Below are 111,525 nucleotides of genomic sequence, written 5' to 3'. Positions count from 1 at the left end.
ACGCTGGTGACCCTGGGGACGCCGCACGCGGGTACGCGCGTCGCACCGCTGGCCGACGCCCATCCGATCGTGCGCCAGATGCGGCCCGGCTCGGTGGTGATCGAGGAGCTGGCACGGCCCGCGCCCGGCTGCCGCACGCGCTTCGTCAGCTTCTGGAGCGACCTGGACCCCATCATGGACCCGCTGGAGGCTGCCTGCCTCGACCACCCTGACCTCGACGCACGCAACGTCCGGGTGACCGGGATCGGGCATCTCACGCTGCCCGTGCACCCCACCGTCGCGACCCTCGTGCGCGAGGCCCTGGACGCCGCGCACCACGCGGCCGAGCGGCTCACCGGCGGGCTGACGGTGGCCTGACGGCGGTCCGGCGGCGCCTCCCGAAAAGCTCCACGGAAGCGGCGCACTGGTGAAGAAAGGGTGACCGACCGTCACCCCTCACCGAACATCAATCGAACACAAAGCCAAGCTCCGGTCCGTGCTCCCCCGAAACACGGCCGAATGCCCGTTTCCGTCCAACGCGGAACCAGCCGAAGATTGTCGCGCCCAGGTACCGGCGGGTACAGTCACCGCACTGCTCTGGCAGCCCCTGTTGTCGAGGCGAGAGAGAAGTTGGTGAACGACCGTCACCCGTCGGGGACCATCTACGGCGACCTCACCACGTACGGTGGCTACGACGCCACTGGTTTTGCCACCGGTTCCAGAACCACCACAGCCTTCGACACGGATCCGCTCTTCGGCAGCCTCCCGGGCGACGGGCACTCCACCGGCGCCTACGACGCCTCGCAGTGGCAGACCGACACCGGCCGGACCCTGATCCACGACCCGTACGCGGCCCACCACCACGCGGCCTACGACTCCGGCGTCCACGACAGCACCGCATGGACGATCCCGGCGCAGGCCACGGGGAACGACATCAGCGGGCAGTGGGACGCGAGCGCCTGGCTGCAGCCCGACGCCACCCAGCAGTGGCAGTGGGACACCCAGACCTTCGACACCGGCGCGTACGACGCGACCCAGTGGAACGCCGGCGGCCAGGCCGAGGCGGTTCACCACGAGCAGCCCGCCGAACCGTTCGACCAGCAGGCCACCACCACGTTCGAGCAGGTCACCACCGCGTTCGAGCAGGCGCCGCACGAAGACGCGGCGTACGAGGACACGGCGTACGAGGACACGGCGTACGAGGACGACCCTGCCGAAGACGGCGAGTCGGCCTCGACCGGTGAGATGCCCGCCGTGACCGGTCTGCTGGACGAGCAGGAGGAGGTCAGCCCGGCTCCGGCGAGCCGCGCGGGCTCCCGGGGCGCGGCGCGGTCCCGCCGCCGTACGCCCGCCAAGCGATCCGCGCTTCTGACCGTCGCCGTCCCCTCGGTCTGTGTCATGGGGGTCGCCGGGATCGCCGCCGCGTCCGTCGGCGGCCTGACCGACGACGGCAAGGACACCACCGCCTCCGCCTCGGACGCGCACGCGGTGCGGCCGTCGGTCGCCAACAGCAAGCTGGACACCCAGCTCAAGAGCCTCTCCGCCGGGGCCGACGACTTCGCGGACCGGGCGAGCCGTACGCAGGAGCGCATCGACCTCAAGACCCAGCAGGAGCTGGAGAGGAAGAAGGCAGCCGCGGAGGCCGCGCTCAAGGAGCGACTGCGCCCCAAGTTCGCGCTGCCGGTCCTGCAGCACGGGCTCAGCGCCTACTTCGGCCAGGCCGGCGTGAACTGGATGTCGGTACACACGGGCATCGACTTCCCCGTGTCGTACGGCACCACGGTGATGTCCGCGACCGACGGCGTCGTCTCCACGAAATGGAACAGCGCCTACGGCAACATGATGATCGTGACGGCGAAGGACGGCACGCAGACCTGGTACTGCCACCTGTCCAGCTACCGCGTCGCCCCCGGTACGAGCGTCAAGGCCGGCGACCCGATCGCCTTCTCGGGCAATTCAGGCAACTCCACCGGCCCGCACCTGCACTTCGAGGTACGCCCGGCGGGCGGGGCGGCCATAGACCCACTGCCGTGGCTGCGCAGCCACGGGCTGGACCCGACCTGAACCCGCTGAGACGTGAGCCCCGCCGGAACGGCGGGGCTCACGTCGTCTACAGCTTCTCCACCGGCGCGTACCGCAGCACCAGCCGCTTCGGCTTGCCGTCCCCGAAGTCGATCGTCGCCTGGGCGTTGTCACCCGCGCCGGTCACCGCGACAACCGTGCCGAGTCCGAACTGGTCGTGTGTGACCCGGTCGCCGACAGCCAGGGACACCACCGGCTTGTCGGTGGCCCGCCGCGTGGCGAACCCGGACGCGCCCGCGGCCGACGAGCGGGAGCGGGACGAGGAGAGCGAGGCCGCGATCCCGGAAACAGGCCCGGAGGACACCGGCGCGGCGGCTCCCGTCCGCTTCCACTCCATATGGGCGGCCGGGATCTCCTCCAGGAAGCGGGAGGGCGGGTTGTACGAGGGCTGACCCCAGGCGCTGCGCAGGGCCGAGCGGGTCAGATACAGCCGCTCCCGCGCGCGCGTGATGCCGACGTACGCCAGGCGCCGCTCCTCCTCCAGCTCCTTGGTCTGGCCGAGGGCGCGCATGTGCGGGAAGACGCCGTCCTCCATGCCGGTCAGGAACACGACCGGGAACTCGAGGCCCTTGGCGGTGTGCAGGGTCATCAGGGTGATGACGCCGTCGCCGTCCTCCTCGTCGGGGATCTGGTCGGAGTCGGCGACCAGGGCGACCTGCTCCAGGAAGTCTGCCAGTGTGGCCTGCTCGCCCTCCGCGCGCTCCTGCTCGAACTCCAGGGCCACGGCCGCGAGTTCCTGGAGGTTTTCGATGCGCGTCTCGTCCTGCGGGTCGGTGGAGGCCTGCAACTCGGCCAGGTAGCCGGTGCGTTCGAGCACCGCCTCCAGGACGGTCGCCGGGCCCGCGCCGGACTCCACGATCGTGCGCAGGTCCTCCATCAGCGTGTTGAACCGCCTGACCGCGTTGGTGGAGCGCGCCGCCATGCCGTACGCCTCGTCCACCCGCTTCAGCGCCTGCGGGAAGCTGATCCTCTCGCGCTGGGCGAGGGCGTCGACCATCGCCTCGGCGCGCTCGCCGATGCCCCGCTTGGGGACGTTGAGGATGCGGCGCAGCGGCACCGAGTCCTCGGGGTTGGCGAGGACGCGCAGGTAGGCCAGGACGTCCCGGACCTCCTTGCGCTCGTAGAAGCGGACGCCACCGACGACCTTGTAGGGCAGGCCGACGCGGATGAAGACCTCTTCGAAGACACGGGACTGGGCGTTGGTGCGGTAGAAGACGGCGACGTCGCCCACGCGCGCCTCGCCCGCGTCCGTGAGGCGGTCTATCTCGTCGGCGACGAACTGGGCCTCGTCGTGCTCGGTGTCGGCGACGTAGCCGGTGATCTGCGCGCCCTGGCCGGCGTTGGTCCACAGGTTCTTCGGGCGCCGGGACTCGTTGCGCTCGATGACGGCGTTGGCGGCGGACAGGATGGTCTGCGTGGAGCGGTAGTTCTGCTCCAGCAGGATGGTCGTCGCGTTCGGGTAGTCCTCCTCGAACTGGAGGATGTTGCGGATGGTCGCGCCACGGAAGGCGTAGATCGACTGGTCCGCGTCACCGACCACGCACAGTTCGGCGGGCGGGAGGTCGTACGCGCCGGGCGGTGCGTCGACGGGATGCTCGTCGACGGGGTGCTCGGACGTCCCGACGAGTTCGCGTACGAGGGCGTACTGGGCGTGGTTGGTGTCCTGGTACTCGTCCACCAGGACGTGCCGGAAGCGGCGGCGGTAGTGCTCGGCGACGTCCGGGAAGGCGCGCAGCAGGTTGACCGTCGTCATGATCAGGTCGTCGAAGTCGAGCGCGTTCGCCTCACGCAGCCGCGACTGGTACAGCGCATAGGCCTGGGCGAGGGTCTTCTCGAAGCCGTCGGCGGCCTGCGCGGCGAAGTCCTCCTCGTCGATCAGCTCGTTCTTCAGGTTGCTGATCTTGGCGCTGAAGGACTTGGGCGGGAAGCGCTTGGGGTCCAGGTCCAGGTCGCGGCAGACCAGGGCCATCAGGCGCTTGCTGTCGGCGGCGTCGTAGATCGAGAAAGAGGACGTGAAACCGAGCTTCTTGCTCTCCCGGCGCAGGATGCGCACACACGCGCTGTGGAAGGTCATGACCCACATCGCGTTCGCGCGTGGGCCGACGAGCTGCTCGACGCGCTCCTTCATCTCGCCCGCGGCCTTGTTGGTGAAGGTGATCGCGAGGATCTGACCCGGGTGCACGTTCCGCTCGGCGAGCAGGTGGGCGATGCGGTGGGTGAGCACGCGCGTCTTGCCGGAGCCGGCGCCGGCGACGATGAGCAGCGGGGAGCCGGCGTGCACGACCGCGGCACGCTGGTTCTCGTTCAGCCCCTGGAGCAGGGTCGCCGTGTCGATCGCGGGGCGTGGGGCGCCGTCGCGGTAGTAGGCGTCCCGGTCCGGCGGCACGTCGAACTTCCCGCCGAACAGATCGTCCGGAAGCGACTCCGGAAGGTGATCGTCCTCGGGCGGCGGCGGGGGCTCCTCCTCGTGCCCGCGAGGGGGCTGGAGGTCCGCCAGGAAGCTGTCGTCAAAGAGGCTGCTCATCGCTCTCCGAGTCTAGGGCGCCGGACCGACAACCGTCCGCCGCCCCGTAAACCCGGCCTGCCCTCACCCGACCCGGACCGCCATCACTCGCCCTGGACCGCCCGCCATCCGCCCGGACCGCCCGCCACCCCATCCGGACCGCGCCTCAGCCGACCCGGACCGCCCCCTCACGCGGGCCTGGCCGCCGCTCACACGAACCCGTCCACCGCTCACACGGACCCGTCCGCCGCTCACGCAACGGAGGCACCCGATGACCCAGCCGAACATCCGCCCCCAGGTCACGAAAATGTATCGGACATACCTGACACCAACCTTCACAGGGGTCCCAGGAGTTGGCTAGCGTGCGTGCGGGCCGAACGACCCCTTCCGGCGAACCTCGCCGGACCGCGCGGCCTCCGCCGAGTCCGGCGCGCCCTGGTGGCGTCCGGAGCCGGGGACCCACCGACCTTGGGGTGAATCGGCCGACTCCCACCGGGACCACCTCCCGCCGGGACGAGACCGTAGGGCAACCCTTCCGACGCACCGCCCGAACCCGACAGCTAACCCGGTAGGCGGCATATGGAAGGAGTCGCCTCCCTTGGCGTCGCACCGTAAGCCGCGTCCCGTCGGGCCCCGTACCGCAGGCCTCCGCGCCCCCGTCCTCGCCACCGCCGCGCTCACCTCCATGGCCGTCTTCTCCCAGACGGCCGACGCCGCGCCCGCGGCCGACAAGGGGAAGCCGACCCTGGAGGAGGTGGAGAAGAAGGTCGACGATCTCTACCGGCAGGCGGAGTCGGCGACCGAGAAGTACAACGCCGCCAAGGAACGTGCCGGCAAGGAGCGCGGGCGCGTCGAATCCCTCCGGGACGACGTCGCGCGCCGCACGGAACGGCTCAACAAGGCGCGTGAGGAACTGGGCTCCATCGCCGCCGCCCAGTACCGGACGGGCACCACCGTGCCGGACACGGCCACCTTTCTGCTCGCGGACAGTCCGCAGGACTACTTCGACCAGAGCCAGCTGATGCACCGGCTGACCTCGCGCCAGAAGAGCGCGGTCGACGACTACGTCACCGAGCAGTCGGCGACCATGAAGAAGCGGCGGGAGGCCGCGGCGAGCCTCCAGGCGCTCACCAGGACGCAGAACGACCTGAAGACCGCCAAGACCACCGTTCAGAAGAAGCTCGCCGGCGCACGCAAGCTGCTGTCCGATCTGACCGCCGAGGAGAAGGCACGGCTGGCGGCGATCGAGAAGCAGAAGCAGGAGGAGGCGGCACGCAAGGCGGCCGAGCTGGCCAAGCAGCAGGCGGCCCGGCAGGACACCTCCCCGTCTTCGTCCCCGTCCCCCTCCCCGTCTTCCTCGTCGTCGTCCGGCTCCTCGGGCACGTCCGGTTCTTCCGGGGGCTCCGGCACCTCCGACTCGTACGACACCAAGGCCGCCGAGGCGATCGCCTTCGCCCGCGCGCAGATCGGCAAGCCGTACGTGTGGGGCGCCACGGGGCCCGACTCCTACGACTGCTCCGGCCTCACGCAGGCCTCCTGGAAAGCCGCCGGCGTCAGCCTCCCGCGCACGACCTGGGACCAGGTCAAGGTGGGCACCACGGTCTCCCTCGCGGACGCCCGCCCCGGCGACCTGATCTTCTTCTACGACGACATCAGCCACGTCGGCCTCTACATAGGCAACGGCATGATGATCCACGCGCCCAAACCCGGCGCGTACGTCCGTGAGGAGTCGGTCTACTACGGGGGCGCGTCGATCATCCACAGCGTGGTGCGGCCGGCGTAGGGCCGTCGGGCTTTTCCAGCAGCGACGACATGTCCTGAATGCCCCATGGCTCCTACAGGTCCTACAAGTTCAGTTTTGCCTCGCTGCGCGCCCGGTCAGCGCGGCGTTCGCCCGCTGCCGGTGCCGCGGTGATGGCGACCGGGATCGTCTCGGTGGGCTGCGCCTGAGGGCGACGAGGGGCTGTCCAGGTCTTCCTGGCGCTGGCCTGCGTCGCCTGGCTGGCGCTGGGCGCGGAGTTCGCTCGCCGTACGGCCGGCGGGGCAGCGCGAGCGACGGGTGGCCGAGGCGGGCACCCCGGACGCACTGACCGCCGTGGCCGCGACGGCGGTACTGGGCGCCCGCCTCTCCGCGCTCGGCCGACAGCCCCTCGCCGAGGCGCTGCCGGCGCTGGCGGGCGCTGCTCTGGCCCGTGCTCCTCCTTCTCGCCGTACGACGCTGGAAGCGGCGCATGCCGGGATCGGTGTTCCTGTGTTGCGTGGCCACACAGGGTCTTGCCGTGCTGGGGGCCACGCCGGCCGCGGCCGAGTCGACGGCGTGGCTCGCGCACACCGCACTGGTGCTGTTCTTCGCGGGCCTGGCGCTCTACGGCTTCGCCCTGGGACGTTTCGAGCCGCGGCAGTGCTGAACGGGGCCGGGGACCACTGGGTGGCGGGCGGGGCGCTCGCCACCTCGGCGCCGGCCGGGGCGAAACTGCGCTTCGCCGGGAGTGCCCGGTTGGCCTGTGGAACGACGACGACCGGGGGACGCTGCGCAGGGTGACGGTCGCCCTGCTCGTGCTGGATCTGGCCTGGTGCCTCGTGCTGCTGGCGGCCGAGGTGGTCCGGCCGCGCGGGGGCTACGGCGTGCGGCGGTGGTCGACCGTGTTCCCGGTGGGAATGACAGCGGCGGCGACGTTGTCCGTCGCCGCCGTGGTGGACGTTCCGTGGCTGAAGGGGCCGGGGCGGGGGTTGGTAGGGGTGGCGGTCGCGGCCTGGCTCGCGGTCGCCGCCGGCGCGGCGCTCACGGCTCGCGCCGCTGTCAGGTCAGGGCGCTGAGGTCAGGTCCACAGGACCGCGATGAAGATGTTGGCCATGGTCAGCAGGCCGACCAGCCCGAAGATGCCCTTGTCCACCTTCTCCTCGTTGCGCTTCACGTAGATCAGCCCGAGGATCACGACCAGCAGAGCGAGCTTCAAGCCGATCTTGGCGTTGTTGACGGGATCGTCGTCGGCGCGGTGGAGGCTGACCAGGACAATGCCGGTGCCCAGCATCGTCAGCGCGCCGTGCAGCATTCCGGGCACGAACCGCAGCGTGCCCTGGCCTATGGACTTGATCTGGATGATGAATCCGCCCAGCAGCGCGGCGATGGCGATGACGTGGATGCCGACGAAGAGATGGATGAGTACGTCCATGGATCCGGAGCCTAATCAGGGCACACACCTCCTGTCACCGCCGCCCCAAGACCATCGCTTGAGTCACCAAGTGAGCGGAGATCGGCGGGTATCGGCAAGATGTCAACGAGACATCCCCTGAGCGTCTTTCGGGCATCCGCCGGGCACCTGTGATCCCGCAACGGTCAGGCGCGGTCACATCCCGGCTCATCGAAGCCAGTTCCGCATACTGCGTTACCAACCCGTCACCATCCGGCCTAGCGTCCTGCCCACCGCCGAGAAAGGTCCGGGCGGCCCGCTTCCCCTGTGCGGGCCGTCACCGGAAGCGCCGATCGCTCCTCGGCCGCACAAGTCGCACGAAAGGACGTGACGGTTCCAGGTGGCAGCGCACCGCAAGCCCCGTCAGCGCTCGCTCAGTGGCAGTACGGCCCGCACGGCCGCGACTCTCGCCATGGCGGGCGCGGCCACCGCGACGGGCTTCGACGGAACGGGACACGCCGCACCGCAACTGACCCCCGGGCAGGTGAAGGCCCGGGTGGACACGTTGTACGAGGAGGCGGAGGCCGCCACCGAGAAATACGACGGCGCCAAGGAGAAGGCGGACACGGCCCAGCGGCGGCTGAACGCGCTGCGCGACGAGACCGCCCGCAAACAGCAGAGGCTCAACACGGCCCGCGGCAGACTCGGTTCGCTCGCGGCGGCCCAGTACCGGGAGGGCGGCATCGACCCCGCCTGGCAGCTGGCGCTGTCCAGCGACCCGGACCGGTATCTGGACGGGGCCGTGTTCGCGGAGCGGGCCGGCCACCGGCAGGCCGCCGCCGTCTCCCGGGTACGTGCGCAGCTCCGGGAGATCGAGCAGCTGCGCGGCGCAGCGAGGATCGAGCTGAAGTCGCTCCGCTCCCGGCAGACGGAACTGAAACGCCACAAGAAGACCATCACCGGCAAGCTGGACGAGGCCCGGCGGCTGCTGGCGCTGCTCACCCCGCGTGAGCGTGCGCAGATCACCGGCGGCGACGCCACCACCGGGCACGCCTCACGGCCGGCCCCGGGCGCCCGGCAGGCGCCGGTACGGGCGGGGTCCGTCGCGGCCCCCGGCTCGCGTGCGGCGGCGGCCGTCGCGTACGCCTACGCCAAGCTCGGCAGCCCCTACGTGTGGGGCGCGACCGGACCGAACGCCTTCGACTGCTCGGGCCTGGTCCAGGCCGCGTACCGCTCCGCCGGCGTCTCGCTGCCGCGCACCACGTACGCACAGATCAACGCCGGCCGACGCGTCTCCCGCTCTCAACTCCAACCCGGCGACCTGGTGTTCTTCTACTCCGGCGTCAGCCACGTCGGCATCTATGTGGGCGGCGGCCAGATGATCCACGCCCCGAACCCGTCGGCCCCGGTCCGGCTGGCCCCGATCGACCTGATGCCGTTCGCGGGGGCGACGCGGGTGGCGTGAAGCCTTGGCCCTTCAAGGGTCGGGCCGTTCGGTCGGGCCGTTCAGCCGGGCCGTTCGGACCGGTCGTTCGGACCGGTCGTTCGGACCGGTCGTTCGGACCGGTCGTTCGGACCGGTCGTTCGGACCGGTCGTTCGGACCGGTCGTTCGGACCGGTCGTTCGGACCGGTCGTTTCAATCGGGTTGGTTCAGTCGGGTCGTTGTCGGGTCGTCTCAGTCGGACCGTTCGGTCGGCCGGGCAGGTCGGGCCGGGTCAGACCAGCCGGCGCGCTGTCGCCCAGCGGGTCAGTTCGTGGCGGTTGGACAGCTGCAGCTTGCGGAGGACCGCCGAGACATGGGACTCGACGGTCTTCACCGAGATGAACAGCTGCTTGGCGATCTCCTTGTAGGCATAGCCCCGGGCGATCAGGCGCAGCACCTCGCGTTCGCGCTGGGTGAGCCGGTCCAGGTCCTCGTCGACCGGCGGGGCGTCGGTGGAGGCGAAGGCGTCCAGGACGAAGCCGGCGAGCCGCGGGGAGAAGACGGCATCGCCCTCCTGGACGCGGAAGATGGAGTCGATCAGGTCGGCGCCGGTGATGGTCTTGGTGACGTAGCCGCGGGCACCGCCGCGGATCACGCCGATCACGTCCTCCGCGGCGTCCGACACGGACAGCGCGAGGAAGCGCACGGGCCGCTCGGTGTCCGCCATCAGCGCCACGCACCGGCGCAGCACCTCGACCCCGCCGCCGCCCGGCAGATGGACGTCGAGGAGGACCACCTCGGGCCGCGTGGCGGTGATGACCGTGACCGCCTGGTCCACGTCACCGGCCTCGCCGACCACCTCGACGCCGGTCTCGGCGGTCCGGCCGATCTCGGCCTGGACCCCGGCGCGGAACATGCGGTGGTCGTCCACGAGCACCACCTGCACGTGCCGGCCGGCCGTCTCCCCCGCCGCGCCGTTCGTGCCGTTCGCCTCGGTCGCCTCACTCATGATGTCTTCTCCGCCCTCTCCATCTCCAGCTCGACCTCCGTGCCGCCGCCCGGCACCGACCGCAGCCGTGCCGTGCCGCCGTTGCGCTCCATACGGCCGATGATCGATTCTCTGACACCCATACGGTCGGCGGGTATCGAGTCGAGGTCGAAGCCCGGCCCGCGGTCGCGCACGGACACGAAGACCGTCTTGCCCTCGACCTCGGCGTAGACCTGTACGGCACCGCCCTCGCCACCGTACTTGGCGGCGTTCACCATCGCCTCGCGCGCGGCCTGCATCTGCGCGCCGGTCCTCTCGTCCAACGGGCAGTCGCCGACCACGACGACCTCGATCGGCACACCGTGCTTGTCCTCGACCTCGGCGGCGTTGCGCCTGACCGCCTCGGCGACCGTGTCCGGCTCGTCGGCCTCGTCCTTGCCGGTGCCCTCGGGCTTGTACAGCCAGGTGCGCAGGTCGCGCTCCTGGGCTCGGGCCAGGCGGCGGACCTCGTTCGCGTTGTCGGCGTTGCGCTGGATCAGGGTGAGGGTGTGCAGCACCGAGTCGTGAACGTGCGCGGCGACCTCGGCGCGCTCCTGGGCGCGGATGCGCATCAGGCGTTCCTCGGACAGGTCCTGCGTCATGCGGACGAGATAGGGGCCGGCGAGGAGCGTGATGCCGACGAGGACGGCGAGCGCGGCCTGGAGGACCGCGCCGAAGTGGGCGGCCGACCCCTGCAGCCAGACGATGGCGCAGACGCCCGCCGTGACGAGCAGCACGCCTACGCCCGCGCGCAGCAGCGTGAGCGTGCGGCGTCTGCGGCCGACCTCGACCCAGCGGGCCCGGCGGGCGTTGTCCGCCTGACGCCAGACCAGGGCGACACCGGCCGCGACAAGGACGGCGGGCAGCAGGTACACCTTGGCGGCGCCACCCAGGTTGACGCTGCTCACGAAGACCACGGACACGATGACCATGAGGAGCAGCGCGACGAGCTGTCCCTTGTCCGGCTTGCGGGCCACGAGCTTCCGGCGGCCGTCCGGCGCGGTCTCGGTGCCGACCAGCGAGTGCTTCTCGGCGCCGACACCGCCCACGCCCAGGGGTACGAAGAACCAGAACGCCGCGTACAGCAGCGCGCCGAAGCCGTGGGCCATGAACATGCCGACGAAGGCGAGCCGTACCCAGATCACGGGCAGCCCGAGATGCCCGGCGAGGCCCCGCGCCACTCCCCCCAACCAGCGTCCGTCGCTGCTGCGGTAGAGCTTGCGCGGTGGCCGCGGGTCGTCGAGTGGCAGTGCTGCGGCTTCCGGCATGCCATCGATGGTCACATGGCCGACGACGCCGGGCATCAGGGTCTGCCCTAAGACTCCCCTGATCTTCTTTCGGGGACCGTGCCGCCCAGCGGGTCGTCGCTCGTCGAACGCTTCCCCGTTCCGTCTCAGGGCCGATTTCAGGGTTGGCCCAGGGTCGTTCCGACTGCCGCCGCGACGGGCGGGCCGTCACCATGGACGCATGACGGATCACGAGCACGCCGCGACGGGTCCGGGACCCGGCACCGGCCCGCGCCCGGCACCGGGCACCGGACCGACGGATGCCGGGCCCGCCGCGACGGGGAAGACAGGAGCGGCAGGCACGAGCACCCACACCGACACCGGAACCGACACGGACACCGGCACCGGCACCGGCACCGGCACCGGCACCGGCACCGGCGACAGCAGGCAGGCACGGGAGCGCGCCCGGGAACAGGGGGACGCCGCTGAGATCCTGCGCCCGTTCCGGCGCGACCGCCGGCACAAGATCATCGCTGGGGTGTGCGCGGGACTCGGGCGGCAGACCGACATGGACCCGGTGATCTTCCGGATCACCCTGGCCGTGCTGTCCGCGACCGGCGGCCTCGGCCTCATCTTCTACGGGTTCGCCTGGCTCCTCGTGCCGTACGAGGACGAGGAGGAGAACGAGGTCCGCAAACTGCTGACGGCCCGGGTCGACGGCCAGGCGCTGGCCGCCGTGCTGTTCGCCCTGGTCGGCTGCGGGGTGCTGCTGACGATGCTGAACAACGGCGGCGTGCTGACCTTCGCCGTCGTGCTCTCCCTGCTGCTGGCCGGTGCCGGGTACTGGTCCCGGCGGCGCGGCGCCGCCGACACCGATCCTTCTGCGAGCGTGCGCTCGAGCAAGGGAAGCCCCATCGCCGCGCAGGCCGCCGCCGATGCTCCGCCGGAGGCGCAGGCACCGCCGGTGTTCACCTACCCCTCGTGGTGGCGGGAGCCCATCGTCAAGGACGGCACGCATGTCGGCGGCACCGGCTATCTGTGGGGGCCCGACGACACCCACGACCGGGACATCGCCTCGGCCCTCGATATCGGCATCCCGATCCCCTGGACCCACCACGGGTCGGTACGGCCGCCGGGCACGGCGCCCCCGAGACCACGCGGCCCGCGCTGGATCGGCGGCTGGGTGTTCCTCCTGGCCCTGGTGGCGGGCGGCCTGGGCACCGGGCTGACCTGGGACACGCACCCGCTCGGCACCAGCCTGCAGATGGGCCTGGCCTGCGCCCTCGCGGTCTTCGGTCTGGGCATCACCGTCAGCTCGTTCCTGGGGCGTACGGGCGCGGGGTCGATGTTCCTCGCGATCGTCACGGCGGTGCTGCTCGCCGGGTCGGCAGCCCTGCCCAAGGACATCACCACGCACTGGAGACACACGTCCTGGAAGCCCGCGACGGCGGCGGACGTGCGGCCCGCGTACAGGCTGGGCACCGGCGACGGCACCCTGGACCTGGCCGGTCTGCACCTGACCAAGGGGCAACGGCTCACCACGGACGCCCGGGTGGGCGCGGGGCGGCTGAGGCTGATCGTGCCGGCGGACGCGACCGTCCGGATGAGCATCGACGTGGGGCTGGGCGACGTCCGGTTGCCGGGCCAGAGCAGAAAGGACGTGGACGTGCAGCCGGGTCGGCACAGGACGGTGACACTGTCGCCGGTCAAGGGCGGCAAGCGTGCGGGCATCCTGGACGTCGACCTCGAGGTCGGTCTGGGGCGAGTGGAGGTGAGCCGTGCTGCGTCATGAGTTCCAGCCCGGGAAGCTGGTCGCCGGGCTCGCTCTCACCGCCACCGCGGCCGTCTTCGCAGGAGACGCGGGTGGACTGTGGGAGGCCCCGTGGGCCGTGGCCGTCCCGTTGGTCGTGGGCGGCCTCTGGGTGGCCGGCATCACGGCGGCCGTGGCCCGGGGCATACGCAGACGGCGCGGCGCCTAGGCGGACGGGGCCGGGGGCGGCTGGCGGTGGCCGCCCGCCCGTTGCCGGCGCCGGGCGCGCCAGACCGCGTCCACGGAGAGAGAGGGCGCGCCGGCGAGGACGAGGGGCAGCCAGGCCATCAGGTAGGCGAGGTCGTTGCCGTAGTAGTAGGGGCTGGTGGACCAGCTCACGGTCAGCCACAGGCTCAGCGAGATCAGCGCGCCGCCGAGCGCGGCGAGGCGGCCGAGGACGCCGAGCAGGGTGCCGATGCCGACGGCCAACTCACCGAGGGCGATGGCGTGTCCGAAGCCGACCGGGCTCTTCAGGGCCAGGTCGACCAGGGCCGGTATGGCGGCGGAGTCACGGGCCGAGCGCATCGTCTCGCCGATGGAGCCGGCGCCGCCGGACTTCATGAAGGCGCTGTTGGTGAGTTTGTCCAGGCCGGCATAGACGAAGGTGATGCCGAGGAAGACGCGGAGGGGAAGGAGGGCGTGGCGGGCGGCGGCATCCCGCCAGTCGCGGGCACCGCGCAGAGGGGGCGGGTTCGTGTCCGTCCGCATGCCGTGAGTCATCGCTGTCGGCCGCCTCTCGCCTGTCGTACGGGACCTCACCCGCCGACACGTAGTACGTACGGCGGGCGCGTCACCCGCCGGTACGTAGGTACGTACGGCGAGCGCGGTCCGTTCAATCCTCACCCATCCTCTCCCTGGCTCCCGTCGGCGACTCCGCGGAAAGCCCCCGCGCGGAGGCCGATTGCCTTCCGTGGAGGTCGGGCGGTCCGTTCACTCCATCACCTGGACGACGCACCGGTTGCTGGCCACCCCGGCGGCGGTCACCACCTGGACCTCCACCGAGCCGGGCTCGACGTCGGCCGGTACGGGCACGGTCAGGACGCTGTCGGTGGGGTTGCTGAAGCCGCCGGTGACGGGGACGAGCGGGACGTGGACGTCTACCTGGCCGATACGGACGACCATGCGGGAGAGACGGTCGGCGCTCTGGGCACCGGGCGGGAGGAATCCGGTGCCGCGGATCTCGATGTCGTCGCCGGTGCGGATCGGCCCGTCGAGGTCGCCTGGTTCGCGGGCACGGACGACGGAGAGGATCAGTGGACGGCCGCCCTCGGTGTACTTGCCGGCCAGGTAGGTCGCGGCGGAGATCAGTACGACGACCGCGAGGCCCCAGGGGAGGTCGGGCAGCCGGTCCGGGCGCCGGGCCAGCCGTACGGCGGCGAACAGGAGGGCCACGGCACTGACGGCGACGTACTGGATGTCGGTGAAGGCGCCCCGGCCGGCGTCGTCGGTCAGCAGGTCGGCGGCGCGCGGCCGGTGTGCCGGAAGCTTCTGCAGCCGCTGCCCGAGGATGCGCAGGCCCACCACCCGGCGGACCAGCACGGCGAGGACGCACACCACGGCGAGGACGGTCACGACGCCCGCCCCGTGCGCGAGGCCGAGCCCGGAGATCAGCGTGTCGCGTTCGGCGTGGCCGGAGGCGGCGGCCAGGCGGCCGGCGAGCAGCAGGATCGCGTAGCCGACGAACAGCACCCAACAGGCGGCGACAGTAAGGGAGGTGGACAGGCGGTTGTCCTCGCCGACGACCGGTGCCAGCGCACCACCGCGTGCCCGGTGGAACCAGGAGGCCGCGGTCAGTGCGCCGGCGGCGACGAGCGCGGCGAGCAGTGCGGCGGTGCGGGCGCTGGTCCAGCCCGCGCCGATCGCGGTGAGCGCCTCGGTGAGCAGCAGGACGACGACCGCGCCCCACACCACCCACACCGTGCGCAGCCACAGCCGTGCGAGCCATGCCTCGCCCTCCGCCCGGGCTCGTGCCGCAAGGGCCTCCGCCCGCTGCGTCAGTTCCTCGGAAACCCACTGCCGGGAGGCCGAGGCCGAGTGCGCGACGGCCGCGGGAAGGCCCTGCCCGGCCGCGAACTCGTCACGCCGGCGCAGAAAGGCGGCCACAGCCCGCCGGTGCCTCTCGCGGGCCTGGTGCGGGCCGTGCTCGCAGGTGCAGTCACCCTCATGGATCCCACCGGCACCCGTGCCCTCTCGCGCCTCCTGCACCGCCACGCCCGCCGCCCGCCTTCCCCTCGACAACTCCCCTTTGACGTCAGCGAATTGTGCCCTATGTCAGCCCCCTGGGGTTCACCCGTCCGAGTCGGTTCGGGTGAAGTGGGGGGCGCCGTGTTGACCCGGCTCGGCCCGGTCGCCCAGGCGTCGACCGAGCGGGGCCGGTTCGCCGCGGCTGATGTCCTGCCGCGGCGGCTGGTGGTGGATCCGGGCCACCAGGTCACGGCTGAGCTGGATCAGCGGCCGGGCGTACGGGACCGGGGGCGGCGCGGCCAGGACCGCGTACGCCGAAGAGGTGGAACCGCCGCAGCCGTTCCACCTCTTCCGCACCGAGCTGACGGAGGTCGTGCGGACCTACGCCGAGGACGCCACGTACCCGGTCGTCCAGGTCTGGAAGCCCGGAGAGCCGGTGCGCACTCTCAAACGGGCATGACCTTCACAGCGGAGCGGGACCACTCCCCCAGCGGGGACTACTCCCACTCGATGGTGCCCGGCGGCTTCGAGGTCACGTCGAGGACGACCCGGTTGACGTCCCGGACCTCGTTGGTGATGCGGGTCGAGATGCGAGCCAGGACCTCGTACGGCAGCCGCGACCAGTCGGCGGTCATGGCGTCCTCGGAGGACACCGGGCGCAGCACGATCGGGTGGCCGTAGGTGCGGCCGTCGCCCTGGACGCCGACGGAGCGGACGTCCGCGAGCAGGACCACCGGGCACTGCCAGATCTCGCGGTCCAGGCCGGCCGCGGTCAGCTCCTCGCGGGCGATGGCGTCGGCCTCGCGGAGCAGATCCAGGCGCTCCTTCGTCACCTCGCCGACGATGCGGATGCCGAGGCCAGGGCCCGGGAAGGGCTGGCGCTGGACGATCTCCTCCGGCAGGCCCAGCTCCTGGCCGACCATCCGGACCTCGTCCTTGAACAGCTTCCGCAGCGGCTCGACCAGCTTGAACTCGAGGTCCTCGGGCAGGCCGCCGACGTTGTGGTGCGACTTGATGTTCGCCGTGCCGGTACCGCCGCCGGACTCGACCACGTCCGGGTACAGGGTGCCCTGGACCAGGAACTCCACGGCCGGACCCTCGTCGGCGATGATGTCCGCCTGCGCCTGCTCGAAGACGCGGATGAACTCGCGGCCGATGATCTTCCGCTTCTCCTCGGGGTCGGTGACGTCCTTGAGCGCGCTCAGGAAGCGCTCCTCGGCGTCCACGACGACCAGCTTGACGCCGGTCGCGGCCACGAAGTCCTTCTCGACCTGCTCGGTCTCGCCCTTGCGCATCAGGCCGTGGTCGACGTACACGCAGGTCAGCTGGTCGCCGATGGCCCGCGCGACGAGGGCGGCGGCGACGGCGGAGTCCACGCCGCCGGACAGACCGCAGATCGCGCGCTTGTCGCCGACCTGCGCGCGGATGGCCTCGACCTGCTCCTCGATCACGTTGCCGGTCGTCCAGGTCGGCTTCAGGCCCGCGCCGCGGTACAGGAAGTGCTCGAGCACCTGCTGGCCGTGCGTGGAGTGCATGACCTCGGGGTGGTACTGGACGCCGTAGAGCTGCTTCTCGTCGTTCTCGAAGGCGGCGACCGGTACGAGGTCCGTGGACGCCGTCACCGTGAAGCCCTCGGGGGCGGCGGAGCAGGCGTCGCCGTGCGACATCCACACGTGCTGCTCGCCCGGGGTGCCCTCGAAGAGGGTGGAGGAGGTCCTGGAGACGTGAAGGTCGGTACGGCCGTACTCACGGGCGCCGGTGTTGTCCACGGTGCCGCCGAGAACCTGCGCCATCAGCTGGAAGCCGTAGCACATACCGAACACGGGGACGCCGGCCTCGAAGATCGCGCGGTCGAGGCGGGGGGCGCCCTCCTCGTACACGGACGAGGGGCCGCCGGAGAGGATGATCGCCGCGGGGTTCTTGGCGAGCATCTCCGCGACCGGCATGGTGCTCGGCACGATCTCGCTGTAGACCCGCGCCTCGCGGACGCGACGGGCGATGAGCTGGGCGTACTGCGCGCCGAAGTCGACGACCAGGACGGTGTCGGGGGTGGCGGCAGTGGGAGTCGCTGATGACACGGGGTGCCTTCTGGTGGTCGGGCGGGGGTCGGTGCTTTCGATTCTAACGGGGTGGGCGCGGGTGACCCGGCCGACGGGGAAACGGTGCCGTGGCATACTGGCCGCATGCGCAAGCACTCGACCTTCGTCTTTACCTATGGCATCCGGCCCGCCGGCTGCCATGGTCGTGCTGCTTGAGCCAACCGCCAAGCGACTTCCCAGGCGCCCCGGGCCGACAAGGCCCGGGGCGCCTGTCGTTTCTCCGGGTCGTGCCGTTCCAGGGCATCCACCTTCACGAGGAGCCCCGACATGAGCACCGCGACCACCGCCTCCGCGGAACAGCCGACCGCCACCCCCACGGACCGCACGATCGCCGACGCCCGGGCACGCATCGACGCGCTGGACGACCGGATCATCGGCCTCATCCAGGAGCGGATGGCCGTCTCCACCGTCGTCCAGCAGACCCGCATCGCCGCGGGCGGGCGGCGCGTGCACCTCTCCCGTGAGATGGAGATCCTCGGCCGCTACCGGGAAGCCCTGGGCAAGCCGGGTACGGCGCTCGCGATGACGCTGCTGGAGCTGTGCCGGGGCCGCATCTGAGTGTCGTATCTCGCACCCGCATGCCGTATCCGTGTTCGGACGCCTTCTCACCCGTACGGCGCGTGACCGGTCCGTGGACCGCTTCGTTGAGCGGGATGTCCGTGCCAGCCAGGGGCGGGCCCGACAGAACCACGCGTGGCTCACTGGGGCGATGAGGCGTACGGATGGTGCGTGCGCCGTGGGACCTCGCTCCAGGGAAGTGACCGGACGGCAGGGGACAGCAGCCCGGTCACCCAAGAGAACGGTCGGCTCCGGGGACGCCCGGGGCCGACCGCCGGAAAACCGCACACATACACAGTGCCAGGCACTCCCCCAGGGCACATCCGGAGCACACAGAGCAAGCGGCGCAGACCCCGGCGCCGCACCCGGGCACCGGCGCTGCTCTGACGCCGCTGCTGACGGAAGAAGGGCCCCGCGGCCTCACTTGCGCGGGGCCCTTCGCCGCGCCCCCACACCCCTCCACACTCATGTGACTCACGCCACACGACATTCCCGTGCGGACGCACAACCCTTTGGCTCCTCCGTTGATCAAACCTGCTACCGGATCGAGCAGACGCTACGACGGCAAGAACCGGAACAAGCGAGGGACCTGCGTTCGGAGGGGGATGCAGGTCCCTCCGTCATGTGCGCTCACTGCTTGGGCGGTACCGCCGGCATCCCCAGGAACGGCAGCCGCAGCGCGCCGAACGCCTCCGGCGGGACCGCCGGGTTGCGCGGCTCCACCGGCTTGAGCCGCTCGTACGCCGCTCCGGGCGCCGGACGCGGGTCCGCCTCGCCCTTGTTCGGCCAGTACGCCATGGCCCGCTCGGCCTGGGCGGTGATCGTCAGCGACGGGTTCACGCCCAGGTTCGCCGAGACCGCCGCGCCGTCCACCACCGAGATGCCCGGGTGACCGTAGAGGCGGTGGTAAGGGTCGATCACCCCGTGCTCCGCGGAGTCGCCGATGGGACAGCCGCCCAGGAAGTGCGCGGTGAGCGGCGTGCCCATCAGTTCGCCGACGTTGCTGCCCGCGAAGCCGTTGATCTCGGCGGCGATCGCGGAGGCGGCCTCGGTGGCCGCCTTGATCTGCGTGGGGTTCGGGGCGCCGTGGCCCTGCCGGGCGGTCAGCAGGCCCTTGCCGACTCCGCCGGGTTTCAGGTACGTCGTCAGCGAGTTGTCCAGCGACTGCATGAGCAGGCCGATGATGGTCCGCTCCGACCAGCGCCGGTTGGACAGGGAGCGCAGGACCAGCAACGGGTGCCGGACCGCGTTCGCCAGGAACCCCAGGGCCCGGGAGGAGCCCTCGGCGTACGGCACCTGCAGGACGGTCAGACCGCCCATCGAGTTGGATCCCTTGCCGTAACGGACCGGCTCGATGTGGGTGTTCTCGTCCGGGTGCACGGAGGAGGTGATGGCCACGCCCTGCGTGAAGTCGACCTTCGGTGTGCCGTGCGCCTTGCGGTAGCGCCGGTTGTCGGTCTGCGCGCCCACCAGCGCCTCGGAGTTGGTGCGGGTCAGGTCGCCGAGCCGGACGGAGAGGTACGGCAGCTGACCGCCGGCCTTCATGCGGTGCAGCAGCGTCTGCGTGCCGTAGGTGCCGGCCGCCAGGACGACCCTGCGCGCGGTGAAGATCCGCCCCTTGCCCTTCTTCTTCTGGTGCGTCGGCAGGGTCGCCACCGCGTACCCGCCCCGCGAGTCGTCCGTGACGGAGACGACCGTGGTCATCGGGTGGACCACCGCGCCCGCCTTCTCGGCGAGGTACAGGTAGTTCTCGTTGAGGGTGTTCTTCGCGCCGTGCCGGCAGCCGGTCATGCACTCGCCGCACTCGGTGCACGCCCTGCGCGCGGGCCCCGCCCCGCCGAAGTACGGGTCGGGGACCTCCCCGCCCGGCCTGGCCTTCGTCTTCCCGTCGGCGTCCTCGCCGTCCCCGAAGAACACGCCGACCGGCGCCATGTGGAAGGTGTCGCCGAAGCCCATCCGCTGTGCCGCCGCCTTCAGGTGCACGTCGGAGGGGGTCATGGTGGGGTTGAGCCGGACGCCGAGCATGCGCTGAGCCTGGTCGTAGTACGGCTTCAGCTCCTCCTGCCAGTCGGTGATGTCCCGCCACTGCGGGTCCTCGAAGAACGGCTTCGGCGGTACGTAGAGGGTGTTGGCGTAGTTGAGCGAGCCGCCGCCCACTCCCGCGCCTGCCAGCACCATGACGTTGCCCAGCAGATGGATGCGCTGGATGCCGTACATGCCGAGTCTCGGCGCCCAGAGGTAGTTCTTCAGGTCCCACGAGTTCTTCGGGAGGGACTCGCGGGTGAAGCGGCGCCCGGCTTCGAGGACACCGACCCGGTATCCCTTCTCGGTGAGCCGGAGGGCGGACACCGAGCCGCCGAACCCCGATCCGACCACGATGACGTCGTAGTCGTACCCGTCCTCGTCCCCGGCCTGGACAGACTTCTCCTGCGACACGTGCGCTCCTTGTCGAGACTCGTCGGGACTTGCCCAGACGTGCGAACGGGGTTGGCTAGCGGAACCGGAACGCCTTCATGAGCCGAAGACTGCGGCTCATGAACTGGGCGTACTTCTCGTCGTCCATGCCCAGCGAAGGGGCCATCGGCAGCAACCGCTGCCGGGCCACCGTCTGCGCCTCGGTGTACTTGAGGATGCCCTCGGAGCCGTGGCGGCGGCCCAGACCGGAGTCCTTCATGCCGCCCATCGGGGACTGGACGCTGCCGTAGGCGGGGGCGTAGCCCTCGTTGACGTTGACCGTGCCGGTGCGCAGCCGGGAGGCGATGTCCATGGCGCGGCGGGCGCTGGTCGTCCACACGGACGCGTTCAGTCCGTACGGCGTGGCGTTGGCGCGCTCGACCGCCTCGTCGTCGCTCTTGAAGCGGTAGACGGAGACGACCGGACCGAAGGTCTCCTCCTCGCACACGGCCATGGAGTCCTCGACACCGTCGAGGATGGTCGGCTCGAAGAAGTACGGGCCGACGTCCGGGCGGGCCACGCCGCCGGCGATCACCTTCGCGCCCTTGGCGACGGCCTCCTCCACGTGCCGTTCGACGTTCTTCAGCTGGCGTTCGCCGACCAGCGAGCCCATGTCGGCGCCGTAGGCGAGGGAGTTGCCCAGTCGCATGGCCCGGGTGCGGGCGGCGAAGCGCTCCAGGAAGGCGTCGGCGACGGACTCGTGGACGTACAGCCGCTCGATGGAGATGCAGAGTTGGCCGGCGGAGGAGAAGCAGGCGCGGACCGCGCCGGCGGCGGCCTTCTCGATGTCGGCGTCGTCGAGCACCAGCATGGCGTTCTTGCCGCCGAGTTCGAGGGACACACCGACCAGGCGGGAGGCGGCGCCGGTGGCGACCTCGCGGCCGGTGCGGGTGGATCCGGTGAAGGAGACGTAGTCGGCGTGCTTGACGACCTCCGGGCCGACGACCGGTCCCTCGCCGAGGACGACCTGGAAGACGCCTTCGGGCAGGCCGGCCTCGATGAGCAGGTCGCGCGCCCACAGAGCGGTCAGACAGGTCTCCGTGTCCGGCTTCATCACGACCGCGTTGCCGGAGACGAAGGCGGGCAGCGCGTCGCCGACCGACAGCTCCAGCGGGTAGTTCCACGGGGCGATCTGACCCACCACACCACGCGGGTGGCGCAGTTCGGTGACCTTCGTCAGCGCCGGGATGGCACCGGTGTGCCGCTTCGGCCGGAGGTAGGCGGCGGCCCGGCGGCCGTAGTGGCGGGCGGCGACGGCGACGGCCTGCACCTCCTCGTGCGCGTGCAGCCGGGCCTTGCCGGTCTCCAGCTGGACGAGGTCGAGGACCTCCGCCTGCCGCTCCAGCAGCAGGTCGTGGAAGCGCAGCAGCACCGCGGCCCGCTGTCGTACCGGCGTCTTCTCCCACACGGCCTGCGCGGTGCGGGCCGCCTCGAACGCCCGAAGGACGTCCTCGGGGGTGGACTCGGGCAGCTCGGCCAGCTTCTCGCCGGTGAACGGCGTGTGATTGGCGGTGCGTCCGGAACCGACGACCCCCTTCGTGAGCTGCGCCACCAGTTCCGGGGTGACCACGTCGGCGGCGGTGCGGGCGCCCTGGGGGGTGGGCGCGAGCGGGTTGGTGCCGGTGCTGTCCTTGGCCTGCGAGTCCGTCATGACGCGCAGGGTATGCCCGAGCGGAGGGTTTGTGTACCCGTCGGTAATGACGATTCACGGACCGCTCACATGTCGCCAGTGATCACTGGCAAGAAACGCCCTGATCAGGGGCGTTGCCGGGTGACGATCACTCGGTTCCGGGTTTCTTCGCGAGGAGGAGCGTGAGGGCGGCCAGGGGGGTGCGGCGGCGGGGCTGCGGTGGGGTGACGGGTAGCGGAGCGGGGACGGGCGCGGGGGCCGACTCCCTGGTTTCCGTGGCTTCGGTGAGGGTCTCCACGGTGGTGAAGCCGAGGTACTGCGCGAGTGACTCCGCGACCTCCTCCGCGTTCGGCCGCGCCTCGGGGAGCGGCTCGTGCAGCCGGGTGAGCAGCGGCGCCAGCTGTCCGGTGTCCGCGTCACCCGTCGCGGCACTCAGCAGCGCGCCCAGCGACCACAGGTCGGAGGCCGGACCGGCGGTGCCGCGTCCCGCGGCCCGCTCCGGCGCGACGAATCCGGCGGGGGCGTCCTCGGCGTGCCCGTCCCCGATCCCGAAGTCGGTGACGACGACCCGTCCGGTGCCGGACTCGACCAGTACGTTGGAGGGCTTGATGTCCCGGTGCACGATGCCGACGGCGTGGGCGGCGCGCAGCGCGCCGAGAACGGCGAGCCCGATCCGCGCGGCCTCGACGGGCGGAAGGGGTCCGCGCCGCAGGATCTCCCGGAGGGACTCGCCCGCCACCAACTCCATGACGATCCAGGGGAGTCCGTTCTCCTCCATGACGACGTCGTGCACGGCGACGGCCGAGGCGTGCCGCACCCGGGCCGCGGCCCGCGCCTCCGTGGAGAGCCGATGTGCGAACCGCTGGCTCTCCTCGTCGGCGCAATCGCCGGGCAGGACCGGCTGCTTGACGGCGACGTCGCGTTGCCCCTGTTCGTCCCGGGCCCGCCAGACGGTTCCGGTCGGCCCGGCCCCGATCCGTTCGGCGAGCCGGTAGCGCCCGCCGATCAGACGTCCGTCGGCCGGGTGTTCGCCGTCTGCAGTCATGTCACATGAGTACCGTGCGCACCGCGTCGTTGTCGAAGTCGGCTGGCCCTGGGTCCGGGCAGGCGGGATTGCGGGCATGGACCGGGCAGGGCAGCGCGCCCGGAGGGTCCGGCACCCGCAGCGGACCGGAGCGGGCGGGGCCCGGATCCGGAACAGCCCGCTCCTCCACAGGACCGGCCCACCGGCACCGCCCGGTCCACACCCCTGGCCGCGCGAACGGCCCCCGGCGTACCGGACGGCGGCCGCGAGGGAACCGTCCGCCGGACGCCGGGACGGACGCTCGCGTCATCCGCGCCGACCGGCAAGGGACTTCGACCGGTGGGCCGACCGGTGGACCGGCCGGACCTTCCCGTTTCCGCTCCTTCAGAGGCTGCGGGCGGTGATGTCGCCGTGGGAGGTGGTGGCGCGGATGTCCACATCGGCGGTGCCGTCGTTCTTGAGGGCGTTGCTGATGCGGCCGTAGCCGGTGCCGGCGTCCAGGGCGGCCGAGACGCCGACGGCGGCGGCGACCGTGATGTCGCCGGACTGGGTGCGGAGCACGACCGTGCCGCGCACGGCTTCGTTGATCCGGATGTCGCCCCTCGCGGTGCTGATCTCCGCGGCGCCTCCCAGTCGGCCGACCTCGACGTCACCGTCGATCGCAGTGAGGCGGACGCTCGCGGCCTCATCGATCTTGATCCGGCGATACGCGCCGTCGAAGACGACGTCGCCGAGGCGGCCGACACCGCGGAGTTCGGAGCCGGCGGCCCTGCCCTCGATGCGGGAGCCGGCGGGCAGTTGGACGGTGACCTCCAGGGATCCGGAAGGGCCGAAGAGCTTGTTCCCGGGCTCGGGGGTGCTGATCCGCAGGAGGCCGTCGGCGTAGGCGACGGTGGCCTGTTCGGCGGTCTGGACGTCGCGGCTCTTGGAGGGGTTGGCGGGCAGGACCTCGACGGTGGTGTCGGCACGGTCGGCGGCGATGAACTGGACGCGCCCGGCGGGGATGGCCAGGACGACGGAGATCGGGGCGGGGGTGGCGAACTTCTGCATCGTGGTCTCCCGTTGGTCGTTTGTTGTTTCCAACACCAGAAACGCTACGTTGCTTTCCAGATCTCATCAACAAGCTCGTTGCGTGAAATCAACAAACATGCAGGTAGATTGAGAGGAACTGTTGCAATGGACTCAGCCGCAACGCAACGATGACAGGTCGGATCGTTGCAATGAGGGGGAAGTGAACGCTATGGTCGGGGAACAGGGAACACCGTGAAGGAACACCAAGGAGACGCGATGCCGGGAGGCAGGCTCACCCAGCAGGAACGCCGGCAGATCGCGCTGGGGCTGGCCGACAGCCTCCCCTACGCCGAGATCGCCCGGCGCCTCGACCGTCCGACCTCGACGGTCACACGTGAGGTGATGCGCAACGGCGGCCCCACCGCCTACCGAGCCGACCTGGCCCACCGTGCCGCCGAACGCCGCGCTCACCGGCGCAGGCCCGCCTCCGCCCGAGAGTCACAGTCAGTTCCCCAGCCGCACGGACGCGACGCCGAGGCCGTGGCCGAGTACGAGGAGACACTCACCACCGTCCTCATGGCCTCGGGCCTGCCCAAGATGACGGCCCGGGTGCTGACCTGCCTGTTCACCACCGACGCGGGCAGCCTCACCGCGGCCCAGCTCGCCCAGCGCCTCCAGGTCAGCCCGGCGTCCATCTCCAAGGCGATCGCCTTCCTGGAGAGCCAGAGCCTCGTCCGCCGAGAACGCGACGAACGCCGCCGCGACCGCTACGTCGTCGACGACGAACTCTTCTACCAGGCGACGATCGCCAGCGCCCGGTCCAACGATCAGCTCGTCGAAACCGCACGTCAAGGCGTCGCCGTCCTCGGCCGCGACACCCCTGCGGCCACCCGCCTGGAGAACATCGCCCGCTTCCTCGACTTCATCAGCGAAAGCATCACCCGCGCCGCCGAACAGGCCCGCGAAGTCCTCCACACCAAGCCCGACGCGTCACAGCCATGAGACGCACCTGCGCCGCGCGGCGGAGTTGCCGGGCTGCGGGTCACGGCTCGTCGATGCGCAGGTTGGCGATCGCCGCCTTCGCCACCTCCCGGCCGCGGGCCGTGAAGTCGCCCTTGCCCGGATAGCAGACGGTGAGCCGGTACATGTCGCCCGCCTTGGTGCGGTAGTAGAAGATCTGGAGCTCGCGGGGCCGGGGGTTCTGCGAGTCGTCGGTCGTGTAGGCGACGGTGTTCTCGGCGGCCTGCCTGCCCTGGTAGGTGGCGTTCCTCTCCGGGGCCGTCCGCGGACCCTTGGGCATGTCGAGCGCGTACTCGCCCTCGTTCTTGAACCTCTCGTTGTCGGCGTACATCTGAGCGGGCGCGCTGCTCTGGATCTTGTGCAGGGAGTCCTCGGACCTCCGGGCGAGGCTCAGGGTGACCGAGACGTCGCCGCTCCAGTCGGCGTACGTCACCCAGTTCCTGTCGGTGTCGTCCTTGCCGGGCCGGGTGACCTGGTAACCCGCGGGGACGGCGAGGGTGGCGCCGAGACCGCTGTCCTGCCGCTGCGCCCAGCCGTCGGGCAGCCCGCCGGAGGACGGGCCGACGAGCAGCAGGTACGCCGACACCGCCGCGACCAGCGCCGCGCCGGCACCGGCGCCCAGCCACACCGTGCGGCCCGGTCGGCGGGAGCGGGCCGCGGTGGGGGCGGGCGCCTGGACGAAGACCTGCTGGACGGGCGCCGGCGGGCTCGACGCCGCCTCCAGCAGGGCGCGGACCCGGGCCGCCGCAAGGCGCTGCGCGGGGTCCTTGTGGAGCAGGCCGTTGATGGCGTCGGCCAGCGGGCCCCGCGCGGCGGAGGGGGCGGCCGGGGTGGCGTTGAGGACGGACTGGAGGGTGGCCGGGGTGTTGCTGCGCCGGAACGGGGAGACGCCCTCGGTGGCCGAGTAGAGCACCACGCCGAGGGACCACAGGTCGGCGGCCGGACCAGGACGCAGGCCCAACACCCGCTCCGGCGCGATGTATTCGGGCGAGCCGACGAAGCCGCCGGTGTCCGTCAGCCGCGTCTCGCCCTCGATCTGCGCGATGCCGAAGTCCGTGAGGACCACCCGGCCGTACCGGCCCAGCAGCACGTTGTCGGGCTTGACGTCCCGGTGCAGGACGCCCGCCGCGTGCGCCGCCTCCAGCGCGCCGAGCACCTCGAGGCCGATGCGGGCCGCCTCGCGCGCGTCGAGCGTGCCTTCCCGGAGTGCGTCGCCCAGCGAACGGCCGTGGACCAGCTCCATGACGATCCACGGGCGGCCGTCGACGACCGCGACGTCGTGCACGTCCACCACCGCCGGGTGGTCGAGCCGGGCCGCCGCGCGGGCCTCCCGGCGCATCCGCTCGTAGGCGTTGGACCGTTCGCGCTCGGAAAGGTGATCCGGTACGCGGGGCTCCTTGACGGCGACCTCCCGGTCCACCGTCTCGTCCTTGGCCCGCCATACGGTGCCCATGCCGCCGTGCCCCAGCTTGGCGAGCAGCCGGTAGCGCCCGGCGATCAGCCGTCCCACACCCGGTTCCTGGGCGGGGTGCCGGACAGCGGCCTCCTGGGCGGCCGCTTGCTGGGCGGCCGTCTGCTGGGCGGGGACGAAGTACGGCTGCGGCTGCGGCGGTTGCAGAACAAAACTCGTCGTGTCGTCGACCCCGCGGCCGGCCTGTCCGGCTCCCCCGTCATTGCGCATGGTCCATCCCTATCGCGCCAGGAGTGCGGACATCCAGCGCGCTCGCGAACCGGTCACCGACCCGTGACCGAGAAGGTGTCGATGGCCACGTCGAAGTACTCCCGTGCCTCGCGCACCTTCCCCACCGGCGCCGACACCCACACGTCGTACAGCCGTCCGCCCTCTTCCCAGCACAGGTCGTAGGTGTGCCGCGGGCCCTGCGCCGCGCTGAAGCCGTTCCAGCTGAACTCCCAGAACGCGGCGGGGTGTCCGCGGTGCGTGGTCCGGGTGACCCGGCCGTCGTGGTAACCGGGGTTCGTGCTCGGCCCGTCGGCCGCCGCCCGGTTCATCGCCTCCGTCGGGCCGCCCGCCTCGGGCGCGGCCACCCGGATGCCGAGCCGGAAGGTCCCGCCGGGGGACAGGTAGAAGACGCGCTCGCCCTGCGGGCTGCGCTCGAAGTCCTCCGGTACGGCGAGGGTGAAACCGGCGGGCTCCTTGACGGTGCGGTAACCCGAGGGTGCCGTATGCGAGTCGGTCGCGCGCGAGGGAGTGCCGGTCGTCGGGGAGGGCGACGCGCTCGCGCTGGTGTGCGCCGCCGGGCTGGTCGCCGTACCGCCCGGCGTGCCGGCGCCCCCGTGTCCACCGCGGTCCATCAGCAGCACCGCCCCCGCCGCTCCGGCCCCGGCCAACGCGACGACGAGCAGCGCTCCGACCAGCACGGTGCGGGTGGACGGCCGGGCCGGCGCTCCGGGCGCGTCGGCCCACAGCGTCCCGGCACCGGGCTCGGCACCGGCGCGCGGCACGTCCCGCTCGGTCGGGGTGTACGGCGCCGGCGTGGCGGGCATGGCGTGCACGGCGGACTCGGTCGCACGGCCGCCGCCCCCGGGCGGCGCGGGATCCGGCACCAGGCCTTCTCCGTCGCCGGGCGCCACGGGGTTCGCCGTATGCTCCCCGCCCGCACCGGTCGCCGGCGCACGACCACCGGCGGCCCCCGACCGCCCCGCACGGCCCCCGCCGATCCTGTGGATCCGCCCGGTACCGGGTGTACCGGGAGCACCCGGGGCGCCGCCCGGCGCGGACGGTGTCCGCCCGGTCTCCAGGTAGGCGCGCAGCATCCGCTCGGCGTCCACCGCGCCCAGCCGCCGGTCCGGGTCGCGTTCGAGCAGGCCCCGTACGACGGGCAGGAGCGGCGCCGCCTGCGTCGGCGGACAGATCTCGGCGGCGACGACGGCATGCAGGATGCCGCCGAGCGAGTCGCGCCGGAACGGCGACTCGCCGCTGAGCGCGGTGCACAGCAGGGCACCCAGCGACCAGAGGTCGGACTCGGGCCCGGTGCGGGTGCCGGACATCCGCTCCGGGGCGGTGTACTCGGGCGAGCCGACGAAGGAGCCGGTCTCGGTGAGCGTCGTCGCACCCGCGACCTGTGCGATCCCGAAGTCCGTGAGCACCACCCGGTCGCTGCCGGACTCGATCAGGACGTTGGCGGGCTTGATGTCCCGGTGCAGTACGCCGGCCTCGTGCGCCGTGTGCAGCGCGCCCAGCAGGGCGATGCCGATCCGCGCGGCCTCGGCGGCGTCGACCGGGCCGCGCGTGGCGATCCGGTCGGCGAGCGAGCCGCCCTCGATGAACTCCATGACGAGGTACGGCCGCTCGTCCTGCTCCACGACGTCGTGGACGACGACGATGTTCGGGTGCCGCAGCTGGGCGACCGCCCGCGCCTCGCGGAAGGTGCGGTCACGGCGGCGGCGGGTGTCGTCGCCGGGGAGCGAGTCGTCCGCGAGGAGTTCCTTGACCGCGACCAGGCGGCCCAGCACCTCGTCTCTCGCCCGCCACACGACGCCCATTCCGCCGCGCCCGATGCGCGCCTCGAGGCGGTAGCGGCCCGCGATCACACGGAAGTCGGCGCCCTCGGTCCCCATGCGCCCCATCATGCCGCACGGGACCCATCCGCTCCGGGACGGTGACCGGCCAAGACGCCGGGACGGTGACCGGCCGGAACGGGCCGCCCCGGGTCAGCCCTCCTTCGGCTGCTGCCAGCTCTGCAGCACCCACTTGAACTGCTGGCTGGTCTTCGCCCAGTCCTCGGCGGGAGTCGACATGTAGATGGCGTACTCGGTGCCCTGGCGCGAGAAGTACGTCTCGTCGATCGCGTGCCGCGGACCGGAGACGAACGGCGGGTCCTTCGCCAGCGCGTTCCAGGTGAACTCCCACAACGAGCTCTTGCGGTCCCGGTAGATGCCCTCCTCCATCCGCTCTCGCTTGTAGCCGACCAGATGCTGCTGGAGTTCGAGGTCCTTCTGGTGCAGGTAGGCGTCGGCGAAGTCCGGTGAGCGGTCAATCGAGATGCGCACGAAGTGCAGGCCGTTGTCGGGCGAGTAGTCGATCTGTTTGAGGTCGCCCTGGATGCCGTACACCTTCCGCTTCCAGCCCTTGGGCAGAAAGAGGCTGAAGCCGAGCGGGTCGTCGTACCGTTTCCAGTCGTCCGGGACGGTGCCCGCCTGGCCGGGTCCGGCGCTGGCACTGGCACTGGCGCTGGCGCCGGCCGACACCGCCGGATCCGAGGTCTCCCGCGTAGCCGACAACTCGGCGGGCCGTTCCGCCCCGGTCCACTTCTGGAAGGCCACCGCCGCGCCGCCGCCGAGCACGGCAGCGACGGCGACGACCAGCGCGAGCGTGCGCATCCGCCGCCGGGAGCGGGGCCGGACCGCTGCCGGGCCCGCAGCATGGCCCACCACCGTGGGGGTCACCCCCGTCGGCCCGGTGACGGAACCGCCGGGGCCACCCGGCCCGTAGCCGCCCTCCCCCGCACCGGAGCCGTAACCGCCCGCCCCGGAGCCGTAGGGAGCAGCGGCCGTCCCACTGCCGTACCCCGGGCCCGAGGCGCCCGCTCCGGCGCCGTACGGTCCTCCCCGGACCACGCCCGCGCCCTGCGTCGGCACGAACGCCTGTGCCACGCCCGGCCGGCGGCCCTCCGCCGCCTCGGCGAGCATCTGCTCCGTCTCCTCCGCGCTCGGCCGCTGGGCCGGTTCCTTGCGCAGCAGCGCGGCGACGACGGGGCCGAGCGGTCCGGCATGACGCGGCTCGTCGGCATCCTCCTCGACGACCGCCTGCATGGTGCTCAGCGGCGAGGTGCGGCGGAACGGCGACCGGCCCTCGACGGCCGTGTACAGCGTGGCGCCGAGCGCCCACAGGTCGGAAGAGGGGCCTGGGTCGTGGCCGCGGACGCGCTCAGGAGCGAGGTAGTCGACCGAGCCGACGACCTCGCCGGTGCGGGTGATGGTCGTGTCGCCCTCGATCTGGGCGATGCCGAAGTCGGTGAGCAGCACCCGGCCGTCCCGGCCGAGCAGCACGTTGCCGGGCTTGACGTCCCGGTGCAGCACGCCGGCCGTGTGCGCGGCGCGCAGCGCCCGCAACACCCACAGCCCGATCCGCGCGGCTTCCTGGGGCTCGACCCGGCCGCGCTCCTTGACCGCGTCGGCCAGCGAGTTGCCCTCGACCAGCTCCATCACGATCCAGGGGCGGCCGTCGTGTTCCAGGACGTCGTGCACGGTGACGACGGCGGAGTGGTTGATGCGTGCGGCGGCCCGCGCCTCGGCCCGGGTACGGGCGAGCAGGACGGCCTGGTCGCTCTCGGAGACGTAGAGCGCTGCGGTCAACTCCTTGACGGCCACCGTCCGGTTCAGCACCTCGTCATGGGCGCGCCACACCCGCCCCATGCCGCCGCTGCCGATGGAGTCGGCAAGCCGGTAGCGGCCCGCGATGAGCAGGCCCTGCATCTGATTCACGTTGCCCCGCAATGGTCTTGACAGGGTCAGACTAAGGACCGCTCTGCCCTCTGGGAACCTGCAGAGCGCCAAGGAAACCGCACTGTGACGGTTGTCGCTTCTGCCCGTGAACGGGAACCGAACGGTGCGCTGCCCGGCCCGTGCACACGGTGCTCAACGCGTGTAGCGGTACGTCGCGGTAGCCTCCTCGTACAACCGCGTCACCTCGTCCCGCTCCGCCTCCGGGCCACGGACCTGGACGATGTGGTAGCGGCCGTTCAGCAGGATCGCCATGTTGCGCACGAACAGATCGCGGCCCTGTGCGTCGGTCCAGGTGAACTGCCCCTCCGCCATGGCGCGTCCGCCCACCTCGATGGTGCGCAGCCCGCTGGCGGTGGCCCAACTGGAGTTCCGGTACGGCTGGAGTTCAGGCTCCTTGTCCCGCTGATACACCATCGGGTCGCTGCCGTACGTCGACGCGCCGTCCCTTCCCGGTACGACGAGCAGCTCGAAGTTCCCGTGGGCGTACACCACCTGGCCGCTGCCGTTCTTGGGCGTGCGGCTCCAGCCCCTGGCGACGGCGATGCGGAAACCGTCCGGGTCCGTTCGCAGAGTGAACCCGTCGGCCACCGAAGGGTCGCCGCCCGTCTGGGGCTCGGTGGCGGGCGCGGACTCCGAGGGGCTGCCGTCCGCCGACTGCCCGGAGGACGGCCGGGGTGTGGACGGGTGCACGGCACCTGCCTCGCCGGCGGCGCCGGTACGATCGCCGCCCGTCGCGCCGCTCTCCCCCTGTTTCGGCATGAACAGCATCGCGTACGCGACCGCGCCGGCCAGCAGGAGCAGGATCAGCAGCAGCAGGGTCCTGCCGAGGCTGCGCGGCGAACCGGCCTCCTCCCGGGCCCGCTTGTGCCGACCGTGCGGATGTGTCACGGGCAGCCCGGCGCGGCGCCGCCGCACCAGCTCGCCCCGGCGCCGGATGATCGGCAGCCGGGTCGGGTCGGCGGGCGGAACGGGCACGACATGACTGCCGGCATCCGGTTCGGGCGCGGAGCGCACCAGCGAACGCAGCCAGCCGTTCAGCTCCTCGAAGTCCAGCCGTTCGGTGGGGTCCTGACGCAGCAGCGACTCCACGACGGGCCGGATCGGGCCGCACTCCTCGGCGAAAGCGGGCGGCTCCGCGCACACCAGCTGCACCAGCTCGGCGGTGGACTCCTCGGGGTACGGCGCATGCCCCTGCACCGCCCGGAACAGCAGCGCCCCGAGCGCCCACAGGTCGGTGGCCGGGCCGATCGGCGCCGCCAGCTGCCAGTTCTCGTGCACGGGCCCGGCCTGCTCGGGCGCCCAGCGCTCGGTCACCGGCCCCACGACGGTCATCCGCACCTGCCGGGCCCGCTCGGCCCCCAGCGCGGTCGAGGGGCCCCGCCGGGCCGCACCCGCACCGTCCCCCTCGTCCCAACGGGACCGCTGTGCGGCCTGCACGGGCAGGGAGACACCGCCGCCCGGGGGCGAGGCATCGTGCCCGGGCAGGGAAGCGGGGGCGCCGTGCACCCCGTAGGGGTCGGCTATCCGTCCGGGCGGGGCGGTGCCGGTGCCGTCCTGTCCGGGGACGTACGGCTGCTGCCCGGCGGGGTACGGCCGTTGCGCCGTACCGCCGTGCCCGCCCGCGCCCGCACCGGTGTCGCCTGTGCTGCCCTCGGCGGGCGGGCGGGCCCCGGGCAGGGCGGGGCGTCGCTGGGTCTCCTGCACCTGGGCGGCGGCCCGGGCTCCCGCCCGGTAGGCGGCGATGGCTCCGGCTCGGGCCGCACGGATGTCCTCGCCGGTCTCCGGCGCCCGCCGCGCGGGCAGCCCGGTGCCCTCCGCGGCCCCGGCCGCGCCCGGCACCGGCAGCGCACCGGCCGCGCGTGCCTGGATCGCGGCACGCCTGGCCGCCTCGGGGTCGGCGACGGCACCGAGAGCGCCCGGCCCTCCTGCGGCGTGACCGAGCCCCTGACCGCCGGCGGACTGCCCCTCCGGCCTTCCTGGCCTTCCTGGCCTTCCTGGCCCCCCTGTCCCCGGCTCTTCCGGCCCCTCCGGCCCCTCCGGCCCTTCTGGGCCGCCCTGGACCGGCACCGGGTCGTACCCGCAGAGCGCCTCCTCCGCCGCGCCGACCGCGAGGCCGGTCAGCATCACCCGGCCGTCGTCGCAGACGAGCACCGTGCGGGCGGTGATGTTGCGGTGCACCCAGCCGTGGGCGTGCAGCACCCGCAGTGCCATGAGCACGTCGGAAGCGACCTCGGCCGCCCGGAAGGGCGTCAGCGGCTGCTCGGCCAGCAGCGCGGCCAGCGGACGCGCGGCCACCGCCTCGCTGACGACCCACAGCGAACCGCCCTCGGCGAACACGTCGAAGACCTGGTCGAGGCGCGGATGGTCGGGGATACGGGCCGCCGCCTGCGCGGCTTCGACGGCGCGCCGCACCGCCGGATCAGCGGGCCGGCGGGTCGCGGACCGGGCGGCAGGCACCCGGGGTGTTCCGCTCTCACGGGCGGTGAAGCCCTCGGGCAGCCCTTCGGCGTCGAGCACCTCGGCCTCGACGACCTCCGGCAACGGCACCTGCCGCACCAGCACTTCCTGACCGCTGTAGGTGTCGAAGGCGTAGGTCTCGGTCAGTTCGTACTCGTCGGAGGGCGGCAGCGGCAGGCGGTAGCGGTCGGCGAGCACCCGACCCGCGTAGTCGTCCACGTTGCCTCCCCCGGCCGCCCGGTCGCTCACATCCGTTCACCTAACGACCCGTTCCGCATCCGCACCCGGCTGCGTACGGTCCGCAACCATTCACGATACGTGCCGGAGGCAACCCGCATTGAGGGGATGGCGGATTCTCCCGTCTTCAACCGTCCCGGCTCCGGGGCTGTGCACCTCACGCCCTGGGCTGGAAGGACCTCCGCAGCGTCTTCCACGTGTCCCTGCTCAGATCGCTGCCCCAGTTCGAGGCTTTCGCGGTGTACATCAGCGCGTAGCCGAGATGGTCGTTCACCACGAACCCCCGGTCGACGCTGCGGAACTTGGTGCCGCCCTCGACGTAGGTGAATTCCCAGTCGGCCGCGTTCCAGCCGCGGTAGCCCACCTTCTCGATGCGGATCTTCGTGTACTGGAGGCGCACCATGCGACGCTCCTGGGCCTGCCAGTCCGCCACCGGGTCGTCCTTGGGCGTATCGGTCCAGCCGATGAGCAGCTTCTGCCCGTCGGGCCCGGTGTAGCGGTCTCCGGCGGTGCCGGTCGACTGGTACGTCCACCCCTTGGGCAGCCCGATGGAGTAGCCCTGGGTGCCCTTGCGGGTCGACGCCACCGGCGCGCTCCCGCCGCTCTTGGCGCCCGACGACCCGGAGCCGGCGGACGCGCCCGTGCCCGTCCCGGTGGACGGGCCGGTGGCGGCCGAGGCCGAAGTCCTGCCGTCGGCCCGCGCCCCGCTGCCCTGGTCCTTGCCCTTGCCCTTGCCCTGACCGGCGGAGGCGCTGCTCGCGGCGGCCTCGGCCCCGCTGCCGCTCTTGTCCCCCTTGCCGCCGCCCAGCGTGAGGGCCAGCACAGTGCCGATCACCGCGAGGAGGACCACCACGGCGACGATCACCAGCGTGCGCCTGGGCACCACGTCGGTGAGCGGCGCCCTCGGCACCGGCCGCGGCGGCAGGTCCAGGTCCGGCGGCGGCACCACGGGCCACCCGGAACTGGGCTTGCCCGTCCCGGAACTCGTCCTGGCCGGGTCGGGGTTGGCCCCGGCAGCGGATCCCTGGGCCGGAACACCCCGCGCGCCGCGCGCTCCGGCACCGGCCCCCGCGGAAGCCGAACCCGCCGTGCCGGCACCATCGGAGGCCCTGCCCGCAACCCCGCCGGCACTCGGCGTCGCCGTGTCGCCCCCCTTCTTCGGCCGCGTGCCCGCTGCCGCGGTGCCGGCACCTGCCTTACGGACCGAACGCAGGGCCCCGCGCAACTTCTCCGCCGCATCCTCGCCCCGCCTGCCCTCGGGGCCGCCGGGCTGCGCCGGCAGCGGAACCACGCGCGTAGCCTCCACCGACTCCGGCTCGGGGGCGCGGATCACCGCGTTGAGCAGGGCGCGGGCACCGGCGTCGTCGAGCCGCTGGGCCGGGTCCTTGGTGAGCAGGCCGTAGATGACGTCCCTGAGCGGGCCCGCGTTCTTGGGCTCCTCCAGGGGTTCGGTCATCACCGCTGTGAGCGTGGCGATCGCCGAGCCCTTGTCGTACGGGGGCACGCCCTCGACCGCCGCGTACAGCAGGCCGCCCAGCGACCACAGGTCGGCCGCGGGTCCCGGCTTGTGCCCGCGGGCGCGCTCCGGGGAGATGTAGGAGGGCGCGCCGACGAGCATGCCGGTGGAGGTGATGGACGGGTCGCCCTCGACCTGGGCGATACCGAAGTCGGTGAGCACGACCCGGCCGTCCTCGGCGATGAGCACGTTGGACGGCTTCACGTCCCGGTGCAGGATGCCCTCGCGGTGCGCGGAACGCAGCACGTCGAGGATGGCAAGCCCGACCTCGGCGGCACGCCTCGGCTCCAGCAGGCCGTCCTCGCGGATCACCTCGGCGAGCGACTTGCCCTCGACCAACTCCATGACGATCCACGGCCGGTCGTCCTCGTCGACCACGTCGAAGACCGTCACCGCGCTGTTGTTGCGGATCCGGGCGATCGCCTTGGCCTCGCGCAGGGTGCGCGTGATCAGGCGCCGCTTCTCCTCCTCGTCGATGTTCGACGGGAACCGCAGCTCCTTGACGGCGACCGTCCGGCCCAGGGTCTCGTCCTCGGCCCGCCAGACCGTGCCCATGCCGCCACGGCCCAGCACGTCTCCCAGCCGGTACCGCCCGGCGAGGAGACGACGCTCGCTCGTGTCCTGACGAGTCTCCTGGCGAGATGTCCCCGCCCGCTCCGCCTCCGACATGCGTCCCCTCGTGCAACCGGCCCTGACAGAGCCTCCATTGTCTCTCACTCGACAAGTGGCCGACGTCCAGGGTGTCCCCGGCCCGGCCCTGTGGTGCGTGCACCGTCAGGCCGGGTGAATGATGTGTTCCGCTTGTCGGAATGATGACCTGCGAACGAGCCTGTCACCCATTGAACCGAGGGGGAGCCCGGATGCCAACGCTTCGGACGGTCCTGGCCATTCCGGCGCTCCTGGGCCTGCTGCTCGCCCCCACCACGACAGGTGACACCTCCGCAGCCGGTGAGACCTCCGCAGCCGGTGACACCTCCGCGGCCCGGGCCACGGACATGGTCCTGCCTCTGCTCACCGGCCGGGACGAGACCCGCGCCGCGGCCCTGCTGGACCGCACCGGCACCCGCTCCCACTACGCGGCGGCAGGTCGCGGCATCGCCCGTGCCGACCACTTCCGAGCCGGCAGCATCACCAAGACCTTCATCGCGGTGGTCGTCCTGCAACTGGCCGCGCAGAACCGGCTCTCCCTGTCCGATCCTGTGGAGCGGTACCTGCCCGGACTGCTCCGCGGGCCCGGAACCGACGGACGGCGCATCACCCTGCGCGCCCTGCTCACGCACACCAGCGGTCTCCCGGACTTCGTCCAAACCACTCGGGGCACCGTACCTCTGACTCCGCTTCAGGCCGTCCGCATCGCGCTCGCCCTCCCTCCGGCCCGCGCGGGCCGCTTCTCCTACTCCAGCACCAACTACGTCCTGCTCGGCCAGGTCATCCGCCAGGTCACCGGCCGGTCCTACGCCGACGAGGCCCGGCGCCGCATCATCACCCCTCTCCGTCTGACGGGCACCTCCTTCCCGGGCGCCCGCACCACGCTGCCCTCGCCGCACGGCCGCGCCTTCGCCGCCGACGGCTCCGACGTCACCCGGCTCGACCCGCGGGTGGCCGGGGCCGCGGGCGAGCTGGTGACCACGCTGGCCGACCTGGACCGCTTCTACGCGGCGCTGCTGGGCGGCCGGCTGCTGCCCCCGCGCCGGCTGCGCGAGATGCTCGACACCCGTGCCACACACGGCCTGTACGGCATGGGGATCTTTCCGGCAAAGCTCCCGTGCGGCATCACGGTGTGGGGACACAACGGACGGATATCCGGCAGCTACGTGCGCACCGCAGCCACCGTCGACGGCCGGCGTGTCCTCACCTTCCGTGTGAACACGGACGCGATGGCGGACGCCCGGCTCCAAGGCTCGCTGCTCGCCGCCGAGTTCTGCCCTCGCACCCGGTAGAACGGCCGGGCCCCCGGCAGAGATCCCGGCCAGGGACACTCGTTCGGGTGATGTCCGTCGCCGGGTCAGGTGAGCGGCACGATGTCCGGCGCTCCCAGACGCGCCGCGTCCGCGGTCAGGTCGTCCGGCTGGAGCTGCGACTCCCGCTCGGCCTCCACCCGCTTGTCGTAGTGCACGACCTCGCGCTCGATCTGGTCCTCGTCCCAGCCGAGGACGGGCGCCATCAGTTCGGCGGCCTCGCGGGCGCTGCGGGTGCCCCGGTCGAAGGTCTCGATGGAGATGCGGGTACGGCGGGTGAGGACGTCGTCCAGGTGCCGGGCGCCCTCGTGCGACGCGGCGTAGACCACCTCGGCGCGCAGATAGTCGTCGGCGCCCGGTAGCGGCTCGCCGAGAGCGGGGTCGGCGGCGATGAGGTCCAGAATCTCCTCGGTCATAGAGCCGTAACGGTTCAGCAGGTGTTCCACGCGGACCACGTGCAGTCCGGTGCGGGCGGCGATCCGCGCGCGGGCGTTCCACAGCGCCTGGTACCCCTCCGCGCCGAGCAGCGGGACGTCCTCGGTCACGCAGTCGGCGACGCGCATGTCGAGGCCGTGCACCGCCTCGTCGACGGCGTCCTTGGCCATGACCCGGTAGGTCGTGTACTTGCCGCCCGCCACGACCACCAGGCCGGGCGCCGGATGCGCCACCGTGTGCTCGCGGGACAGCTTGCTGGTGGCGTCGGACTCGCCGGCCAGCAGTGGGCGCAGGCCGGCGTACACGCCCTCCACGTCGTCGCGGCTCAGCGGCACGGCGAGCACCGAGTTGACGTGTTCCAGCAGGTAGTCGATGTCCGCGCGGGAAGCGGCCGGGTGGGCCTTGTCGAGGTCCCAGTCGGTGTCGGTGGTGCCGATGATCCAGTGCCGGCCCCACGGGATGACGAACAGGACGGACTTCTCGGTGCGCAGGATCAGGCCGGTGGTGGAGTGGACGCGGTCCTTCGGCACCACCAGGTGGATTCCCTTGGAGGCACGGACGTGGAACTGGCCGCGCTCCCCCACCATGGCCTGGGTGTCGTCGGTCCACACGCCGGTGGCGTTGACGATCTGCTGGGCGCGGATCTCGTACTCCCCGCCGCCCTCCGCGTCCCGCACCCGGGCGCCGACGACCCGCTCGCCCTCGCGCAGAAAGCCGCTCACACGCGCGCGGTTGGCGACCTCGGCGCCGTACGACGCCGCCGTGCGCACCAGCGTCGCCACGTACCGGGCGTCGTCCACCTGGGCGTCGTAGTACTGCAGGGCGCCGACCAGGGCGTCCTTCTTCAGACAGGGGGCGACACGCAGGGCCTGGCGGTGCGTCAGGTGGCGGTGTACGGGCAGTCCCCGGCCGTGCTCGCGGGCCATGGACATCGCGTCGTAGAGGGCGACGCCCGAGCCGGCGTACCACCGCTCCCAGCCCCTGTGCTGCAACGGGTAGAGGAACGGCACCGGCTTGACCAGGTGCGGGGCGAGCCGCTCCAGGAGCAGGCCGCGTTCCTTCAGTGCCTCGCGGACCAGCGCGAAGTCGAGCATCTCCAGATAGCGCAGGCCGCCGTGGATGAGCTTGCTGGAGCGGCTGGAGGTGCCGGACGCCCAGTCGCGGGCCTCGACCAGCCCGGTGGACAGCCCGCGCGTGACGGCGTCCAGCGCCGTACCCGCGCCGACGACCCCGCCACCGACCACCAGAACGTCCAGTTCACGCTCCGCCATCGCCGCCAGCGCCTCGGCGCGCTGCTCCGGCCCCAGTGTCGCTGTCCTCACCGCTGCCTCCCGCTGTCGCAGACTCGCTCGCGTCGGCCGCACCCGGTGGGCGAAGCCCGGTTCACCTCCTGCTCATGCCCAAATTCTGACCGGCCTGCCCGGCTTCAGCCACCACGCGAGTCACCTCACGGTCGCGGCCTGAGCACAACAGGCGCGCAACCCACGGAAGACACACGAACACAATCCCACAAAACGGTCATATTTACTCCTAGTGTGACAGTGCACTCGCTCGTCTTGTCCACAGCGGTTGCGCACCTGTCCCGCTTCGGCTACTGGGAAGGACGGCCCACGCCATGCCCGCAGACCTCGCCGTCATCGGACTCGGCCCCTACGGCTTGCCGCTTGCCCAGGCCGCGGTGGCCGCAGGCATCGCCACCATCGGCTACGCCACCGGACCCGAGGCGGGCTCGCTCAGCCCTGCCGAGCTGCGCCGGATGCACTCCGCGGGCTTCCGGCCGGCCGGCGATCCCGCCCAGCTCGGCCGCGTGCGCACCGCGGTGATCTGCGCGCCGACCCCGCGTGGCGCCGACGGCGGGCTCGACCTCGGCCAGGTGGAGGCGGCGGCCCGCACCCTGGCCCAGCGGCTGCGCCCGCACACCACCGTGATCCTGGAGTCGCCCGTGGTCCCCGGGACGACCGAGGAGTTCCTGCGGCCCCTGCTGGAGAAGGGCTCCGGACTGCGCGCGGGCCGCGACTTCCACCTCGCCTACTCGCCCAGCCGGGTCGACCCCGGCAACCGCGAACACACCCCGGCCAACACACCGAAGGTCATCGGCGGCCTCACCCCGGCCTGCACCGAGTCGGCCGCCGCCTTCTACGGGCGGCTCACCGACAAGGTCGTCCGCGCGCGCGGACTGCGCGAGGCGGAGGCCGTGCAGCTGCTGGAGACCAACTACCGGCACGTCAACATCGCACTGGTCAACGAGATGGCCGTGCTGTGCCACGAGTTGGGCGTCGACCTGTGGGACGTCATCCGCTGCGCGGAGACCAAGCCCTTCGGGTTCCAGGCGTTCCGCCCCGGCCCGGGCGTCGGCGGGCCCGCCGTCCCGCAGGACCTGACCGGGCACGCGGTCCGTACCCTGCGCATGGTGGAACTGGCCCAGCAGGTCAACCACCGCATGCCCCGGTACGTCGTCCAGCGCTCCGCGGCCCTCCTCAACGAGCACGGCAAGTCGGCCCGCGGCGCGCGCGTGCTGCTGCTCGGTGTCACCTACAAGGCCGACCTCGCCGACCAACAGGGCACGCCCGCGCAGGAGATCGCGATCCGGCTGATGGAACTGGGCGCCTCTGTCAGCTACCACGACCCGTACGTGCCCGCGTGGAGCGTCCTGGAGCGGCCGGTCCCGCGCGCGGACTCCCTCTACGAGGCGGCGGCCGACGCCGATCTGACGATCCTGCTCCAGCAGCACCGCACGTACGACCTCCAGGGTCTTTCGGTGAAGGCGCAGTTGCTGCTGGACACCCGCGGGGCGACGCCGACGGGGGCGGCGCACCGGCTGTGACCTCCGGTTCCGAGTGGATCTCGAGCCGGTCTCAAGCAGAAAACGCCGGGGGCGCTGTCGTCCTCGGCTGTTAGTCTCCCCCGGACTCGACGCACACCCTGTGCGTGCGTCACCCACACTCTTGATCCAGTCAGTCCAGTTGTGCCACATCACGGGGGATTTCCTGTCATGAGCCAGTCAGCTCCGCCGCCGCAGCAGCCGCAGTACGGTCCGCCCGACGGCAACCCGTACGCCCAGCAGGCCCCGGCCGCCCCCGGTATGCCGTACGCGCCGCAGCCGGGCGGGTTCGCCCCGGCCGCGCCGCCCGCACCGGCCCCGCGCAGCCTGGTTCTCGGTCTCCTCGCCGCCCTGGCCGCCGCCGTGGTCGTCGGCAGCCTGTACGGCGTGATCATCGGCCTCACCAAGCACGAGATCGGCTGGGCCGCGGTCGGCGTCGGCTTCGTCATCGGTCTCGCCGCGGGCAAGGCGGGTGGCCGCAACCCTGCCGTCGCGATCGCCGCCGCCGTCCTCGCGCTCGGCTCGGTCTACCTCGGCCAGCTCGTCGGCGAGGCCATGATCATCGCCAAGCTGGTGCACGCCGGCTTCTCCGAGGTGTTCTTCGACCACCTGGACCTGGTCCAGAGGGCCTGGAAGGAGGATGCGGACCCGCTGACCTTCCTGTTCTTCGGCATCGCCGGGTACGCCGCGTTCTCCGGCACCAAGAAGGCCGCGGCCTGACCGTACCCTTCCCTGTCTTCCTGCTGCTGTTCGGGTCCGCCGCCCTGCTCCTCGGCAGCTGGGTCGCCCTCGACGCCCGGGGCGCCGCCACCGCCCTGGAGCGGTACGCCGAGCGCAACCACGAGCTGCGTACGGCCGCCATGGGCAGCTTCGAGCCGCCCCGGAGATGGGTCACGGCCGTCGGGTACCGCATCGGCGCCGGGCTCGTCGGCCTGTGCGGGGCCGTCCTGGTCCTGGCCGGCGTGACCGATCTCTGATCCGGCAGCACGAAATAGGGCGGCCCGTCCACCTCACGTGGACCGGCCGCCCTCTTTCGGCGTCGTACGGGGGTCAGCGCCGGTGCTGGCTGTCCGCCACCGTCACCTCGACGCGCTGGAACTCCTTCAGCTCGCTGTAGCCGGTGGTGGCCATGGCGCGGCGCAGGGCGCCGAAGAAGTTCATCGAGCCGTCGGGCGTGTGGGACGGGCCGGTCAGGATCTCCTCGACCGTGCCGACCGTGCCGAGGTCGACCTTCTTGCCGCGGGGCAGTTCCTCGTTGACCGCCTCCATGCCCCAGTGGTTGCCCCTGCCGGGCGCGTCCGTCGCGCGCGCGAGCGGGGATCCCATCATCACCGCGTCGGCGCCGCAGGCGACCGCCTTGGGCAGGTCGCCGGACCAGCCGACGCCGCCGTCCGCGATCACGTGCACGTACCGGCCGCCGGACTCGTCCATGTAGTCGCGGCGGGCGGCGGCCACGTCGGCGACGGCGGTGGCCATCGGGACCTGGATACCGAGGACGTTGCGCGTGGTGTGCGCGGCGCCGCCGCCGAAGCCGACCAGGACGCCGGCCGCGCCGGTGCGCATCAGGTGCAGGGCGGCGGTGTAGGTGGCGCAGCCGCCGACGATCACCGGGACGTCCAGCTCGTAGATGAACTGCTTCAGGTTCAGCGGCTCGTGCGAGGACGACACGTGCTCCGCCGAGACCGTCGTACCGCGGATGACGAAGATGTCCACGCCCGCGTCCACGACCGCCTTGGAGAACTGCGCGGTGCGCTGCGGGGAGAGCGCCGCCGCCGTGACCACGCCGGAGTCGCGCACCTCCTTGATGCGCGCGCCGATCAGCTCCTCCTTGATGGGGGCCGCGTAGATCTCCTGGAGGCGGCGGGTCGCCTGCTCGTCGGACAGGCCGACGATCTCGTCCAGCAGCGGCTGCGGGTCCTCGTACCGCGTCCACAGGCCCTCGAGGTTGAGCACGCCGAGGCCGCCCAGCTCACCGATGCGGATCGCGGTGGCCGGCGAGACGACCGAGTCCATGGGGGCCGCCAGGAAGGGCAGCTCGAAGCGGTAGGCGTCGATCTGCCAGGCGATCGAGACCTCCTTCGGGTCCCGCGTACGGCGGCTGGGGACGACGGCGATGTCGTCGAAGGCGTACGCCCGCCGCCCGCGCTTGCCGCGCCCGATCTCGATCTCAGTCACGATGGTGGCCTTTCCGTATGCGTTGCAGCGCCTTCCAGTATCGCCGACGGGTACGGCAACGGCGGCCCCGGAGTCCCGGGGCCGCCGTCGACGGCCGTCATACGCGCGTGTGCGTCACTTGTCGCCGCGCGTGTGCGTCACTTCCTGCTGTAGTTCGGCGCCTCGACCGTCATCTGGATGTCGTGCGGGTGGCTCTCCTTCAGGCCCGCCGAGGTGATCCGCACGAACCGGCCGTTGGTCTGCAGCTCCGGGACGGTCCTGCCGCCGACGTAGAACATCGACTGGCGCAGACCGCCGACCAGCTGGTGGACGACGGAGGACAGCGGGCCGCGGTAGGGCACCTGGCCCTCGATGCCCTCGGGGATCAGCTGCTCGTCGGAGGCGACGCCCTCCTGGAAGTAGCGGTCCTTGGAGAACGACCTGCGGTCGCCGCGGGTCTGCATGGCGCCGAGCGAGCCCATGCCGCGGTACGACTTGAACTGCTTGCCGTTGATGAACAGCAGCTCGCCCGGGGACTCCTCGCAGCCCGCGAGCAGCGAGCCGAGCATCACCGTGTCGGCGCCCGCGACCAGGGCCTTGGCGATGTCGCCGGAGTACTGCAGACCGCCGTCGCCGATCACCGGGACACCGGCTTCCTTGGCGGCGAGTGCGGCCTCGTAGATCGCGGTGACCTGCGGGACGCCGACACCGGCGACCACGCGGGTGGTGCAGATGGAGCCGGGGCCCACGCCGACCTTGATGCCGTCGGCGCCCGCGTCGACCAGCGCCTGGGCGCCGTCGCGCGTGGCGACGTTGCCGCCGATGACGTCGACGTTCGAGGAGTTCGACTTGATCTTGGCGATCATGTCGCCGACCAGGCGGGAGTGGCCGTGCGCGGTGTCCACGACGATGAAGTCGACGCCGACCTCGATCAGCGCCTGGGCGCGCTCGAAGGCGTCACCGGCCACACCGACCGCCGCGCCGACCAGCAGACGGCCCTCGGCGTCCTTGGCGGCGTTCGGGTACTTCTCCGCCTTGACGAAGTCCTTGACCGTGATCAGGCCCTTGAGGACACCGGCGTCGTCGACCAGCGGCAGCTTCTCGATCTTGTGCTTGCGCAGCAGCTCCATGGCCTCCGGCCCGGAGATGCCGACCTTGCCGGTGACCAGCGGCATCGGGGTCATGACCTCGTGCACACGGCGGGTGCGGTCGCTCTCGAAGGCCATGTCACGGTTGGTGACGATGCCGAGCAGCTTCTTGTCGCCGTCGGTCACCGGGACGCCGCTGATGCGGAACTTCGCGCACAGCGCGTCGGCCTCGGCGAGGGTGGCGTCCGGGTGGATCGTGATCGGGTCGGTGACCATGCCGGACTCGGAGCGCTTCACCAGGTCGACCTGGTTGGCCTGGTCCTCGATGGACAGGTTGCGGTGCAGGACGCCGACACCGCCCTGGCGGGCCATCGCGATCGCCATGCGGGACTCGGTCACCTTGTCCATGGCGGCGGACAGCAGCGGGATGTTGACCCGCACATTCTTGGAGACGTACGAGGCGGTGTCGATCTCGTCGGGTGCCATGTCCGACGGGCCCGGCAGCAGCAGCACGTCGTCGTAGGTCAGCCCGAGGGTCGCGAATTTTCCGGGCACTCCGTCGACGTTGGCAGTCATGACACCTTCCCCAATGGCCTTGATCGGTGCGGATGTCCATGCTAACGGGAAGCGTGGCTGGCAAATTCCACGGCGGCGGGTGACTTCGGGCCTCGTATGTTCGTACGGAACACCCGCCAACACCCGTTCTTACTGCTCGGCCAGCGCCCGCAGGCGGCTCAGGGCGCGGTGCTGGGCGACCCGGACCGCCCCTGGTGACATTCCCAACATTTGTCCCGTCTCCTCCGCGGTCAGGCCCACGGCGATGCGCAGCAGCAGCAGCTCGCGCTGGTTCTCCGGGAGGTTGGCGAGCAGCTTCTTGGCCCACTCGGCGTCGCTGCTGAGCAGGGCGCGCTCCTCGGGTCCGAGGGAGTCGTCGGGCCGCTCCGGCATCTCGTCGGACGGCACTGCCGTGGAGCCCGGGTGGCGCATCGCGGCGCGCTGGAGGTCGGCGACCTTGTGGGAGGCGATGGCGAAGACGAACGCCTCGAAGGGACGGCCGGTGTCGCGGTAGCGGGGCAGGGCGAGCAGGACGGCGACGCAGACCTCCTGGGCGAGGTCCTCCACGAAGTGGCGGGCGTCGCCGGGCAGCCTGGACAGCCGGGTGCGGCAGTAGCGCAGCGCCAGCGGGTGGACGTGCGCGAGCAGATCGTGCGTGGCCTGCGCGTCCCCGTCGACGGCGCGGTGCACGAGAGCACCGATCGCTCCGTGGGCCGTGCCCGCCTCGTCGTCGCGCATCGGTCCATGGTGCCCTGCGGCCGTCCGGTCCGTCGCATCGTGCTCTTGGTTGTGCACCGAAGCGTTATGAGCAGGTGCGCCGGCACTCATCCCCTGCGCCCTCCCCTTCCGCTCGACCGACTCGTCCCCGAGAGACTCCACATCTCAAGGATGCGGCATCCGCGCCGAAACAAGCATCGGCCGTCCGGCGGGCCGTCGTGCGCGGCGCCCGCGCCCCGCGCTCCGGGAGGAGGCCGCGGGACGCCGCATGGCGGGTCCGCGCACCGATCGGGGACGCAACGCAGCAGGTCAGACCGGTGGTCGGCGTCCACGGGAAGGCGCCGGGGGTGCCCGGAAACAGCCGGGATTCGCGCGACAACTGCTGGGGCTCAGACAGCGCAGGGGCGCACCGCTCACGGCCCGCGTGAGGAGGGCCACCCCTCACGCCCGTTCACGCCTCGCGCCCCCTCGGCCCTCGCCGCTTGGCCACTTGGCAAAGCGGTGTCAGCCGCCCAGGCCACGCCTCGCGGCACAGCGATGCCTTCCGGCACAGCGATGTCTTCGGCAGGGCCAGGCCGCCCCCGGCGGACCGATGCCCGCCGACGCCCCGGGCCCGCCGACCCACCGGGTAGCGCAGGACAGACCGCTTCCCGCGCACTCCGCGCGGACGGCGGGAGCACACCCGGCACCGTCCGTGACCCTGTCCGGCTTCCGGTCCGGCTTCCGGTCCGGCTGACCCGGGGTTCCGGGACGGCCGGCCCCGCCCGCGCCACGGCAGGCGGGGGAACCCGGTCGGCGGACCACTGGCCCGCCGCGGCGCACTCCCTACCGGACCAGTCCCCAGCGGAAGCCGAGCGCCACCGCGTGGGCCCGGTCCGAGGCGCCGAGCTTCTTGAACAGGCGGCGGGCGTGCGTCTTGACGGTGTCCTCGGAGAGGAACAGCTCCCGGCCGATCTCGGCGTTGGACCGGCCGTGGCTCATGCCCTCCAGCACCTGGATCTCACGCGCGGTGAGCGTGGGCGCGGCGCCCATCTCGGCCGATCGCAGACGGCGCGGGGCGAGTCGCCAGGTCGGGTCGGCGAGGGCCTGCGTCACCGTGGCGCGCAGTTCCGCGCGAGAGGCGTCCTTGTGCAGGTAGCCCCGGGCGCCGGCGGCGACCGCGAGGGCCACACCATCGAGGTCCTCGGCGACGGTGAGCATGATGATGCGTGCGCCCGGGTCGGCGGACAGCAGCCGGCGCACGGTCTCGACGCCGCCCAGACCGGGCATGCGCACGTCCATAAGGATCAGGTCGGAGCGGTCGGCGCCCCAGCGGCGGAGGACTTCCTCGCCGTTGGCCGCCGTCGTCACGCGCTCGACGCCGGGCACGGTCGCGACCGCGCGGCGCAGCGCCTCTCGGGCAAGCGGGGAGTCGTCGCAGACGAGGACGGATGTCATGACCGCCCTCCGCAGCTGATGCGCGTCACCTTGAGCCTCCAGGCTGGTACGGAATCGTCACCTGTGCGGTCGACCGTCTCGGACGCCTGCCCGAGCGCTTGTGTTTTCAACCGCCTCCGCACTCTCAACGACGGTCACTCGAAAGAGTTACGGGGCCGCATGCCGTCTTCGGCACCGTATGTGAGGGACCCGACACGGTGCAGACATACCCAACGGACCCTCAATTTTTCATCACGACCTATGCCCCGTTCAGACGCTTTTCTTCCCGTTTCGCGGTGTCCGGGGCTAGATTCGCAATGAGTCATATTTTCATCTCCTTAGACCGGAGATGTACGGTCGTTGGCACCGTATCTGCTCAGAACGGCTACAAGGGGTCACGTAATGGCAGATTTCTCCCGCCTTCCCGGACCGAACGCAGACCTGTGGGACTGGCAGCTGCTGGCCGCCTGCCGCGGGGTGGACAGCTCGCTCTTCTTCCACCCGGAGGGCGAGCGAGGGGCGGCTCGGAGCGCTCGCGAGAACTCGGCCAAAGAGGTGTGCATGAGGTGCCCCGTCCGCGCGGAGTGCGCGGCGCACGCGCTGGCCGTGCGTGAGCCGTACGGCGTGTGGGGCGGCCTGACCGAGGACGAGCGCGAAGAGCTGATGGGACGGGCACGCAACCGCCTGGTGTCGGCTACGACCACTGGCGCGGAGGCCGTCCCCGATGACTGAAGGAACGTTTCTGCAACTCCACCCCCCTGGGCACGCGCGCGCGTGCCCATGACTGTGTGGAGCCCCGCACCGACCCGGTGGGGCCCTTACACGTGCCCGGCCGCCCGGGCCAGCTGTTCCAGCGTCGCCGCCACGGCCGGTACCGGTGCCAGGTCGGGCAGGGTGAGGGCGACGATCTCCCGCCGTACCGCCGGTTCCAGCCGCACCGCCCGCACTCCCGTGGGCCGTACCGACTCCACCGCGAGCTGGGGCAGCACGGCGACCCCGAGACCCGCGCGGACCAGGCCGATCACCGCCGGGTAGTCGTCGGTGGCGAAGTCGATGCGCGGGGTGAAGCCGGCGTTCGCGCACGCCTCCACCAGCTGGCCGCGACAGCGCGGGCAGCCCGCGATCCAGGGCTCCTCCGCCAGGTCGGCGACGGCGACGGACTCCGCGCGCGCAAGCCGGTGGCGCTCGGGCACCAGGGCGACCAGGCGGTCCGTCAGCAGCGGCCGTACGACGAGGTCGTCCCACTCCTCGACCAGCGCGGCGCCCTCGTAGCGGAAGGCCAGCGCGAGGTCGCAGTCGCCGCCGCGCAGCAGCTCCACCGACCTCGGGGGCTCGGCCTCCTCCAGGGAGACACGGGTGCCGGGATGGGCGGCGCGCAGGGCGGCCAGGGCGGTGGGGACCAGGGTGGAACTGCCGCTCGGGAAGGAGACCAGCCGGACCCGGCCGGCCCTCAGCCCCGCGATGGCGGCGACCTCCTCCTCGGCGGCCGTGAGCCCGGCCAGGATGCCGGAGGCGTGCCGTACGAGGGCCTCGCCGGCCTGGGTGAGGCGCATCTCCCGGCCGCTGCGGACCAGCAGGGGGGTGCCGACCGAGGCCTCCAGGGCCTTCATCTGCTGGCTGACGGCGGGCTGGGTGCAGCCCAGTTCCCGTCCCGCCGCCGAGAAGGAGCCGGTGGTGGCGACGGCGCGCAGGACGCGGAGATGACGGGCCTCGATCACACCAGAATCATAAGGCAGCCTTGGGTGCGGCGGCCAATAATGCGTCGACTCTTTGAGGGTGGTCCCGTACGGTGCGTACATGAAGCTTCTCTCGGTCAATCTCGGCAGCCCGCGACCGGTGCCGTACACGGAGCAGCCGGACGGCCTGACCGGCATCGACAAGCGGCCCGTCGACGGTCCGGTGCGGGTGGCCGCCCCCGGGCCCAAGGGCGTCGGCGGGAGCGGGGTCGCCGGGGACGCGGTGTGCCACCTGCGGCACCACGGCGGGGACGACCAGGCGGTGTACGCGTTCGCACGCGAGGACCTCGACGACTGGGAGCGCGAGTTGGACCGGTCGTTGGGCAACGGCTGCTTCGGCGAGAACCTCACGACGGTGGGTCTGGACGTCTCCGGGGCACTGATCGGCGAACGCTGGCGGATCGGTTCCGAGGTGGTTCTGGAGGTGACCTCGGGTCGCATCCCGTGCAACACGTTCCAGGGCCACTTGGGCGAACGGGGCTGGGTGAAGAGGTTCACCCGAAAGGGCGCGACGGGTGCCTACCTGCGGGTGATCGAACCGGGCTCGATACAGGCGGGCGACCCGATCGAGATCGTGCACCGGCCGGAGCACTCGGTGACGGTGGCGATGGAGTTCCGCGCGGTCACCACCGAGCGGGAACTGCTGCCCCAGCTGCTCGTGGCGGGCGCGGCGCTGCACCCCGAGTCGCTGGCGAAGGCCCGCAGGTACGTGGCCGCGCAGGGCGGCTGAGCGGACGTCATTCCACCCTTCGGGAGGGCGCCGTGGACAGCGGACGCTGCCGGTCCCGGTCACTACCCTTGGGCCATGACAACGGCTCTGATTACGGGATCGACAGCGGGGATCGGTGCCGCGTTCGCGCGGCGGCTGGCGGCCGACGGGCATGACCTCGTCCTGGTGGCGCGGGACACCGGGCGACTGCGCGAGCAGGCGACGGAACTGCACGACCGGCACGGCATCGAGGCGGAGGTGCTGACCGCCGACCTGTCCGAGGACAAGGGCATCGAGGCGGTGGCCGAGCGGGTCGGCGACCGCCGCGACCCGGTCGATCTGCTGGTCAACAACGCCGGGTTCGGCAACAAGGGCCGCTATCTCGAGGTGTCGATGGCGGACGAGCTGAAGATGCTCAAGGTGCACTGCGAGGCCGTGCTGAGGCTGACCTCGGCGGCGGCCGAGGCGATGCGCGAGCGTGGCCGCGGCGGAGTGGTGAACGTGGCCTCGGTGGCGGCCTTCGTCCCCCGGGGGACGTACGGCGCCTCCAAGGCGTGGGTCGTGCAGTTCACGCAGGGCGCGGCGAGGGACCTCGCGGGCAGCGGGGTGCGGCTGATGGCGCTGTGCCCCGGCTTCGTGCGCACCGAGTTCCACCAGCGGGCCGGTATGGGCACGGACAACATCCCCGGCTGGATGTGGCTGGACGCGGACAAGCTGGTCGCGGCGGCGCTGGCCGACCTCGCGCGGGGCAGGACGCTGTCCATCCCCGACCCCCGCTACAAGGCGCTGATGGGCCTGGTGAAGGTGACCCCGCGGGGGCTGCTGGGCGGGATCACGTCCAAGACGGGGCGCAAGTACGGGCCGCGGTAGCGGGCGGGTGACGCGGTGGTTCCGGTGCGAAAATGGGCTGACGGAACCGGGCCAGGAGGCCGGGAGGTGGCGTCATGACCTTCGTACAGCTCATCGAGTGCAGGACCAGCCGGCTGGACGAGATGAACCGGCTCATCGACGACTGGGTCGCGCAGACCAAGGGAAAGCGCACGGCGACGCACGCGGTGGTCGGCAAGGACCGCTCCGACGCGTCGCACATCGTCGAAGTGGTGGAGTTCCCCTCGTACGAGGAGGCGATGCGGAACTCGAACCTGCCGGAGACCGACCGCGTCTACCGGGAACTGGTCGCGCTGTGCGACGAGACGCCGACCTTCATCGACCTGGACGTCCTGCGCGAGGAGCGGCCGGCGGAGGACACCGTGCGCCGGTTCTTCGAGGCGCTCGCGACCCCGGGCGAGCTGCCGCCGCTCAACGACCTGCTGGACGAGGACATCCACAGCCACGATCCGGTGAACCCGCAGGACACCATCGGGCTGGACAACGCCCGCAGCGAGTACCGGATGTGGCGCGGCGGCTTCGACTTCACGTTCACGATCGACGACGTGCTCACGCAGGACGACCGGGCCTGCGTGCGGTGGACCTGGAACGCCACGCACAAGGGCGACTTCCTGGGCATCGCGCCCACCGGCAGGCAGGTCGGCATGACCGGGCAGACCCTGTTCCGGTTCGCCCCCAACGGCAAGATCGCCGAGTTGTGGTGGCAGCACGACCAGCTGGGGCTGATGCAACAGCTGGGTGCGCTGGATGAGTTGGAGCAGTAGGCAGCGCGAAGGCCCGGCGCCTCTTTGGGGGCACCGGGCCTTCGCTGCGGTTCACCGACTACGGCTCACCGACGTACGTCAGTGGGCGTGACCGTGACCGTGGCCGTGGCCCGCCTCGGCCGACTCCTCTTCCTTCTTCTCGACGACCAGGGTCTCGGTCGTGAGCAGCAGGGAGGCGATGGAGGCGGCGTTCTCCAGGGCGGAGCGGGTGACCTTGACCGGGTCGATGACGCCCTGCTTGATCAGGTCGCCGTACTCGCCGGTGGCGGCGTTGTAGCCGCTGCCCTTGTCCAGGTCCTTGACCTTGGAGACGATGACGTAGCCCTCAAGGCCCGCGTTCTCCGCGATCCAGCGCAGCGGCTCGACCACGGCGTTGCGGACGACGGAGACACCGGTGGCCTCGTCGCCGGCCTTGTCGAGGTTGCCCTCGAGGACCTTGGAGGCGTGGACCAGGGCGGAGCCACCACCGGAGACGATGCCCTCCTCGACCGCGGCGCGGGTCGCGGAGATGGCGTCCTCCAGACGGTGCTTCTTCTCCTTCAGCTCCACCTCGGTGGCGGCGCCGACCTTGATCACGCACACGCCGCCGGCCAGCTTGGCGAGACGCTCCTGGAGCTTCTCGCGGTCCCAGTCGGAGTCGGTGTTCTCGATCTCGGCCTTGATCTGCGCGACGCGGCCGTGCACGTCCTCGGACTTGCCGGCGCCGTCGACGATCGTGGTGTCGTCCTTGGTGACGGTGACGCGGCGGGCGGAACCGAGCACGTCGACGCCGACCTGGTCGAGCTTGAGGCCGACCTCCTCGGAGATGACGGTGGCGCCGGTGAGGATCGCCATGTCCTGCAGCATCGCCTTGCGGCGGTCACCGAAGCCCGGGGCCTTGACGGCGACGGCGTTGAACGTGCCGCGGATCTTGTTGACGACCAGGGTCGACAGGGCCTCGCCCTCGACATCCTCGGCGATGATCAGCAGCGGCCGGGAGGAACCGGCCTGGATGACCTTCTCGAGCAGCGGCAGCAGGTCGGCGATGGCCGAGATCTTGCCCTGGTTGATGAGGATGAAGGGGTCCTCGAGGACGGCCTCCATGCGCTCCTGGTCCGTCACGAAGTACGGCGACAGGTAGCCCTTGTCGAAGGCCATGCCCTCGGTGAAGTCCAGCTCGAGACCGAAGGTGTTGGACTCCTCGACGGTGATGACACCGTCCTTGCCGACCTTGTCCATCGCCTCGGCGATCAGCTCGCCGACCTGCTGGTCCTGGGCGGACAGCGCGGCGACGGCGGCGATGTCGGACTTCTCGTCGATCGGGCGGGCCGTGGCCAGCAGGTCCTCGGAGATGGCGGCGACGGCCGCGTCGATGCCCTTCTTCAGGGCGGCCGGGGAGGCGCCGGCGGCCACGTTCTTCAGACCCTCGCGGACGAGCGCCTGGGCCAGGACCGTGGCGGTGGTGGTGCCGTCACCCGCGATGTCGTTGGTCTTGGTCGCCACCTCCTTCACCAGCTGCGCGCCGAGGTTCTCGTACGGGTCGTCGATCTCCACCTCGCGGGCGATCGTGACACCGTCGTTGGTGATGGTCGGGGCGCCGAACTTCTTGTCGATGACGACGTTGCGGCCCTTGGGGCCGATCGTCACCTTCACCGTGTCGGCAAGCTTGTTGACGCCGCGCTCAAGGGCGCGACGGGCGTCCTCGTCGAACTTCAGGATCTTCGCCATGGCAGCGGGAGCCCTCTCGGAAATCTGTGGGTGTAAAGACGCTGCGCCCCCGACGCCCGGCTTCTTTTCGGTCGCGGGGGCCAGGGGCGCAGCTCAAGGCAAAGGGTCTTGCCGAGGTTTACTTCTCGATGATCGCGAGGACGTCGCGAGCCGAGAGGACGAGGTACTCCTCGCCGTTGTACTTGACCTCGGTGCCGCCGTACTTGCTGTAGAGGACGACGTCGCCGACCTTGACGTCGAGCGGAAGACGCTCGCCGTTCTCGAACCGGCCCGGGCCCACGGCGAGGACAGCACCCTCCTGGGGCTTCTCCTTCGCAGTGTCCGGGATGACCAGGCCAGAGGCCGTGGTCTGCTCGGCGTCCAGCGGCTGGACCACGATGCGGTCCTCAAGCGGCTTGATGGCAACCTTGGAGCTGGCGGTCGTCACGATCCGACCTCCCCCTTCGGAGATCTCACGGGGTTAACTGTCTGAGGTGGCGACCAGGTGGATCCGTCGTCGCGGGTGCCGGACCTGCCCGTCGCTTTGTTGGCACTCTCCCTGGGGGAGTGCCAGAGCCGAGACTATGACCGCGATTAGCACTCGGTCAAGCGGAGTGCCAATGCCGGTGGCGCGTCGGCCGCGTTCGGGTGGCTGGTTGCCGCGGTCGGCGCCCTGTGCCGGGCCGGACCGTCCGGCTACAGGTAGTCCTCGAGGCGGGCCACCGTCAGGCCCCTCTCCTGCACGCTCCTCAACAGACGGGTCGTGCGCTCCCGCAGGGCCCGGCCGCTCGCGCCGTCCGGGTTCAGGGACACGATGTCGCCGGGGCGCAGGAGGTGCGGCCCCCGGGTGAAGGTCAGGGTGCGGGGGCCCATGGCCGCGCGCCAGAGGACGACGGCGGAGATGCCGCAGGCCGCCGCCGCGCGCAGGGTGACGGCGTCGTAGGCGCCGTAGGGCGGACGCAGGAGGCGGGGGTGCAGACCCAGGCGGGACCTGAGCGCGTGCTGCTGGGCGCAGATCTCGGCGCGCTGCTCGGCGTAGGACACCCCGGGCAGGGCCTGGTGGCCGCGGGTGCGGTTCTCGATGCCGGCGCCGGCCGAGCTGAGGCGGACGGTGTGCGCGCGGCCATGGCCGGCCCCGGCGCCGGTGACGAACATGCTGACGGGCAGCCGCAGTTCGCGGACCATGTCGATGAAGCGGGGGTCCTGCTCGGCACCGTCGGCGAACGTGCCGGCATAGGTGTCGTCGTACGTGAGGAAGACGACCTTGTCGCGGGTGGCGACGTGGTCCAGGACGGGGGCCGGGCCGGTGCCGGGGGCGCGGGCCGAGCCCGTGGACAGGGGGCGGGCGGGACGCGCCGGGGGGTGGGTCAGGGGAGCGGCCAGGCCCCAGTGGCGGTAGGGCTCGTCGGCATCGGGGCCGTGCTGCCGTACCCGCTGGGCCGCTTTCTTGCCGAGCCGTTCGATGGGGTCGACCGACTGGGCGCAGCCGGTGAGGAGGAGGGCCGGGGCGAGAACGGCGGCCAGGCACCGCAGGCTTCCTCCGCGCCTCACAGGTAGTCCTCCAGGCGGGCCACGGCATATCCCTCGGCGGTGACCTTGTCCAGGAAGCGGCGCATGTCGTCGACCATCGTGCCGTTCCAGTCGTTCCGGCCGCGGAAGTGGGTGAGCACGATGTCACCGGGGTGCAGGCTGCGGTCCCACTCGCGGTACTCCCAGTGGTCGACGAAGACCTCTTCGTCCCAGATCGGCGCGTACTTGATCCCGCACGCTTTGGCCGCGCGCAGGGTGTCGCCGTTGTAGTTGCCGTAGGGCGGGCGGAAGACGGTGGGGGCCTTGCCGAAGCGCCTCTTCATGACGGCCTGCATGCCGCAGATCTCGCCCTTCTGCTCCTCGTAGGACAGGCCTGGCAGATAGGGGTGGGTGAGGGTGTGGTTGTTGAGCGTGTGGCCCTGGGACTGCATCGTGCGGAAGTAGCTGTAGTTGTCCTTGATGAGGTAGTTGCTGAGGAACGCGCTGTAGGGGATCTTCAGGTCGCTCATCATGCGCAGGAAGGCGGGGTCCTTCTCCGCGCCGTCGTCGATGGTGAGGAAGACGATCTTCTGCTTGGTCGGGACGGTGGTGAAGACGGGAGGGAGGTGTTCCTCCTCCTGGCCGTCCACCTCGAAGCCCTTGCGTGCGGTGATCGTCGGCTTCGTGGCGGGCGGGGCCGGCGGGGACAAGGGGGTGCCGACCAGGCCCCAGCGCCTGGCGGCGGCGGCCAGGCGGGCGCGCTCGGCGGCGAGGCGGGTGGCGTAGGAGTCCAGGGCCCGGGCGGGGTCGCGCCGGGCGGGCGGCTGGCCGGGGGCGGGGTGAGCGGCGGAGTCGGGGCCCGGGGCGGCGCAGCCGGAGACGACGGCGGCGGACGCCAGCGCGGCGGCACCGCAGCGGAGGCCCACCTTGCGCACCGACGACCGGAACGACAGCCGGGACGACAGCCGCGACAACGACCGGAACGACAGCCGGGACGACGACCGGGACGACAGCCGGAAGGACGGCCCGAACAGCGCCCGGAGCGGCGGCCGGACCATCAGACGGAAGAGCGACCGATTTTTATCGTTTTGTACGACTGCTCGCATGATGTCGGATCCTTCCAGGCCCCGCCCCGGAATCCGGGCCGACACCGCCGCCGGAGGCGTACCGTCCACCGACTGGACCACAATGACCCGGTGAACGACGATCCGGTGAACGACCTCGCTCTCCTCCTCACCTCCGAAGGCCGCGCCCTCCTCGACGAGGTGCGCGGCACCGAGCCCGCGCAGGAGCTGGCCGTCGCCACCCGGCTGCGCCGCGAGCACCCCGCGGAACTGGTGTCGGCGGCACTCGGCCAGGCCCGGCTGCGGCAGCGGGCGGCGGCGAAGTTCGGCGCGGCGGACGCGGAACGCATGTTCTTCACGCCGAACGGGGTCGAACAGTCGACCAGGACGAGCGTCGCCGCCTACCGGGCGCGGCGGATGAAGGACCTGGGTGTCGGCTCGGTCGCCGACCTGTGCTGCGGCATCGGCGGTGACGCGATCGCGCTGGCGCGGGCCGGGATCCGGGTGCTGGCCGTGGACCGGGACCCGCTGACGGCAGCCGTGGCGCGGGCGAACGCCGAGGAGCTGGGGCTCGCCGGGCTGATCGAGGTACGCGAGGCGGACGTCACCGAGGTGGACACGGCCGGTTTCGACGCCGTGTTCGTGGACCCGGCGCGGCGCGGCGGACGCGGGCGGATCTTCGACCCGGAGGCCTACTCCCCGCCGTTGTCCTGGGCGGTCGCCACGGCCCTGCGGGCTCCCCGCGCCGCTCTGAAGATCGCCCCCGGCATCCCGCACGAGGCGGTCCCCGCCGAGGCCGAGGCCGAGTGGATCTCCGACGGCGGCGACGTGAAGGAGGCCGTGCTGTGGTTCGGGACAGAGCCCGGCCGCGTCCGGGCCACCCTGCTGCCCGGCCCGCGCACCCTGCCCGGCCGGGGGCTGCCCGATCCCGAGGTGCGGCCGGTGGGGCGGTACCTGTACGAGCCGGACGGCGCCGTGATCCGGGCCCATCTGGTCGCGGAGGTGGCCGAGGAGGTCGGCGGCGGGCTCGTCGACGCCACCATCGCCTACGTCACGGCCGACGAGCTGCGGCCCACGCCGTACGCCACCGCCTACGAGATCAGCGACCGGCTCCCCTTCAACGTCAAGAAGCTGAAGGCGCTGCTGCGGGAGCGGGAGGTCGGCACGCTGACCGTGAAGAAGCGCGGGTCGGCGGTCGAGCCCGAGGAACTGCGCCGGAAGGTCAAGCCGCAGGGGCCGAACGCGGCGACCGTGTTCCTCACCCGCGTGGCGGGGGCGCCGACCATGCTGATCGGCGCCCCCGCGTCCTGAGCGGCGCAGGGCCGCGGCCGGCCGGCGGCTGCGAGGTTCACGCGCCGCACTCCGCGGCCCTGCCCAGCAGCAGTTGCCGCTCCCTGTCGTTGCGCGTGAGTCCGGCCGCGCGTACGAACTCCTCCCGGGCCTCGGCGGTGCGCCCGAGGCGTGCCAGCAGGTCGCCGCGGACGCTGGGCAGCAGGTGGTAGTCACGCAGGGACGGTTCGGCGGTCAGGGCGTCCACCAGGGCGAGTCCCGCGGCCGGGCCCTGCGCCATCGACACGGCGACCGCGCGGTTCAACTCGACCACCGGGGACGGCGACCGGGCCGCCAGCAGACCGTACAGCGCGGCGATGGCGGTCCAGTCCGTGTCCTCGTAGGTGTGGGCGTGGGCGTGGCACGCGGCGATGGCGGCCTGCAGGACGTAGGGGCCGGGGACGCCCGACGGGGATCCCCCCTGCCCGAGCGGAGCCGAGAGCCTGGGGGACACGGCGCCGGCGCGGCCGAGGGCGCGGATGCCGCGCGCGATGAGCAGGCGGTTCCAGCGGCGGCGGTTCTGGTCCTTCAGCAGCACCGGGTGCCCGTCGGGATCGGTGCGGGCGGCGGCGCGCGAGGCCTGGAACTCCAGGAGCGCGGCCAGGCCGTGCGCCTCGGGCTCCTTGGGCATCAGCGCGGCCAGCACCCGGGCCAGCCGCAGGGCGTCCTCGCACAGCCCGGGGCGCAGCCAGTCGTCGCCCGCGGTGGCCGCGTACCCCTCGTTGAAGATCAGGTAGATGACGTCCAGGACGGACCCGAGGCGGGCCTCGCGGTCGGGGCCGTACGGCACCTCGAAGGCGATGTTCTTCCGCGCGAGGGTGCGCTTGGCGCGGACGATGCGCTGGGCGATCGTCGGCTCGGGGACGAGGTAGGCGCGGGCGATCTCGGCCGTCGTCAGACCGCCGAGCAGGCGCAGGGTGAGCGCGGTGCGGGCCTCGGCGGACAGCACCGGATGGCAGGTGGTGAAGAGCAGGCGGAGCAGGTCGTCGTCGATGCCGTCGGGGTCGGCGGGCTCCTCGGGCGGGGCCGTGGTCCGCAGGTCCCGCCCGATCTCGGCGAGCTTGCGGGCGTACGCCTCCTTGCGCCGGACCAGGTCGACGGCGCGGCGGCGGGCGGTGACCATGAGCCAGGCGCCCGGGTTGTCGGGCACACCGTCCCGGGGCCACTGCTCCAGGGCAGCGACCAGCGCGTCCTGCGCGAGTTCCTCGGCGATGCCGACGTCCCGGACGATCCGGGTGACACCGGCGATCACCCGCGGTGCCTCCAGGCGGAAGACGGTCTCGATCGCGTGCGCCGCCTCGACGGGGCGTGCAGCGGCGGGCTGTGGTTCCACAGCCCACCATGCAACACCCGGGAAGGCTTCCGGGGCCAACGCGCGGTCAGGCCTCGGCGATCTCGCGCACCTCGCAGGTGACGGTCCAGAACTCCTCGTGGACCTTCAGGAAGCGCTTGGTCCACTCCAGGGCCTCGGCCTTGTCCTTGCACTGCATGATCGCGTAGCCGCCGATGACCTCCTTGGACTCGGTGAACGGGCCGTCGGTGACGGAGAGCTTGCCGTTCTCCCAGCGCACGGTGGTGCCCTGGGCGGACGGGGTGAGCCCGGCGGTGTCGAGCATGACTCCGGCCTTGGTGATCTCCTCGATCAGCTCGCCCATCCGCCGCATCAGCTCCTCGCTGGGCCCGCCGGCCGGGGCGGAGGACTCGTCGATGTGCACGATCGACAGGTAGCGGGGCATGGTGACTCCTTCGGTCGCGGCGGCGGGGCCGTTCCCCGCCGCTCACCCATGTGTCGAACGGGAGACCTCCGCATCGACACCGTCCCGGGAGATCTTCCGATCTTTTCTCGGCGAACCGGTTCGTCCCGCGGTCAGCCGGCCGGTCAGCGGCGCAGGGACGCCCACAGTTCGTCCGCGGCCGGCTGCCGTGCCACCACGCGATTGGGGTCGGAGGGCGCGGTCATGACCGGCATCGTCACCGTGCTCACCTCGTCGGCCGTCAGGTGCTTCAGGCTCTGGCCCAGCTTCGTCAGTTCCCCCAGGGAGTCCAGCCCGGTGTCGGTGGTGAGGGTCCCGGTGGCCGCGTCGGCGACCCGGTACAGCCTGGTGGGATCGGTGAGCAGGTCCGTGGCCGCCATCTGCTCCAGCAGGGCCTTCACCAGCTTCTGCTGCAGTCCTATGCGGCCCAGGTCGCTGCCGTCACCTATGCCGTGCCGGGTGCGGGCGAGGGCGAGGGCCTGGGTGCCGTCGAGGTGGTGAGACCCGGCCTTCAGGTGCAGATGGCTCTTGTCGTCGTCGATGTCCTGGCCGGTGGTGACGTCGACCCCGCCGAGCGCGTCCACCAGCTTCGCGAATCCGGAGAAGTCGATCTCGAGGTAGTGGTCCATGCGGATGCCGGTGACCGACTCGGCGGTCTTGACCGCGCACACCGGCCCGCCCACGGCGTAGGCGCTGTTGAACATCGCCTGGTACGCCGGCGCCGTCGAGCCCCCGGAGGCCAGTGGGCAGGACGGGCGGGGCACCAGCGTGTCGCGCGGGATGCTGACCACGGTGGCCTTGTGGCGGCCCGCCTCGATGTGCACCACCATCGCCGTGTCGGAGCGGGCACCGGAGCTGTCGCCGCCGCCGAGCGCCTTGTCGGCCTTGCCGCTGCGCGAGTCCGAGCCGAGGACGAGGATGTTGAGGGCGCCGTCCGGCAGCGCGGCGGCGGGCGTGGCCGGGGCACCGGCCGACGGGGTGGTCAGCACCCTGGCGGGACGGTCGTCGCCGAGGGCGCCGTCGATGTCGACGCTTGTGATGTTGTGGTTGAGATGCCAGTACGCCCAGCCGGTGGTGGCCACGCCCAGCACCAGGACACCCGCCAGGGCGAGGCCGGCGGCCTTCAGCGCTCTGGACCGCCGGCCCGCCCCTCCACCCGCTCGTCCGCCCGCGTCGCCTTGATCCTCGTGTCGCGTCACGGCAGGAACGTAAGTCCGAATTATTAGGGGACTGTTAGCGCAGGCGGCGACAGCCGGCTTTCTTGGGAAATTCTCATCGTCCCGGCGTCGGCGCCGGGCACCGGATCGGCTGCCACCGGCTGGAGCCGGCCCCCGGCGAGGCCCGCTGGGTCTGCTTCCGCTTCCACGCCGGCCTGTCGTCCTTCACCGGCCGCACGGGCGCCCGGCTGGTGGGGCCGGGCGCGCTGGAACCGCGGCCGGTGTGCGAGGTGTCCGGGGGCACGGCCTGCCACCCCGGACAGTGGCCCTCAGCCGGTGCCGGCCGACTCGAAGCGCCATCTGTGCACCTGCCTGGTCACCAACTCCGCCGACGGCTCGGGGAGTTCGGGCAGGTCGGCGTCGTAGGGCGCGTCCCACCACGTGATGACCAGCACCCGGTCCTGCGGGGCGCGGAAGGTCTCGCGGCGCAGCGGCTGTGCGGCGAGCGACTGGCACCGCACCCAGTCCAGCAGTTCCTCGCCCCGGCCCGCGGCGGCCCGCGCCTCCCACATCAGAGCGACGGTCACGGGTACAGGTTCTCCTTGCTGACCTCGTGCACATGGTCGTGCCCCGGCACGTGCGGGTCGGTCACCGGCAGCGAGGAGTCCGCCGACAGGTCCCAGCTGGACGCGGCCCGGTTCCGCGCGACCATCTCGGCGCCGAGCGCGGCCACCATCGCGCCGTTGTCCGTGCACAGCTTGGGGCGCGGCACACGCAGCCGGATGCCGGCCGCCTCGCAGCGCTCCTGGGCCAGCGCGCGCAGCCGGGAGTTGGCCGCCACACCGCCGCCGATCATCAGGTGGTCGACGCCCTCGTCCTTGCAGGCGCGCACCGCCTTGCGGGTCAGCACGTCGACGACGGCCTCCTGGAAGGAGGCGGCCACGTCCCGCACCGGGACCTCCTCGCCCGCCGCCCGCCTGGCCTCGATCCAGCGGGCCACGGCCGTCTTCAGACCGGAGAAGGAGAAGTCGTACACCGGGTCGCGCGGGCCGGTCAGACCGCGCGGGAACGCGATCGCCTGCGGGTCGCCCTCGCGCGCGTACCGGTCGATCACCGGGCCGCCCGGGAATCCGAGGTTCAGCACGCGGGCGATCTTGTCGAAGGCCTCGCCGGCCGCGTCGTCGATGGTCGAGCCCATCGGGCGGACGTCGGAGGTGATGTCCTCGGACAGCAGCAGCGAGGAGTGGCCGCCGGAGACCAGCAGGGCCATCGTCGGCTCGGGCAGCGGGCCGTGCTCCAGCTGGTCGACGCAGATGTGCGAGGCCAGGTGGTTGACGCCGTAGAGGGGCTTGCCGAGCGCGTAGGCGTACGCCTTCGCCGCCGAGACGCCGACCAGCAGCGCGCCGGCGAGACCGGGACCGGCGGTGACCGCGATGCCGTCGAGGTCCTTCGCCGAGACGCCCGCCTCCTTCAGCGCGCGGTCGATCGTCGGGATCATCGCCTCCAGGTGCGCCCGGGACGCCACCTCGGGTACGACGCCGCCGAAGCGCGCGTGCTCGTCGACGCTGGAGGCGACGGCGTCCGCCAGCAGGGTGGTGCCGCGGACGATGCCGACGCCGGTCTCGTCGCAGGAGGTCTCGATGCCCAGCACGAGCGGCTCGTCGCGTGAGTCAGCCATTGCTCTCGGTTCCTTGTACGGAGGTCGTAGGGTCGGTCAGGCGCATCACCAGGGCGTCCACGTTGCCCGGCTGGTAGTAGCCGCGCCGGAACCCGATGGGCACGAAGCCGAAGCGCTCGTACAGCTTCTGTGCGGGGAGGTTGTCGACCCGGCATTCGAGCATCACCTCGGCGCACTCGAACGCGGTCGCCGCCCTCAGCAGCTCGGTGAGCAGGCGGCCGCCGAGGCCGGTGCCCTGGAGGTGGCGGGCGACGGCGATGGTCTGGATGTCGCCCAGGTCGGCGGAGACGGCGAGGCCGGCGTAGCCGACGATCCGGTCGCCCTCCTCGGCCACCAGGTAGCGCCGGGTCGCCCCGGAGCCGCGGGCGTGGGCCAGCTCGGACCAGAACATGCCCCGGGACCAGGCGTCCTCGGGGAACAGGTCCTTCTCCAGCTCCAGGACCGGGTCGATGTCCCACCAGCGCATCTCACGCAGCCGGGGGGTTGCCGCCTGCGTCACTTCGGGGTGACCACCTTGTAGTTCTTGGGGACCTGGGCGTCCGGGCGGCGCAGGTACAGCGGGCGCGGCGCCGGCAGCTCCTCACCCGCGGCCAGCTTCTCGGCGGCCAGCGAGGCGAGCGCGGCGGCGGACACGTGCTCCGGCTCGTGGACGCGCGGGAACGTGTCCGGGTAGAGCAGCGCGCCCGCGCCGACCGCGGGAAGCCCGGCGACACGGTCGGCGATGTCGGCCGGACGGTCGACGGCCGGGCCGGTCAGCCGGGTGCGGGAGTCGGCGTACGTCGCCCAGTAGACCTCCTTGCGCCGGGCGTCGGTCGCCACGACGAAGGGGCCCTTCTCGATGTCGGCGGCGTAGGCGAGGCCGTCCAGGGTGCACAGGCCGTAGACGGGGACACCGAGGGCGAGGCCGAAGGTGTCGGCGGTCATCAGGCCGACGCGCAGGCCGGTGTAGGGCCCGGGCCCGATGCCGGTGACGATCCCGGTGACCGCCTCCAGCTTCAGCCCGGCGTCGGCGAAGAGGCGGTCGACGGCCGGCAGCAGCAGCTCTCCGTGCCGGCGCGCGTCCACCTGGCGCGACGAGGCGATGACGTCCGTGCCGTCGTGCAGCGCGACGGTGACGGCGGGTGTTGCGGTATCCAGAGCGAGCAAGAGCACGCGAACAGCCTACGGCGCCCGCGGCGCCCGCATGGCCGTACCGGTGGGATCGTCACGGACTGCTACGGTCTGCACGAAGTACGACATATCGCACGAGACAGCGGACACGCACCGCAGGCAACGCTCGAGGCAGAGGTGAACGCACGTGGCAGGTACCAGCTCGGGGATCGTGGCCGGCCTGACCGCGGCGGCCGTCGCCGCCATCGGCTTCCTCGCCTACCAGGCCCGCGCGACGGTGCCGGCGAGCCTGAGCGGCGGGCCCACGGCGGCTGCGTCCCCCTCGGCGGCGGTCTCCAAGGCGCCCCGCGACCGCCGGAACCCGACGGCCCTGCCGCGCGGTTCCGGTACGGGTGAACGGGTCGTGTACTCGGTGGACGACGACCGTGTGTGGCTGGTCGGCGAGAGGAACGACGTCCAGCGCACGTTCCGGGTGAAACCCGGCAGTGTCGACCCGCCCCCCGGCACCTACCGGGTCACCTCCCGCTCGAACGCCATCACCGGGACCGACGGTGTGCCCGTCGAGCACGTGGTGCGCTTCACCAGCGTGGACGGGGTGGTGATCGGCTTCAGCGCGGCCGTGCGGCACGACGCCGAACCGGTGCCGGACCAGACCGTGAGGACGGGCGGCATCCGGGAGAACCGGCCGGACGGGGACGCGATGTGGATGTTCGCGACGATCGGCGTCCGGGTCGTCGTGATCCGCTGAGCTAGGCCGCCTTCGGGTGCGCTTGCCCCGGTCGCGGGGCCTGCGGATCCGGCTCGCGCGGCGGCCGGGAGACCGCGTCCGCCGCCGCGCACGACGCCAGCAGATCACGCATGGACACCCCGGTGAGCACGGCCGGCCGGGCCTGGGCGGTGGGTCGGGGAACGGTCATGGACGCCTCCTGAGGTGCGGGGCGGGCGTACGTGGGCGCACCTGACTACGGGCCGGCCACCATGTCACCACGCCCGGCGGACCCCGCGCAATATTTTGCCGACGGCTTGTCGGAAAAGCCCCTCGGTCCTTCTAGGCCGCCAGCGTCTCCAGGCCGGCCTCGGCCCAGCGCCTGCCCAGACCGGTCAGCGTCACGTGCCGCACCTCGTCCGTGGTGTCGCCGACGGCCCGGTGGATGACGACCTCCAGCCGGTCCTCGGTCAGCTCCTCGACCTTGCCCTCGCCCCACTCCACGACGATCACCGAGTCGGGCAGCGAGACGTCGAGGTCCAGGTCCTCCATCTCGTCCAGGCCGCCGCCGAGCCGGTAGGCGTCCACGTGGACGAGCGGGGGGCCGTCGCCGAGGGAGGGGTGCACACGGGCGATCACGAAGGTCGGCGAGGTGACCGCGCCGCGCACCCCGAGCCCCTCACCGAGCCCGCGGGTCAGCGTCGTCTTGCCCGCGCCGAGTTCCCCGGTGAGCATCACCAGATCGCCCGCGCGCAGCAGCTTGGCCAGCCGGCGGCCCAGTTCCGCCATCTGTTCGGGCGAGGTGACGGTCAGCCTGGTCTCAGCGGGGCGGTGCGGTGCTGCTGGTGCTTCCATAGCCCATTACGGTAGCCCCTGCCGGCACCGCACCCGCGCGTGTGAGGAGGTCGGCGAGGCGGTCGGTCACCACTTCCGGATGTTCCAGCATCACCAGGTGCCCGGCGTCCGGCACGAGCACCAGCTCGGCGTCCGGCAGCAGAGCGGCTATGGCCTCGCTGTGCTCGCTGGGCGTGATCAGGTCCCGCACCCCGGCCAGGACCAGCACCGGGACGTCCCGGAAACAGGCGAGGGCCTCGGCCTTGTCGTGGTCGGTGAAGGCCGGGTAGAACTCGGCGACCACGTCGATCGGCGTGGCCTCGATCATCCGTTCCGCGAACCGTGCGACCGCGGGATCGACGTCCCGTCCCCCGAACGAGTACCGCTTGATGATCCCGGCGAACAGATCGGCGGTGGCCCGGCGCCCCCTCTCCACCAGTTCCGCCTGCTGCCCGAGCGCTTTCAGCACCCCGGGCAGGACCCGGCGCACCGCGTTGACGCCGGCCACCGGCAGCCCGAAGTCGACCTCGGCGAGCCGCCCGGACGACGTGCCGACGAAGGCGGTGGCCACGACCCGGTCCCGGATCAGCTCAGGGAACTGGGCGGCGAGCGCCATCATGGTCATCCCGCCCATGGAGTGCCCGACGAGCACGATCGGCCCGTCCGGCACGGCCGCGTCGATGACGGCCTTCAGGTCGCGGCCGAGCTGGTCGATGGTGAGGGTCACGCCGTCCTGGCCCTGGGCCACGCCCCGCCCGGAGCGGCCGTGGCTGCGCTGGTCCCAGTGCACGGCGCGGACGACTCCGCGCAGCGCCGCCCGCTGGAAGTGCCAGGAGTCCTGGTTGAGGCAGTAGCCGTGGCAGAAGACGACGGTGACCGGGGCGGGTGTCTTGCGTCCGAAGAGCCGCCGCCGGCGCGGGGAGACGTGCGGGCCGGGCGGGTCGGGTTCGACGTCGTCGACCTCGTAGTACAGCTCGGTGCCGTCCTCGGCGTAGGCCTTGCCCGGGGTGCCGCGCACGGTGCCGTACGGCCCTGCCGAGTCCAGCGCCAGCCGGGCCTTGCGGCGCACCCCGCGCCCGACCGTCATCCGCTCTATGGCCACGCCGGCGGCGGCACCCGCGGCGAGGACGCCTATCGCGGCACCGGCGATGCCGGTCGCCCTGCGCCAGCTCCCGGCTTCCCGGGCGGCGGAGGCGACGGCCGCCGAGGCGACGATGTCCGCCACCGCCTCCGTGCTGGTCTCGCTCACGTACCGCTCCTCCTCCCCGAAACCGCCGTACCGCGGCTCGCCCGCTCCCCGAAGCACCGGACGACTGAACCAGGTGCCGCTCGAGTACGGCTACCGGGGGCCGCCGCCCCGTCCCACCCTCAACGGGGGTCTACCCAGGTTCCTGCCCGTTCACATGGACGCGGGGAACGCGTGTTCCGATGCGCGTGACGATCTCGTACGCGATGGTGCCGCAGGCCTCGGCCCAGTCCTCGGCGGTGGGCTCACCCCGGTCGCCGGGCCCGAACAGGATCACCTCACTGCCCACCGCGGGCCGGTCGCCGCCCAGGTCCACCACGAACTGGTCCATCGCGACCCGCCCGGCGACCGTCCGCCACTTGCCGTCGATCAGCAGGGGCCCGGTGCCGGAGGCGTGCCGGGGAATGCCGTCCGCGTAGCCGACGGGCACGAGACCGAGGGTCGTCGCGCCCGGCGTGACGTAATGGTGGCCGTAGCTGATGCCGTGCCCGCCCGGGACCTGCTTGACCAGGGCCAGCGCGGCCCTGAGCGTCATCACCGGGCGCAGTCCGAAGTCGGCCGGTGTGCCGACCTCCGGGCTGGGAGAGATGCCGTACATGGCGATGCCGGTGCGGACGAGGTCGAAGTGGGTTGCGGGGAGGGTGAGCGTGGCCGGCGAGTTGGCGATGTGCCGCACCTCGGGCCGCACGCCCTGCTCCTCGGCGTACGCCAGCATCTCCCGGAAGCGGTCGAGCTGGGCGGCGATCGAGGGATGCCCGGGTTCGTCGGCGCAGGCGAAGTGGGACCACAGCCCGGTGATCCGGACCAGCCCCTGGGCCTCGGCGCGCAGGGCCCCGGCGACGAGTTCGGCCCAGTCGGCGGGCTGGCAGCCGTTGCGGCCCAGCCCGGTGTCGGCCTTGAGCTGCACACGCGCGGGCCGCCGGGCCTCCCGGGCGGCCTGGGTGACCTCGCGCAGCGCCCACACCCCGCTGAGCGAGACGTCGATGTCGGCCTCGACCGCCTGCCGCCAGGGCCCGCCCGGCACCCACAGCCAGCACAGGATGCGCGCGTCCAGCCCTGCGGCGCGCAGCGCGAGGGCCTCCTCGGGCGTGGCCGTGCCCAGCCAGGTCGCCCCCGCCTCCAGGGCGGCGCGGGCGCACGGCAGCGCTCCGTGGCCGTACGCGTCGGACTTGACGACGGCCATCACGGCCGCGCCCGCCGCACGGGCACGCAGGGCCCGCACATTGGCGCGCAGGGCGCCCAGATCGATCTCGGCGCGGGCGCGCAGGGAGGCGCTCGGTGCATGTGCAGTCTTACTCATGGCGCCCCCAGTCTCTCAGAGGGCCGTACGAGCCCCGGGTGCAGTGTCAGGTACCCGTCCGTCGCCCCCACACGTAGACGTGGTCGCCCTTCTTCAGCACGCCCCACAGTGTGCGTGCGTCGGCGAGCTCGAGGTTGACGCAGCCCATGGAGCCGACGGTGGTGTAGATGCTGCCGTAGACGGCGTGGAAAGCCTCCCCGCCGTCGAAGAACTGGGCATAGGGCATGGGCTGGTGGTAGAGGGTCGACACGTGGTTCTTGTGCCGCCAGTAGATGGTGTGCCAGCCCTTGCGGGTGACGTGCCCCTTGCGCCCGCTGCGCATCGGCACCGGCCCGAACACCACCTTGGAGCCCTTCTGCACCCAGGTGAGCTGCCGGTTCAGATCGACGCAGGCCACCTTGTACGACCGCACCGGGCACTTCTTCGCCGCGTTCGGGTTCTTCCTGGCCGAGATCAGCATCATGGTCGACCAGGTGACGGGTCCCGCGAAGCCGATGGCGGGCTTGATCTCGTGCTTGACCTGGAAGGCGCGGATGGCCTTGCAGTCCGCCGCGGACTGCTTCCCGTCCACCTCGAGCTTCAGCCAGCGCTCCACCTGCCGCTGGTAGGGCCCGGTCTGCTTGCTGCAGGCCACTTTGGAGACGGCGTCGTAGAGGGGCACGTACTCGATGAGGTCGTACGTCCCGGGCGCCGCGTCCCTGGGCTCGACGGCGTCCTCCCGCTTGGTGGGCGTGTACGTCTTCGGCGGCAGCATCTGGTCGGGTGTGTCGATCTGCCAGGGCTGCGCGGGGCCGGGGGGTACGCCGGGCACCAGCTCGGGTTCGTGAAGGGCCGGGGGTGCGGGGGAGACGGCGGAGGCAGCGGCGATCCCGGCGGCGGGCAGGGCGAGGGCGGCGGCGAGCAGCGCCGCAGCGCCTTGGCGGGCGATTCCTCTGCTGATCATGCGATCAGCCAAACGCGCGGGCCCGCCGGATTCCGGGATGCCGCGCGGTGAGGTCACCCGAGGGATGGACCTCCGCTCGGCAGGCAGGTGCCCTCAGCCCCGCCGCACCTCCCTCCACGCCTGCGGAATCCGCGCCGCGACGTCGAACGCCCCCACCGGCGCCCCCACCGCCGCGAACCGCCCCGCAAGCCCGTGCAGATACGCCGCCGCACCGCCCGCGTCCGTCGCGGACAGCCCCGCCGCCAGCAACGACCCCGCAAGACCCGACAGCACATCCCCGCTCCCCGCGGTCGCCAGCCAGGACGTCCCCGTGGCGTTCACCCTCAGCGGACCGCCCTCCGCCGCGGCGACCAGCGTGGTCGAGCCCTTCAGCAGCACGGTCGCCCGGTACATCGCCGCCAGCTCCCGTACCGCCGCGAGCCGTGCCCCCTCGACCTCCTCGCGCCGTACGCCGAGCAGCGCGGCGGCCTCCCCCGCGTGCGGCGTCATCAGCGTCGGCGCCGTGCGCGTGCGCACCGTGTCCCGTTCGGCCAGCCGCAGACCGTCGGCGTCCAGCAGCACCGGCACGTCCGTGCCCAGCACCTCGGCCACGGTCGCCGCGTCGTCCCCGGCGCCCGGCCCGACCACCCATGCCTGGACGCGCCCCGCCCGGCCGGGCCCCTGGTCGGACACGAGCGTCTCGGGGAACCGGGCGATGACGGCGTCTCCCGCCGGCCCGACGTACCGCACGGCCCCCGCCCCGCCCCGCAACGCCCCGGCCACGGCGAGCACGGCGGCCCCCGGGTACCGCGCCGACCCGGCGGCGATCCCGACCACGCCCCGCCGGTACTTGTCGCTCTCGGCCGCCGGTTCCGGCAGCAGCCGGGCCACGTCGGCGTGCTGCAGGGCCTCCAGGTCGGCGGCGGGCGGCAGTTCGAGGCCGATCTCGACCAGCCGTAGGGAACCGGCGTGTTCACGCGCGGGATCGATCAGGAGTCCGGGCTTGTACGTGCCGAAGGTGACCGTGAGGTCGGCCCGGACGGCGGCCCCGCGCACCTCCCCGCTGTCCGCCTCGACCCCGCTGGGCAGATCGACGGCCACGACGGCTGCCCGTGACCGCTCCGCCACCCGCACGAGCCGCTCGGCGTCGGGCCGCAGCCCGCCCTTCCCGCCGATCCCCACGATTCCGTCGACGACGAGGTCGGCCCGCAGGATGACGTCCTCGACGGGGCCGAAACCCCCGTCGGACCCGTCGGACCCCTCGGATCCCCCGGTCTCGCCCGACGTGCCGGACACGGCCGAGGTGACCGTGCCCCCCGCCCTCCGCAGGGCCGCCAGCCCGCCGGCATGGGCCCGTCCCGGCGAGAGCAGCACGGCCACGACCCCGGCGCCGCGCCGGGCCAGCCGCGCCCCGGCGTACAGCGCGTCCCCGCCGTTGTCGCCGCTGCCCACCAGCAGCACCACCCGGCTGCCGTACACCCGCCCCAGCAGTTGCGCGCAGGCGGCGGCCAGCCCAGCGGCGGCCCGCTGCATCAGCGCACCCTCCGGCAACCGCGCCATCAAGGCCCGCTCGGCCGCCCTTACCGTCTCCACGCTGTACGCAGTACGCATGGGTCCGAGTCTCCCCGGAAACCACCGGCGGCCACACCCGGCTCGCTCAGCCCTCGGCGACGACCACCGCCGAGGCGACGCCGGCGTCATGGCTGAGCGACACGTGCCACGAGCGCACACCGAGTTCGGCCGCCCGCGCGGCGACGGTCCCCCACACGCGCAGCCGCGGCTGCCCGCTGTCCTCGACGTAGACCTCGGCGTCCGTCCAGTGCAGCCCCGGCGGCGCCCCGAGGGCCTTGGCGAGCGCCTCCTTCGCGGCGAACCGGGCCGCCAACGAGGCGATCCCGCGCCGCTCCCCACTGGGCAGCAACAGCTCACTCTCGACGAACAGCCGGTCAGCCAGCCCCGGCGTCCGCTCCAGCGACGCCCTAAACCGGTCGATCTCGGCGACATCGATACCGACCCCGATGATGCTCATGCCGAGAACCCTACGAGGAGGGCGGGGCGGAGGATGCAAGGGCGCCTGCACGACGGCCGACGCGTCACCTCCCCTGCGTCACCCCCCTTCGTCCGGAAGCCCTCTGACACACCCCCACCCCCACCCCCAGCCGCACCCGGGGTGGCACCCGCACCGAGAACCCTTGACCTCAAGCCCGGTTGAGTTCCTACGGTCGGTCCCCTCGAAGCAGCGCACGCAGGAACGAAGGGGCCGACCATGGAGTTCTCGTACTCGCACAGCGACGCCGGACTGATCAGGCAGCCCATCGGCTACTGGAGTTGGGCGGCCTACGACGCCGTCGTCACCCGCACCCGGGGCGCCCTCGCCGAGCTGGGCCTCACCCAACCGCAGTGGTGGGTCCTGGCGCAGGTGGCACGGGTCGAGGACGGCAGGACCCGCGCCGAGGTGTCCGGGCTGCTGCGGAACTACCTCGGCACGGGCGCGGAGACGATGGAGGCGGAGATCGACGCGACCCTCGCCCGGGGCTGGACCACCGAGGACGCCGAGGGGCGCCTGGCGATCACCGCCGAGGGCCGGGCCCTGTTCGAGAAGGCCGCGGCCCTCCAGGACGAGCTGTGGGCGGAGCGGCACGCCGGTATCTCCGACGAGGAGTACCTGACCACCATCAAGGTGCTGCAGCGGATCATCCACAACACCGGCGGCAGCGCCTGGCACCACTAGCCCGGCGCGTAAGTCACTCCACCGTCACCGACTTCGCCAGGTTGCGCGGCTGGTCCACCTCGTTCCCGCGGGCCGCGGCCAGCTCGCACGCGAAGACCTGGAGCGGCACCGTCGCCACCAGCGGCTGGAGGAGGGTCGGGGTCGCCGGGATGCGGATCAGGTGGTCGGCGTAGGGGACCACCGCCTCGTCCCCCTCCTCCGCGATCACGATCGTGCGGGCGCCCCTCGCCCGGATCTCCTGGATGTTGGAGACGATCTTGTCGTGGAGGACCGAGCGGCCACGCGGCGACGGTACGACGACCACCACCGGCACATCCTCCTCGATGAGCGCGATCGGACCGTGCTTCAGCTCGCCCGCCGCGAAGCCCTCGGCGTGCATGTAGGCGAGCTCCTTCAGCTTCAGGGCGCCTTCGAGGGCGACCGGGTAGCCCACGTGCCGGCCCAGGAAGAGCACCGTGTTCTTCGGGGCCAGGCTTCGCGCCAGCGCCCGGACCGGCTCCATGGTCCCCAGGACCTGGTCGACCGCGGCCGAGATCCGGGACAGGTCCCGGATGACCGCGCGGACCTCGTCGCCCCACTTGGTGCCGCGCACCTGACCCAGGTACAGGGCGACCAGGTAACAGGCGACCAGCTGGGTGAGGAAGGCCTTCGTGGAGGCCACCGCCACCTCCGGGCCGGCGTGCGTGTACAGCACCGCGTCGGACTCGCGCGGGATCGTCGAGCCGTTGGTGTTGCAGATCGCCAGCACCTTGGAGCCCTGCTCCCGGGCGTGCCGGAGGGCCATCAGCGTGTCCATCGTCTCGCCGGACTGGGAGATGGCGATCACCAGGGAGCGGCCGTCCAGGATCGGGTCCCGGTAGCGGAACTCGCTGGCCAGCTCCACCTCGCACGGGATGCGCGTCCAGTGCTCGATGGCGTACTTGGCGATCAGACCCGCGTGGAAGGCCGTACCGCAGGCGACGATGACGACCTTGTCCACCTCGCGCAGTTCGGACGTGGAGATCCGGACCTCGTCCAGGGTCAGCGAGCCGGACGGGTCGATGCGGCCCAGCAGCGTGTCGGCGACCGCCTTGGGCTGCTCGGCGATCTCCTTGAGCATGAAGTAGTCATAGCCGTCCTTCTCCGCCGCCGACGCGTCCCAGTCGACGTGGTAGGAGCGGACCTCGGCGGGCTGTCCGTCGAAACCCGTCACCGTCACACCGTCGCGGCGCAGTTCCACCACCTGGTCCTGGCCCAGCTCGATCGCCGACCGCGTGTGGCTGATGAACGCGGCGACGTCGGAGGCCAGGAACGCCTCGCCCTCTCCGACGCCGACCACCAGCGGGGAGTTCCGGCGGGCGCCCACGACCACGTCCGGCTCCTCCGCGTGCACCGCGACCAGCGTGAACGCACCCTCCAGGCGCCGGCACACCCGGCGCATGGCCTCGGCGAGGTCGGCGCAGGAGGAGTACTCCTCCGCCAGCAGGTGGGCGACCACCTCGGTGTCCGTCTCCGACGTCAGCTCGTGGCCGCGCTCGGCCAGCTCGGCCCGCAGCACCGCGAAGTTCTCGATGATCCCGTTGTGGACCACCGCGACCCGCCCCGCGTTGTCGAGGTGGGGGTGCGCGTTCGCGTCCGTCGGGCCGCCGTGCGTGGCCCAGCGCGTGTGACCGATGCCCGTCGTGCCCGTCGGCAGGGGCCGGTCGACCAGTTCCTTCTCCAGGTTGACGAGCTTCCCGGCCTTCTTCGCGGTGGCCAGCCCGCCGTCCGCCAGCATGGCGATGCCCGCCGAGTCGTACCCCCGGTACTCCAGCCGCTTCAGCCCGGCCATCACGACATCGAGCGCCGACTGCGTTCCCACATAACCCACGATTCCGCACATGCGCCGCAGCCTACGGCCCGTCAGCGACCAGAAACCGCTTGCGCCTGCCCGAATTCGGAAATTCCCACCGTCGCACGAGCGCCCGGTGCCGGCGTGACCTAACCCACCCCGCCACCCCGTTCAAACTCCGTTAACAATGGACTGTGATCTCTCCGGTCTCCTCGATGCCCCGGAGCGCCCACCGGCGAAGGCCGGAGGCGACTCCCTACGTCGACCTCACCCGCGCCGAGTGGAGCGCCCTGCGTGACAAGACGCCCCTCCCCCTCACCGCCGAAGAAGTCGAGAAACTGCGCGGCCTCGGCGACGTCATCGACCTCGACGAGGTCCGGGACATCTACCTGCCGCTGTCCCGGCTCCTCAACCTCTACGTCGGCGCAACCGACGGACTGCGCGGCGCCCTCAACACCTTCCTCGGCGAGCGTGGCTCCCAGTCCGGCACCCCGTTCGTCATAGGTGTCGCCGGCTCGGTCGCGTGCGGGAAGTCCACCGTGGCCCGTCTGCTGCAGGCCCTGCTCTCCCGGTGGCCCGAACACCCGCGGGTGGAGCGGGTCACCACCGACGGGTTCCTGCTGCCCACCAAGGAGCTCCAGGCCCGCGGCCTGATGTCGCGGAAAGGTTTTCCCGAGTCCTACGACCGGCGCGCCCTGACCCGGTTCGTCGCCGACATCAAGGCGGGCAAGGGCGAGGTGTCCGCGCCCGTCTACTCCCACCTCATCTACGACATCGTCCCCGGCGAGGAACTCGTCGTCCGCCGCCCGGACATCCTCATCGTCGAGGGGCTGAACGTCCTCCAGCCCGCGCTGCCCGGCAAGGACGGCCGCACCCGGGTCGGCCTGGCGGACTACTTCGACTTCAGCGTGTACGTCGACGCGAACGCCGAGGACATCGAACGCTGGTACCTCAACCGCTTCAAAGAACTGCGCCAGACCGCCTTCCAGGACCCGTCCTCGTACTTCCGCAAGTACACCCAGGTCTCCGAGGAGGAGGCCCTCGACTACGCCCGCACCCAGTGGCGCACGATCAACAAGCCCAACCTGGTCGAGAACATCGCCCCCACCCGTGGCCGCGCCGCCCTCGTGCTGCGCAAGGGCCCCGACCACAAGGTGCAGCGGCTGCGGCTGCGCAAGCTGTAGAGGCCGCCTGTTAGAAAGGCGCCATGCTGCATCTGCGCCTGATCACCCCCGCCGACCGGACGGAGGAGGTGGTGCGACTGATCGAGAACACGGTCGGCACCGCCCACCTCGTGGTCCTGCCCGGTGCCGCCCGCAGTCCCGCCGGCGACGTCGTCCTGTGCGACGTCGCCCGCGAGGCAGGGGACGGGCTCATCGGCACACTGAGGCGGCTGGGTCTGGAGGACACCGGTTCCATCGCCGTCGAGAACATCGACCTCACGCTGTCCCGGCGGGCCGACCGGGCCGAGCAGGAGGCCCCGGGCGAGGGCGCCGACGCGGTGCTGTGGGAGCACATGGAGGAGGCCACGCACGAGGAGTCGACGCTGTCGGTGACGTACGTCGCCTTCCTCGCCCTCGCCACCATGATCGCGGCCTGCGGTGTGGTGCTGGACAACGCGATCCTGATCGTGGGCGCGATGGCCGTCGGCCCCGAGTTCGGGCCGCTGGCCGGATTCAGCACGGCGCTGGTGCAGCGCCGGCCGCGGCTCGCCTGGCGCTCGCTCACCGCGCTGCTGGTGGGGTTCGCGGTGGCGATGGCGCTGACGGTCGGCTTCAGCTACTTCATGGACGCCGTCGGCCTGTTCACCAAGGTGCGGCTGGAGGCGCAGCGGCCCAACACCAACTTCATCTACCGCCCCGACGCGTTCTCCTTCGTCGTCGCGGTCCTGGCCGGCATCGCCGGCACGCTCTCCCTCACCTCCGCGAAGTCAGGGGCGCTGATCGGCGTGGCGATCTCCGTGACGACGGTCCCGGCAGCCGCCAACGCGGCGGTCGCCTTCGCCTACACCGAGTACCGCCAGGCCTGGGGCTCCACCGCACAGCTGCTGCTGAACCTGCTGGGCATCGTCCTGGCCGGAACCCTCACGCTGCTGGCCCAGAAGTGGCTGTGGGCCAGGCAGCGTGAGCGTACGGCGAAAGCGAGCGGCCTCCAGGAGACGCCCCGCACCTCACCGTCGGTAAATCGGTGGCCGAGGTACTGACGAGCCCCGCGACCCGTGTGCACGCTTTGTCGCGACCCTGGCCCCGGCCCGGCTCCGGGTCCGGGTCCGGGTCCGGGTCCGGGTCCGGGTCCGGGTACGGGTACGGGTCAGGGTCCGGGTACGGGTACGGGTCAGGGTCCGACGTCCCGGCTCCGGGGCCGGGTCCGGAACTAGCCCAGCGCGGACTTCACCGCGTCGGCCAGCCGCCCGGCCACCGACCGCGCCTGTTCGATGTCCGCGGCCTCGACCATCACCCGCACCAGCGGCTCGGTGCCCGACGGCCGCAGCAGGACCCGGCCCGTCGCGCCCAGCTCGTGCTCCGCCTCGGCGACGGCGGCGGCGAGGTCGGCGGAGGTCTTCACCCGGGACTTGTCGACGTCCGGGACGTTGATCAGCACCTGCGGCAGCCGCTCCATGACGGAGGCCAGGTCACGCAGGGTACGGCCGGTCTCCGCGACCCGCGCCGCCAGCAGCAGGCCGGTCAGCGTGCCGTCGCCCGTGGTCGCGTGGTCCAGGATGATGACGTGGCCGGACTGTTCGCCGCCGAGGGCGTAGCCGTGCTCCTTCATCTCCTCCAGGACGTAGCGGTCGCCGACGGCCGTCTGGATCAGCCGGATCCCGGCCTTCTCCATCGCCAGCTTGAAGCCCAGGTTGGACATCACCGTGGCGACCACCGTGTCGGAGCGCAGCTCCGAGCGCTCGCGCAGGGCCAGTGCGAGCACCGACAGGATCTGGTCGCCGTCGACCTCGTCGCCGGTGTGGTCCACGGCCAGGCAGCGGTCGGCGTCACCGTCGTGCGCGATGCCGAGGGCCGCGCCGTGCTCGATCACGGCGGCCTTCAGCTGTTCCAGGTGGGTGGAGCCACAGCCGTCGTTGATGTTGAGTCCGTCCGGTTCGGCACCGATCGTGACGACCTCGGCACCGGCCCGTGTGAACGCCTCCGGCGAGACCCCCGAGGCCGCGCCGTGCGCTTCGTCCAGGACGATCTTCAGCCCGTCCAGCCGGTTCGGCAGCACCGAGAGCAGGTGCGTGACGTACTGCTCGAAGCCCTCGTCGTAGGAGCACACGCGCCCGACCCCGGCGCCCGTCGGCCGCTCCCAGGGCTCGCCGTGCCGGTGCGCCTCGTACACCGCCTCGATCCTGTTCTCCAGCTCGTCGGCGAGTTTGTGGCCGCCCCGGGCGAAGAACTTGATGCCGTTGTCCGGCATGGCGTTGTGGCTGGCGGACAGCATCACGCCCAGGTCGGCGCCGAGCGCGCCGGTCAGGTACGCCACCGCGGGCGTCGGCAGCACGCCGACCTGCAGGACGTCCACACCCGCGCTGGCCAGCCCGGCGACCACGGCCGCCTCCAGGAACTCACCGGACGCGCGCGGATCCCGTCCGACCACCGCCGTCGGCTTGTGGCCCTCGAAGGTGCCCGCCTCGGCCAGCACGTGCGCCGCCGCCACGGAGAGACCGAGCGCCATCTCGGCCGTCAGGTCCGCGTTGGCGACGCCACGCACGCCGTCCGTGCCGAAGAGTCGTCCCACTTGTCCTCCTGAAGGAAACATCCGATCACACAAGCCGCCGAGCACCTTGTGTCGTTATACGCCCTTGGCGGGGATAAACGAACGCCCCGACGGCACATGTGGCGTGCCGCCGGGGCGTTCGGAGTACGTGCGTGCGGGCCAGGGCCCGTAGACGTACGAGCAGGCAGCGAAGCTTAGCGCTTGCTGTACTGCGGAGCCTTGCGGGCCTTCTTCAGACCGGCCTTCTTGCGCTCGACCGCACGGTCGTCGCGCTTGAGGAAGCCGGCCTTCTTCAGCGGGCCGCGGTTGTTGTCGACGTCGGCCTCGTTCAGCGCACGGGCGACACCGAGACGGAGCGCACCGGCCTGACCGGAGACACCGCCACCCGCGATGCGGGCGATGACGTCGTAACGGCCTTCCAGCTCGAGCACCTTGAAGGGCTCGTTCACTTCCTGCTGGTGCACCTTGTTCGGGAAGTAGTCCTCAAGGGTGCGACCGTTGATCTTCCACTTGCCGGTGCCCGGAACGATCCGGACACGGGCAATGGCGTTCTTGCGGCGGCCCAGGCCGGCAGCCGGCTGGGGCTCACCGAAACGCGAGGCGAGGGACTCGGAGGTGTACTCACCCTCCACCGGAACCTCGGACTCGGTGGTGTAGCTGTCGATGTCGAGCTCTTCGAACGGCTGCTCGGCAGTGGTCTCGGCCACGATTCTCCTCAGATTCTCTTCAGTCTTAGGGGGTGGCCGGACTTACTGCGCGACCTGGGTGATCTCGAACGGCACCGGCTGCTGGGCAGCGTGCGGGTGCTGGTCACCCTTGTAGACCTTCAGCTTCGAGAGCATCTGACGGCCCAGGGAGTTCTTCGGGAGCATGCCCTTGACGGCCTTCTCGATGGCCTTCTCGGGGTTCTTGTCGAGCAGCTCGTCGTAACGGACGGAGCGCAGACCACCCGGGTAGCCGGAGTGGCGGTACGCCATCTTCTGGGTCCGCTTGTTGCCGGACAGGTGCACCTTGTCGGCGTTGATGATGATGACGAAGTCACCAGCGTCGACGTGCGGCGCGTAGATCGGCTTGTGCTTGCCCCGGAGGAGGGTCGCTGCGGTGGTGGCGAGACGGCCCAGGACGACGTCCTGAGCGTCGATGACGTGCCACTGGCGCGTCACATCGCCGGGCTTGGGGCTGTACGTACGCACGGTTCGTAGCCTTCGCTTCGAGTGAATGGTCCTGAACAGGTCACCGAAACGATCACGACAGCCTTGACCGCACAGCGGTGACGCAAACCGCGTGCTGGTCGCTGGTCATCGGCCCGGTGGACCGGTGTAAGGGCCCGTCCCGTGAGAATGAGCAAGCCAATACACAACGAAGAAGCAGACTACCCGCGCCCCCCTTCACGGGTCAAAACGGCGCCGCTCCGCCGGTCCGGCGATGCGGGCCCGGGACAAACGCGGCATGCCGCCGGACCGGCTCCGGCACCCGGGGCCCCCGTCTAAGATGCGCCCCATGAGTTACGGGCAGGGGGGACCCCAGTCTCAGTGGGATCCCTGGAAACCGCACACCCAGCAGCCCTGGAACAGCGGCGACGACGGGACTCCGGACTGGGCCGCGCTCGCCGATGCCTCGGCGACGCGGAACAAGCGCCGCAGGCTGATGTTCATCGCCGGCGGCGCGCTCGCCACGATAGCCGTAGGCACGGCCGTCGCCATGGCCGTCGTCTCCGCGAACGGCGGCGACGACCCTTCCGGGCACCCCAGCAACCTGCCCGCCAGCGCGTCCCTGCCCGGCGGTTCGGCCACCGCCACGCCGTCCTTCGCACCCACCAGCGCCCCGCCTCCGCTGGACCCGAAGGACTTCATATCCAGCGCCGAGAAGGACACCGCCCCGCTCGGCCCCGAGACCCTCTTCCCGGGCACCCGGCTGACCATCGGCGGCACGGTGTACGAGAAGGGCGCCACGGCCGACACGACGAGCTGTGCCACCGCCGCCGGCGGCACCCTGCCCCACGTGCTCACGGCCAACGGCTGCACCCGGCTGATCCGCGTCAGCTACGTCAAGGACGGCATCGCGGTCACCGTAGGAGTCGCCGTCTTCGACACCGCCGACCAGGCCACGAGGGCCAAGACCCAGGCCGACCGGAAGAGCATCGTGCGCTCCCTGCCCGGCAAGGGCATCACGAACTTCTGCGACTCCGCGATCTGCCGCTCGACCACGAACTCCTACGGCCGTTACGCCTACTTCACGATCACCGGCTTCACCGCCGGCAAGGACGTGACGACGAAGGACACCAAGGTCTTCCGCACCGGCGACGACCTGGCCGAGTTCGCCTTCCGCCAGATCCGGCGCCGCGGCGAGGCCGCGGCGTCGGCCGCCTCGGGCTGATCCGGCTGCGGGCCCGGGTGACCCGGGCCCGCAGCCGGGGCTCGGGGGCTCAGGAAGCCGTCATGGTGTCGAAGTAGCTCACGCCACCGCCACGGAAGCCCTTGGCGGCCTGCTCGGCCTCCTTGGCCGAGAGCGCCTTGCCGGACTGGTAGTAGAACCAGTCGACCTTCATGTCCCAGGCCCGGTCACCGGCGAAGGGCAGATCCACGAACCAGGTGTTGAAGACGGCCGTCATGTCGGCGCGCGGCGCGTATTGCGCACCGCTGCGGTAGAGGGTCTTGCCGTCGACGCTGTAGGTGACCGAGTCCTCCTGGACCACGATCACCATGGTGTGCCAGCCGTCCAGTGACCGCCGCGTCGTGCTGGTGACACGGTCGCCCGCCCTGGCGTTGCGCCACGTGGTGGTGTCCAGCTTCGGCCCGACCGAGCCCCAGCCGCCGTTCGGCATGTACTCGTTGTCGAGTTCGGCGTACTTGCTGCCCGAGCCGCCGATGGTGAAGAACGTCTGGTTGATGTGGTCGCCGTTCTCGCCCGACGCCGGCTTGTCGGTGAAGTGGATGCGCGCCGCGTAGGTACCGACGCGGAACTTGGCCTCCTTCGTGCCGAGGGCGGCCTGCCGGGTTCCGGACCTCGTGCCGTCGGTGGACGCCCGCAGCTGGAGGACCTGTCCGCCGGGCACCTGGTCGTCGCCGGGGAAGGAGACGCCCTGCGGCGTCCATGTGTCGTGGATCCCGGGTCCGCCCTGGCTGGTGCGCACCAGCCAGCCGTGCTTGAACAGCGCGGTGTCCTTCGGGCCGCGGTAGTTGAAGTCGTCGAAGAACCCGCCCTCGGGCAGCTCGGGCACCGACCGGGTCACGGGCGCGGCCGTGGAGTGGCCATGTCCACCGGGTTCCTCGCCCCACGCCAGCTCGCCACGCAGGTAGGCGGGGACCCGGTGGTACTCCTGGTACGCGCGCTTGGAGCTGTCGAAGGACCAGTCGCCGGCCTGCTTCACGGGCTTGTGGTCGGTCCGGAACAGCTGGATCTGCAGGCCTCGGCTGTTCTCGCCGGGCTCCAGCACGCCCGCCTTCTGGGTGAAGCCGAGCTCCAGGTAGTGATCGGCACCCTCACGGGGCGAGTCCATGGCGACCACTTTTCCCGTCAGGTTCGAGCACCCGACCGCCGCTTCCACACAGTTGAAGGCATAGGGCACGTCCCCGTCGGCCGTGAAGTAATACCGCAGCGCGACCTCGCTCAACGGCACGGGCTTCTTGGACCTGTCGAAGATTTCCAGCCATGGCTCAATTGCATCGGCTTCGGCGCCGGTGGCCGTCCGATAACGGACGGCGAGATCGGGTTCTCCCGGGTGGAAATGGCGCCACACCGGCCCGGCGGCCAGTCCGGCGCCGGCGAGTACGGCCACGACAAGGAGAATCTTGAGGACACGGGCTATGCCACCGCGGCGGCGGGGTTGACGGCGAGATGTCGCCACGAAGACTCCTTCAGCGGGCGCAACGCGCACCCGGCGAGTGATCGGCACAGAGAAAGTGGTCGTCGCCTCGGCCGACGCCTCGAGTCTGCTCGAAGCCGCACCCGCGACCAGTCGGGTGCGACTCGCGACCGCCCCCAAGGGTTGTACGAGTTTCAACGTGAGAATGACGACCTCAAGTGACCCCGGAAGACGCTGTTACGATTCCCGCTCCTTCATTCGATTAACAAGCAGGGCGCCTGGCCGTCGGGCTCTTGGGGGGGCGCCGGGGTGGGATGCATTGCCGTGAATCGAAACACCACTGCCGATCTCGTGATCATCGGGCTCGGTTACGTTGGGCTGCCATTGGCCAGGGCGGCGAGCGCCTCCGGTCTGAAGGTCGTCGGACTTGATCGCAGCAAGGTGGTGGTCCAGGGGCTGAACTCGGGCTCGTCGCACATCGACGACATCAGTGACGCCGATGTGCGCACCATGCTCGACCAGGGTTTTCGCGCCGTCGACTCGCCCGAGGTCATCGCGGGCGCGGCGGCGGTCGTCGTCTGTGTGCCCACCCCGCTGACCGAGCACGGCGCGCCCGACCTGACCGCGGTGAACGCCGCCACCGAGGACATCGCGGCGCACCTCACCCCGGGGACACTGGTCGTGCTGGAGTCCACGACGTACCCCGGAACCACCGACGAGGTCGTCCGTCCGCGCCTGGAGGCCGACGGTCTGAGGGCGGGCGTCGACTTCTACCTCGCCTTCTCCCCCGAGCGCATCGACCCGGGCAACGCGCACTTCGGGCTGGAGAACACGCCCAAGGTGGTCGGCGGCACCACCCCGGACTGCACCAAGGCGGCCCGCGCCCTGTACGAGCGCTTCGTGGGCAGCGTGGTGGAGGCCAAGGGCACCCGTGAGGCCGAAATGGCCAAGCTGCTGGAGAACACCTACCGGCACGTGAACATCGCCCTCGTCAACGAGATGGCCATGTTCTGCCGCGAGATCGGCGTCGACCTGTGGGACGCCATCCGCTGTGCCTCCAGCAAGCCGTTCGGTTTCGCGGCCTTCCACCCCGGCCCCGGCGTCGGTGGCCACTGCATCCCGATCGACCCCAACTACCTGTCGTACAAGGTGCGTTCGCTCGGCATCCCGTTCCGCTTCGTGGAACTGGCGCAGGAGATCAACCAGCGGATGCCCGCCCACGTCGTGTCGCGCGCCGCCGACCTGCTCAACCAGCGGGGCAAGCCGATCCGCGGCTCGCGCATCCTGCTGCTCGGCGTGACCTACAAGCCGGACATCTCCGACCAGCGCGAGAGCCCCGCCGTGGACGTGGCCGAGCTGCTGCTCCAGCGCGGCGCCGACCTCCACTACGCCGACCCGCGCGTCCAGGGCTGGGCCGTCGAGGGCACCCCGGTGCCGCGCGTGGACGACTACCTCACGGGCGCCGCACAGGCCGACCTGACCATCCTCCTCCAGCAGCACAGCGAGTTCGACCTCGACCGGCTGGCCGACCACGCCCAGCTGCTCTTCGACACCCGCGGCAAGTCGGCCGACCACCCCCAGGTGGTCAAGCTGTGAGTGACGCGTACATACCGAACGCGGTCGAGTCCGACGGCCGCCGTGGACACCGGCGCAGACGGCACCTGAAGGTCTCGTACCTCTTCTTCCTCGCCATCGCGGCCGTGATCTTCACCAGGCTGGACCCGAACTCGCTCCATCCCTACTCGTACGGCGCCATGGCACTGCTCGCCCTGAAGATGTTCGGGGCGCTGTTCTACCGGCCCGCCAAGGCGGACCGCGAGGAACTGCTGCTCCTCGACAACTCCTGGGTCACCGCGGTCATCCCGATCTACAACGAGGACCCGGTGATGTTCGAGCAGGGCATGCGCAGCCTCCTCGCGCAGAGCCGGCTCCCCAACGAGGTCCACATCATCGACGACGCCAGCGCGGACGCGGGCGGCATCAGGGCCGCCAAGAAGCTGCGCCGCGAGTTCGAGGCGCGGGGCGTGAAGTACACGGTCAGCGTCCAGCCCGAGAACAAGGGCAAGCGCGAGGCACTGGCCCGCGGATTCGAGGCCGCGCCCTACTCCGACCTGTTCCTGTGCGTGGACTCCGACACCGTCCTCTCCCGCGACACCGTCCGGGAACTGCTGCTGCCCATGACCGACGAGCGGGTCATGGCGTCCACGGGCATGGTGCTCGCGCTCAACCACGACACCAACATCTTCACCCGCCTCCAGGACCTGCGGTACGGCAACTCGTTCCTCTTCGAGCGGGCCGCGTACTCCCGGCTGAAGTCGGTGCTGTGCTGCTGCGGCGCGCTCTCCGTGTACCGCGGCTCGCTGGTGCGCAAGTACCTGCCGGACTTCCTCAACCAGCAGTTCCTCGGCAAGCCCGCCGTCTTCGGCGACGACCGCCGGATGACCAACTACTGCCTCATGGAAGGGCAGGTGGTCTTCCAGGAGACGGCCGTCGGCTACACGGCCGTTCCCGAGAAGCTGCCGCACTTCCTGCGCCAGCAGGTCCGCTGGAACAAGTCGTTCTTCCGCGAGTCCCTGTGGGCCTTCAGGCACCAGCCGAAGCTGCGGCCCGCCTTCTGGCTGACCTGCATGGAACTCGCGCTGTGGCTGATCTTCGGCTCGGCGATGTTCTACTCCATGGTCATCCAGCCGATCATGCACCCGGCGCGGTTCCTCAACCACATCGGCGACTACCTGGTCTTCATGGTCCTCATGGGGTACCTGCGCAACGTCCGGTACCTCGACTTCCCGCGCCGCGGCATGGGCTTCATCAAGCGGTTCGGCATGTTCCTGCTGGCACCGCTGTACGGCGTCATCCAGCTGCTCCTGCTGACCCCGCTGCGCTTCTACGCCCTGGTCACGCTCAGCTCCGGCAGCTGGGGCACCCGTCAGGGCGGCGTCGAGGTGTCCGTCGCCGGCGGCCACGAGCAGGACGTCTCGGCGGTCTGGGAGGAAGAGGACGAGTACTCCTCCCAGCAGGTCTCCTCCACGATCGAGATGATGCGCCTGGAGGGCATCACCCTGGCCCGCACCGCCCCGCACGCGTCCCCGAGGGACCCCAACGGCTCGGCGGAGCACTACGGCGGCCACTCCGACAGCGACCTGCACGACCTGGGCCGCAACGCCCCCCAGCAGGCGGTGACCTGGAACGGGGCGCCGCAGCAGCAGGCAGTGGCGTGGCAGGGCGCACCGCAGCAGCAGGCGGTGGCGTGGCAGGGGGTGCCACAGCAGCCGACGGCCTGGCAGGGAGCCCCTCAGCACCAGTCCCAGTACCCCACGCCCCAGCCGTACGCCGACCACGACCAGGCCGCCTACCAGCAGCAGCCCGCACAGCCGTACGACCAGTGGCAGGGCCAGGCCGCTCCCTACATCCCGCAGCAGCCCGCGGGGCCGTACTACCAGCAGCCGCGGGACACCGACGGCGCCGGTCAGCAGCACTGGGCTCCGGAGTACCAGCCGTACACGCCGGGCCAGCAGCCGGAGGCCTACCCGAACGACGGCTGGCACGGCAACGGCCACTAGAGCGCCTGGGCCGTTACGCCGTCACCCTCGTCCGACCGGGGCGTACGGAAAGCCGGAGCGGGATGCCCGCTCCGGCCCCCGAGACACGTCCCGCTCGCACGTCGATGGTTTTCCGCAAGCCCCCACGGCGGGGCTTTCCAGAGGGGGGTTCGTGAACAGAGGCTCATTCGCATTGCGCCGCGGCGGCCGTGCCATAGGTGCGGCGGCACTGCTCGTGGCGGGCCTGGGGGCAGGGGGCTCCTGGCCCGCGGCCGCGGCCGAGAGCAAGCCGTGCCAGCCGACCGCGGGATTCAACCACTGCCGGATCTTCGGCTTCACCGGCGCAGCCGAGGACTTCCAGGTCCCGGCCGGGGTGGAGCAGCTGGACTTCCGCGCATGGGGCGAGGGCGGTGACGGCAGTGCCTTCGCCAACGGAGGCGCGGGCGCCTACGTGGCGGGCTCGCTCAAGGTCACACCCGGCGAGCACCTGACCGTCCAGGTGGCCGGTGACTACTACGGCAAGCCTTTCGGCGACGCTGTCGGGGGGAAGGGCAGCGGCACCTGGGGTGTGAAGGGCGGCTCCAGCTCCGGCATCCGCGCCGCCGACGGTTCCGCTCTGGTCGTCGCCGCCGGCGGTGGCGGCGGCGGCGTCGGCATCCACGGGGTCGGCCGGGCCGGAGGCGGCGGCGCGCCGGACGGCGGGGACGCCGCCGAGCAGGACCTCGGCGGCAAGGGCGCCACGGGCGGCCAGGGCGGCGCGGCCGGCGGCGAGGGCGGCGCGCGCGGCGCCGACCACGAGCAGGGCGGGACCGGCGGCACCGGCGGCACCAACGGTGGGGGCGGTGGCGCGGGCTATGCGGGAGGTGGTGGCGGCGCCGGCAAGAACGCGGCGGGCGACGCCGGCAGCGGAGGCGGCGGCTCCAGCTACGCCGACCCCGGGCGCACCACCGACGTACGGATGCTCGGCAGCGACACCACCGCGCCCCCGGCGAAGGACGACCCGTTCTGGGACAGGGACCCGGAGGGCGAGAACTCCCCGATCCTCTCCGGCATCGCCGAGGGCGGCCCCAACGGCCCCGGCGGCGACGGCCGTGTGGTGCTCCAGTGGCAGGGGGCGGCCGAGCAGCCCGCGCCCGAACTGGCCGAACTGACCAGGGAGTCGGGCGACCACCAGACAATCGCCCCGAACGGGCTCTCCGACCCGCTGGCCGTGGTGGCCCGCGACAAGGACGGCAAGCCGCTCGCGGACCAGAAGGTGACATTCACCCTGGAGGACCCGAACAACCTCGGGGTGAAGTTCGGCGAGGGCGCGACCGAGGTGACGACCGACGCCCAGGGCCTCGCCCGGTCTCCGCGCATCACGACCGGCGACGCGGAGGGCGACTTCACGGTGCGGGCCACCTCCGGGAAGGTCGCCACGACCTTCACCGCCCAGGTCAGGAAGACCGCCCACACCATCACGATCACCGGCGGCGACGCGCAGCGCGTCAAGCCCGGCGCGGCCTTCGCCGAGGCCCTGAGCGTCCAGGTGACCGCGTCCGGCGCCCCGGCCGCGGACACCGCCGTGGAGTTCCGCGTGGAGGGCGACGCCGAGGACGCCCCGGCGTTCGAGGGCGGCAAGCGCACGGTCACGGTCACCACTGACACCTCCGGCGACGCCTCGGCCCCCGAACTGGTGGCCGGGCTGGGAACCGGCACGTACACGGTCGTTGCGGCCGCCGGTGACGCGACGGCCCGCTTCACCCTCGAGGTCGGCGCGGAGGCCTCCCCGTCCCCGAGCCCCTCGCCGAGCACGAGCACGGGCACGGGCACAGGCACAGGCACGCCGGAGTCCTCGACGCCCGGCACGGACACCCAGGGCGGCTCGGGCAGCCTGGCCCTGACCGGCGCCGGGGGCATCGGCACCATCGCCGGGATCGCCGCGGCTCTCACCGCACTCGGCCTCGCCGCCAAGCGCTACGCCGGGCGCCTGCGCGGGCGCTCCGACGCGCACGACTGACCCGGCCGGAAGGGGCTTGCCACCTGAAGGGGCACTGCGGCAACCACCGCAGTGCCCCTTCAGTGCACCCGCCCCCGCACCCGCCGCGCCTGCCGCTGCCTCTCCAGGAGCTGGCCGTCCGCCGGGTAGGCGACCTCCTCCAGCGTCAGCCCGTGCGGCCGTACGACGTGGACGGCACTGTCGCGCACACGTGCGTCGAGCACGTCACGCGGCCACGACACCCCACGATGGCCGTCGCCCACGAACAGCAACGCTCCCACCATGGACCGCACTTGGTTGTGACAGAAGGCGTCGGCGCGGACCTCGATCTCGACGACGCCGTCCGCGGTCCGGCGCACACCGAAGTCGAAGATCTCACGGACCGTGGAGGCCCCCTCACGTTTCTTCGCGTACGCCGCGAAGTCGTGCTCCCCGACAAGGGACTTGGCGGCGGCGTCCATCACCGCCACATCCAACTCCCAGTCGTGCCACAGAACATGGTTGCGCAGCAGCGGGTCGACCCCGCCGGGCCGGTCTGCGACCCGGTAGATGTAGCGCCGCCACAGGGCCGCGAACCGCGCGTTGAACCCCGGCGCCGCCTCGGTGAGCGCCCAGACCCGCACGTCCTTGGGCAACCGTCCGGCGAGCCGCTTCAGCAGCTTCTCCTGGTGCTCGGCCCACAGCTCCACCGGCAGATCCACATGGGCCACCTGGCCGCGCGCGTGCACACCGGCGTCCGTCCGCCCGGCCACGGTCAGCTCGTACGTCGTGTCCTTGGTACGGGTCACCGTACGCAGGGCGTCCTCGATCTCGGCCTGCACGGTCCGCTGGCCGCCGGCCTGCTTGGCCCAACCGTGGAAGTCCGTACCGTCATAGGAAAGATCCAGGCGTATACGGACGTAACCGGGCTGTGCTTCGTCACTCACAGAAGAATCCTCTCAGGGCAGTGCCCTCTGAAAAACGTGAAAGCGGGCCCGCCCCGAAGGGCGAACCCGCTTCCAGCGTCAGGCAGAGCCCACTCAGGCCTCGGTGGCCTCGTCGGCGGCCGGAGCCTCGGCGGCCTCGGTCTCCTCGACCTTGGTCTCCTCGGCCTCCTTGACCGCACGCTTGGTGGCAGCCTCGGCCTCGCCCACGGCCTTCTGCTGCACCGTCAGCGCCTCGACCAGCTCGATGACAGCCATGGGCGCGTTGTCGCCACGGCGGTTACCGATCTTGGTGATGCGGGTGTAACCACCCGGACGGTTCTCGTAACGCGGGCCGATCTCGGTGAAGAGCGTGTGGACGACGCTCTTGTCCGTGATGACCTGGAGCACCTGACGGCGGTTGTGAAGGTCACCCTTCTTCGCCTTGGTGACCAGACGCTCGGCGTACGGGCGCAGGCGGCGGGCCTTCGCCTCGGTGGTGGTGATACGGCCGTGCTCGAAGAGGCTCTTCGCCAGGTTGGCGAGGAGCAGCTTCTCGTGCGCGGCGCTGCCGCCCAGACGGGCACCCTTGGTGGGCTTCGGCATTGTTCTTCTCCTGTGTGTCTGCCCCGGCCGTGTCAGGTACCGGGGTCAGTATCCGAGCGGGCGGTTGCCCGTCGGAGATCCGGGGGCCTCTGTGAGGCCCCCGGAGTCGGAACACGTTCAGTACTGACTCAGTACTGCTCGGTCTCCACGAAACCCGCGTCCGCGTCGTCGTCGGCGCCGAAGGCGTCCGCGGCGGCGGTCGGGTCGAATCCGGGCGGGCTGTCCTTGAGGGCCAGGCCCATGCCGGCCAGCTTCGCCTTGACCTCGTCGATGGACTTCGCACCGAAGTTGCGAATGTCGAGGAGGTCGGCCTCGGAGCGCGCGACCAGCTCACCCACGGAGTGGATGCCCTCACGCTTGAGGCAGTTGTAGGAGCGGACCGTCAGCTCCAGCTCCTCGATCGGCAGCGCCAGGTCGGCGGCCAGGGCGGCGTCCGTCGGGGACGGGCCCATGTCGATGCCCTCGGCGTCGATGTTCAGCTCGCGGGCGAGACCGAACAGCTCGACCAGGGTCTTGCCGGCCGACGCCATGGCGTCACGGGGACGCATGGCCTGCTTCGTCTCGACGTCGACGATCAGCTTGTCGAAGTCGGTGCGCTGCTCGACACGGGTGGCCTCGACCTTGTACGTGACCTTCAGCACCGGCGAGTAGATGGAGTCGACCGGGATACGGCCGATCTCCTGGCCCACCTGCTTGTTCTGCACGGCGGAGACGTAGCCGCGACCGCGCTCGACGGTCAGCTCCATCTCCAGCTTGCCCTTGCCGTTGAGCGTGGCGAGGACGAGGTCGGGGTTGTGCACCTCGACACCGGCCGGCGGCGCGATGTCGGCGGCGGTGACCAGACCCGGGCCCTGCTTGCGCAGGTACATCACGACCGGCTCGTCGTGCTCCGAGGAGACGACCAGCTGCTTGATGTTGAGGATCAGGTCGGTGACGTCCTCCTTGACGCCCGGCACGGTGGTGAACTCGTGCAGCACGCCGTCGATCCGGATGCTGGTGACAGCGGCACCGGGGATCGAGGACAGGAGGGTACGACGCAGGGAGTTGCCGAGGGTGTAGCCGAAGCCCGGCTCCAGCGGCTCGATCACGAACCGGGAGCGGAACTCGTCGACGACCTCTTCGGTCAACGAGGGACGCTGAGCGATCAGCATGTGTGGATCAGATCCTTCTTTCGTGGACGCCCGCTATTTGACGCCCGACGGAAACCGCACCTTTGAGAAGTGCGGGTACTGCAAGGGTACGGGCGGTACCGCCCTAGGGAGCCGTACCGCCCGGAACCACAGACCGTGAAGCGTCAGACGCGGCGGCGCTTCGGCGGACGGCAGCCGTTGTGCGGGGTCGGGGTGACGTCCTGGATGGAGCCGACCTCGAGGCCCGTGGCCTGCAGGGAACGGATCGCGGTCTCGCGACCGGAGCCCGGGCCCTTCACGAACACGTCGACCTTGCGCATGCCGTGCTCCTGGGCGCGGCGGGCGGCCGACTCGGCGGCCATCTGCGCGGCGAACGGCGTGGACTTCCGGGAGCCCTTGAAGCCGACGTGGCCGGCGGAGGCCCAGGAGATCACGTTGCCGGACGGGTCAGTGATCGAGACGATCGTGTTGTTGAACGTGCTCTTGATGTGCGCGTGGCCGTGAGCGACGTTCTTCTTTTCCTTGCGGCGCACCTTCTTGGCAGCGCCCTGACGTCCCTTGGGGGGCATCTACTAACTCCTACGGGAGGTGGTCGGTCCTACAGCGAAGACCGTGGACAGGTGTCCGCTGCGGACTACTTCTTGCCCGGCTTCTTCTTGCCGGCGATGGCGCGACGCGGGCCCTTGCGGGTACGAGCGTTGGTGCTGGTGCGCTGACCGCGGACGGGCAGACCGCGACGGTGACGCAGACCCTGGTAGCAGCCGATCTCGACCTTGCGGCGGATGTCGGCCTGGATCTCGCGACGGAGGTCACCCTCGGTCTTGATGTTGTTGTCGACGTACTCGCGGATCGCGACCAGCTGCTCTTCGGTCAGGTCACGGACGCGGGTGTTCGGGTCGACGCCGGTCGCAGCCAGCGTCTCCTTCGAGAGGGTCCGGCCGATGCCGAACACGTAGGTGAGGGCGACCTCCACGCGCTTTTCGCGCGGGATGTCAACACCGGAAACGCGTGCCATTCAATGGCTCCTGGTGAATCTTCGGAGGTCTTCCGCAGAACCGGGTCCCGGCCGCCGTACCAGGTACGAACCGGGTCCCCGGCCTCCGACCGGGGGTGTCAAGCCGCTTGCGACGGCTTGGGTCCTGCGTATGAACAATTCAGCTCGCGTCGCGCGAATCTCTGCGATAGCGGTGCAGAGGGTTCAGGTCGTGCGTCAGCCCTGGCGCTGCTTGTGGCGCGGGTTCTCGCAGATGACCATGACCCGACCGTGACGGCGGATCACCCTGCACTTGTCGCAGATCTTCTTGACGCTCGGCTTGACCTTCATGGGGTGAGGTTCTCCGGGTCAGTGCCATCGCTCCGGGAGGACCCGGGGCGCGGGCAAGATCTACTTGTACCGGTAGACGATCCGGCCACGCGTCAGGTCGTACGGAGACAGCTCCACCACGACCCGGTCGTCAGGGAGGATGCGGATGTAGTGCATACGCATCTTGCCGCTGATGTGTGCCAGGACCTGGTGGCCGTTCTGGAGCTCGACCTTGAACATGGCGTTCGGCAGAGACTCGACGACAGTGCCCTCGATCTCGATGGCACCTTGCTTCTTGGCCACGCTTCGCCCTTCGAATCGACTACCTTGATCGACTCTTACCCGCATTCACTTGCATCACCTACCGGCATGCAGACATGCGGGTATACAAGAGCCGACGAGTCAGTCTACGTCAGCGCACCCGGAAACACGAATCGGAGAAGTCTGCCCCACGCCGCAGATCCTTACGCAAGGGGGTCCGGAGCCGCCGTCACGCCGTACTCCGCCAGCTTCGCCCTGCCGCCGTCCGGCGCCGTCAGCACCAGCGGGCCCTGTGCGGTGAGGGCCACCGAGTGCTCCCAGTGGGAGGACCAGGTGCCGTCGATGGTGACGACCGTCCAGTCGTCCTCCAGGACCTCGGTCTTCGGGGTGCCGAGGGAGACCATGGGCTCGATCGCCAGGCAGATGCCGGGGACCAGCTTGGGGCCCTTGCCACGGCGGCGCTCGACGTAGTTCAGCAGGTGGGGGTCCATGTGCATCTCGGTGCCGATGCCGTGGCCGCCGTAGTCCTCGATGATGCCGTAGCGACCGCCGCCCGGCTTGGGCTGGCGGCGGATGTACGTCTCGACGGCCCGGGAGATGTCGACCAGGCGGTTGCCCAGCTTCATCGCGGCGATACCGGCCCACATGGACTCTTCCGTCACCCGGGAGAGTTCGACCAGCTCCGGAGCGTGGCCGGAGCCGACGAACGCGGTGTAGGCCGCATCGCCGTGCCAGCCGTCGACGATCGCGCCGGCGTCGATGGAGATGATGTCGCCGTCCTTGAGGACGACGTCCTCGGAGGGGATGCCGTGGACGACCACGTCGTTGACCGAGGTGCAGATCGTCGCCGGGAAGCCGCCGTAGCCGAGGAAGTTCGACTTCGCGCCGTGCTCGGCGATCACCTTGCGTGCGACGTCGTCCAGGTCCTTCGTGCTGGCACCCGGCACCGCCGCCTCCCGGGTGGCCGCGTGAACGGCCGCTACGACCAGGCCCGCCGCACGCATCTTGGCGATCTGCTCGGGGGTCTTGATCTGCACCATGGGGGCCTGCGCTCTCCGTCATTCACGTGGGCTGGTCCAGCCGTTCAGCTGGTTCATCTAGACAACAGTACGGCCGCGGCGCCCTGACGGGCACCGCGGCCGGAAGGACCGGGAGCTACTTCTCGGCCTTCTCGCGCTTGAGCGCTTCCAGCGCCCGCTGCGTGATCTCGTCCACCGGGCCCAGGGAGGAGATCGTCACGACCAGGCCCTGCGCCTTGTAGTAGTCGATGATCGGCTCGGTCTGCTGGTGGTAGACCTCCAGCCGCTTGAGGACCGTGTCCTCCTTGTCGTCGTCACGCTGGTACAGCTCGCCGCCGCAGACGTCACAGACGCCTTCCTTCTTCGGCTTGCTGTACGTCTCGTGGAAGACGTGGGAGGAGTCGTTGCGGCAGATGCGCCGACCGGCGATCCGCTTGACGACCTCGTCCTCGGGGACCTCCAGGTCCAGGACGGCGTCCAGCTCGATGCCCTCGGTCGTCAGCAGCTCGTCCAGCGCCTGGGCCTGGGAGACGTTGCGCGGGAAGCCGTCCAGCAGGAAACCGCCGACGGCGTCCGGCTGCTCCATGCGGTCCTTGGCCATCGCGATGGTCACCTCGTCCGGAACGAGGTTGCCGGCGTCCATGTAGGACTTCGCGAGCTTGCCGAGCTCGGTCTGCTGGCTGATGTTGGCCCGGAAGAGGTCGCCCGTGGAGATGTGCGGGATGGCCAGCTTCTCAGCGAGTCGGACGGCTTGCGTTCCCTTACCGGCACCCGGCGGCCCGACGAGGACGATACGCATCAGCGGAGGAACCCTTCGTAATTGCGCTGCTGGAGCTGGCTCTCGATCTGCTTCACCGTCTCCAGGCCCACACCCACGATGATCAGGATGCTGGTACCACCGAACGGGAAGTTGTTCGTCGCCCCGAACCCGACCAACGCCATTGTTGGCACGAGAGCAATCAGACCCAGATACAGCGAACCCGGCCAGGTGATCCGGTTGAGCACGTAGCTCAGGTACTCAGCGGTCGGTCGGCCAGCCCGGATGCCCGGGATGAAGCCACCATACTTCTTCATGTTGTCGGCGACTTCCTCGGGGTTGAAGGAGATCGCCACATAGAAGAACGCGAAGAACACGATGAGCAAGAAGTACGAAACGATGTAAATCGGGTGGTCGCCCTTGGTCAGGTTGTTCTGAACCCACAACTTCCAACCGGAGTTACCACCAGCGAACTGGGCCACCAGCGCCGGGATGTACAGCAGCGACGACGCGAAGATGACGGGAATCACACCCGCCTGGTTCACCTTGAGCGGGATGTACGTGGACGTACCGCCATAGGAACGGCGGCCGATCATGCGCTTCGCGTACTGCACCGGGATGCGGCGCTGGGCCTGCTCGACGAAGACGACCAGCGCGACCATGACCAGGCCGACCAGGATGACGGTGCCGAACTCGATCCAGCCCCCGGCCAGCGTGCCCTGCTTCTTGATCGCCCACAGGGCGGAGGGGAAGGTGGCGGCGATCGAGATGAACATCAGGATCGACATGCCGTTGCCGATACCGCGGTCGGTGATCAGCTCACCCAGCCACATGACGACGGCCGTACCGGCGGTCATGCAGACGACCATCGTGATGGTGGTGAAGATCGCCTGGTCCGGGACGATGTTCGAGGCCACCGAGCAGCCGTTGAAGAGCGCGCCGCTGCGGGCGGTGGCGACGAGGCCGGTGCCCTGCAGGATGGCGAGCGCCACGGTCAGGTAACGCGTGTACTGCGTGATCTTCGCCGTGCCGGCCTGGCCCTCCTTCTTGAGGGCTTCGAGGCGCGGGATCACCACGGTCAGCAGCTGAAGGATGATGCTCGCCGTGATGTACGGCATGATGCCGAGCGCGAAGATCGTGATCTGGAGCAGCGCGCCGCCGCTGAACATGTTGACGAGACCGAAGAGGCCCTGATTGCCGGACGCCTCGTTCACGCAGGTCTGGACGGCCTTGTAGTTGACGCCGGGGATCGGGACGTGGGTACCGACCCGGTAGACCACGATGATGCCCAGCGTGAAGAGCAGCTTCTTGCGCAGGTCGGGCGTCTTGAACGCCCGGGCGAACGCGGTGAGCACGGTGCCTCCTGCGACCCCCGCGCAACTGCGTCAAGGGTGACGGTCTTGAGGTTCGACGATTAGGAAAACAACAGTGCAGGCCACCATACCGGCGACACTGCCCCCCTAGGAACGACCGACCGGGGATACCTCATTCTGAGGTATCCCCGGTCGGGATCGTTTACGTCATCGAGAGACCTGAGTGACTCAGACCAGCTCGGTGACCGTGCCGCCGGCGGCGGCGATCTTCTCCTTGGCGGAGCCGGAGACGGCGTCGACCGTCACCTGCAGCGCCACGGAGACCTCGCCCTGGCCCAGGACCTTGACGAGGCTGTTCTTGCGCACGGCACCCTTGGCCACGAGGTCCTGGACGGTGACCTCTCCACCCTGCGGGTAGAGCGCGGCCAGCTTGTCCAGGTTCACGACCTGGTACTCGGTCTTGAACGGGTTCTTGAAGCCCTTCAGCTTCGGGAGGCGCATGTGCAGCGGCATCTGGCCACCCTCGAAGCGCTCCGGAACCTGGTAGCGGGCCTTGGTGCCCTTGGTACCACGACCGGCCGTCTTACCCTTCGACGCCTCACCACGACCGACACGGGTCTTGGCGGTCTTGGCGCCGGGGGCGGGACGGAGGTTGTGGATCTTGAGCGGGTTCTGCTCCGCCATGATCAGTCGACCTCCTCGACCGTCACGAGGTGGCGGACGGTGTGCACCATGCCGCGGAACTCGGGGCGGTCCTCCTTGACGACCTGCGTGTTGATCCCCTTGAGACCAAGCGACCGCAGAGTGTCACGGTGGTTCTGCTTGCTGCCGATGTAGGACTTGACCTGCGTGATCTTGAGCTGCGCCATGATTACGCACCCGCCCCGGCACGCGCACGCAGCAGAGCCGCGGGAGCGACGTCCTCGAGCGGCAGACCACGGCGGGCCGCGATCTCCTCGGGACGCTGCAGGCCCTTCAGGGCCGCCACGGTCGCGTGCACGATGTTGATGGCGTTGTCGGAGCCGAGCGACTTCGACAGCACGTCGTGGATACCGGCGCACTCGAGCACGGCACGCACCGGACCACCGGCGATAACACCGGTACCCGGGGACGCGGGCTTGAGCAGCACGACGCCGGCAGCCTTCTCACCCTGGATCGGGTGCGGGATGGTGCCCTGGATACGGGGGACCTTGAAGAAGTGCTTCTTGGCCTCCTCAACGCCCTTGGCGATGGCGGCCGGCACCTCCTTGGCCTTGCCGTAACCGACACCCACGGTGCCGTCACCGTCGCCCACCACGACCAGCGCGGTGAAGCTGAAGCGACGACCACCCTTCACAACCTTGGCGACGCGGTTGATCGCGACAACGCGCTCAACGTACGCGGTCTTCTCGGCGGCAGCAGCGCCGCCGTCACGGCCCTTCCGGTCCCGCCGCTCGCCGCCACCGGCACCGCCACCGCGGCGCTGGGGTCCAGCCATTGGATTTACCTCTCTCTTTTCCGCTAGCTACGGCGGCTCAGAACCTGAGCCCGGCCTCGCGGGCGGCGTCCGCCAGGGCGGCGATGCGCCCGGCGTACTGGTTGCCACCACGGTCGAACACGACAGCCTCGACGCCGGCGGCCTTGGCACGCTCGGCGACCAGGGCGCCGACCTGCTTGGCCTGCGCGGACTTGTCGCCCTCGCCACCGCGGACGGACGCGTCCAGGGTGGACGCGGACGCCAGGGTGTGGCCCTTGAGGTCGTCGATCACCTGCGCCACGATGTGGCGGTTGGAGCGGGTCACGACCAGACGGGGACGCTCCGCGGTACCGGACACCTTCTTGCGGATCCGGATGTGGCGGCGCTTGATCGCGGCGCGCTTGTAGGCGTCGCCCTTGAGGATCTTCTGCCCGTATGCCATGGCTTACTTACCCGCCTTTCCGACCTTGCGGCGGATGACTTCGCCCTCGTACTTGACGCCCTTGGCCTTGTACGGGTCGGGCTTGCGCAGCTTGCGGATGTTGGCCGCGACCTCGCCGACCTTCTGCTTGTCGATGCCCTCGACCGAGAAACGGGTCGGGGTCTCCACCTTGAAGGTGATGCCCTCGGGGGCCTCGACGGTGATCGGGTGGCTGTAACCGAGGGCGAACTCCAGGTTCGAACCCTTGGCGGTCACGCGGTAACCGACACCACTGATCTCGAGCTTCTTCACGTAACCCTGGGTCACGCCGGTGATCATGTTCGCCACCAGCGTGCGGGACAGGCCGTGCAGGGCCTTGTTCTGACGCTCGTCGTTGGGGCGGGTCACCTGCAGGGTGCCGTCCTCGCCCTTGGCGATCTCGATGGGCGCGACGACGGTGTGGGTCAGCTCGCCCTTGGGGCCCTTGACCGAGATCGTGCGGCCGTCGATGGTGACGTCCACGCCGGCGGGAACCGCGATGGGGAGCTTGCCGATGCGCGACATAGCTGTTTCCTCCGTTCCCTTCCGTTACCAGACGTAGGCGAGGACTTCCCCACCCACGCCCTTCTTGCCGGCCTGCTTGTCGGTGAGGAGCCCGTGGGACGTGGAGATGATCGCCACGCCGAGGCCGCCGAGCACCTTCGGCAGGTTGGTGGACTTCGCGTAAACCCGGAGACCGGGCTTGGAGATCCGCTTGATGCCCGCGATGGAGCGCTCACGGTTGGGGCCGAACTTCAGCTCCAGGACGAGGTTCTTGCCGACCTCGGCGTCCTCGACCTTCCAGCCCGTGATGAAGCCCTCCTGCTGGAGGATCTCCGCGATGTGCGACTTGATCTTGGAGTGCGGCATCGACACCGAGTCGTGGTAAGCCGAGTTCGCGTTCCGCAGACGCGTAAGCATGTCTGCGATCGGATCAGTCATGGTCATGAATTGGCCTGTGGCCTTTCTCGCCGGGGTTTCCTATATGCGCCATCCCTCTCCCCGTACATGGACGGGACGGGTGCGGTGCGGGGACCTACGGCGTAGTAAGTCGTTCAGGGCGGCAGAGGCCCAACCCTCCTAGCCTAAGCCATGGAGGGCCAGGGCCCTGCCGTCCCGGTTGCTTACCGAGAGGTCCAGGTATCCCGAATTACCGGAATTACCAGGAGCTCTTGGTCACGCCCGGCAGCTCGCCACGGTGAGCCATCTCACGGAGGCACACGCGGCAGAGGCCGAACTTGCGGTACACGGAGTGCGGACGACCACAACGCTGGCAGCGGGTGTAGCCACGCACGCCGAACTTGGGCTTGCGAGCAGCCTTCGCGATGAGAGCCTTCTTCGCCATCTCGCTCACGCCTCCTTGAACGGGAAGCCGAGGTGACGGAGAAGGGCGCGGCCCTCTTCGTCGTTGGTCGCCGTGGTCACCACGGTGATGTCCATACCCCGGACACGGTCGATCTTGTCCTGGTCGATCTCGTGGAACATGACCTGCTCGGTGAGACCGAAGGTGTAGTTGCCACGGCCGTCGAACTGCTTGGGGGACAGACCACGGAAGTCGCGGATGCGCGGCAGCGCGAGCGACAGGGTGCGGTCCAGGAACTCCCACATGCGGTCGCCACGGAGCGTGACGTGGGCACCGATCGGCTGACCCTCACGCAGCTTGAACTGCGCGATGGACTTGCGGGCCTTGGTGACGGCCGGCTTCTGACCGGTGATCGTGGTCAGGTCGCGGATCGCGCCCTCGATCAGCTTCGAGTCACGGGCGGCGTCGCCGACACCCATGTTGACCACGATCTTGACGAGGCCGGGAACCTGCATGACGTTCTCGTACTTGAACTCGTCACGCAGCTTGCCCGCGATCTCCTCGCGGTACTTCGTCTTCAGACGCGGAGTGGTGGTGGTAGCCATCAGATGTCCTCACCCGTCCGCTTGGCAACGCGGATCTTGTTGCCCTCTTCGTCGAAGCGGTAACCGACACGCGTGACGACCTTCTGACCGTCCTTCTCCACGACCAGCTGAACGTTGGACACGTGGATCGGGGCCTCGGTGGTCACGATGCCGCCGGCCTGGGAACCGCTAGCGGTCGGACCGGCCTTGGTGTGCTTCTTGACCCGGTTGACACCCTCGACCAGGACACGCTCCTCGCGCGGGAAAGCGGCAATGACCTTGCCCTGCTTGCCCTTGTCCTTGCCGGTGATGACCTGGACCAGGTCGCCCTTCTTGATCTTCATGCTTACAGCACCTCCGGCGCGAGCGAGATGATCTTCATGAACTTCTTCTCGCGCAGCTCACGGCCGACCGGGCCGAAGATGCGGGTGCCGCGAGGGTCGCCGTCGTTCTTCAGAATGACGGCGGCGTTCTCGTCGAAGCGGATGTACGAGCCGTCCGGACGGCGGCGCTCCTTGACGGTGCGAACGATGACCGCCTTGACGACGTCACCCTTCTTCACGTTGCCACCGGGGATCGCGTCCTTGACGGTGGCGACGATGACGTCACCGATGCCCGCGTAGCGGCGACCGGAGCCACCGAGCACACGGATGCAAAGGATTTCCTTCGCACCAGTGTTGTCGGCGACACGCAGTCGCGACTCCTGCTGGATCACGTCTATCTCCTGTTTGTCTGCCGGTTCCCGGCAGGGGCCTCAGTGACGAGGACCCCTGCCGAGCCTGGCGGAACTGACCTGCGGGGTTTGCCCCACAGGCGTTTCTTTTGGAATTCGCTTGCGCGAATTACCTACTTGGCCTTCTCGAGGATCTCGACGACGCGCCAGCGCTTCGTCGCGGACAGCGGCCGGGTCTCCATGAGGAGGACGCGGTCGCCGACACCCGCGGCGTTCTGCTCGTCGTGCGCCTTGAGCTTGTTCGTACGGCGGATGACCTTGCCGTACAGCGCGTGCTTGACGCGGTCCTCGACGGCGACGACGACGGTCTTGTCCATCTTGTCGCTGACGACGAGACCCTCACGGGTCTTGCGGAAGCCGCGCGCCTCTGCGTTCTCAGTCACGTTCTTCTCGCTCATCAGGCGTTCTCCACCGTTTCGATGCCCAGCTCACGCTCGCGCATCAGGGTGTAGATCCGCGCGATGTCCTTGCGGACCGCCTTCAGACGGCCGTGGTTCTCGAGCTGGCCCGTCGCCGCCTGGAAGCGGAGGTTGAACAGCTCTTCCTTGGCCTCGCGGAGCTTCGCCAGAAGCTCCTCGTTGCCCAGCTCGCGCAGCTCGGACGCCTTGGTACCGGCCGACATCACGCTTCACCTGCCTCGCGCTTGACGATCCGGCACTTCATCGGCAGCTTGTGGGCCGCACGCGTCAGCGCCTCACGGGCGATCTTCTCGTTGGGGTACGACAGCTCGAACATGACGCGTCCGGGCTTGACGTTGGCGATCCACCACTCCGGAGAACCCTTACCGGAACCCATGCGGGTCTCGGCCGGCTTCTTGGTGAGGGGACGGTCCGGGTAGATGTTGATCCAGACCTTGCCGCCACGCTTGATGTGGCGGGTCATCGCGATACGGGCCGCCTCGATCTGGCGGTTCGTCACGTAGGCCGGGGTCAGCGCCTGGATGCCGTACTCGCCGAACGCAACCTGCGTTCCACCCTTGGACATACCGTTGCGCTTCGGGTGGTGCTGCTTGCGGTGCTTGACCCTACGGGGGATCAGCATGTCGGTCAGGCCTCCGTTCCGGTGCTCTCAGCCGGAGCGGCGGGGGCCTCGGCCTTGGGGGCCTCGGCGCCGGCAGCCTGCTGCGGCTTGCGACCACGCCGCTCGCCACCACGGCCACCACGGGCCGGGCGGTCGGCGCCACCGCGGGCCGGGCGGTTACCCGCACGGGCGGCAGCGTTCTCGGCGCGGACCTCGGCGATGTTCTTGACGTCGCCCTTGTAGATCCAGACCTTCACACCGATGCGGCCGAAGGTCGTCTTGGCCTCGAAGAAGCCGTAGTCCACGTTCGCGCGGAGCGTGTGCAGGGGCACACGGCCCTCGCGGTAGAACTCCGAGCGGGACATCTCGGCGCCGCCGAGGCGGCCACCGCACTGGATCTTGATGCCCTTGGCGCCGGCCTTCATGGCGGACTGCATGCTCTTGCGCATGGCCCGACGGAAGGAGACGCGGGAGGAGAGCTGCTCGGCGACGGCCTGGGCAACCAGCTGAGCGTCGGTCTCGGGGTTCTTGACCTCGAGGATGTTCAGCTGGACCTGCTTGCCCGTGAGCTTCTCGAGGTCACCGCGGATGCGGTCGGCCTCGGCGCCACGGCGGCCGATGACGATGCCCGGACGAGCGGTGTGGATGTCCACACGCACGCGGTCACGGGTGCGCTCGATCTCAACCTTCGAGATACCGGCGCGCTCCATGCCGGACGTCATCATCCGACGGATGGCGACGTCTTCCTTGACGTAGTCCTTGTACAGCTTGTCGGCGTACCAACGCGACTTGAAGTCGGTCGTGACACCGAGCCGGAACCCATGCGGGTTAACCTTCTGGCCCATTACCGGGTTCCTTCCTTGCTGCTGACGACCACGGTGATGTGGCTGGTCCGCTTGCGGATCCGGTAGGCACGGCCCTGGGCACGCGGACGGAACCGCTTCAGGGTCGGGCCCTCGTCGACGTAGGCCTCGGAGATGAAGAGGCTGTCGACATCGGTGTGGTCGTAGTTGTGCGCGGCGTTGGCGATGGCGCTGTCGAGCACCTTGCCGACCGGCACGGAGGCTGCCTGCGGAGCGAATCGCAGGACGGCCTGGGCCTCCGTGGCGTCCATGCCACGGATGAGGTCCACCACGCGGCGGGCCTTCATGGGCGTGACGCGGATGTACCGCGCCTGGGCCCTGGCTTCCATGGTTGTCCCTTCAGTTACTTACGTGTCTGAATGCGATCCGCTTAGCGGCGCTTCGACTTCCGGTCTTCCTTGACGTGGCCCCGGAAGGTGCGGGTCGGCGAGAACTCGCCGAGCTTGTGGCCGACCATCGACTCGGTGACGAACACCGGGATGTGGGTCTTGCCGTTGTGCACCGCGATCGTGTGGCCGAGCATGGCCGGGACGATCATCGAGCGACGGGACCAGGTCTTGATGACGTTCTTGGTGCCGGCATCGTTCTGGGCGTCCACCTTCTTGATCAGGTGGTCGTCGACGAAGGGCCCCTTCTTCAAGCTACGAGGCATCTCAACCCGTCCTTAGCGCTTCTTGTTCGTCTTGCGGCGGCGGACGATGTACTTGTTCGACGCCTTCTTGGGCGAACGAGTACGGCCTTCCTTCTTGCCCCACGGGGACACAGGGTGGCGGCCACCGGAGGTGCGGCCCTCACCACCACCGTGCGGGTGGTCGACCGGGTTCATCACGACACCACGGACGGTCGGGCGAACGCCCAGCCACCGCTTACGGCCGGCCTTGCCCCAGTTGATGTTGCTCTGCTCGGCGTTGCCGACCTCGCCGATGGTGGCGCGGCAGCGGACGTCGACGAGACGGATCTCGCCGGACGGCATGCGCAGGTGGGCGTAGGCGCCCTCCTTCGCGAGCAGCTGCACCGAGGCACCGGCGGAGCGGGCGAACTTGGCACCGCCACCGGGACGGAGCTCGATCGCGTGGATCGTGGTACCGACCGGGATGTTGCGGAGGGCCAGGTTGTTGCCCGGCTTGATGTCGGCCCCGGGACCGTTCTCGACGCGGTCACCCTGCTGCAGGTTGCGCGGGGCGAGGATGTAGCGCTTCTCGCCGTCGGCGTAGTGCAGCAGCGCGATGCGCGCGGTGCGGTTGGGGTCGTACTCGATGTGCGCGACCTTCGCCGGCACGCCGTCCTTGTCGTGACGACGGAAGTCGATCACGCGGTAGGCGCGCTTGTGTCCGCCACCCTGGTGGCGAACGGTCACACGACCGGCGTTGTTACGGCCGCCCTTGCTGTGCAGGGGACGGACCAGCGACTTCTCCGGCGTGGACCGCGTGACCTCGACGAAGTCGGCGACGCTGGCGCCACGACGGCCCGGCGTAGTCGGCTTGTACTTGCGGATTCCCATTTCTCAGTCCTCGTCCGATATCGGACGATCCGGACCGCCCTTAGGCGGTCGGACCGCCGAAGATGTCGATACGGTCGCCCTCGGCGAGGGTCACGATCGCGCGCTTGCTGCCGGCACGCTGACCGAAACCGGTCTTGGTGCGCTTGCGCTTGCCCTGGCGGTTGATCGTGTTGACCCCGGTGACCTTGACGTCGAAGACCGCCTGGACGGCCTGCTTGATCTGGGTCTTGTTGGCGTTCGGGTCGACGATGAACGTGTACTTGTTCTCGTCGAGGAGCGCGTAGCTCTTCTCCGACACGACCGGCTTCAGCAGGACGTCACGGGGGTCCGTGTACGACTTGCTCAGCGGGGTGACGACGGTGTTCTTGCCCTCGGCGGCGTGGCGACGCGCCTTGGCGACGCGCGCGGCCTTGGCGGCCTTGGCCGCCTTCGAGGCGATAGCGGGGTGACGGATAGCCATCAGGCCTCGCTCCCTTCGGTGTCATTGGCCTTCGGGCCGGACACGAAGGACTCGAACGCGGACTGGGTGAAGACCACGTCGTCCGAGACGAGAACGTCGTACGTGTTCAGCTGGCCCGGCTCCAGGATGTGGACCTGGGGCAGGTTGCGGGCGGACAGCCACGCGGCCTCGTCGGCGCGCTCGACGACCAGGAGCAGGTTCTTGCGCTCCGAGATCTTGCCGAACAGGCTCTTCGCGGCCTTCGTGGACGGGGTCGCACCCTCGACCACGCCGGAGACGACGTGGATGCGGTTGTGACGCGCCCGGTCGGTGAGGGCACCGCGCAGGGCGGCGGCCTTCATCTTCTTCGGGGTCCGCTGCGAGTAGTCACGCGGCACGGGACCGTGCACGACGCCACCACCGGCGAACTGCGGCGCGCGGGTCGAACCCTGGCGGGCGCGACCGGTGCCCTTCTGGCGGTACGGCTTCTTGCCGCCACCGCGGACCTCGCCACGCGTCTTGGTCTTGTGCGTGCCCTGACGGGCAGCGGCCAGCTGCGCGACGACGACCTGGTGGATCAGCGGAACGCTGACCTTGGCGTCGAAGATCTCCGCGGGGAGCTCGACGGAACCGGCCTTGTCGCCCGCCGGCGAAAGGATGTCAACAGTGCTCATCGGTTACCTCAGGCCCCCTTGGCCGCGGTGCGGACCAGGACGAGGCCGCCGTTCGGACCGGGAACCGCGCCCTTGATGAGCAGCAGACCCTTCTCCGCGTCAACGGCGTGGACGGTCAGGTTCTGGGTGGTGACCCGCTCGTTGCCCATGCGACCCGCCATGCGGAGGCCCTTGAACACACGGCCCGGGGTGGCGCAGCCACCGATGGAACCGGGGGAGCGGTGCTTGCGCTGGGTGCCGTGTCCGGCGCCGAGGCCACGGAAGTTGTGGCGCTTCATGACACCGGCGAAGCCCTTGCCCTTGCTCTTGCCGGTCACGTCGACCTTGACGCCGGCCTCGAACACCTCGGCGGTGATCTCCTGGCCGAGCGTGTACTCGCTGGCGTCAGCGGTACGGATCTCGACGAGGTGGCGGCGCGGGGTGACGTCGGCCTTGGCGAAGTGACCCTTGAGGGGCTTGTTCACCTTGCGCGGGTCGATCTCGCCGAAGGCGATCTGGACCGACTCGTAGCCGTCGACGTCGTTCGTACGGACCTGGGTGACGACGTTGGGGCCGGCCTTGACGACGGTGACCGGAACAACACGGTTGTTCTCGTCCCACACCTGCGTCATGCCGAGCTTCTCGCCCAGGATGCCCTTGATCTGCTTAGCCATTCTCAGCTCACCGACCCTCAGAGCTTGATCTCGATGTCGACACCGGCCGGGAGGTCGAGTCGCATCAGAGAGTCAACGGTCTTGGGGGTGGGGTCGAGAATGTCGATCAGGCGCTTGTGCGTGCGCATCTCGAAGTGCTCGCGCGAGTCCTTGTACTTGTGCGGCGACTTGATGACGCAGTACACGTTCTTCTCAGTGGGCAGCGGCACCGGGCCCGCGACCGACGCACCAGTGCGAGTCACCGTCTCGACGATCTTCTTCGCCGAGGAGTCGATGACCTCGTGGTCGTAGGCCTTGAGCCGGATGCGGATCTTCTGTCCCGCCATGGCTACTCAGTAGTCCTGTCTCTCTTACGCTCCGGAACCCGGCGTTCCCACTTCTTTCTCCGACCCACGCGGTCGGGCGTGTCGCGTTCCCGCTGACATGAATGTCCCTTGTTCGAACATCCCTGCTTGGGGAATGCACACGGCCCTTCCGGAACCGTAGGCCGGGGGCGGAAGGCCCACCGGGCGCCTGGCCGGTGCCGCGCCCACGCTTCCCGGAAGATTCCCGTACGTCCGCCCCAGTGCTGCCGTAGTGGCAGTTAGGACGACGAGTACTGTGGGACTCGCTTCCGGTCCTCCCGGCGGGAGGCGCGCAGCATCAACACTCGACCGAGCAACTCGGACAGTCTGCCATACGGGACGGGGGCCTGGCCAATCGGGCCGGAGAGAATACCCCGAAGGTGACGTGGGTCAAACCGGGAGGCGGCGCAGGAGCAGACCCTCCCCCCCCCCCGGACTCCCGTCCGCCTAGGGCAGCGGGCCGGGCGGGGGCCACGGGGCGGGACCGGAAGGCTGCGGGCCCCACTGCGGCGGAGGGGCCCACGCTGCGGTGAGCCGTCGGCGGTGACGGCTGCGTCGGACGGCGGTGACGACGGCGACGGTCACGGCCGCGGCGAACGCGGCGAGGAAGCAGCCCACCCCTGCGGCAATGCTGCCGATCGTGGCCCCCACCTTGGGCTTGTCTCCCAGCGCGAACTGGGCCGGCAGCTCTGAGGTGCAGGTGAGCGTGTAGTCGCCACTGCTGCCGGGCCTCACCTCGAAAACGCGCTCCCAGGTGCGTGACCCAAGGGTGATGCGGAAGGTGCTGTCCGGCTGGGTCATCGCCCCGGACTGCATCCCCGGGATCCGGCAGTCGACCTCACCCTTCCCGGACTGGGAGACGTAGATCGCCTTGGTCTTCCCCTGGACGAAGCTGAAGGTCCGCGAGTTGCCGCTGGTGAAGCTCTGGGCGGTGTCGATCGAGTCCACCGTGTTCTTCACCGCCACCACGATGAAGGCGGCACCGACACCAGCCAGGGCGAGCCCCAGCAGCGCGGCTACCAGGTACCAGATGCGCCGGGGCCGCAGGTCCTTCGCGGGGATGTTCGCCGGCGGAGGCGGCGGGCCGCCGTACGGTGCTCCCCAGGGGTTCTGTATTGCCACGAGGTCACACGGTAGGGCAATCGCTCGCAGTGGGGGCGTGAACAGCCAGCCCGATACGTGCGCCCGTGGTCACCGCAGCTTGTCGAGGGCGTCGCTGCGGGCGGAGGCCGCGTTGTCCCGGGCGCCGTACACCAGTGAGTCCTGCAGCCCGCTGTCGACACCGAGTGCCTTGCCCCAGATACGGCTCATGTCCACGCTCTGGGCTTCCAGCTGCGTGAGCGCGTTCTTGACGTTGGCGTCCTTCAGTTCCTGCTTCCAGGAGTCGATCAGATGGCCGGCAGGGTCCTGGCTGTAGGCGGGCGGGTCGGATGCGTGTGCTGCCAACAGAGCGGCGACGTCCCCCGCCCACTTCCGCGCCTTGGCCTGCCCCAGTGGCCGGCGCTCCTCGGCATCCTGGCCCTGGCGGTCATCCCGACGATCATCGCGGCGGCGACGACGGTGTACGAGAAGCTCCTGCACCGGCTGGGCCGGCAGGCCACGTCGACGACGCCATAGCCCGAGGACCCCGCGGGACCGGCGCGGCCGGCCCCCCGCTGCCCGCCGTCACCCGGCGTCCACCTGCGCGCGGAATTGCTCCATGGTCATGGTCTTGTCCGGACTCGGGAGGGTCACGTCCTTCTTCGTGCCGAAGTCGACGTACGTCGTACTGCTGGTGCGCCCGTCACGTACGGACTTCATCTTCAGGAGCCTGGCGGGATTCTTCGCACTGACGAAGTAGGTGTCCGAGGTGGGCCCGGCCGAGGCCACGATCGCCCGGGCCGGCACTCCTTCGACGGTGGTGTCCTTCTCCTGCGCGAAGGTGCCCGAGGGGGGTACGGCGAAGTAGGCATCACACCCCTGCCCGCTTCGCGTGGTCACGTAGACGTCGGCAAGCCGCTCGGGGACGGTGATGCCGGTCCCCCTGGTCCTGAAGCTCTCGGCGAGCAGACCGGTGCTCATGTACGTGACGCCGTCCTTGCAGTACATGTCGCCGCCTGCGGTCCCCGTGTAGGAGATGCGCAGGCCCTGATCGGGATTCCACACGATTCTCTGCAGGCCCGCCCCCTCGAAGGCCGTCGTCGTCCCGATCCCGCTGAACGGCGTCCCGCGCATCGTCTCGTTGACCTGCTCGATCCGTTGCGCGGCCGGGGCTCCGGTGGCTGCCGGCTCGGTACTCGCGCCGACGATGGGAGCGTCGCTGCCGGTAGCCGTCCCGCCCGGAGCCCCGCCGGAACCTGCATCAGAACCGCATCCGAGCAGGGTCGCGCCGAGCAGGGCGGCCAGAGCGAGGGCCCTGGTTGCGGGGCCGGTGCGAGCTGGTGGCCGATGACTCACTGTCTGTGCTCCTTGTCATGATCGCCTGGCGCGCCCGTCGCCGTCACGATAGATCGCCCGCTCTGCGACGTACTTGTGCGGTATTGCCTCGGGCTTCCAGTCCGCGTCCGGGGACGGTCCCGGCGTTCGATGTCGACGAACAGCACCCCGTGGCCGCCGACACTCAGCGTGCGGGCCGCACCCGGCTGGCCATCAAAGGCGTAGTACGTCTGCTTCACGGATCCCTTGTGCGGCATGAGTGGGGACAAGGCCGCCTTCGACACCGGGACCTTGCAGAAGTCCGCGGGGATGGTGGCCTGGTGCTGGTGCTGGAGGCCGCCGCCGCTCCCATGACGGCGGTACAACCACAGGGCCGCCGCCATGCGCCTCGTTGCCATCACTCGTACATCCCCTGCTCGTGCGAGTTGTCGGCCCAGTGGGAATTGGCTGCGTACCACTGGTGGGCGATCGCGTTGAGCTGGTTCTGACGATGGTGGAAGGAGGGTCCTGAACCGGATGGCGCCGACGGCACTACTGCCACTGCTCAAGGTTGTGTGCCCAGGTGATACGAGCGCTCTCAGCACTGAAGCGTGCATCATCGGCAAGGGAAGAAATCTGCTCCTCTTTGAGCAGATTCCCCTTACCCCAGACCTTCACCAGGACGGGCCCCTGGCCATACAGGCTCGCTGAAAGGTCGCCATTTCCAGCCGACTTGAGATCCTTTTGCCACGTGCCAGTTATATTGTGTTCGGGATCCTTGTCGTACGGTGGAACACTTCCGGAAACCTGCGTCAGTCGCGTGAAGACACGATTCTTCCAGTCTGCCGCTTGCTCTTTGCCGAGACTTCCCGTCACGTTATCGGCAATAGCGTCCAGCGCCGCAAGCGCCCGTGCATTGGTTTTCGGCGCTGCGGCGATCACGGAATGGTTCGTACTGTCAGGCGTTGTGGCGAGTTCATGGGCGGCTGATCGAGTAACGGCCAGGCGCAGCTCGGCATAGGCGGACGGAGTGGCAGACAACCCTCGCATGACCCGCATCAAAGGCTTCTCCGGGACGGCCATGTGCACCCCACCATCTTCTTCCCAAGGTGGATCCCACGGGAAATTGTGATTCCAGTGATCGAATTCGCTTGGAGCTAGACTTCCATAAATGTCGGACGGGTAGTCGACCAGCGCATCAGCTAGAGCAGTAGAGAATTCCGCATCCAGTGATGTGACGCCGAGTTTCTGCATCCGATCATCGATAGCCAGCAACGTGTTCTTCATTGCTTGCGCCTGCTTCAATGAGTGCTTCTCTGCGATCCTCCCTGTTGTTGCGCCTTTGAGTGTGCGCCCCAGGGTGGCACAGTCCACTTCCCGGCCATGGGCGGCCGCGAGGATCGGCTCAACTCGACTGTCACTCGCAAGCTCGCGGCAGAAGTCTGGCGAATCATCTCGCGTCAGGAACCACGCGGTGACACTGCCGGCTGCCACAATGCAGACGAGCAGTATCACTGCCAACAAGGTCACCCTTGACGGGTGACGACCATGGGAGTTGAGCCTCATATCCTTGCCTACAGGTACTTGCTCGCGGTGTAAGATCCTCGGGTCTGCCCATCCAGGATTTCGCTTATTATGTCGTTCTTCACCTTCTTCCCCTCCATGGTGTCAGTGTCGATATCCGAACGCCCATTAGCCCATCCGGAGACAATTGCATCGGTTTCTTTGGTGGCCGAGAGGTAAGTATCGGCAATCTCCGCATCGGCCTTATTGTCGGCATGTGTCTTCATCTCGTTGTCCATTTCCCACATCCAGGTGTCCACACCCCGCTGGATGCTGTCTCCGAACGCGATGGACACGCCCCCTCCCGTAGTGAAGTACAGCGGCGTCACGGCTCCGCCGATCACGTGGTAGGCCACCTTTGTCTTCCAGTCGGCCGCGCTATACGCGTCCATCCGCTCGCCATTGATGACATCTTCGCGAATTGCAGTGTAGGTTCCGAGGGCCGCTCCGTAACCGCAGCCCACCTCGTGAAAGCGCGAGGCTAGCGCATTGCCAGGTGTCACTACAAGCTCGCGGGCCGCTTCGCGGGCCACAGCCAAACGCAACTCTGCGTATGCAGCAGGAGTCGCAGACAGGCCACGCAGAACGTGCATCATGGGCTTCTGGAAAACCGTCACATGAACGCCATCCTTGTCCTCCCATGGCGGATCCGCTGGGCCGCCCTTTTCGGCGTAGCCAGGTCGCGCATAAGTCAAGACTCCATAAATGTCTGCCGCGTAACCTGTAAGCGCATCAGCTAGAGGAGTCGAGAATTCTGCATCAAGAGACGTGACTTTTGATTCCGTCATATTCTCATCGATTGCGAGCAGAGTTTGCTGCATGGCTCGCACTTGCTTCACAGAATGCTCATTCCCTCCTCCCCTGGAAGTCACTTTCTTCAGCGACTGCCCCAGGGATGCGCAGCTTTCGTCCCCTTTTCCAGCCGGCGCCAACAATGCTGCAATCCTGTCGTCCTTTGACAAGCTGCGACAGAACCCTGACTCGCCCCCTGGGCGAGTCAGGAACCATGCCGCAAGCCCGCCGACCACGGCCAGGCAGACGAGCGTGACCGTGGCCTTCAGGCGAAGCTGGCGGGGACGCGGCGCCGAGGATGCCGGCATGACTTCATGGCTGCTTTCTGGGTGGCTGTTCCGTGGACATGGGTCTCGGCTCTTCTCAAGTGCAGCCAAATTTCTTCGTCTCCCTCGGTACTAATGCGTCGATGAACCGTTGCAGCTTCTTGTAGCCGGTGGGGGTGTTCTCGACGCGATCGCCAAAGAGGTAGACCGCGAAGGACATGTACGCGGTGCGAGAGGTGCAACTCGCCTGAACCACGGCATGATCACTTCCGATCGACGCATGTCCCGGGAAGGAGACAGGACGCTCGGCGGCGTACTTGTACGGTGCTCCCACTGTTTTCCAGTTCACCGGGTCGGGGCCCCGGTCCCAGAGCATCACGTCGACGTACAGCACCCGATGGCCGTCGGCGCTCAGGGCGCAGGCCGCACCTGGCTGTGCCTCGGTGGCCACGTACGTCTGCTTGGCCGATTCGCCTCGCGGGATGAGCGGTGACAGGGCCGCCTTCGGCACCGGGACCTTGCAGAACTCCGCCGGCACGGCGGCGTGGGTATCGCCGCAGCCCGCCAGCGCTGCCATGGCCACGGTGCACAGCACGGCTGCCGCTCCACGCCTTTTCGTCCTCACCGCATCGGCGCGGGTGGTCACGACCGACCGCCGTTTTTCAGCAACTCGAGTGTGTCCTGGTATTCGCGGTCCCCGCTCTCCTGGCACTTGGACACGACGTCTCCAGGGAGCGCGGCGCCGCGGCCTTCAGCCCAGAGCCGGAGATACGCGGCGCTCTGTCCGCGAAGGGCGGTCAGCACCGGCTTGGCGTCGTTCCGCAGACTCCTGCTCCAGGATTGCGTCAGGTACCCCACGGGATCGGTCTTGTAGACCGGTACCGGTGCCTTGCCCCTGGTCATCTCGGCCAGAGCGCTCTTCACCTGGCTCTCCCAGCTGGTGCCGTCCCGCTTCGAAAGGTGCGAGACCACATGCGCCGCGATGCCGTCGAAGGCCCCCAGCGCCAGGGCATCCCCCACTGGCGGGGTCGAGAGGTCGAACCCGGTGGCCCCGGCAGGAACCTCGGCAAGCTGCACCGCCGCATGCCCGCTCTCCGCGCGTCTGATCGTGGCGTAGGCGGAGGGACTGGCCGAGACAGCGCGCATGACCTGTACCAGATCATCATGGGGCACGGTCATATGGACGCCGAACGCGTCCCGCCACGGCTGCTTGTCGTTCAGATGGGTCGCGTAATCCGCGTCAAGGTCCATGAGGATCTCGTGCGTGTCCGGGGCGTAGTCCGCCAGAAGCTGGGCCAGCGGCAGCGCGAGGCTCGGGCCGATCGACTGGTACCCGTGCCGGTCGACCGTGTCGAACGTCGCGGCCAGAATCTCCCGCATGGCCTGCGCCTGCCGCACGGTGTGCACGCCCGCCTTGTCACCCAAGGCGGCCGTCTTCATGCCATGCCCCAGCTCAGCACAGGACATGCCGCTCTTATACGACGTCCCCAGCGCGGTACGGATACGCCCGTCCTTGCCGAGCGCGGCGCAACCGTCACCGCCGCCATCACGCCCCGCCCAGGCCCAGGTCCCGACCGCGGCACCGGCCAGCACGACGGCGCCGGCGGCCAGCATCGCGGTCCGCTTACGACGGGAGGAGAGCGGGGGCATGGTGATCCTTCGCGGGAAGTGATTGATCGCGTGGGTGCTCGTGGGCCCCGGTCGCCGAGCGGGATCCGACGGCCACGGAGCCCCTCACCCAGCGCAGCGTCGTACCTGACGCTCAGAGCTTGAAGACTCCCCGCCAGGTCCATCCGGCGCCGAGGACCAGGTTCTGCAGGGGGTCCGTCATCTCCCGCGTGTCGAATCGAAACACCTCGACCTTGTGCCGGCGGCCATCAGGGCCCTGCTCCGTCTCCCACTGCCGGTACACCGCCGGCGCGTGCCCCCGTCCGTACTGCGCATTGGCCTGGTCGGACGAACGGTTCTCCCACCGCTCCTCAAGGAAACGCACTTCGTGCTTCTCCGGGATCAAGCGCATCCGTGTCTTGAGAGTCACGCCCACCCGCCGAATCCTGCACTCCGCCACCAAGTCGGCTTTCTCGTCAGGGGAGGCGTTGCGTACGCGGTACGGCATATCCGGCTCGTTGAGTGCCAGCAGCGCAGCCCGGACCTCCATGGCCGGCAGCGGTGTGACCCCGCTGCCGGGGTGCTTGGTGCCGGTCAGTTTGTCCCAGAGACGTCCCATCACTGAGCCCCCGTCCCGGTGTCCGGACGAACCGTGCGAACGAAGTCCTGAAAGTCCCCCAGGACGGCGTCATGCTGGGCCGCGGACGCCGTCATAGTCAAACGGATCACGGCACGCTTATGCGAATCCTCGACGTCCGACAGGGACAAGTACACCTGTGACTGGACGAGGTCACGGCGCGTGCCGTCGACAACGACGGAGAGAGCTAGCCGCTGGGTCAAGGCAGGCGTTTCAACTGTCCCGACCTCGCGGCGGTGCGCCACGACTACCGACTCGGCGACCCCGCGCAGACGCTCCACCGATTCGTCCGCAAGGTCGGCGAGCATTGCCGCGTCCGGCACCGCCTCGCCATCGACGGTGATGTTCGCGGCGAACCCGGCATCCGGCTGCCGATGCACCGCAGCGAATGCCGTGCGTGCGGCATCTACCCCTTCCGGACGTGCCGGGAGCCAGCCCTCTGGCAACCGGAACTCGATGGGCATCGGCAATGTCGTGGGCATTCAGGCCCTCCTTTCAGGGGAAGCAGATCACAACCAACTTGTGACGCTGTCCTTGACGGAGCTGAGGCCGTCGCCGACCGCGCCAGCCGCATCACCCAGCGCGTCGGCCGCGTCGCCAGCGGTCTCGCTCAGCTTGTGTGGATCAACAGTGATCTCGAGTCCCACCGCGCCGCCTAGGACCGGGGAGGCGCCGAACTTGCCTCCGAGGTGGTACTTACCGTCCTCGTCCTTTTTGTAGCCCCACCAGGCCTCCGCACCGGGACCGGCCCAACCCTCGGCCGACGCTCCAAAACCGATCCCTGCGACTTCGCCACCCCCAGCTACGCCGCCCTTCGCCCCCGCGAACCCCTTCGCACCGACGGTGACCTCGTCCTTGGTCACCTTGGCATTGGGCCCCACCTCGGCACCGGCGAATCCGTCGGCCCGCACATAGACACCACCGTAGGGCCCGTACTCAGCCCGGCCTTCAACCAAGCCCCGTAGCCCAGCGGACGCCTCGGCCTTGCCCACGACGCCCTTGTTGTTGAATCCGTAGTTCGCGGTTGCCCTGGCCCCCCCATAGCCGTCGGCTATCCCGGCAAGCTTCCAGTCGCCCTTGGTCAGCGTCCCTTGTGCAGTCGCATGGAAGAGGTCAGCGTACGCTTTGGCCGATCCCTCCTTACCGTACTTAGGGTCACTGGTGACGGAGTAACCAGCACCGAGCCCGGTCACCTTGACCTTGCCCTCGGAGTCCCAGCCGTCGGGCTTCGTGTGGGCCTTTCTGGCCTCTGCTGCCGCCTCGGCCTCGTACTTCTTGAGGTCGCCCTGCGCCTTGCCGTTGAAGCCGCCGATCGTGCCGTCGCTGACATCGGAGTCGATCACCACCGTCGTGAATGCGAGATCAACGCCCTGGTCCGCATCGTCCACGTCCTTCACGCACTGGTCGACGCGCTGCTGCCAGGAACTGACGGCATTGCGGATACTCTCCTGGTAGTCGGGATCGTGCACGTAGGCTGCACGCTCCCCTTGGCTCATCTTCTCGGTGTCGTACGAGACCACGCCCTGGTCCGACACCTTCATGCCATCGGCTACGGCGTCGTCGCGAGCCGACTCCAGCTTCTTGCGTAGGTCCACGAACTGGGTGTGCATGTCACGGAAGAGCGAGGCGATCGCCTTGGCCTCCGTCTGGGCCTTCTGGAACTCCTTCAGGGTGGCGTCGAAGCGCGCTTTGGCGGCGTTTGCGCTCAGCCCCGCCGAGGTTGGCCCCAGGGAGATCCCGTGCACGTCCCGTCGGTAGGTGGTTTCCTGTGTGTGGAACTTCTTCGCCACGTCATCCCAGTGCTCGGCGGCCGTGGTGAGCGTGGACAGGTCGGTCGTCATGATCTCGTGGTACGTCGGCATGGGTCCCCGTTGAGTGATGCGACGGCGTGGTCCTACCGCGGTCAGAGCAGGTCGAGTGGCGACAACTTGCGTACACCCGCCCCGACTCCGCTGTCCGTCCCCGCCAGCACGGCATTGTCGCCCAGCAGCATCGATTCCTCGTGCGACAGCCGGAGCATGAGATTCTGGACTTGCTCGCCCCAGGTCTTGTGTGCCTTGCTCACGGCCCCGGACGTGAGCCATCCATGGCCATCCTTGGCTCCAAACGCCTTGACGACGGCGTTCGTCTCATCGTCCGCCAATTCGCCCGCCGTGCGGGTGTCGTGCTCGATGTGGTCGTGGAGCGCTTTTGCCGCGGCTTGCTTCTCGGCCGGCGAGGAGACGAGGTCTGGCTGACCGCCAATCGCTGATCCGCCACCGCCGGAGTCGATCGGCAGCTGATTGAGCCGCATCCCCACGGTGTGCTGCCCCGCCACTCCGCCGGCTATGTGTTGCCCGTCCTGCGCGCTTCCTGCCACGATGCCGATCCCCGTCTACCACTCTGGCGTGCCCTCGTCACGCTAGCAAACAGCCCATCACATGCGGCAGTTGAGCTTTGGCCATTTGCGTTTCCTTCATGACAGCCAGGGTGCCGACCAGTGGACGGATCGGACCGCGACAGCTTCCCCGCCGCATCCCCGCCTGATCAGCCTCCTGGTGACGGACTTTGGTCTGATCGCCGCCTGCCCTCTGCTACTGCCGGCCCCGGCTCCCCCAGATCGTGGACTCCTGCGGCACCTCCCTCTCCGCAGCCGGAGTGCTGGTACCGCGACCCAGGCGGGCGGGTTCGCCTCACCGGTCGGCTCGGACGGCGCCCGCCCGTGGTCACCGCAGCTTGTCGAGGGCATCGCTGCGGGCTGCGATCGCGACGTCGCGGGACGCGTACGGGAGTGAGTCCCGCATCCCACGCTCGACCCCCAGTGCCCGGGCCCACAACCGGGTCATGTCCTCGCTCTGCTTCCAACGGTCGTACTGGAGAGCGCCCGCGATATCCGGCCGCTCGGCGTCGGGATGAACCTCCTTCCGCACGGGGTCCGGGAACTGACCGAACTCGGCCTCGGCGACGACCTCGCCGCCCTCGGAGTGGCCACGGCCGAGCACGTCTTCTGTGACAGC

114 protein-coding genes, 2 pseudogenes and 1 riboswitch (1 of these 117 only partly in view) are annotated in these 111,525 nt (G+C 70.4%); of the genes and pseudogenes, 29 read left to right on the top strand and 87 right to left on the bottom strand.

Annotated elements, in window-relative coordinates; all coding sequences use genetic code 11:
* Both K7G59_RS19995 and K7G59_RS19990 read left to right on the top strand, forming a co-directional pair.
* Positions 1-357, top strand: the 3' portion of a protein-coding gene (locus K7G59_RS19995) for a triacylglycerol lipase (protein WP_225836089.1). Its footprint begins 498 nt before the window's first position; only the last 357 of its 855 coding nucleotides appear in the window; its start codon lies off the left edge, out of view; the stop codon is at positions 355-357.
* 255 nt (positions 358-612) lie between these two features.
* The gene (locus tag K7G59_RS19990; RefSeq protein ID WP_374114251.1) at positions 613-2,043 is read left to right on the top strand and encodes a peptidoglycan DD-metalloendopeptidase family protein; all 1,431 of its coding nucleotides are present in this window, start codon (positions 613-615) and stop codon (positions 2,041-2,043) included.
* 46 nt (positions 2,044-2,089) lie between these two features.
* Here K7G59_RS19990 and pcrA read toward each other — a convergent pair whose 3' ends face one another.
* Entirely contained in the window at positions 2,090-4,585 is a 2,496-nt protein-coding gene (gene pcrA, locus K7G59_RS19985; RefSeq protein ID WP_225836087.1) for a DNA helicase PcrA, read from the bottom strand.
* A gap of 386 nt (positions 4,586-4,971) precedes the next feature.
* Positions 4,972-5,155, top strand: a riboswitch (cyclic di-AMP (ydaO/yuaA leader).
* A gap of 7 nt (positions 5,156-5,162) precedes the next feature.
* Here pcrA and K7G59_RS19980 point away from each other — a divergent pair.
* The 3 genes from K7G59_RS19980 to K7G59_RS35075 all read left to right on the top strand — a co-directional run bounded on the left by K7G59_RS19980 (position 5,163) and on the right by K7G59_RS35075 (position 7,381).
* Positions 5,163-6,347 (top strand): C40 family peptidase, encoded by a 1,185-nt coding sequence (locus tag K7G59_RS19980; RefSeq protein WP_225836086.1) that lies wholly within the window; start codon positions 5,163-5,165, stop codon positions 6,345-6,347.
* Positions 6,348-6,756: 409 nt separating this feature from the next.
* The gene (locus K7G59_RS35080) at positions 6,757-6,972 is read left to right on the top strand and encodes a hypothetical protein (RefSeq protein ID WP_308295062.1); all 216 of its coding nucleotides are present in this window, start codon (positions 6,757-6,759) and stop codon (positions 6,970-6,972) included.
* Between the two features lie 130 nt (positions 6,973-7,102).
* Positions 7,103-7,381, top strand: coding sequence for a hypothetical protein (locus K7G59_RS35075; protein ID WP_308295061.1), 279 nt, complete (start codon positions 7,103-7,105; stop codon positions 7,379-7,381).
* Between the two features lie 2 nt (positions 7,382-7,383).
* Here the strand turns inward: K7G59_RS35075 and K7G59_RS19970 are convergent, their stop codons facing one another.
* Positions 7,384-7,737 (bottom strand): hypothetical protein, encoded by a 354-nt coding sequence (locus K7G59_RS19970; RefSeq protein ID WP_225836085.1) that lies wholly within the window; start codon positions 7,735-7,737, stop codon positions 7,384-7,386.
* A gap of 358 nt (positions 7,738-8,095) precedes the next feature.
* Here K7G59_RS19970 and K7G59_RS19965 point away from each other — a divergent pair, with 358 nt between their 5' ends.
* Positions 8,096-9,160, top strand: coding sequence for a C40 family peptidase (locus K7G59_RS19965; protein ID WP_225836084.1), 1,065 nt, complete (start codon positions 8,096-8,098; stop codon positions 9,158-9,160).
* Positions 9,161-9,411: 251 nt separating this feature from the next.
* On the opposite strand, the gene K7G59_RS19960 is transcribed toward K7G59_RS19965, so the two are convergent.
* Entirely contained in the window at positions 9,412-10,128 is a 717-nt protein-coding gene (locus K7G59_RS19960; protein ID WP_225836083.1) for a response regulator transcription factor, read from the bottom strand.
* Positions 10,125-11,414: an ATP-binding protein gene (locus K7G59_RS19955; protein ID WP_225836082.1), complete on the bottom strand. Its 1,290-nt coding sequence runs from the start codon at positions 11,412-11,414 to the stop codon at positions 10,125-10,127. The genes K7G59_RS19960 and K7G59_RS19955 overlap by 4 nt, the downstream gene beginning before the upstream one ends.
* A gap of 199 nt (positions 11,415-11,613) precedes the next feature.
* Here K7G59_RS19955 and K7G59_RS19950 point away from each other — a divergent pair, with 199 nt between their 5' ends.
* Entirely contained in the window at positions 11,614-13,164 is a 1,551-nt protein-coding gene (locus tag K7G59_RS19950) for a PspC domain-containing protein (protein ID WP_225836081.1), read from the top strand.
* Complete coding sequence (locus K7G59_RS19945) at positions 13,151-13,351, top strand: hypothetical protein (RefSeq protein ID WP_225836080.1); 201 nt, start codon at positions 13,151-13,153, stop codon at positions 13,349-13,351. Before K7G59_RS19950 ends, K7G59_RS19945 begins: the two co-directional genes overlap by 14 nt.
* Here K7G59_RS19945 and K7G59_RS19940 read toward each other — a convergent pair.
* Both K7G59_RS19940 and K7G59_RS19935 read right to left on the bottom strand, forming a co-directional pair.
* A complete protein-coding gene (locus K7G59_RS19940) occupies positions 13,348-13,902 on the bottom strand; it encodes a DoxX family protein (protein ID WP_225836078.1) in 555 nt (184 codons plus the stop codon). The two genes, K7G59_RS19945 and K7G59_RS19940, sit on opposite strands and share 4 nt — an antisense overlap.
* 210 nt (positions 13,903-14,112) lie before the next feature.
* The gene (locus tag K7G59_RS19935) at positions 14,113-15,393 is read right to left on the bottom strand and encodes a hypothetical protein (RefSeq protein ID WP_225836075.1); all 1,281 of its coding nucleotides are present in this window, start codon (positions 15,391-15,393) and stop codon (positions 14,113-14,115) included.
* 235 nt (positions 15,394-15,628) lie between these two features.
* Here K7G59_RS19935 and K7G59_RS19930 point away from each other — a divergent pair.
* A pseudogene (locus K7G59_RS19930) lies at positions 15,629-15,826 on the top strand (pyridoxamine 5'-phosphate oxidase family protein); the annotation flags it as partial.
* A 37-nt stretch (positions 15,827-15,863) separates the two neighbouring features.
* Here the strand turns inward: K7G59_RS19930 and guaA are convergent.
* A complete protein-coding gene (gene guaA / locus K7G59_RS19925) occupies positions 15,864-17,444 on the bottom strand; it encodes a glutamine-hydrolyzing GMP synthase (RefSeq protein WP_225836072.1) in 1,581 nt (526 codons plus the stop codon).
* 288 nt (positions 17,445-17,732) lie between these two features.
* Here guaA and K7G59_RS19920 point away from each other — a divergent pair, with 288 nt between their 5' ends.
* Positions 17,733-18,023 carry a chorismate mutase gene (locus K7G59_RS19920; RefSeq protein ID WP_225836070.1) on the top strand — a complete coding sequence of 97 codons (291 nt, stop codon included), beginning with the start codon at positions 17,733-17,735 and terminating at the stop codon, positions 18,021-18,023.
* 630 nt (positions 18,024-18,653) lie between these two features.
* On the opposite strand, the gene K7G59_RS19915 is transcribed toward K7G59_RS19920, so the two are convergent.
* The 4 genes from K7G59_RS19915 to K7G59_RS19900 form a co-directional block, all read right to left on the bottom strand.
* Positions 18,654-20,459 carry a GMC family oxidoreductase gene (locus K7G59_RS19915; RefSeq protein ID WP_225836068.1) on the bottom strand — a complete coding sequence of 602 codons (1,806 nt, stop codon included), beginning with the start codon at positions 20,457-20,459 and terminating at the stop codon, positions 18,654-18,656.
* A 55-nt stretch (positions 20,460-20,514) separates the two neighbouring features.
* Positions 20,515-22,128, bottom strand: coding sequence for a succinic semialdehyde dehydrogenase (locus K7G59_RS19910; protein ID WP_225836066.1), 1,614 nt, complete (start codon positions 22,126-22,128; stop codon positions 20,515-20,517).
* 127 nt (positions 22,129-22,255) lie between these two features.
* A complete protein-coding gene (locus K7G59_RS19905; RefSeq protein WP_308295060.1) occupies positions 22,256-23,152 on the bottom strand; it encodes a serine/threonine-protein kinase in 897 nt (298 codons plus the stop codon).
* Between the two features lie 363 nt (positions 23,153-23,515).
* Entirely contained in the window at positions 23,516-24,181 is a 666-nt protein-coding gene (locus K7G59_RS19900; RefSeq protein WP_225836063.1) for a DUF4097 family beta strand repeat-containing protein, read from the bottom strand.
* 237 nt (positions 24,182-24,418) lie between these two features.
* On the opposite strand from K7G59_RS19900, the gene K7G59_RS19895 reads away from it, so the two are divergent.
* Complete coding sequence (locus tag K7G59_RS19895) at positions 24,419-25,144, top strand: helix-turn-helix domain-containing protein (RefSeq protein ID WP_225836060.1); 726 nt, start codon at positions 24,419-24,421, stop codon at positions 25,142-25,144.
* 40 nt (positions 25,145-25,184) lie between these two features.
* Here K7G59_RS19895 and K7G59_RS19890 read toward each other — a convergent pair whose 3' ends face one another.
* From K7G59_RS19890 to K7G59_RS19870, 5 genes are all read right to left on the bottom strand, one after another.
* Positions 25,185-26,843 (bottom strand): serine/threonine-protein kinase, encoded by a 1,659-nt coding sequence (locus tag K7G59_RS19890; RefSeq protein WP_225836058.1) that lies wholly within the window; start codon positions 26,841-26,843, stop codon positions 25,185-25,187.
* 53 nt (positions 26,844-26,896) lie between these two features.
* Positions 26,897-28,741, bottom strand: coding sequence for a serine/threonine-protein kinase (locus tag K7G59_RS19885; RefSeq protein ID WP_225836056.1), 1,845 nt, complete (start codon positions 28,739-28,741; stop codon positions 26,897-26,899).
* A 93-nt stretch (positions 28,742-28,834) separates the two neighbouring features.
* Entirely contained in the window at positions 28,835-30,598 is a 1,764-nt protein-coding gene (locus tag K7G59_RS19880; RefSeq protein ID WP_225836054.1) for a serine/threonine-protein kinase, read from the bottom strand.
* A 162-nt stretch (positions 30,599-30,760) separates the two neighbouring features.
* Complete coding sequence (locus K7G59_RS19875; protein ID WP_225836053.1) at positions 30,761-33,334, bottom strand: protein kinase; 2,574 nt, start codon at positions 33,332-33,334, stop codon at positions 30,761-30,763.
* Between the two features lie 145 nt (positions 33,335-33,479).
* On the bottom strand, positions 33,480-35,507 hold the full coding sequence (locus tag K7G59_RS19870) for a serine/threonine-protein kinase (protein ID WP_225836052.1): 2,028 nt from the start codon (positions 35,505-35,507) through the stop codon (positions 33,480-33,482).
* A 191-nt stretch (positions 35,508-35,698) separates the two neighbouring features.
* Here K7G59_RS19870 and K7G59_RS19865 point away from each other — a divergent pair, with 191 nt between their 5' ends.
* Entirely contained in the window at positions 35,699-36,778 is a 1,080-nt protein-coding gene (locus tag K7G59_RS19865; RefSeq protein ID WP_225836051.1) for a serine hydrolase, read from the top strand.
* A 65-nt stretch (positions 36,779-36,843) separates the two neighbouring features.
* Here the strand turns inward: K7G59_RS19865 and K7G59_RS19860 are convergent, their stop codons facing one another.
* On the bottom strand, positions 36,844-38,553 hold the full coding sequence (locus K7G59_RS19860) for a glycerol-3-phosphate dehydrogenase/oxidase (protein ID WP_225836050.1): 1,710 nt from the start codon (positions 38,551-38,553) through the stop codon (positions 36,844-36,846).
* A gap of 293 nt (positions 38,554-38,846) precedes the next feature.
* Between K7G59_RS19860 and K7G59_RS19855 the strand changes: the two genes are divergently transcribed.
* Both K7G59_RS19855 and K7G59_RS19850 read left to right on the top strand, forming a co-directional pair.
* On the top strand, positions 38,847-40,055 hold the full coding sequence (locus K7G59_RS19855) for a nucleotide sugar dehydrogenase (protein WP_225836049.1): 1,209 nt from the start codon (positions 38,847-38,849) through the stop codon (positions 40,053-40,055).
* A 168-nt stretch (positions 40,056-40,223) separates the two neighbouring features.
* Positions 40,224-40,772 carry a hypothetical protein gene (locus K7G59_RS19850; RefSeq protein WP_225836048.1) on the top strand — a complete coding sequence of 183 codons (549 nt, stop codon included), beginning with the start codon at positions 40,224-40,226 and terminating at the stop codon, positions 40,770-40,772.
* A gap of 330 nt (positions 40,773-41,102) precedes the next feature.
* Here K7G59_RS19850 and K7G59_RS19845 read toward each other — a convergent pair whose 3' ends face one another.
* The 4 genes from K7G59_RS19845 to K7G59_RS19830 all read right to left on the bottom strand — a co-directional run bounded on the left by K7G59_RS19845 (position 41,103) and on the right by K7G59_RS19830 (position 46,003).
* Entirely contained in the window at positions 41,103-42,227 is a 1,125-nt protein-coding gene (locus tag K7G59_RS19845) for a GuaB3 family IMP dehydrogenase-related protein (protein WP_225836047.1), read from the bottom strand.
* A gap of 137 nt (positions 42,228-42,364) precedes the next feature.
* Entirely contained in the window at positions 42,365-43,870 is a 1,506-nt protein-coding gene (gene guaB, locus K7G59_RS19840; protein WP_225836044.1) for an IMP dehydrogenase, read from the bottom strand.
* A 129-nt stretch (positions 43,871-43,999) separates the two neighbouring features.
* Positions 44,000-44,587, bottom strand: coding sequence for a sigma-70 family RNA polymerase sigma factor (locus K7G59_RS19835; RefSeq protein WP_121787335.1), 588 nt, complete (start codon positions 44,585-44,587; stop codon positions 44,000-44,002).
* 804 nt (positions 44,588-45,391) lie between these two features.
* Positions 45,392-46,003, bottom strand: coding sequence for a response regulator transcription factor (locus K7G59_RS19830; protein WP_003948568.1), 612 nt, complete (start codon positions 46,001-46,003; stop codon positions 45,392-45,394).
* 381 nt (positions 46,004-46,384) lie between these two features.
* On the opposite strand from K7G59_RS19830, the gene K7G59_RS19825 reads away from it, so the two are divergent.
* A complete protein-coding gene (locus tag K7G59_RS19825) occupies positions 46,385-46,714 on the top strand; it encodes a WhiB family transcriptional regulator (RefSeq protein ID WP_225836043.1) in 330 nt (109 codons plus the stop codon).
* Positions 46,715-46,800: 86 nt separating this feature from the next.
* Here K7G59_RS19825 and K7G59_RS19820 read toward each other — a convergent pair whose 3' ends face one another.
* A complete protein-coding gene (locus K7G59_RS19820) occupies positions 46,801-47,700 on the bottom strand; it encodes a LysR family transcriptional regulator (protein ID WP_225836040.1) in 900 nt (299 codons plus the stop codon).
* Between the two features lie 79 nt (positions 47,701-47,779).
* Between K7G59_RS19820 and K7G59_RS19815 the strand changes: the two genes are divergently transcribed.
* The 3 genes from K7G59_RS19815 (at position 47,780) to K7G59_RS19805 (ending at position 50,079) form a co-directional block, all read left to right on the top strand.
* Positions 47,780-48,448 carry an MOSC domain-containing protein gene (locus K7G59_RS19815; protein WP_225836038.1) on the top strand — a complete coding sequence of 223 codons (669 nt, stop codon included), beginning with the start codon at positions 47,780-47,782 and terminating at the stop codon, positions 48,446-48,448.
* Between the two features lie 75 nt (positions 48,449-48,523).
* Complete coding sequence (locus tag K7G59_RS19810) at positions 48,524-49,297, top strand: SDR family oxidoreductase (protein WP_225836037.1); 774 nt, start codon at positions 48,524-48,526, stop codon at positions 49,295-49,297.
* Positions 49,298-49,371: 74 nt separating this feature from the next.
* Positions 49,372-50,079 (top strand): ester cyclase, encoded by a 708-nt coding sequence (locus K7G59_RS19805; RefSeq protein WP_225836035.1) that lies wholly within the window; start codon positions 49,372-49,374, stop codon positions 50,077-50,079.
* Between the two features lie 78 nt (positions 50,080-50,157).
* Here K7G59_RS19805 and groL read toward each other — a convergent pair whose 3' ends face one another.
* From groL to K7G59_RS19785, 4 genes are all read right to left on the bottom strand, one after another.
* Positions 50,158-51,786, bottom strand: a complete 1,629-nt coding sequence (gene groL / locus K7G59_RS19800; protein ID WP_225836033.1) for a chaperonin GroEL — start codon at positions 51,784-51,786, stop codon at positions 50,158-50,160.
* A 118-nt stretch (positions 51,787-51,904) separates the two neighbouring features.
* Positions 51,905-52,213, bottom strand: coding sequence for a co-chaperone GroES (gene groES, locus K7G59_RS19795; protein ID WP_039652762.1), 309 nt, complete (start codon positions 52,211-52,213; stop codon positions 51,905-51,907).
* 248 nt (positions 52,214-52,461) lie between these two features.
* Positions 52,462-53,316, bottom strand: a complete 855-nt coding sequence (locus K7G59_RS19790) for a polysaccharide deacetylase family protein (protein ID WP_225836032.1) — start codon at positions 53,314-53,316, stop codon at positions 52,462-52,464.
* Positions 53,313-54,332, bottom strand: a complete 1,020-nt coding sequence (locus K7G59_RS19785) for a polysaccharide deacetylase family protein (RefSeq protein ID WP_225836031.1) — start codon at positions 54,330-54,332, stop codon at positions 53,313-53,315. The genes K7G59_RS19790 and K7G59_RS19785 overlap by 4 nt, the downstream gene beginning before the upstream one ends.
* 153 nt (positions 54,333-54,485) lie before the next feature.
* On the opposite strand from K7G59_RS19785, the gene K7G59_RS19780 reads away from it, so the two are divergent.
* A complete protein-coding gene (locus K7G59_RS19780; RefSeq protein WP_225836239.1) occupies positions 54,486-55,649 on the top strand; it encodes a methyltransferase domain-containing protein in 1,164 nt (387 codons plus the stop codon).
* A gap of 37 nt (positions 55,650-55,686) precedes the next feature.
* Here K7G59_RS19780 and K7G59_RS19775 read toward each other — a convergent pair whose 3' ends face one another.
* The 7 genes from K7G59_RS19775 to tsaB form a co-directional block, all read right to left on the bottom strand.
* A complete protein-coding gene (locus K7G59_RS19775; protein WP_225836030.1) occupies positions 55,687-57,000 on the bottom strand; it encodes an RNA polymerase sigma factor in 1,314 nt (437 codons plus the stop codon).
* A 46-nt stretch (positions 57,001-57,046) separates the two neighbouring features.
* Positions 57,047-57,403, bottom strand: a complete 357-nt coding sequence (locus K7G59_RS19770; RefSeq protein ID WP_225836029.1) for a YciI family protein — start codon at positions 57,401-57,403, stop codon at positions 57,047-57,049.
* Positions 57,404-57,546: 143 nt separating this feature from the next.
* Positions 57,547-58,620: an LCP family protein gene (locus K7G59_RS19765; protein WP_225836028.1), complete on the bottom strand. Its 1,074-nt coding sequence runs from the start codon at positions 58,618-58,620 to the stop codon at positions 57,547-57,549.
* 287 nt (positions 58,621-58,907) lie between these two features.
* Positions 58,908-59,165, bottom strand: a complete 258-nt coding sequence (locus K7G59_RS19760; RefSeq protein ID WP_225836027.1) for a hypothetical protein — start codon at positions 59,163-59,165, stop codon at positions 58,908-58,910.
* Entirely contained in the window at positions 59,162-60,256 is a 1,095-nt protein-coding gene (tsaD, locus tag K7G59_RS19755) for a tRNA (adenosine(37)-N6)-threonylcarbamoyltransferase complex transferase subunit TsaD (RefSeq protein ID WP_225836026.1), read from the bottom strand. Before tsaD ends, K7G59_RS19760 begins: the two co-directional genes overlap by 4 nt.
* Complete coding sequence (gene rimI / locus K7G59_RS19750) at positions 60,249-60,722, bottom strand: ribosomal protein S18-alanine N-acetyltransferase (RefSeq protein ID WP_225836237.1); 474 nt, start codon at positions 60,720-60,722, stop codon at positions 60,249-60,251. The genes tsaD and rimI overlap by 8 nt, the downstream gene beginning before the upstream one ends.
* A 29-nt stretch (positions 60,723-60,751) precedes the next feature.
* Positions 60,752-61,408 (bottom strand): tRNA (adenosine(37)-N6)-threonylcarbamoyltransferase complex dimerization subunit type 1 TsaB, encoded by a 657-nt coding sequence (tsaB, locus tag K7G59_RS19745; protein ID WP_225836025.1) that lies wholly within the window; start codon positions 61,406-61,408, stop codon positions 60,752-60,754.
* Positions 61,409-61,553: 145 nt separating this feature from the next.
* Here tsaB and K7G59_RS19740 point away from each other — a divergent pair, with 145 nt between their 5' ends.
* Positions 61,554-62,114 (top strand): hypothetical protein, encoded by a 561-nt coding sequence (locus K7G59_RS19740; protein ID WP_225836024.1) that lies wholly within the window; start codon positions 61,554-61,556, stop codon positions 62,112-62,114.
* A 1-nt stretch (position 62,115) separates the two neighbouring features.
* On the opposite strand, the gene K7G59_RS19735 is transcribed toward K7G59_RS19740, so the two are convergent.
* The 7 genes from K7G59_RS19735 to K7G59_RS19705 form a co-directional block, all read right to left on the bottom strand.
* On the bottom strand, positions 62,116-62,283 hold the full coding sequence (locus K7G59_RS19735) for a hypothetical protein (protein WP_225836022.1): 168 nt from the start codon (positions 62,281-62,283) through the stop codon (positions 62,116-62,118).
* Between the two features lie 131 nt (positions 62,284-62,414).
* A complete protein-coding gene (tsaE, locus tag K7G59_RS19730) occupies positions 62,415-62,927 on the bottom strand; it encodes a tRNA (adenosine(37)-N6)-threonylcarbamoyltransferase complex ATPase subunit type 1 TsaE (protein WP_225836020.1) in 513 nt (170 codons plus the stop codon).
* Positions 62,893-64,155: an alpha/beta fold hydrolase gene (locus K7G59_RS19725; protein ID WP_225836018.1), complete on the bottom strand. Its 1,263-nt coding sequence runs from the start codon at positions 64,153-64,155 to the stop codon at positions 62,893-62,895. The genes tsaE and K7G59_RS19725 overlap by 35 nt, the downstream gene beginning before the upstream one ends.
* Before the next feature lie 130 nt (positions 64,156-64,285).
* A complete protein-coding gene (alr, locus tag K7G59_RS19720) occupies positions 64,286-65,452 on the bottom strand; it encodes an alanine racemase (protein ID WP_225836016.1) in 1,167 nt (388 codons plus the stop codon).
* A 46-nt stretch (positions 65,453-65,498) separates the two neighbouring features.
* On the bottom strand, positions 65,499-66,395 hold the full coding sequence (locus K7G59_RS19715; protein ID WP_225836014.1) for a L,D-transpeptidase: 897 nt from the start codon (positions 66,393-66,395) through the stop codon (positions 65,499-65,501).
* A 93-nt stretch (positions 66,396-66,488) separates the two neighbouring features.
* On the bottom strand, positions 66,489-67,985 hold the full coding sequence (locus K7G59_RS19710) for an NAD(P)H-hydrate dehydratase (RefSeq protein ID WP_225836013.1): 1,497 nt from the start codon (positions 67,983-67,985) through the stop codon (positions 66,489-66,491).
* Positions 67,986-68,031: 46 nt separating this feature from the next.
* Entirely contained in the window at positions 68,032-68,403 is a 372-nt protein-coding gene (locus tag K7G59_RS19705) for a holo-ACP synthase (protein WP_225836011.1), read from the bottom strand.
* Between the two features lie 237 nt (positions 68,404-68,640).
* On the opposite strand from K7G59_RS19705, the gene K7G59_RS19700 reads away from it, so the two are divergent.
* Positions 68,641-69,105: a MarR family winged helix-turn-helix transcriptional regulator gene (locus tag K7G59_RS19700; protein ID WP_225836010.1), complete on the top strand. Its 465-nt coding sequence runs from the start codon at positions 68,641-68,643 to the stop codon at positions 69,103-69,105.
* A 13-nt stretch (positions 69,106-69,118) separates the two neighbouring features.
* Here K7G59_RS19700 and glmS read toward each other — a convergent pair whose 3' ends face one another.
* Positions 69,119-70,966 (bottom strand): glutamine--fructose-6-phosphate transaminase (isomerizing), encoded by a 1,848-nt coding sequence (glmS, locus tag K7G59_RS19695; RefSeq protein WP_225836008.1) that lies wholly within the window; start codon positions 70,964-70,966, stop codon positions 69,119-69,121.
* 164 nt (positions 70,967-71,130) lie between these two features.
* On the opposite strand from glmS, the gene coaA reads away from it, so the two are divergent.
* Both coaA and K7G59_RS19685 read left to right on the top strand, forming a co-directional pair.
* Positions 71,131-72,099, top strand: a complete 969-nt coding sequence (gene coaA / locus K7G59_RS19690) for a type I pantothenate kinase (RefSeq protein WP_225836235.1) — start codon at positions 71,131-71,133, stop codon at positions 72,097-72,099.
* A gap of 23 nt (positions 72,100-72,122) precedes the next feature.
* Positions 72,123-73,118: a DUF389 domain-containing protein gene (locus tag K7G59_RS19685; RefSeq protein WP_225836006.1), complete on the top strand. Its 996-nt coding sequence runs from the start codon at positions 72,123-72,125 to the stop codon at positions 73,116-73,118.
* A gap of 170 nt (positions 73,119-73,288) precedes the next feature.
* Here K7G59_RS19685 and glmM read toward each other — a convergent pair whose 3' ends face one another.
* The 3 genes from glmM to rplM form a co-directional block, all read right to left on the bottom strand.
* Positions 73,289-74,647, bottom strand: a complete 1,359-nt coding sequence (gene glmM / locus K7G59_RS19680; protein ID WP_225836004.1) for a phosphoglucosamine mutase — start codon at positions 74,645-74,647, stop codon at positions 73,289-73,291.
* 173 nt (positions 74,648-74,820) lie between these two features.
* Positions 74,821-75,333 (bottom strand): 30S ribosomal protein S9, encoded by a 513-nt coding sequence (gene rpsI / locus K7G59_RS19675; RefSeq protein ID WP_225836003.1) that lies wholly within the window; start codon positions 75,331-75,333, stop codon positions 74,821-74,823.
* A 42-nt stretch (positions 75,334-75,375) separates the two neighbouring features.
* Positions 75,376-75,819 (bottom strand): 50S ribosomal protein L13, encoded by a 444-nt coding sequence (rplM, locus tag K7G59_RS19670; protein WP_014674395.1) that lies wholly within the window; start codon positions 75,817-75,819, stop codon positions 75,376-75,378.
* A 307-nt stretch (positions 75,820-76,126) separates the two neighbouring features.
* Between rplM and K7G59_RS19665 the strand changes: the two genes are divergently transcribed.
* Positions 76,127-77,002 carry a hypothetical protein gene (locus K7G59_RS19665; RefSeq protein WP_225836001.1) on the top strand — a complete coding sequence of 292 codons (876 nt, stop codon included), beginning with the start codon at positions 76,127-76,129 and terminating at the stop codon, positions 77,000-77,002.
* A gap of 49 nt (positions 77,003-77,051) precedes the next feature.
* Here K7G59_RS19665 and K7G59_RS19660 read toward each other — a convergent pair whose 3' ends face one another.
* Positions 77,052-78,473, bottom strand: a complete 1,422-nt coding sequence (locus tag K7G59_RS19660; protein WP_225835999.1) for a cellulose binding domain-containing protein — start codon at positions 78,471-78,473, stop codon at positions 77,052-77,054.
* Between the two features lie 282 nt (positions 78,474-78,755).
* Between K7G59_RS19660 and K7G59_RS19655 the strand changes: the two genes are divergently transcribed.
* The 3 genes from K7G59_RS19655 (at position 78,756) to K7G59_RS19645 (ending at position 83,969) form a co-directional block, all read left to right on the top strand.
* Positions 78,756-80,027, top strand: a complete 1,272-nt coding sequence (locus K7G59_RS19655; RefSeq protein ID WP_225835998.1) for a nucleotide sugar dehydrogenase — start codon at positions 78,756-78,758, stop codon at positions 80,025-80,027.
* Complete coding sequence (locus K7G59_RS19650) at positions 80,024-81,991, top strand: glycosyltransferase (protein WP_225835996.1); 1,968 nt, start codon at positions 80,024-80,026, stop codon at positions 81,989-81,991. Before K7G59_RS19655 ends, K7G59_RS19650 begins: the two co-directional genes overlap by 4 nt.
* 151 nt (positions 81,992-82,142) lie before the next feature.
* A complete protein-coding gene (locus K7G59_RS19645; protein ID WP_225835994.1) occupies positions 82,143-83,969 on the top strand; it encodes a hypothetical protein in 1,827 nt (608 codons plus the stop codon).
* A 59-nt stretch (positions 83,970-84,028) separates the two neighbouring features.
* On the opposite strand, the gene truA is transcribed toward K7G59_RS19645, so the two are convergent.
* The 33 genes from truA to K7G59_RS19480 all read right to left on the bottom strand — a co-directional run bounded on the left by truA (position 84,029) and on the right by K7G59_RS19480 (position 102,715).
* Entirely contained in the window at positions 84,029-84,874 is an 846-nt protein-coding gene (truA, locus tag K7G59_RS19640; protein WP_225835992.1) for a tRNA pseudouridine(38-40) synthase TruA, read from the bottom strand.
* A gap of 93 nt (positions 84,875-84,967) precedes the next feature.
* Positions 84,968-85,456 (bottom strand): 50S ribosomal protein L17, encoded by a 489-nt coding sequence (rplQ, locus tag K7G59_RS19635; RefSeq protein ID WP_225835990.1) that lies wholly within the window; start codon positions 85,454-85,456, stop codon positions 84,968-84,970.
* A 128-nt stretch (positions 85,457-85,584) separates the two neighbouring features.
* Complete coding sequence (locus tag K7G59_RS19630) at positions 85,585-86,607, bottom strand: DNA-directed RNA polymerase subunit alpha (RefSeq protein WP_003966937.1); 1,023 nt, start codon at positions 86,605-86,607, stop codon at positions 85,585-85,587.
* A gap of 143 nt (positions 86,608-86,750) precedes the next feature.
* On the bottom strand, positions 86,751-87,155 hold the full coding sequence (gene rpsK / locus K7G59_RS19625) for a 30S ribosomal protein S11 (RefSeq protein ID WP_003956432.1): 405 nt from the start codon (positions 87,153-87,155) through the stop codon (positions 86,751-86,753).
* 65 nt (positions 87,156-87,220) lie between these two features.
* Positions 87,221-87,601, bottom strand: a complete 381-nt coding sequence (gene rpsM / locus K7G59_RS19620; RefSeq protein ID WP_023547369.1) for a 30S ribosomal protein S13 — start codon at positions 87,599-87,601, stop codon at positions 87,221-87,223.
* A gap of 195 nt (positions 87,602-87,796) precedes the next feature.
* Positions 87,797-87,910 carry a 50S ribosomal protein L36 gene (rpmJ, locus tag K7G59_RS19615; protein ID WP_003998809.1) on the bottom strand — a complete coding sequence of 38 codons (114 nt, stop codon included), beginning with the start codon at positions 87,908-87,910 and terminating at the stop codon, positions 87,797-87,799.
* A gap of 60 nt (positions 87,911-87,970) precedes the next feature.
* A complete protein-coding gene (gene infA, locus K7G59_RS19610; protein WP_003948620.1) occupies positions 87,971-88,192 on the bottom strand; it encodes a translation initiation factor IF-1 in 222 nt (73 codons plus the stop codon).
* Between the two features lie 161 nt (positions 88,193-88,353).
* Complete coding sequence (gene map, locus K7G59_RS19605; RefSeq protein WP_225835988.1) at positions 88,354-89,190, bottom strand: type I methionyl aminopeptidase; 837 nt, start codon at positions 89,188-89,190, stop codon at positions 88,354-88,356.
* Between the two features lie 115 nt (positions 89,191-89,305).
* The gene (locus K7G59_RS19600) at positions 89,306-89,968 is read right to left on the bottom strand and encodes an adenylate kinase (RefSeq protein ID WP_225835985.1); all 663 of its coding nucleotides are present in this window, start codon (positions 89,966-89,968) and stop codon (positions 89,306-89,308) included.
* Positions 89,968-91,281, bottom strand: coding sequence for a preprotein translocase subunit SecY (gene secY, locus K7G59_RS19595; RefSeq protein ID WP_225835982.1), 1,314 nt, complete (start codon positions 91,279-91,281; stop codon positions 89,968-89,970). The genes K7G59_RS19600 and secY overlap by 1 nt, the downstream gene beginning before the upstream one ends.
* Before the next feature lie 186 nt (positions 91,282-91,467).
* Entirely contained in the window at positions 91,468-91,923 is a 456-nt protein-coding gene (rplO, locus tag K7G59_RS19590) for a 50S ribosomal protein L15 (protein ID WP_225835980.1), read from the bottom strand.
* 2 nt (positions 91,924-91,925) lie between these two features.
* Positions 91,926-92,108, bottom strand: coding sequence for a 50S ribosomal protein L30 (gene rpmD, locus K7G59_RS19585; RefSeq protein ID WP_003974250.1), 183 nt, complete (start codon positions 92,106-92,108; stop codon positions 91,926-91,928).
* 2 nt (positions 92,109-92,110) lie between these two features.
* The gene (gene rpsE / locus K7G59_RS19580; protein WP_003992370.1) at positions 92,111-92,716 is read right to left on the bottom strand and encodes a 30S ribosomal protein S5; all 606 of its coding nucleotides are present in this window, start codon (positions 92,714-92,716) and stop codon (positions 92,111-92,113) included.
* Between the two features lie 37 nt (positions 92,717-92,753).
* Complete coding sequence (rplR, locus tag K7G59_RS19575; protein WP_225835978.1) at positions 92,754-93,137, bottom strand: 50S ribosomal protein L18; 384 nt, start codon at positions 93,135-93,137, stop codon at positions 92,754-92,756.
* A 3-nt stretch (positions 93,138-93,140) separates the two neighbouring features.
* Positions 93,141-93,680 carry a 50S ribosomal protein L6 gene (rplF, locus tag K7G59_RS19570; RefSeq protein WP_225835976.1) on the bottom strand — a complete coding sequence of 180 codons (540 nt, stop codon included), beginning with the start codon at positions 93,678-93,680 and terminating at the stop codon, positions 93,141-93,143.
* 24 nt (positions 93,681-93,704) lie between these two features.
* Positions 93,705-94,103 carry a 30S ribosomal protein S8 gene (gene rpsH / locus K7G59_RS19565; protein WP_014674378.1) on the bottom strand — a complete coding sequence of 133 codons (399 nt, stop codon included), beginning with the start codon at positions 94,101-94,103 and terminating at the stop codon, positions 93,705-93,707.
* A gap of 211 nt (positions 94,104-94,314) precedes the next feature.
* Positions 94,315-94,500, bottom strand: coding sequence for a type Z 30S ribosomal protein S14 (locus K7G59_RS19560; protein WP_003948630.1), 186 nt, complete (start codon positions 94,498-94,500; stop codon positions 94,315-94,317).
* 5 nt (positions 94,501-94,505) lie between these two features.
* On the bottom strand, positions 94,506-95,063 hold the full coding sequence (gene rplE, locus K7G59_RS19555) for a 50S ribosomal protein L5 (protein ID WP_014674377.1): 558 nt from the start codon (positions 95,061-95,063) through the stop codon (positions 94,506-94,508).
* Positions 95,063-95,386 (bottom strand): 50S ribosomal protein L24, encoded by a 324-nt coding sequence (rplX, locus tag K7G59_RS19550; RefSeq protein ID WP_225835973.1) that lies wholly within the window; start codon positions 95,384-95,386, stop codon positions 95,063-95,065. The genes rplE and rplX overlap by 1 nt, the downstream gene beginning before the upstream one ends.
* 2 nt (positions 95,387-95,388) lie before the next feature.
* Positions 95,389-95,757 (bottom strand): 50S ribosomal protein L14, encoded by a 369-nt coding sequence (gene rplN / locus K7G59_RS19545; RefSeq protein WP_003998823.1) that lies wholly within the window; start codon positions 95,755-95,757, stop codon positions 95,389-95,391.
* A gap of 131 nt (positions 95,758-95,888) precedes the next feature.
* Positions 95,889-96,173 (bottom strand): 30S ribosomal protein S17, encoded by a 285-nt coding sequence (gene rpsQ, locus K7G59_RS19540; protein WP_018543912.1) that lies wholly within the window; start codon positions 96,171-96,173, stop codon positions 95,889-95,891.
* On the bottom strand, positions 96,173-96,397 hold the full coding sequence (gene rpmC, locus K7G59_RS19535; RefSeq protein WP_007494763.1) for a 50S ribosomal protein L29: 225 nt from the start codon (positions 96,395-96,397) through the stop codon (positions 96,173-96,175). Before rpmC ends, rpsQ begins: the two co-directional genes overlap by 1 nt.
* Positions 96,397-96,816 (bottom strand): 50S ribosomal protein L16, encoded by a 420-nt coding sequence (gene rplP, locus K7G59_RS19530; RefSeq protein ID WP_009190136.1) that lies wholly within the window; start codon positions 96,814-96,816, stop codon positions 96,397-96,399. The genes rpmC and rplP overlap by 1 nt, the downstream gene beginning before the upstream one ends.
* Positions 96,817-96,821: 5 nt before the next feature.
* On the bottom strand, positions 96,822-97,640 hold the full coding sequence (gene rpsC, locus K7G59_RS19525) for a 30S ribosomal protein S3 (RefSeq protein ID WP_055706471.1): 819 nt from the start codon (positions 97,638-97,640) through the stop codon (positions 96,822-96,824).
* A complete protein-coding gene (gene rplV / locus K7G59_RS19520) occupies positions 97,640-97,987 on the bottom strand; it encodes a 50S ribosomal protein L22 (RefSeq protein WP_006130776.1) in 348 nt (115 codons plus the stop codon). Before rplV ends, rpsC begins: the two co-directional genes overlap by 1 nt.
* 41 nt (positions 97,988-98,028) lie before the next feature.
* Entirely contained in the window at positions 98,029-98,310 is a 282-nt protein-coding gene (gene rpsS / locus K7G59_RS19515; RefSeq protein WP_030601199.1) for a 30S ribosomal protein S19, read from the bottom strand.
* Positions 98,311-98,322: 12 nt separating this feature from the next.
* Positions 98,323-99,159, bottom strand: coding sequence for a 50S ribosomal protein L2 (gene rplB, locus K7G59_RS19510; RefSeq protein WP_020941674.1), 837 nt, complete (start codon positions 99,157-99,159; stop codon positions 98,323-98,325).
* 40 nt (positions 99,160-99,199) lie between these two features.
* Positions 99,200-99,619 (bottom strand): 50S ribosomal protein L23, encoded by a 420-nt coding sequence (gene rplW / locus K7G59_RS19505; protein ID WP_225835971.1) that lies wholly within the window; start codon positions 99,617-99,619, stop codon positions 99,200-99,202.
* A complete protein-coding gene (gene rplD, locus K7G59_RS19500) occupies positions 99,619-100,272 on the bottom strand; it encodes a 50S ribosomal protein L4 (protein ID WP_225835969.1) in 654 nt (217 codons plus the stop codon). Before rplD ends, rplW begins: the two co-directional genes overlap by 1 nt.
* Before the next feature lie 8 nt (positions 100,273-100,280).
* Positions 100,281-100,925: a 50S ribosomal protein L3 gene (gene rplC, locus K7G59_RS19495; RefSeq protein WP_014674369.1), complete on the bottom strand. Its 645-nt coding sequence runs from the start codon at positions 100,923-100,925 to the stop codon at positions 100,281-100,283.
* Between the two features lie 17 nt (positions 100,926-100,942).
* The gene (gene rpsJ, locus K7G59_RS19490) at positions 100,943-101,251 is read right to left on the bottom strand and encodes a 30S ribosomal protein S10 (RefSeq protein ID WP_003948644.1); all 309 of its coding nucleotides are present in this window, start codon (positions 101,249-101,251) and stop codon (positions 100,943-100,945) included.
* 465 nt (positions 101,252-101,716) lie between these two features.
* On the bottom strand, positions 101,717-102,391 hold the full coding sequence (locus K7G59_RS19485) for a serine/arginine repetitive matrix protein 2 (protein WP_225835967.1): 675 nt from the start codon (positions 102,389-102,391) through the stop codon (positions 101,717-101,719).
* Positions 102,392-102,460: 69 nt separating this feature from the next.
* Positions 102,461-102,715: a hypothetical protein gene (locus tag K7G59_RS19480; RefSeq protein WP_225835965.1), complete on the bottom strand. Its 255-nt coding sequence runs from the start codon at positions 102,713-102,715 to the stop codon at positions 102,461-102,463.
* On the opposite strand from K7G59_RS19480, the gene K7G59_RS19475 reads away from it, so the two are divergent.
* Complete coding sequence (locus tag K7G59_RS19475) at positions 102,704-102,886, top strand: hypothetical protein (protein ID WP_225835963.1); 183 nt, start codon at positions 102,704-102,706, stop codon at positions 102,884-102,886. The two genes, K7G59_RS19480 and K7G59_RS19475, sit on opposite strands and share 12 nt — an antisense overlap.
* A gap of 48 nt (positions 102,887-102,934) precedes the next feature.
* Here the strand turns inward: K7G59_RS19475 and K7G59_RS19470 are convergent, their stop codons facing one another.
* The 9 genes from K7G59_RS19470 to K7G59_RS19430 all read right to left on the bottom strand — a co-directional run bounded on the left by K7G59_RS19470 (position 102,935) and on the right by K7G59_RS19430 (position 110,888).
* Positions 102,935-103,705, bottom strand: a complete 771-nt coding sequence (locus K7G59_RS19470; protein ID WP_225835961.1) for a hypothetical protein — start codon at positions 103,703-103,705, stop codon at positions 102,935-102,937.
* A gap of 510 nt (positions 103,706-104,215) precedes the next feature.
* Complete coding sequence (locus K7G59_RS19465; RefSeq protein WP_225835960.1) at positions 104,216-105,184, bottom strand: hypothetical protein; 969 nt, start codon at positions 105,182-105,184, stop codon at positions 104,216-104,218.
* 53 nt (positions 105,185-105,237) lie between these two features.
* Positions 105,238-106,326, bottom strand: a complete 1,089-nt coding sequence (locus tag K7G59_RS19460; protein WP_225835959.1) for a hypothetical protein — start codon at positions 106,324-106,326, stop codon at positions 105,238-105,240.
* A gap of 55 nt (positions 106,327-106,381) precedes the next feature.
* On the bottom strand, positions 106,382-106,879 hold the full coding sequence (locus K7G59_RS19455; protein ID WP_225835958.1) for a hypothetical protein: 498 nt from the start codon (positions 106,877-106,879) through the stop codon (positions 106,382-106,384).
* A 47-nt stretch (positions 106,880-106,926) separates the two neighbouring features.
* Positions 106,927-107,934 (bottom strand): hypothetical protein, encoded by a 1,008-nt coding sequence (locus K7G59_RS19450; protein ID WP_225835957.1) that lies wholly within the window; start codon positions 107,932-107,934, stop codon positions 106,927-106,929.
* A 112-nt stretch (positions 107,935-108,046) separates the two neighbouring features.
* Positions 108,047-108,511 (bottom strand): hypothetical protein, encoded by a 465-nt coding sequence (locus tag K7G59_RS19445; protein WP_225835956.1) that lies wholly within the window; start codon positions 108,509-108,511, stop codon positions 108,047-108,049.
* Positions 108,511-109,011 (bottom strand): hypothetical protein, encoded by a 501-nt coding sequence (locus K7G59_RS19440; protein WP_225835955.1) that lies wholly within the window; start codon positions 109,009-109,011, stop codon positions 108,511-108,513. Before K7G59_RS19440 ends, K7G59_RS19445 begins: the two co-directional genes overlap by 1 nt.
* Before the next feature lie 27 nt (positions 109,012-109,038).
* A complete protein-coding gene (locus K7G59_RS19435) occupies positions 109,039-110,370 on the bottom strand; it encodes a hypothetical protein (protein ID WP_225835954.1) in 1,332 nt (443 codons plus the stop codon).
* Between the two features lie 62 nt (positions 110,371-110,432).
* Entirely contained in the window at positions 110,433-110,888 is a 456-nt protein-coding gene (locus tag K7G59_RS19430) for a hypothetical protein (protein WP_225835951.1), read from the bottom strand.
* Between the two features lie 487 nt (positions 110,889-111,375).
* Here K7G59_RS19430 and K7G59_RS19425 point away from each other — a divergent pair.
* Positions 111,376-111,525, top strand: a pseudogene (locus tag K7G59_RS19425) (flavin-dependent oxidoreductase); the annotation flags it as partial.

Origin of the sequence: Streptomyces sp. NK08204 (assembly GCF_020400585.1) — a bacterium.
In the GTDB taxonomy this organism is placed as follows: domain Bacteria; phylum Actinomycetota; class Actinomycetes; order Streptomycetales; family Streptomycetaceae; genus Streptomyces.
This window is presented reverse-complemented; position numbering and strand designations above follow the sequence as displayed.

What these genes read in the sequence shown, in the direction of transcription:
- pcrA (WP_225836087.1), bottom strand. Translation starts at nt 4,585, where the DNA reads ATGAGCAGCCTCTTTGACGACAGCTTCCTGGCGGACCTCCAGCCCCCT.
- K7G59_RS19970 (WP_225836085.1), bottom strand. Translation starts at nt 7,737, where the DNA reads ATGGACGTACTCATCCATCTCTTCGTCGGCATCCACGTCATCGCCATC.
- K7G59_RS19960 (WP_225836083.1), bottom strand. Translation starts at nt 10,128, where the DNA reads ATGAGTGAGGCGACCGAGGCGAACGGCACGAACGGCGCGGCGGGGGAG.
- K7G59_RS19955 (WP_225836082.1), bottom strand. Translation starts at nt 11,414, where the DNA reads ATGCCGGAAGCCGCAGCACTGCCACTCGACGACCCGCGGCCACCGCGC.
- K7G59_RS19950 (WP_225836081.1), top strand. Translation starts at nt 11,614, where the DNA reads ATGACGGATCACGAGCACGCCGCGACGGGTCCGGGACCCGGCACCGGC.
- K7G59_RS19940 (WP_225836078.1), bottom strand. Translation starts at nt 13,902, where the DNA reads ATGACTCACGGCATGCGGACGGACACGAACCCGCCCCCTCTGCGCGGT.
- K7G59_RS19920 (WP_225836070.1), top strand. Translation starts at nt 17,733, where the DNA reads ATGAGCACCGCGACCACCGCCTCCGCGGAACAGCCGACCGCCACCCCC.
- K7G59_RS19910 (WP_225836066.1), bottom strand. Translation starts at nt 22,128, where the DNA reads ATGACGGACTCGCAGGCCAAGGACAGCACCGGCACCAACCCGCTCGCG.
- K7G59_RS19905 (WP_308295060.1), bottom strand. Translation starts at nt 23,152, where the DNA reads ATGACTGCAGACGGCGAACACCCGGCCGACGGACGTCTGATCGGCGGG.
- K7G59_RS19900 (WP_225836063.1), bottom strand. Translation starts at nt 24,181, where the DNA reads ATGCAGAAGTTCGCCACCCCCGCCCCGATCTCCGTCGTCCTGGCCATC.
- K7G59_RS19895 (WP_225836060.1), top strand. Translation starts at nt 24,419, where the DNA reads ATGCCGGGAGGCAGGCTCACCCAGCAGGAACGCCGGCAGATCGCGCTG.
- K7G59_RS19890 (WP_225836058.1), bottom strand. Translation starts at nt 26,843, where the DNA reads ATGCGCAATGACGGGGGAGCCGGACAGGCCGGCCGCGGGGTCGACGAC.
- K7G59_RS19885 (WP_225836056.1), bottom strand. Translation starts at nt 28,741, where the DNA reads ATGGGGACCGAGGGCGCCGACTTCCGTGTGATCGCGGGCCGCTACCGC.
- K7G59_RS19880 (WP_225836054.1), bottom strand. Translation starts at nt 30,598, where the DNA reads ATGCAGGGCCTGCTCATCGCGGGCCGCTACCGGCTTGCCGACTCCATC.
- K7G59_RS19870 (WP_225836052.1), bottom strand. Translation starts at nt 35,507, where the DNA reads ATGTCGGAGGCGGAGCGGGCGGGGACATCTCGCCAGGAGACTCGTCAG.
- K7G59_RS19865 (WP_225836051.1), top strand. Translation starts at nt 35,699, where the DNA reads ATGCCAACGCTTCGGACGGTCCTGGCCATTCCGGCGCTCCTGGGCCTG.
- K7G59_RS19855 (WP_225836049.1), top strand. Translation starts at nt 38,847, where the DNA reads ATGCCCGCAGACCTCGCCGTCATCGGACTCGGCCCCTACGGCTTGCCG.
- K7G59_RS19850 (WP_225836048.1), top strand. Translation starts at nt 40,224, where the DNA reads ATGAGCCAGTCAGCTCCGCCGCCGCAGCAGCCGCAGTACGGTCCGCCC.
- guaB (WP_225836044.1), bottom strand. Translation starts at nt 43,870, where the DNA reads ATGACTGCCAACGTCGACGGAGTGCCCGGAAAATTCGCGACCCTCGGG.
- K7G59_RS19835 (WP_121787335.1), bottom strand. Translation starts at nt 44,587, where the DNA reads ATGCGCGACGACGAGGCGGGCACGGCCCACGGAGCGATCGGTGCTCTC.
- K7G59_RS19830 (WP_003948568.1), bottom strand. Translation starts at nt 46,003, where the DNA reads ATGACATCCGTCCTCGTCTGCGACGACTCCCCGCTTGCCCGAGAGGCG.
- K7G59_RS19825 (WP_225836043.1), top strand. Translation starts at nt 46,385, where the DNA reads ATGGCAGATTTCTCCCGCCTTCCCGGACCGAACGCAGACCTGTGGGAC.
- K7G59_RS19815 (WP_225836038.1), top strand. Translation starts at nt 47,780, where the DNA reads ATGAAGCTTCTCTCGGTCAATCTCGGCAGCCCGCGACCGGTGCCGTAC.
- K7G59_RS19810 (WP_225836037.1), top strand. Translation starts at nt 48,524, where the DNA reads ATGACAACGGCTCTGATTACGGGATCGACAGCGGGGATCGGTGCCGCG.
- K7G59_RS19805 (WP_225836035.1), top strand. Translation starts at nt 49,372, where the DNA reads ATGACCTTCGTACAGCTCATCGAGTGCAGGACCAGCCGGCTGGACGAG.
- groL (WP_225836033.1), bottom strand. Translation starts at nt 51,786, where the DNA reads ATGGCGAAGATCCTGAAGTTCGACGAGGACGCCCGTCGCGCCCTTGAG.
- K7G59_RS19785 (WP_225836031.1), bottom strand. Translation starts at nt 54,332, where the DNA reads ATGGTCCGGCCGCCGCTCCGGGCGCTGTTCGGGCCGTCCTTCCGGCTG.
- K7G59_RS19770 (WP_225836029.1), bottom strand. Translation starts at nt 57,403, where the DNA reads ATGCCCCGCTACCTGTCGATCGTGCACATCGACGAGTCCTCCGCCCCG.
- tsaD (WP_225836026.1), bottom strand. Translation starts at nt 60,256, where the DNA reads ATGGCTGACTCACGCGACGAGCCGCTCGTGCTGGGCATCGAGACCTCC.
- rimI (WP_225836237.1), bottom strand. Translation starts at nt 60,722, where the DNA reads ATGCGCTGGTGGGACATCGACCCGGTCCTGGAGCTGGAGAAGGACCTG.
- K7G59_RS19735 (WP_225836022.1), bottom strand. Translation starts at nt 62,283, where the DNA reads ATGACCGTTCCCCGACCCACCGCCCAGGCCCGGCCGGCCGTGCTCACC.
- tsaE (WP_225836020.1), bottom strand. Translation starts at nt 62,927, where the DNA reads ATGGAAGCACCAGCAGCACCGCACCGCCCCGCTGAGACCAGGCTGACC.
- alr (WP_225836016.1), bottom strand. Translation starts at nt 65,452, where the DNA reads ATGAGTAAGACTGCACATGCACCGAGCGCCTCCCTGCGCGCCCGCGCC.
- K7G59_RS19715 (WP_225836014.1), bottom strand. Translation starts at nt 66,395, where the DNA reads ATGATCAGCAGAGGAATCGCCCGCCAAGGCGCTGCGGCGCTGCTCGCC.
- K7G59_RS19710 (WP_225836013.1), bottom strand. Translation starts at nt 67,985, where the DNA reads ATGCGTACTGCGTACAGCGTGGAGACGGTAAGGGCGGCCGAGCGGGCC.
- K7G59_RS19705 (WP_225836011.1), bottom strand. Translation starts at nt 68,403, where the DNA reads ATGAGCATCATCGGGGTCGGTATCGATGTCGCCGAGATCGACCGGTTT.
- K7G59_RS19700 (WP_225836010.1), top strand. Translation starts at nt 68,641, where the DNA reads ATGGAGTTCTCGTACTCGCACAGCGACGCCGGACTGATCAGGCAGCCC.
- glmS (WP_225836008.1), bottom strand. Translation starts at nt 70,966, where the DNA reads ATGTGCGGAATCGTGGGTTATGTGGGAACGCAGTCGGCGCTCGATGTC.
- coaA (WP_225836235.1), top strand. Translation starts at nt 71,131, where the DNA reads ATGCCCCGGAGCGCCCACCGGCGAAGGCCGGAGGCGACTCCCTACGTC.
- K7G59_RS19685 (WP_225836006.1), top strand. Translation starts at nt 72,123, where the DNA reads ATGCTGCATCTGCGCCTGATCACCCCCGCCGACCGGACGGAGGAGGTG.
- K7G59_RS19665 (WP_225836001.1), top strand. Translation starts at nt 76,127, where the DNA reads ATGAGTTACGGGCAGGGGGGACCCCAGTCTCAGTGGGATCCCTGGAAA.
- rplQ (WP_225835990.1), bottom strand. Translation starts at nt 85,456, where the DNA reads ATGCCGAAGCCCACCAAGGGTGCCCGTCTGGGCGGCAGCGCCGCGCAC.
- K7G59_RS19630 (WP_003966937.1), bottom strand. Translation starts at nt 86,607, where the DNA reads ATGCTGATCGCTCAGCGTCCCTCGTTGACCGAAGAGGTCGTCGACGAG.
- rpsK (WP_003956432.1), bottom strand. Translation starts at nt 87,155, where the DNA reads ATGCCCCCCAAGGGACGTCAGGGCGCTGCCAAGAAGGTGCGCCGCAAG.
- rpsM (WP_023547369.1), bottom strand. Translation starts at nt 87,601, where the DNA reads ATGGCACGCGTTTCCGGTGTTGACATCCCGCGCGAAAAGCGCGTGGAG.
- rpmJ (WP_003998809.1), bottom strand. Translation starts at nt 87,910, where the DNA reads ATGAAGGTCAAGCCGAGCGTCAAGAAGATCTGCGACAAGTGCAGGGTG.
- map (WP_225835988.1), bottom strand. Translation starts at nt 89,190, where the DNA reads ATGGTGCAGATCAAGACCCCCGAGCAGATCGCCAAGATGCGTGCGGCG.
- K7G59_RS19600 (WP_225835985.1), bottom strand. Translation starts at nt 89,968, where the DNA reads ATGCGTATCGTCCTCGTCGGGCCGCCGGGTGCCGGTAAGGGAACGCAA.
- rplO (WP_225835980.1), bottom strand. Translation starts at nt 91,923, where the DNA reads ATGGCGGAGCAGAACCCGCTCAAGATCCACAACCTCCGTCCCGCCCCC.
- rpmD (WP_003974250.1), bottom strand. Translation starts at nt 92,108, where the DNA reads ATGGCGCAGCTCAAGATCACGCAGGTCAAGTCCTACATCGGCAGCAAG.
- rpsE (WP_003992370.1), bottom strand. Translation starts at nt 92,716, where the DNA reads ATGGCTGGACCCCAGCGCCGCGGTGGCGGTGCCGGTGGCGGCGAGCGG.
- rplR (WP_225835978.1), bottom strand. Translation starts at nt 93,137, where the DNA reads ATGGCATACGGGCAGAAGATCCTCAAGGGCGACGCCTACAAGCGCGCC.
- rplF (WP_225835976.1), bottom strand. Translation starts at nt 93,680, where the DNA reads ATGTCGCGCATCGGCAAGCTCCCCATCGCGGTTCCCGCCGGCGTGGAC.
- rpsH (WP_014674378.1), bottom strand. Translation starts at nt 94,103, where the DNA reads ATGACCATGACTGATCCGATCGCAGACATGCTTACGCGTCTGCGGAAC.
- K7G59_RS19560 (WP_003948630.1), bottom strand. Translation starts at nt 94,500, where the DNA reads ATGGCGAAGAAGGCTCTCATCGCGAAGGCTGCTCGCAAGCCCAAGTTC.
- rplE (WP_014674377.1), bottom strand. Translation starts at nt 95,063, where the DNA reads ATGGCTACCACCACCACTCCGCGTCTGAAGACGAAGTACCGCGAGGAG.
- rplX (WP_225835973.1), bottom strand. Translation starts at nt 95,386, where the DNA reads ATGAAGATCAAGAAGGGCGACCTGGTCCAGGTCATCACCGGCAAGGAC.
- rpsQ (WP_018543912.1), bottom strand. Translation starts at nt 96,173, where the DNA reads ATGAGCGAGAAGAACGTGACTGAGAACGCAGAGGCGCGCGGCTTCCGC.
- rpmC (WP_007494763.1), bottom strand. Translation starts at nt 96,397, where the DNA reads ATGTCGGCCGGTACCAAGGCGTCCGAGCTGCGCGAGCTGGGCAACGAG.
- rplP (WP_009190136.1), bottom strand. Translation starts at nt 96,816, where the DNA reads ATGCTGATCCCCCGTAGGGTCAAGCACCGCAAGCAGCACCACCCGAAG.
- rpsC (WP_055706471.1), bottom strand. Translation starts at nt 97,640, where the DNA reads ATGGGCCAGAAGGTTAACCCGCATGGGTTCCGGCTCGGTGTCACGACC.
- rplV (WP_006130776.1), bottom strand. Translation starts at nt 97,987, where the DNA reads ATGGAAGCCAGGGCCCAGGCGCGGTACATCCGCGTCACGCCCATGAAG.
- rpsS (WP_030601199.1), bottom strand. Translation starts at nt 98,310, where the DNA reads ATGCCTCGTAGCTTGAAGAAGGGGCCCTTCGTCGACGACCACCTGATC.
- rplB (WP_020941674.1), bottom strand. Translation starts at nt 99,159, where the DNA reads ATGGGAATCCGCAAGTACAAGCCGACTACGCCGGGCCGTCGTGGCGCC.
- rplW (WP_225835971.1), bottom strand. Translation starts at nt 99,619, where the DNA reads ATGGCTATCCGTCACCCCGCTATCGCCTCGAAGGCGGCCAAGGCCGCC.
- rplD (WP_225835969.1), bottom strand. Translation starts at nt 100,272, where the DNA reads ATGAGCACTGTTGACATCCTTTCGCCGGCGGGCGACAAGGCCGGTTCC.
- rplC (WP_014674369.1), bottom strand. Translation starts at nt 100,925, where the DNA reads ATGGCTAAGCAGATCAAGGGCATCCTGGGCGAGAAGCTCGGCATGACG.
- rpsJ (WP_003948644.1), bottom strand. Translation starts at nt 101,251, where the DNA reads ATGGCGGGACAGAAGATCCGCATCCGGCTCAAGGCCTACGACCACGAG.
- K7G59_RS19460 (WP_225835959.1), bottom strand. Translation starts at nt 106,326, where the DNA reads ATGCCGGCATCCTCGGCGCCGCGTCCCCGCCAGCTTCGCCTGAAGGCC.
- K7G59_RS19450 (WP_225835957.1), bottom strand. Translation starts at nt 107,934, where the DNA reads ATGCCCCCGCTCTCCTCCCGTCGTAAGCGGACCGCGATGCTGGCCGCC.
- K7G59_RS19445 (WP_225835956.1), bottom strand. Translation starts at nt 108,511, where the DNA reads ATGGGACGTCTCTGGGACAAACTGACCGGCACCAAGCACCCCGGCAGC.
- K7G59_RS19440 (WP_225835955.1), bottom strand. Translation starts at nt 109,011, where the DNA reads ATGCCCACGACATTGCCGATGCCCATCGAGTTCCGGTTGCCAGAGGGC.
- K7G59_RS19435 (WP_225835954.1), bottom strand. Translation starts at nt 110,370, where the DNA reads ATGACGACCGACCTGTCCACGCTCACCACGGCCGCCGAGCACTGGGAT.